This window comes from Hydrogenophaga sp. T66 (genome assembly GCF_057219855.1).
Genome location: NZ_JBXVVX010000002.1, coordinates 222,742 through 332,770 on the forward strand (window position 1 = coordinate 222,742; position 110,029 = coordinate 332,770).

A 110,029-nucleotide genomic window follows, 5' to 3' on the forward strand; every position below is an offset into this window, starting at 1 on the left:
AAAGCGCCTGGTGGCGAGCTCAGGCAGCCAGGCGTTCTTGTCCACGCCCAGGTGCTTTTCCATCAGCGACCGGCCGGCGGCGCTGTGGTTCACCGCATTGGCGACCTGCACCACCACCGGAATGCCGGCAAACATGCCGTGCTTGTCGGTGGAGGCCAGGAATTGCTCGGCCGCGCCGACCTCGCCTTTCTTGAACTTGATGGCCTTGGCCCGCAGCATGGTGTGCGGGAAGTCGAGGTTCCACTCGTGCGGCGGCGTGTACGGACACTTGGTCATGTAACACAGGTCGCACATGTAGCACTGGTCGACCACCTTCCAATAGTCCTTCTTGTCGACGCCATCGACCTCCATCGTCGAGCTCTCGTCGACGAGGTCGAACAAGGTCGGAAAAGATCCGCAGAGGCTCACGCAGCGGCGGCAGCCGTGGCAGATGTCGAAGATGCGCTCCAGCTCGACGTACAGCTTGCCCTCGTCCCAAAAGTCGGGGTTCTTCCAGTCGAGCGGGTGGCGGGTGGGCGCTTCCAGGTTGCCTTCGCGGGCCATAGCTTGTCTCCGTCTGTGCGGGTTTGTTCGTGAGGCGCGGTGATCGGGCGCGGCAGAACGGGCGCACCCGCTCTGCCGCGCGGCCCCTCTGGGGGCGAGGCTGGCGTCAGTCCACCAGCTCGTTCAGGGCCTTCTGGTAGCGGTTGGCGTGCGAGCGCTCGGCCTTGGCGAGGGTCTCAAACCAGTCGGCGATCTCGTCAAAGCCCTCTTCACGCGCGGTCTTGGCCATGCCCGGGTACATGTCGGTGTACTCGTGGGTTTCGCCGGCCACGGCCGATTCGAGGTTCTGGCGGGTGGAGCCGATGGGCAGGCCGGTGGCGGGATCGCCGGCGGCTTCCAGGAACTCCAGGTGACCGTGCGCGTGGCCGGTTTCGCCTTCGGCGGTGGAGCGGAACAGGGCCGCCACATCGTTCTGGCCTTCCACGTCGGCCTTGTTGGCGAAGTAGAGGTAACGGCGGTTGGCCTGCGATTCGCCGGCGAACGCTTCCTTCAGGCACTGCTCGGTCTTCGAGCCCTTGAGTTGCGGCATGGTCATCTCCTGTGTCGTGGGTTGAGGAATGCACGTCGCCCGGCCCCGGAAGCAGCGCAGCCGGCGCCTGGGACGCCAAAACATTACCGCGGCCTAGAGTCGCGCGTCTAATTGGCGAGCGCTATGCGAGGGATTGGCACCGCCTATGGGTCGGGAGTGCCAGATATCGGCGCCCCATAACCCGACCGGCCATCGAATTACGTTTGAGTGAATGCGTTTCGCTATGGTAAATTCATGCTCTTCTCAGGAGATCCGCATGACGCCCGCCGCCCACGCCACGCTGCCCCCGCCGGCCCCGGTGCAACAACTCCACCACTACGCCTACCGGGCGCGCGACGCCGAAGAAACGCGCCGCTTCTACGAAGACATCCTGGGCCTGCCGCTGTACCACATCATCCAGAGCGACTACGTGCCCAGCACCGGCGAATACTGCCCCTACACGCACTTCTTCTTCCGCCTGCAGGACGGCTCCTTCATCGCGTTCTTTGACCTCGGCGACGACGAGGCGGCCCTGCCCAGCCCGAACACGCCGAAATGGGTCAACCACATCAGCTTTCGGGTCAACACCGTCGCCGAACTGGAGAACACCAAGGCCCGCCTGGAAGCGCACGGCATCGAGGTGCTGGGTGTGACCGACCACCACATCTTCCAGAGCATCTATTTCTTCGATCCCAACGGCATCCGCCTGGAGTTGACCGCGCAGCTGGCCGATGAATTCCAGATGCTGGAGGAAAGCAAAACCGCCCACGCCCGCCTCGCCGAGTGGAACGCGCGCAAGGAGCAGTGGCGCCGGGAGCGGGCCGCCGGCCAGAGCGCGGCGCCGCTCAAGCCCCAGCAAAACGACCGCCCGGAAGTGGCCGCCCGCGCCGCGGCCGCGCGCTGAGCACAGAGGCCGCGATGAGCTACCGGGACACCGCCCACACCAACGGCTACGAATTCACGCAGGGCACGGGCTACGCGCTGCCGGAATACCCGTTTGTGGAGCCGCCCGAACTGCGCGACGGCCGACCCGCCCGCCACCCCATCGTGATCGTGGGGGCCGGCATCACCGGGCTCACCCTGGCCTGCTCGCTCGCGCGGCTGGGCGTGGCGGCGGTGCTGGTCGACGAGGACAACACCGTCGGCGTGAAAGGCGCGTCCTCGCGCGGGATCTGCTACACGCAGAAGTCGCTCGAAATCTTTGACCGCCTCGGCATTTACGAACGCATCGCGGCCAAGGGCATCCGCTGGAGCGTCGGGCGGACCTTCGCCGGCGAGGACGAGGTCTACCGCTTCGATCTGCGCGACCAGGGCGGCTTCGGCCTGTCGGCGCAGCCGCCCTTCATCAACATCCAGCAGTTCTACATCGAGGGCTTCCTCGTCGAGCGCATCCTGGAACTCGGCCATGTGGACATCCGCTGGAAGAACCGCCTGGTGGCCTTCGAACAGGACGATCGCGTGGCCACGCTGACGCTGGAGACGCCCGCGGGGCGGTACACGATCCAGGCCGACCACGTGATCGACGCCACCGGCTCCGCCAGCCCGCTGCGCAAGTGGCTGCAGGTGCCGTTCGACAGCAAGCGCGGTGATGACCGGTGGTGCATCGCGGATGTGCGCTTCGGCACGCGGCCGCCCCTGGAGCGCCACACCTGGATTGAGGCCCCGTTCAACGAAAACCGCGCGGTCTGGCAACACCTGATGGCCGACGACGTCTGGCGCATCGACTACCAGATGGCTCCCGACAGCGACCCGGCCTATGTGAGCCGGGAGGACGTGGTGCGCGAACGCCTGGAGCGCCAGTTTGGCCGCGGCGTGGAGGTGGACATCGTGTGGGTCGGGCCGTACGCCTACCGCAGCGAGTGCGTGCACGCCATGCGCCACCAGCGGGTCTTCTTCATGGGCGACTCCGCCAAGATCGTCAGTCCCTTCGGCGCGCGCGGCGGCAACACCGGCGTGGCCGATGCCGACAACCTGGCCTGGAAGCTCGCCGCGGTGTCGCGGGGCCATGCGGGGCCAGCGCTGCTGGAGAGCTACCACGACGAGCGTCTGGAGGCGGCGCGCGAAAACGTGCGCGTGACCAACCGCACCGCGCGCTTCCTGCGGCCCGCCGACGGCGTGGAACGCCGCTTCCGAGAGGCGGCGATCGCGCTGGCCAAGCGCCACCCGTTTGCCCGCCCCCTGATCAACACCGGACGCATGGCGGTGGCCAACCACTACCGGCACTCCCGCGTGTGCGGCGACAGCCCCGGGTCCGGGCAGTCCACGCAGAACGTGGCGCTGCGGTGGCTTGACGGCCGGGTGGGCCGGCTCAACGACCTGCTGGGCTGGGCCGGCACCGACCTGCTGTTGCTGGTCTTCGGCCCGCTCGCGACCGCTCCACGGCGGCGCGTGCGCGACCTCGCCGCCGCGGCCCCGCTGCGCGCAGTCCAGGTGCTGGACCGCCACAGCGCGCCCCAGGTCCTGGAAGCCGTGCGGGACCCGGCCGGCCACCTGCGCCAGACCACCGCCGCGCCGGCGGGAGGCTGGGCGCTGGTCCGGCCCGACGGCTACATCGCGGCCACCGGCCCCGCGGTGGACACCGACCTGGTGCGGTCGGTCGCGCGGGCCCTGGCCCTGGAGGAGCAAACCGCATGACCCCGTTCACCGACCAGCCCCGCTGGACCGACGCCGACGGCTTCTACGAAGCCTTGCTCGACGCCCACGCCGGCCTTGACCGCGAAGCCAGTGAAGCCCTGAATGCGCGACTGATCCTCGTGCTGGCCAACCAGATTGGCGACGCCGGGGTCTTGCGCGACTGTCTGCAGATCGCCCAGGAAGCCGGACCAGCCCCGGGCCGCTGAGCCCGCCGCGGCGGGTCGCCGCGTAAAATCGCGCTCCCTCCTGACACCCCACGACGGCATCCTGCGGGATGCCGTCGCCACGCTGGCGCCCCCATGTCCGACACGATGCAACAGCCCGGCCTCGCGGCCCTCGCCAAGTCCTTCGATCCCGCCCCCATCGAGGCGCACTGGGGCCCCGAGTGGGAACGCCGCGGCCTCGGTCGCGCGGGTTACCGCGGCACGGGCGAGGCCCGTGCGGGCGCGCCCGGCTTCGCCATCCAGCTGCCACCGCCCAACGTGACCGGCACGCTGCACATGGGCCATGCCTTCAACCAGACCATCATGGACAGCCTCACGCGCTACCACCGCATGCTGGGCGCGAACACCGTGTGGGTGCCGGGCACCGACCACGCCGGCATCGCCACGCAGATCGTGGTGGAGCGCCAGCTGCAGGAGCAAGGCATCAGCCGCCACGACCTTGGCCGCGAGGCGTTCACGCAGAAGGTCTGGGCCTGGAAGGAAAAGAGCGGCAACACCATCACCACGCAGATGCGCCGCATGGGCGACAGCGTGGACTGGGGCCGTGAGTACTTCACCATGGACGAGAAGCTCTCCGGCGTGGTGACCGAGACTTTCGTGCGCCTGTACGAACAAGGGCTGATCTACCGCGGCAAACGCCTGGTCAACTGGGACCCGGTGCTCAAGACCGCGGTCAGCGACCTGGAAGTGGAAAGCGAAGAGGAGGACGGCTTCCTCTGGCACATCCGCTACCCGCTGGCCGACGGCTCGGGTTCGGTGGTCGTGGCCACCACGCGGCCGGAAACCATGCTGGGCGACACCGCGGTGATGGTGCACCCCGAAGACGAACGCTACACCGCCATCGTCGGCAAGAAGGTGAAGCTGCCGCTGAGTGACCGCGAGATCCCGGTCATCGCCGACGATTACGTCGACCGCGCCTTCGGTACCGGGGTGGTGAAGGTGACCCCCGCGCACGACCACAACGACTACGCGGTGGGCCAGCGCCACGGCCTGCCCACGATCGGCGTGCTCGCGCTGGACGCGACCATCAACGAACACGCGCCGGCTCGGTACCAGGGTCTGGACCGCTTCGCCGCGCGCAAGGCGGTGGTCGCCGACCTTGACGCCCAAGGGCTGCTGGTCGAGACCAAGAAGCACAAGCTGATGGTGCCCCGCTGCGCCCGGACCGGCCAGGTGGTGGAGCCGATGCTCACCGACCAATGGTTCGTGGCCATGACCCAGGTCAGCGAGCAGGACCCCACCGGCAAGAGCATCGCGCAGAAGGCCATCGACGCGGTGCAGTCCGGCGAAGTCAGGTTTGTGCCGGAGAACTGGGTCAACACCTACAACCAGTGGATGAACAACATCCAGGACTGGTGCATCAGCCGTCAGCTCTGGTGGGGTCATCAGATCCCCGCCTGGTACGACGAGGACGGCCGCGTCTACGTCGCGCGCACCGAAGCCGACGCCCAGTTGCAGGCGCCGGGCAAAACGCTGACTCGCGACCCCGACGTGCTCGACACCTGGTACTCGTCAGCGCTGGTGCCCTTCAGCACGATGGGCTGGCCGGCGCAGGGCGCGGCGCCGACGGACGACTACAACCTCTACCTGCCCAGCACGGTGCTGGTCACGGGCTACGACATCATCTTCTTCTGGGTCGCCCGGATGATCATGATGACCACCCACTTCACCGGCCGCGTCCCGTTCCGCCACGTCTACATCCACGGCCTGGTCCGCGACGCGCAAGGCCGCAAGATGAGCAAGAGCGAAGGCAATGTGCTCGACCCGGTGGACCTGATCGACGGCATCGACCTGCCCGCGCTGCTGGACAAGCGCACCACCGGCCTGCGCAAGCCGGAGACCGCGCCGCGCGTGCGCAAGGACACCGAGAAGGAATTCCCGGACGGCATCCCGGCCTACGGCGCCGACGCCCTGCGCTTCACCTTTGCCGCGCTGGCCACGCTGGGCCGCAGCATCAATTTCGACAGCAAACGCTGCGAGGGCTACCGCAACTTCTGCAACAAGCTCTGGAACGCCACGCGCTTCGTGCTCATGAACTGCGAGGGCCACGACTGCGGCCTGAAGGAACACACCAAGGACGAGTGTGCGGTCGGACAACCCTTCCACGGGTATCTCAGCTTCAGCCAGGCCGACCGCTGGATCGCCTCGGCGCTGCAGCGTGTGGAAGCCGATGTCGCCAAAGGATTTACCGAGTACCGCCTCGACCACGTGGCCAATGCGATCTACGACTTCGTGTGGAACGAGTTCTGCGACTGGTATCTGGAGATCGCCAAGGTGCAGATCCAGACGGGTGATGCCGCGCAGCAACGCGCCACGCGCCGCACCCTGATCCGCACGCTGGAGACCGTGCTGCGGCTGGCCCATCCGGTGATTCCCTTCATCACCGAAGAGCTCTGGCAAAAGGTCGCCCCGGTGGCGGGCCGGGCCGGCCCGTCGGTCAGTGTGGCGGCTTACCCGGTGGCCCAGCCCGATCGCATCGACCCGGCGGCCGAGGCCCATGTGGCGCGGCTGAAGGCGCTGGTCGACGCCTGCCGCGGTCTGCGCGGCGAACTGGGCACGTCCCCGGCCACGCGGCTGCCGCTGTACGCGGTGGGCGATGCCGCGTTCATGCGCGCGGCCGCCCCGGTCCTGCAAGCCCTGGCCAAACTCAGCGAGGTCCGCGTGTTCGACGACGAAGCCAGCTGGGCCGCGGCGGCGCAGGCCGCACCGGTGGCGGTGGTGGGCGACGTCCGGCTCTGCCTGTTCGTGGAGATCGACGTGGCCGCCGAAAAAGCCCGTCTGACCAAGGAAGTGGCTCGCCTGCAGGGCGAGATCGCCAAGGCCCAGGGCAAGCTCGGCAACGAATCGTTCGTGGCGCGCGCCCCCGCAGCGGTGATTGAACAGGAGCGGGAGCGCCTCGCGGCGTTCAGCGCCACCCTGGACAAAGTGACGGCGCAACTCGCCCGGCTCGGCTGACCCGACCAAGCCGGTTCAGGCCGGCTCGGCGCGCGTTCAGCGGAAGGTCAAGGACGCATCGCCATTGCCCGCCAGGGGGATGGCGATGACGCGGGCCCCTGCACCGACTCGTCGAAGTCGAGCGAGTCCAGCAGCGACAGCTCACCCATGGCGCTGTCGCGCCGCGCGTCGTTGGGCGACAGGGTCTCGTGCATGCGGTGCACGATGTACCAGCTCGAGCGCAGCTTGGCCTCGCGCGTGTGGGCACCCAGGCGCGGCGTCAGGTGCAGGTTCGGAATGCCATGCAGGGGCGACCCCGGTGCAGCGAACTGCGCGTTCGCGCCGTCGAGCAAGCAGGCGTCGATGCGACCGTCGCACAGGGCCAGCGCCAGCGCCTCCGGGTCGAACAAGGCCCCACGGCTCACGCCCACCCACAGCTGACCCGGCTTGCAATGATTGAGCAGACGCTCGTTGATCCAGCCCTTGAAGCGCGAGGCGTAGACCATCTGCAGCGAGATCGCATCCGACTGCGCCAGCAGGTCCTGCGCCGACACGGGCTCCACGTCCAGCTTCTTCCACAAATCCGCGGCGTGGTGGACGGCCGGGTCGTAACCCAGCACGCGCACCCCCATCGCGCGCAACATGGGCGCCAGTGTGTGGGCCACCGGCGCCAGCCCCAGCAAGCCCACGGTGCTGCCGCCCAGCTCGCGTCCCATGCGCACCTGAGACAGGGTGCGCCCCAGCAGCGCGCTGACCATGCCGCGCCGGTACAGCATCAACAGGCCATAGAGCAGGTACTCCGCGTTGGCGCGCACCGTCGCACTGCGCGCCTGGAGGACCCGCACCTGACGGCGGGAACACGCTTCCAGGTCGGTGTTGTCGGTGGAGATCTGCAGGCGCGCCAGCACCTCGAGCTTCGGTGCGTGCTCCAGAAACTCCCGGGACACCACGACATGGGACGGCAGGAGCAGCCCGCGCACCGGGGCGATCGCCGCCTTCAGGGTCGGCAGATCGTCGGCCAGTTCCGGCTGGTAGACCACCTGGTAGCGCTCCTGCAGCCACGCCAGGGCTTCGGGCACAAGGGGGTCGACCAGCAGGATGTCCATCGGTCCGGCGGTCGAGGCGCGCATCAGGCGAGGTTCATCGGCGCTTGAGCACCGAAATGTGTTCGCCGTTGACCGTCTCCTGCAGCACCAGCACGTTGCCGGTCTGCTTGGCGAAGGCCTGGAAATCGCGCACGGAGCCCGCGTCGGTGGCCGTGACGCGCAGCGTCTGGCCGCTGAGCATCTCGGCCAGCGCCTTCTTCGCCTTGAGGATGGGCAGCGGACAGTTCAGGCCGCGGGCGTCCAGTTCTTTGTCGACGGTGATCATGGCTTTGCTACAAATGGTTGCAATATTCTACGCAGCCCCGGGACGCGGCTGATCTTCCCAGAACACGGGTTCGTGACCTTGGGCACGGAGCCACGAGGCCAGCGCCAGCCCGGTGCCTTGGCGCCAGCATTTCACCTGCGCCGGTTCGAAAAAACGGGCCTCCGCCAACTCGGGCGACAAGCGCACGTCGCCGGTGACCAGCGCGTGGTAGGTGATGATGACCTGATTCATGCGCTGGAAGTCGTGCACGCCGACCAGCGCCAGCGTGTGGGTGACCAAGCCGGTCTCCTCGGCGATTTCCCGACGAATGCCCTCCTCGGGCGTCTCGCCGGCTTCCATGAACCCGGTGATGAGGCCAAAAAACCGGCCCGGCCAGGCCGCGTTGCGCGCCAGCAGGATCTGGCCGTCGCGCTGCACGATGGCAGCCAGCACCGGCGTCGGATTGTTCCAGTGCGTATGTCCGCAGGCCGGACAGCGCAGACGGCGCACATCCCCACCGTCCTCGGTCTGCACGATCCACGCCAGCGGCGTGGCGCACTGGCTGCAGAAGCGGGGTTCGCTGACCACGGCGTCAGGCCGGGAACACGCCGGTGGACAAATAGCGGTCGCCCCGGTCACAGACGATGAACACGATCACCGCGTTCTCCACCTGCTGGGCGAGCTGCTGGGCCACCCAGCAAGCGCCGGCCGCCGAGATGCCCGCAAAGATGCCTTCTTCGCGGGCCAGGCGACGCGCCATCTCCTCGGCGGCGTCCTGCGTCACGTACACCAGTTCGTCGACCGCTTTGGGGTCATAAATGCGCGGCAGGTACTCCTGCGGCCACTTGCGGATGCCGGGAATCCGGGAGCCCTCGCTGGGCTGCGCGCCCACGATGCGGATGGCCGGGTTTTTTTCCTTCAGATAGCGGGACACCCCGGTGATGGTCCCGGTGGTGCCCATCGCACTGACAAAGTGCGTGACGCGTCCGGCGGTCTGCTCCCAGATTTCAGGGCCGGTCGTCTCGTAGTGCACGCGCGGGTTGTCCGCATTCGCGAACTGGTCCAACACCCGGCCCTTGCCCTCGGCCTGCATGCGCTCGGCGAGATCACGCGCCGATTCCATGCCGCCGCTCTTGGGCGTGAGGATGAGCTCGGCCCCGAAGGCCTTCATGGTCTGCGCGCGCTCGATCGACAGGTCCTCCGGCATGATGAGCACCATCCGATAGCCCTTGATCGCCGCGGCCATCGCCAGGGCGATGCCGGTGTTGCCGGATGTCGCTTCGATCAGGGTGTCGCCGGGCTTGATGTCGCCGCGCTCCTCGGCGCGCCGGATCATCGACACCGCAGGACGATCCTTGACCGACCCGGCCGGGTTGTTGCCTTCGAGCTTGCCCAGAATCACGTTGCCACGGGCGCGGTTTTCCGGCGCCCCAATGCGCTGCAGCGCCACCAACGGCGTGCGGCCGATGGCGTCTTCGATGGTGGGGTAGGTCATCCCATCACTGTGCCATAATTTCCTGTTAGCCCGTGCCGGGGTGGCGAAATCGGTAGACGCAGGGGATTCAAAATCCCCCGCCGCAAGGCGTGTCGGTTCGAGTCCGACCCTCGGCACCACGGGCCCCTTTCGCGAAACCGCCGATGGCGGTTTTTTTGTGGCCTTCCGCTGGACAGTCGGGGCCGTTTGTGTTCAAAGCGTTAACACAAATGCACTGTCACCATCGCGGCTGTGAAGACCATTGCCGATCGCCTGCGCTTTGCCAGAACGCACCGGGGCTGGACCCAGAGCCGCCTCGCGGCGGCCGCTGGCGTGAGCCAGGGCACGATCGGCAACATCGAATCCGGTGCGCGCCAGGCCAAGGGCAGCCTGCCTCAGATCGCCGAGGCGCTGGGACTCAACCACAAATGGCTCGCCCAAGGCAGCGGCAGCCCCTGGTCGGCCAACGAGCCGGTGGGTGCCCGGCCGGAAGACACCATCCTGATTGCGCTCGTCCAGTGGCGCGTGTCGCTAGGCTCGGCGCGGGTGCGTCTGGCCGCGGCGCAACCCAGCGGGGCGCCGGTGGCGCTCTCGCGGGCCTGGCTGGCCCGACAGGGCCATGACCCCGAAGACCTGTGCGCGGTGCGGATCGACAGCGACGATCTGGCGCCGCAGCTGCGCGCCTCGGACGTCGTGGTGGTGGACCGCGGACAACGACGCCCCAGGGACGGGGGCGTGTTCGCGGTGGCCGGGGAAGACGGCGTGCTGTGGCGGCGATTCCGGCAGCGCGACGGCGCCTGGTGGATGGAATATGCCTGCGCGACCGTGCCAGACCAGGGCGCGCGCCTCGTGGCCTGGGTACCCGAGCAACCGTTGCTCGGCCTCGTGATTCACCGACAAAGCGTGATCATCTGACCCGGTGAGCCACCCCACCGGGCAGGGTGTGCGCATCACGGGCGTGATACAAGTGGACCGGCCGCTGACGGCCTGTTTTTCGTCCACTGCACAAGCGCATGAAAGCCCAAGGGATTTTGTGGCTCGTGGCATCGCCACAGCCCAACGCCGACGCCACCGCCGCCGACTTCCGCCTCTGTCTGGTGGCCCGAGCGTCACGCGACCCAACTTCAGTCTGGTGGGTACTCGGCTGGGAGGGCGATGCTGCTAAGCGGTTCTGGACCACGCAAGCGCTAGCCTTGTCCGCCGGGCGGGCCATTCACGTCGAGCTCGCGGGGTTGGGCTGTGGGGAGCACGAAGGACGTCCCTGCCTGACAGCCACGATTGAACGCGCGCAACCGCTGCCGGCGGGCTGACGCACGCTCAACCGCGCAAGCCACTCGCCACGGTCGGGTGCTGCAAGCGCAGTCCGAGCTCTTGCTTGAGCCGTTCGTTGCGCAGTCGGCGCGACTCGCTCATGAAACTCAGCAGCATCAGCGGCAACCGCTCCACCGCGTCGGCGCGCGCCACCCGGGGCGGCCGCGGCAGGCCGTACAGGTCGGCCGCGAGGTCGTAGTAGTCCCCCATGCGAAGGTCGGAATCGTCCACCACGTTGATGTTGCGCTGGGGCCGGGCACGCCACAGCGAGCGCAGGCACGCGCGGGCGAGATCGTCGGCGTGGATGTGGTTGGTGAAGACATCGTCTTCGGGCCGCAGGACCGGCGTGCCCCGCAGCAGCCGCTCGCGCGGGGTGCCGCCGGGCCGGTCGGGCGCGTAGATGCCCGGAATGCGCAGGGCCGTGGTTCGCACGCCGGTGGCACGTCCGAGCCAGTGGACCGCGGCCTCGGCGTCCACACGGCGCCACGCGCGCGGCGTCTGCGGATTCGCGGGCGTGGTCTCTTCGGTCCAACGACCCTGGCGATCGCCGTAGACGCCGGTCGTGGAGCCGTACACCAGCGTCGTCGGCACAGAGCGCCGGGCGAGGGCCCGCACCAGAGCGCGCGTCCGCGGGTCAAGGCGCCAGTCGGCGAGTTCGGAGGAAGGCGGCGGCGCCAGGTGCAGCACGCGGGTGGCAACGCCAGCGAGGCGGCGCAGCGCGTCAGGCTCGTCGAGGTTGGCCACGAGCGGCCGCACGCCGGCCGAGCGCAAGGCAGACACGCGGTCTGGGCTGGACGTGGTGGCCAGGCGCTGCAAAGACGACGGCAGCAAACGCGCCACGCGCAAGCCGACATCACCGCAGCCGACGATGAGCACACGCTCGCGGCGAAAGCGGGCGGGCAGGGCTCCGTGCAGGCTCATGGGTGGCGGGGGTGTGGGGATTCAGGGGGTTTGCGACAATCCGGGCTTTGCCGGGTCGCGACCTGCGCCGGCCCGCCCTTCGCCCGAGACACCACGCAGTATGACATTCCAGATCACGGTCCAACCCAGCGGCCGAGCCTTCACCGCCCTGCCCGACGAATCCTTGCTGGCCGCCGGCATCCGCCAAGGCATCGGTCTGCCATACGGTTGCAAAGACGGGGCGTGCGGTTCGTGCAAGTGCAAGCTGCTGTCGGGGTCGGTGGTCCACGGTCCGCACCAGAGCAAGGCGCTCAGCGCGGACGAGGAAGCCGCGGGTTTCGTCCTGACCTGCTGCGGCGTGGCCCAGAGTGACGTGGTGCTGGAGTCGCGCCAGGTCACGGAGGTCGGAGCGTTCGCGATCAAGAAGATGCCGGTGCGTGTCAGCAGCCTGGAGCGGGCGTCGGCGGACGTCATGGTGATGAAGCTGCAACTCCCGGCCAGCGACACGTTTCAGTACCGTGCCGGTCAATACGTGGAGTTCATCCTGCGCGACGGCGACCGTCGCAGCTATTCGATGGCCAACGCGCCCCACACCCAGGCCGAGGCCCCGGGCCTGGAGCTTCACCTGCGCCACATGCCCGGCGGCAAGTTCACCGACCACGTGTTCGGTCCGATGAAGGAGAAGGAAATCCTGCGGATCGAAGGCCCGTTTGGCAGTTTCTTCCTGCGGGAGGAAAGCACCAAGCCGATGATCCTGTTGGCCTCGGGCACCGGCTTTGCGCCGATCAAGGCCATCATCGAGCACATGCGCTTCAAGCGGATCGACCGGCCGGCCACGCTCTACTGGGGCGGCCGGCGGCCGGGCGACCTGTATCAGCAAGCCTGGATCGAAGCGCAGCTGGCAGAGATGCCGAATCTGCGCTACGTGCCGGTGGTGTCGGACGCGCTGCCGGAGGATGGATGGACTGGCCGCACCGGGTTCGTGCACCGCGCCGTGCTGGCCGACCACCCCCATCTGGCAGGCTTCGAGGTGTATGCCTGCGGCGCCCCGATCGTCGTGGAGTCGGCGCGTCGGGACTATGTGGCCGCGGGCCTGCCGGAAGAGGCGTTTTTCGCCGATTCCTTCACCAGCGCGGCCGACAAGGCCACCGCCTGAGTCCTTCCTCAGCCTGACCGTCGGGGCACGGACTGACGGGCAGGTCGAGCGGGCGGGCGGCTCAGCCGGCGAGCAGCTTTTTCGCGTCGCTGGCCAGCGCCTGGGCGCCGGTGCCGTAGCGGTGGTACAGGCGGACGCGGCCCGTCGTGTCGAACACGTAGCTGCCCGCGGTGTGGTCCATCGTGTAGCTCGTGGGCGTCTTGCCGGGCACTTTCTTGTAGTAGATCTTGAAGTGCTTGGCCAGGTCGGGCAGCTCGCCCGGCGCCGCGTACAGCGCCAGGAAGCTGGGGTCGAAGCTGGCCATGTACTCCTTCATGATCGCCGGCGTGTCGCGCTCGGGGTCGATGCTGATGAACAGGCCTTGCAGCTTGTCGCCGTCGGGGCCCATCTGACGGCGGGCTTCGGCAATCTCCATCATGGTCGTCGGGCAGACGTCCGGGCATTGCGTGAATCCGAAGAACACGACCACCACCTTGCCCTTGAAGTCGGCGAGGGTGCGCCGCTGGCCGTTGTGGTCGGTGAGGGAGAAGCCGTTGGCGTAATCGGCGCCGGTGATGTCGATGCCGGCGAACGACGGCGCCTCTTTCGAACAGGCGGCGAGCAGGCCGGCGGCCAGCGCAGCGCCCAGCACGGTACGGCGGTTGGGGTGGTTCATGGCAGACGCCTCACAGGTAGTGATCGACCAGCAAGGCCGCGAACAGCAGCGACAGGTGGATCAGCGAAAAACGGAAGGTCTTGCGGGCCAGCGCATCGGAATAACGCCGCCACAGCGCAATGGCGTAGCCGCAGAAACCCAAGCCCAGCGCGAGCGCGCAGACCAGGTAGAACCAGCCGCTCATGCGCATGATGAAGGGCATCAGCGTGGCGGCCAGCAGCACGAAGGTGTACAGCACGATCTGCAGACGCGTGAACTCGGACCCGTGGGTCACAGGCAGCATCGGCAAGCCCGACTTGCGGTAATCCTCCACGCGGTAGAGCGCCAGCGCCCAGAAGTGCGGCGGCGTCCACAGGAAGATGATCAGAAACAGGATCAGGGCCTCGGGCGCGACCACCCCGGTCATGGCGGCCCAGCCCAGCACCGGCGGCATCGCGCCAGACGCGCCGCCGATGACGATGTTCTGGGGCGTGAGCGGCTTGAGGATGACGGTGTAGATCACCGCGTAGCCGACGAAGGTGGCAAAGGTGAGCCACATCGTCAGCGGGTTCACGGCCCAGTACAGCAGCGCCGAGCCGGCCCCGCACAGCACCGCCGAGAAGCTCAGCGTTTGCCAGTTGGTCAGTTCGCCCTTGGCGGTGGGACGCCAGGCGGTGCGCTTCATCTTGGCATCGATGTGCTGCTCGACGACGCAATTGAACGCGGCGGCCGCACCCGCCACCAGCCAGATGCCCAGGCACGCCAGGGCGGCGAGCTGCACCTGCGCCCAGCTCGGCACACCCGGCACCGCCAGCACCATCCCAATCAGCGCGCAGAAAACGATGAGCTGCACCACGCGCGGCTTGGTGAGGGCGTAGAACTGCCGCCAGGTGGACGGCAAAGTGGCGGCAACGGGGGGCGGAGAAGCGGCGGCGCTCATGGGGCGGTGCGGGACAGGTGAACGGGCAACGGCGCCGCGGCCGCGACGGCGCGGGTGCGGGCCAGCGCGCCGGTGAAGACGATCACCAGGGCGGCGGCGCCGCCGGTGTGGCTCACGGCAGCGAGCAGCGGCCAGTCGAGCACCACGTTGGTCAGGCCGGTGATGAACTGCCACGCGCACAGCAGCAACAGGCCCTGCGCCGTGCGGCGCAACCCGGGCACGCGCCACAGCCACCACGCGACCGCGATCAGCGCCGCGAACACCCCATAGGCGCTCAGCCGGTGCACGTAGTGGATGGCGGTGAGGGCCTGGAAGGTGATGGCGTCGCCCGCGCGGGTTTCGCCCAGTTCGCGCCAGATGGTGAAGCCTTCGCGGAAATTCATGGTGGGCCACCAACTGCCCTGGCAGGTGGGGAAGTCGCTGCAAGCCAGCACGGCGTAGTTGGTGCTCACCCAGCCGCCGAGGGCAATCTGCAGCCACACCAGGCCGAAGGCGGCGAGCAGCGCCGCGCGCAACCCGCGCGACACGACCACCGGCGCCTGCCCGGGCTCGGCCAGCGCGTACGCCACCGACTGCGCCCGCAGCAGCGCCAACAGGATCAGCCCCCCGAGCAGGTGCAGCGTCACGATGGCCGGGAACAGCTTCATGGTCACGGTGAGCGCGCCGAAAGCGCCCTGAATGCAGACCCACACCAGGGTGAATGCGGGCCAGACCCACGACACCGCGACCGTGCGCCGTTCAATCCAGCTCACCGCGGCGAGCACGATGATGAGCACGCCCACGCCGGTGGCGATGTAGCGGTGGATCATCTCGATCCACGCCTTGGAGAACGTGACCGGACCGGTGGGCATCGCCGCCTGCGCCTCGGCGATGTCGGTGTGGGCACCGATCGGGCTGGCGGCGCCATAGCAGCCCGGCCAGTCGGGACAGCCGAGGCCGGAGTCGGTGAGGCGGGTGAAGGCGCCAAACAGCACCAGGTCAAACGTGATGAACAACGTGACCAGCGTCAACACGCGCAGGCGCTGGGCCGGCGCCGCGTTGCGGTTGCGAAGCCACACCCAGGCCAGCGGGCCGAGCGCAATCACCACGCCCAGCAGCATCAGGCGGGCGATCGGGGCAAGGTCGTACAAGGGGGTCGGTTCCATGGCGGTCGCGGATTCGGTCGCGGCGTCGAGCGTGATTGTCAGGGCGCGGGACGGCCCGGCTGGTCCCAGAAGGAGGAGGCACGCAGCAGCCGGTCGAGGTCGCGCTTGGCGCGCTTGGGATCGATGTCGGCGGGGAAGCGCAGCATCCAGTTGCCCAGCGGATCAACAACGTACAGGTGGTCACTCAGGCGCTGGCCCGGGGCCGGCTGAAGCCAGGCGCCGAGGTCGGCTTCGCTCAGGTGCAGCACCGTCGCGGCCGCGGTGGCCTGCTGCAGGGCGGGTGTGAGCGTGGGGCTGCCGGTGCGCAGCCAGACCCAGTCAAGCCGGTCTTTCTCGCGCCCCAGCGTTTCGCGGAGCTGACGCTGCAAATAGAGATGGCGCTCGCAGGTCGCGTCGCAGGCACTGTCGCCCACGCTCACCAGCAGCCACTGGTCCTTGAGCGAGGTGAGCGGCACCGGCTGTCCGGCGCTGTTGACGCCGGTGACCGCCGGCAGCGGGCGCTGCGGCTGGATGAGCTCACCGTAGTTGCGCCGTCCTTCAGGCCGGATGACGTAGTAGGTGAAATACGACGCGATCACCGGCGAGGCGCACACCAGCAGCAGCGCAATCATCTTCCAGCGGCCGCGCCGCGTGGCCGCGGCCGCCTCGGCCTGCGCGCCGTCGGGCGTGGGCAGGCTGTGGACGGTGAGGGTCAGGGGTTCATCGGGCGTCGGGGCCATGGGCAGCGAGGCGCTTGCGGCGCGGTACAACAATCTGGAACCAGAGGGTGAGCAACGCGGTGAGCGTGCTCAGGGCAAACCACTGGAAGGCATAGCCATGGTGCTTGGCCACGTCGACCGCCGGCGCCGCCCAAGCGCGGGCGAGGCCTTCGTCGGACGGACCGGTCTGCTGCACCGACGCTTCCAGCAGGTTCAGGCCGGTCTCCACGCGAAACGCCGCGAGGTCGATATTTTGCCGGATGGGCCCTGGCACGGGCTCACCGAGCTGGTAAAGCTGCCCCGGCGGCGGGGCCAATCGCCCAAGCACCTCGACATCGCCGTCGGTCGTGGCCACGGCGGGCACACGGCTGCGGTCATTGAAGTCCCGCGGCACCCAGCCACGCTGCACCAGAACGACCCGGTCGCTGCCCGCCAGCCGCAGCGGCGTGACCAGGAAGAATCCGGGCCGTCCGGCCATTTGCCGGTTGTCGAGAAACACGCTGGCGCCCGATACCCAGCGTCCCTGCAGCCGCACGGGGCGCCAGTGGTGCTCCGCGAGGTCACGCGCGTCGCTCCGGGCCAGCGCGGCGGTATCCCAGGCGGGCAAAGCACCGCGCGCCTCGATGCGGGCGCCAAGATCGGTCTTTTGGCGGGCACGATCGAGTTGCCACAGCCCCAGCGAAGCCGTTCCCGCGACGGTGATGCCCGCGGCGATCCAGACGGCGACACGTCGCCAGCGACCGCGGGTGTTCGAGCGTTCAGCGACCATGGGCGAGTGCATCACAAGGTCGGGTCACCGGGCCGATAATCCGCGGCATGAAGTTCCTGGTTCTCGGCGCCTTTGTCGCCATCATCGGCAGTCTCGGGGCCGCGCTCGTCTTCATGATGCGCGGCGGCGGCACGAACGAGGACGGCACCCCGCGCCGCAACCCCATGGCCAAAGCGCTGGCGTTTCGCGTCGGGTTCTCGGTGCTGCTGTTCATCGTGGTGCTGCTGAGCTGGTGGATGGGCTGGATCCAGCCAACGGGTTTGCCGGTGCAACGTTGACGGATCGGCTTTGCCTGCACAAAAAAAGCGCCTGCCGGCGCTTTTTTTGTGGGTGACAGACCCGGAAGGTTCCGGGCCCGCGGGTCACAGCCAGTACACGAGGATGTACAGACCCAGCCACACCACGTCCACGAAGTGCCAATACCACGCCGCGCCCTCGAAGCCGAAATGGCGGTCCTTGGTGAAGTGGCCCTTTTGCAGGCGCAGGGTGATGAACAGCAGCATCAGCATGCCCACGAACACGTGGAAACCGTGGAAGCCGGTGAGCATGAAGAACGTCGACCCGAAGATGCCGGAGTTGAGCTTCAGGTTCAGTGCGGTGTAGGCGTAGTAGTACTCGTAGCCCTGCACGAAAAGGAACACCAGACCAAGCAGGACCGTCATCCACATGAAGGCGATGGTCTTGCCGCGGTTGCCGGCCTGCAGGGCGTGGTGCGCGATCGTCAGCGTGACGCCGGAGGTGAGCAGCAGTGCCGTGTTGATGGTGGGCAGCCAGAACGGACCCATCGTCTGGAACGGCTCGACGATGCCGGCCGGCGACGCGGTCGCACCGGCCTGGACGCTCGGCCACACCGCCTTGAAGTCGGGCCAGATCAGCGCGTTTTCGATGCCGCCCAAGGCCGGGACCGAGTGGGTGCGGGCCCACCACAGCGCGGTGAAGAAAGCGCCGAAGAACATCACCTCCGAGAAGATGAACCAGCTCATGCTCCAGCGGTAGGACAGATCAATCTTGCGTCCATACAGGCCGCTCTCGCTCTCGTGCACCGAGTCGCGGAACCACTGGTACAGCACGACCAGCCAGAAGGCCAGACCGAACGCCAGCGAGTAGGCGCCCCACTGCGCGCCATTGACCCATTGACCTGCGCCCAGAATCACGAAGAACAGGCCGATGGACGACATCACCGGGTGCCGCGAGGGCCCGGGGACGAAGTAATACGGCGTGCCGCCGTGGGTTGCTGCTGACATGCTCACTCCTCTGTGCTTTCGCAAAAAAATCGTTATCGGGGCGGGCCGACGGTCAGCCGACCACCCACTTGACCAGGACCATCAGACCGGCCACAAACAAAAAAGCCATCACCACCCCGGCCGCCATCAGATGCAGCGGGTTCAACCGCTGGATATCCCGCTGGTAATCGCTGCCGCGGCGCACACCGAGGAAACCCCACAGCACGGCCTTGACCGTTTCCAACGCTGTGGCCCGTTCCCGGCGTGGTGGCGTGACGGGGCTCACACAGCCCCCCCGACGGTGATCACCCGCGGTTCCGCCGAAGCCTGGGGCAGGCTGCTGGCGGGCGCCGGCGGCGTCTTGCCGCCGACCTCAAAGAAGGTGTAGGACAGCGTGATCGTGGTGACGTCTTTCGGCAGGCGCGGGTCGATCACAAACGCGACCGGCCACTCCTTCTTCTCACCCGGCTGGAGCGTGTACTGCGTGAAGCAGAAGCACTCCAGCTTGTTGAAATGGTTGGCAGACTGCTTGGGCGCGTAGCTTGGGATGGCTTGAGCGGCCATCGTGCGCGTCTGGACGTTCTGGAACTCGTACATGACCGTGGCGAGCTCGCCCGGGTGCACCGTCATCGAACGCACCGCCGGCTTGAACTGCCAGGGACCGCGGACGTTGGTGTCGAACTCCACGGTGATGGTGCGCGAGGTGTCGACCTGGGTGTTCGCAGGCAGACGGTTCTTCGTGCCCGGGACCTGGCGCTCCGACAAGGCCAGGATGTTGATGCCCGTGACCTCGCAGATCGCCCGGTAGATCGGCACCAGCGCATAGCCGAAGGCGAACATGCCCAGCGCGATCACGCCGAGCTTGCCCACCATCTTGAAGTTTTCGCGACGCAGTCCCACAACAACCTTTCCCGGGGTCAACCCCCGAACCACACCAGCTTGGCCACAAAACCGAAGAAGAAAGCACCCGCCACGCTGGCCAGAATCAAGGCCAGGCGAAGGTTGCCTTTCTTTTGTTCGGGGGTGGTCACGGTGGGTTCCCGGGATGTGCCGCGATGATCAGCCGACCACCTTGGTGGCGGTGGCGTCGAGCTTGGGCGGGTTCTCGAAGGTGTGGAACGGTGCCGGCGACGGCACTTCCCACTCCAGACCTTCCGCGCCTTCCCAGGGCTTCTGCACGGCCTTCTCGCCCTTGCCCATCATGGCGGGCAGCACCACGGCCACGAAGAAGTAGACCTGCGCAAAGCCGAAGGCAAACGCACCGACCGAGGCAATCATGTTGAAGTCGGCGAACTGCATCGGGTAGTCGGCGTAGCGGCGGGGCATGCCGGCCAGACCCAGGAAGTGCATCGGGAAGAAGGTGATGTTGAACGAGATCATCGACCACCAGAAGTGGATCTTGCCGCGGGTCTCGCTGTACATCACGCCGGTCCACTTGGGCAGCCAGTAGTAAATGCCCGAGAACATGGCGAACAGCGAGCCGGCCACCAGCACGTAGTGGAAATGGGCCACCACGTAATAGGTGTCCTGCATCTGGATATCGATCGGCGCGACCGACAGGATCAGGCCGGTGAAACCGCCCATCGTGAACACGAAGATGAAGCCCACAGCCCACATCATCGGGGTCTCGAAGGTCATGGAGCCTTTCCACATCGTGGCGATCCAGTTGAAGATCTTCACGCCCGTGGGCACGGCAATCAGCATGGTGCTGTACATGAAGAACAGCTGGCCGGTCACCGGCATGCCGGTGGTGAACATGTGGTGGGCCCACACGACAAAAGACAGGATGGCGATGGAGCCGGTGGCGTACACCATGGAGGCGTAGCCAAACAGCTTCTTCCGCGAGAACGCGGGCACGACCTGGCTCACGATGCCGAAGGCCGGCAGGATCATGATGTAGACCTCGGGGTGACCGAAGAACCAGAAGATGTGCTGGTACATCACCGGGTCACCGCCGCCGGCCGGGTTGAAGAAGCTGGTGCCGAAATGGCGGTCGGTCAGCGTCATGGTGATCGCGCCAGCCAGCACGGGCATCACGGCGATCAGCAGGTAGGCGGTGATCAGCCAGGTCCAGCAGAACATCGGCATCTTCATCAGCGTCATGCCGGGGGCGCGCATGTTGAGGATGGTCACGATGATGTTGATCGAACCCATGATGGACGAGGCGCCCATGATGTGCATCGCGAAGATCGCGGCGTCCATCGAGGGACCCATCTGCAGGGTCAGCGGCGCGTACAGCGTCCAGCCGGCAGCGGGTGCGCCACCGGGCATGAAGAACGAACCCACGAGGATCAGCGACGCGGGAATCATCAGCCAGAAGCTGAAGTTGTTCATCCGCGCGAAGGCCATGTCGGAGGCGCCGATCTGCAGCGGGATCATCCAGTTCGCGAAGCCCACGAAGGCCGGCATGATCGCGCCGAACACCATGATCAGGCCGTGCATCGTGGTCAGCTGGTTGAACAGCTGCGGATTCACCACCTGCAGGCCGGGCTGGAAGAGCTCGGCGCGGATGCCGAGCGCCAGCACGCCGCCCACCATCAGCATGGCGAACGAGAACAGCAGGTACAGGGTACCGATGTCTTTGTGGTTGGTGGCGAACACCCAGCGGCGCCAGCCCGTGGGGGCATGGTGGTCGTGGTCGTGGCCGTGTGCGTCGTGATGGTCAAGAACTGCACTCATGGGGATTTCCTCGGGTCTCGATCGTTACTCGGTGGCCGGATCACTTCCGGGCGGCCAGCACTTCGGCGGGCTGGATCAGGCGCTCGGTCTTGTTGGACCAGCTGTTCTTCGTGTAGGTCATCACCGCGGCCAGCTCGGTGTCGGAGAGCTGCTTCCACGCCGGCATGGCCCCGTTGTTCTGGCCATTGAGCAGCACGTTGATCAGCTTGCCTTTGTCGGCGTCCAGAACCACGGCGGAGCCGTCCAGCGCCTTGATCGGGCCAGCGCCCTTGCCGGCGGCGCCGTGGCAGGCGAGGCAGTTGGCGGCGTACACAGACTCACCGCGCTTGACGAGGTCGGTCAGGGTCCAGACCTTGTTGGGGTCGTCGGCCTTGGCGGCCATGGCCTTTTTCTGGCCTTCCACCCAGGCGGTGTATTCCTCAGCGGTCACCACCTTGACGTGGATCGGCATGTAGGCGTGTTCCTTGCCGCACAGCTCGGCGCACTGGCCGTAGAAATCGCCGGTCTTTTCGGCGCGGAACCAGGTGTCGCGCACGAAACCGGGAATCGCATCCTGCTTGACGCCGAAGGCCGGCACCATCCAGGCGTGGATCACGTCGTTCGCGGTGGTGATGATGCGCACCTTCTTGCCGACCGGCACCACCATCGGGTTGTCCACCTTCAGCAGGTAGTCGTCGGTGGCTTCCGGCTTGCCGCTGCTGGACATGACGCGGTGGTTGTTGTCCAGGGTCGACAGGAAGTTGATGCCTTCGCCCTCGCCCTTGATGTATTCGTAGCCCCACTTCCACTGCATGCCGACGGCCTTGATGGTCAGGTCGGCGTTGGTGGTGTCTTTCTGGGCCACCAGCACCTTGGTCGCCGGCAGGGCCATGCCGATGACGATCAGCAGCGGGACGATGGTCCAGCCCAGCTCCACCCAGATCGGCTCGGGCAGTTCCTGCGACTTGTGGCCGACGGATTTGCGGTGCTTGAGGATGGAATAGAACATCACGCCGAACACGATCACGAAGATCACGGCGCAGATGCCCATCATGAACCAGTGCAGCCAGTGCTGTTCTTCGGCGATCTTGGTCACCGGCGGCGCGAAGTTGAGCTGGTTCACGGCGGGGCCGCCGGGCAGGTCGTTCACCTGCTGAGCGGCGGCCGACACCCACACGCCTGCGCCAAGGGCCATCAGGCTGGCTGCGTTGCGCAGCGCAGCCCAACGGCTTCGCAGGGAATGCACCGATTGTTTCGTCGTACTCACGTTTCGCGCCTCAAAAATAAGCACCGGTTGCCCGCTGCCAAAACAACAAACCATTCACAACCAACCTTCCGCCCACCCTCGCCGGCAGCCCGAGACCAACCGGCCTGCTCAAGCCCCGCTCAAGGCAAGGCGAATCTCCCGCGCCAGCGCGGGCCGCAGGTCCGGGCGCAGGTAACGCCCCACGCTCACGGACTGATTGCCGGACCGCAGCTCGATCAGCCGATCCCGGCCCTGCGGCGGTTGCACCCGCACCCACTCCCGAACAAACTCCCGCCGCGTCAGCCGACCGGCCGACTCGACTTCCACGATGAGCCGCCCGGCGTCCAGCCGGATGCGCTCCCCGTCGGTGGCCCGCCGGGCCCACAGCACCAGCGCCGTGGCGACCGCCAACAGCTCCAGCACCGCGAACGGCAGAACCAGCGTGGCGCCCATGCGCCAGAAGAAGGCTGCGACCCCCAGCGACACCACGCACAACGAGGCGTACAGCACCGCGACCTGGCGCGGGGTGATCGAACAATTGCGGCGCAAGGACCATTCGACGCCGTCTCCGGACCGGTACGCCCACCGCCACGCTTCGCTCGACTGATTCACACCCACCACCGGAGACGGGCCGGTGATCGCGTGTGACACGCACGCGCGATCGCTGGCGCCCTGCAGGGAAAATGCCCTCGGATTTTTCGAACGGGGGCGATTGTAGCGGCGCGCCACCCCCCATCCCCTGACAAAGCGTCCCGCCCGAGTCGGACAATTGGTCTTGACGCCCGCGGGCGTCAACGTCGTGTGCCACGCAGCATCGCGCGCATGTCGTCCAGTCCCACCCGGGACGACGTGGCCACCGGCACCCGCGGCTGGGGCTTGAAGGCGTGGCCGTAGACGATTTCCATGGTCAGGGTGAGGCGGCCATCGGGCTGCCGCGGCAAGCCGGATTCCAGCGCCTGCACCAGCCGGGCACGCCACGCCCGCCCGCGCGTGGCGGTGGCCCGAGCGCTCGCCAGGTTGCGCCCGAGGCCGCGCAACTCATCCAGCAGCGCATCGCCGCTGCTGTAGGTCAGCACCAGCCGCTCCATGTCCATGACGGGTTCGGCGAACCCGGCATGCACCAGCATGTCGCCCCAATCGTGCATGTCGGTGAACGCGTGCGCGGGCGCGGGCCAGCCCAGCCGGCCATACACGGCGCGAAGCTCCTGCAGGGAGTCCGGGCCGTGGCAAGAAAACATCAAAAAGCCGCCCACGTCGATCGCGCTGTGCCATTGGCGGATCAGCGCAGCGGGTCGGGGCACGGCGTGCAACAGCATATTCGCCCAGACCATGCCCACGCCCTGCCCGGGCTGCCACACCGGCGGGACCACCGGGGCGCGGCGGCGCAACGGGTTCCAGGTCGCCGGCGGCGCCTCGGCGGTGGCCCTTTGGGCGTCCTGCGGCCGCTCGCTGGCGACCCAGCACGGCGCCGCCGGCAGACGCTCGCGCAGCCGGCGGTGGGTTTGCACCCCGCCGTGCACCGGCTCCCAGTGCAGCCAACTCCGCGGCGGCTCGCGAAACCACTGCAACCGATCGGCCATGCGAGCGCCCACTTCCTCGTGGAGCCACGGGCTGACTGGCACAGAGCGGCGTATCCAGCGGGCGCTGGCGACCGGATCGAGACCGGGCACGGGCGTTTCTTCGGCGGCGGTGACGGTCATGGGCGACGATAGGGGGCGGGTCGAGCGAGGGGGGTTGGGGCCGGGGCGCGTCAGTATATTGAGCCGATGCATCCCGCCCGCCTTCGCCCTGCCCTGACGCCCTGGCTGCGCGGGCTGGTGGCGTGGCCGAGCGTGTGCGCGGTGTGCGGCGGGTGGCCGCGGGCGCCCGTTTGTCCGGCCTGCGTGGCCCGCTTCGCCGCCCCGCGGGCGCGCTGCGACACGTGCGCGCGCCCGGTGCCGGCGGAGGTGGTCCGCTGCGGCGCGTGCCTGCACGAGCCCGGTCCGCTGGACGCGTGCGTGGCGGCGGTGGACTACGCGTTTCCCTGGGACCGGCTGATCGCGCGTTTCAAGTTCCGCGGGGAGCCGGGCTGGGCCGATCCGCTGGTCCTGCGCCTGCTTGAGGCGCCCGGCGCGGCTGCCCTGATCGCGCAGGCCGACGTGATCGCACCGATCCCGATGCTTCCCGCCCGGCTGGCCGAGCGCGGTCACCACCCGGCGTGGGAACTGGCGCGCCGGCTGGCCGCTGACCGCCCGCGCGGGACCGCGCAGCCCGAGGCCCTGGTCCGCCTGCGCGACACGCCGGCGCAGCACCGGCTTGACGCGGGTGCCCGCCGGCTCAACCTGCGCGGCGCCTTCGCGCCCCACCCGGCCGTGGCGCCCCACCTGGTCGGGCGCCGGGTGCTGCTGGTGGACGATGTGTTCACCACCGGCGCCACACTCCACACCGCGGCGGCGGCACTGCGACAGGCCGGCTGCGCCGCGGTGACGGCGCTGGTCCTCGCGCGCACGCCGACACCGGCCTAGGGCCGAGCGCGCCACACGGCGCCGGGGCTAAGATCGCCGCCCCATGTTCCACGTCGTGCTCGTCCACCCGGAAATCCCGCCGAACACCGGCAACGTCATCCGCCTGTGCGCCAACACCGGCTGCGTGCTGCACCTGGTGGAGCCGCTGGGCTTTTCGATGGACGACAAGCAGTTGCGCCGCGCGGGGCTGGACTATCACGAGTTCGCGAGCGTGCGCCGGCACGCCGACTGGGAAGCGTTTCTGGCGAGCGAGCAACCGTCGCCGGAGCGGCTGTTCGCCTTCACGACCCACGGCAGCCACAGCGCCTTCGCCCAGACCTTCCAGCCCGGCGACTGGCTGGTGTTCGGCAGCGAAACGGCCGGTCTGCCGGTCGAGCTGCGCGAGCGTTTCCCGCCAGCCCAGCGCCTGCGCCTGCCCATGCGGGCGGGGCAGCGCAGCCTCAACCTGTCGAACGCGGTGGCGGTGAGCGTGTTCGAGGCGTGGCGGCAAAACCACTTCGAATCCGCCCCGGGCGTGACGCACATCACACCGCCGGCCGTCTGACCCCCTCTCCCGGCGGCGGCCGACGCTCCCATAATCGGCCGACACCGACCCGACCGGCCGCCAGCCGGCACCCGACGCCCATGGAGTTTCTTCGCCGCCTGCTGAAACCCTGGCTGAAGCCCAGCCGGGGTCCCGTGCGCGCCGCGCGCCTGAAAGACCTCGCCGCGATGCGGGCGCCGCTGCTGCGATGCATCGAGGACTGCTCCGGCCAGCGCGCCAGCCGCCTGCGGCAGCAGATCGAGGGAGCGGGCAGCGTCCAGGAGCTGTGGCTGCTGCGCCTCGATGCCTTCCAGCTCATCGCCCAGCGCCACAACCAGCGCGTGGCGGCTGAACGCATTGACAGCCTGTTGCGCGTGTTCGACGGCTGGGTGGACCCGCGTCAGCTCTCGCGGATCGGCTGATCCCCTTCTGGGCACTCAGGGGTAGCGACGCACCAGCGATTCGGCCACGCACACCGGCTTGTCGCTGCCTTCGCGCTCCACCGCCACGCTCCAGGTCATCTGCAGGCCGTCACCCGCGATCGGCTCGGCCGACAGCAGCGTCATGCGGGCCCGCAGGCGACTGCCCACCGGCACCGGGGCGGTGAACCGCACCCGGTTGAGGCCGTAGTTCACCCCCATGGAGGAGCCGCGCACGTCGAAAGCCGATTCGAAGAAGCGCGGCAGCAGCGACAGCGTGAGAAAGCCGTGCGCGATCGGCGCACCGAACGGCCCCGCCCGCGCCCGGTCGGGGTCGACATGGATCCACTGGTGATCGCCGGTGGCGTCGGCAAATTGATTGACCTGCGCCTGGGTGATCGTCACCCAGTCGCTGACGGCGACTTCCTGGCCGACGCAGGCGGCCAGCTCGGCCAGCGTGTCGAAGATCTTCATGCCGGCCACTGTAGGGCGGCGGCGAAAGGCCCCGTGTCGGGGCGGTGACAGGAGCGGGCCCGAGGCGGGCGGCGCCGCTCAGGCGTCGAGCCAGCGGCAGATGGGCGCCCACTGCTCCAGGTCACGCGCCACCCGGCCAGGCGCCACGTCGAACAGCGTGAGCCCGCGGGCGGCCAGGTGGATGTAGTTCTGGGTGTCACGCAAGTAAGCCAGCACCGGCAGCCCCAGCGTGGCCACGAACTCGGCCAGCTTGTCGGCAGCGATGGTGCGTGGATCAACCCGCATGCCGACCAGCCCGACGTCGAGCTTGCCGGCGTGACGCGACTCGGCGAGTTCGTCGAGAAAGGCGCGGGTGGCGTAGATGTCGAAGATGCTGGGCTGCAGGGGCACCAGCACCTTGTCGGCGACCTTCAGCGCGTCCTTGAAGCGCCAGCCGTGCAGGCCGGCCGGCGTGTCGAGCACGACGTGGGTGGTGTCTTTGGGCGGCCGGGCGATGAGGTCGTGGGAGACGTCCCACGAGCGGATCGGACGCGCCTCGGGCGGCCGCAGGCGAAGCCACAGGGCCGAGGACTGCTGGCGGTCGATGTCGCCGAGCATGACGGCGTGGCCCTGGCGGGCGAAATAGCCGGCGACGTTGGTCGACAGCGTGGACTTGCCCACGCCACCCTTGGGATTGGCCACCACCACGATCGGCATGCGGAACTCCTGGCTGAGTGCCTGTGTGCAGGCGGCCGCGCGGCCGCGGGAGGGTTGGGCGTCTATGGTAGCGCCGCGCGGGCGTCCCACAGCAGCTTCAGGCCGGTGAGCAGCATGCCGGCGTAGATGAAGCGGTAGAACAGCACCGGGTCGATGCGGTGGGCGATGCGCACGCCGATCCACACACCCACCGGGGCCAGCGGGAGCAACAGCAATGAGGTGCCGAGGTTGCGCGCGTCCAGCAGGCCCAGCCAGCCGTACGGCACCCACTTCGCCAGGTTGATGAAGAAGAAAAAGAAGGCCAGCGTGCCGGTGAAGCGCACCGGCGAGAGCTTCAGCGGGATGACGTAGGCGTTGATCGGCGGGCCGCCCGCGTGGGCGATGAAGCTGGTGAATCCCGACGTGGTGCTCAACAGGGCGCCCACCCAGCGCGGCGGGGGCGGACTGTCGGCCCGCGGCGGAAAGGCCAGGCGCTGGGCAAGAAACAGCAGCGTGAACGCCCCCACGATGCCCGCCACCAGGCGCGGGTCGAGCCATTTGAACAGCAGGGTGCCCACCACGATGCCCAGCAGGCCCCAGGGCAGCAGAAACCACAACAGCGCGCGGTCCACGTCTTTGCGGAAAGCCGCCATGCCCAGCAGGTCCATCACCAGCAGCACCGGCATCAGGATCGCGGCGGCTTGGGGCACGGTCACGGCCAGCGCCATCAGCGGCACCGCCAGCGAGCCGAAGCCGGCGCCGAATCCGCTTTTGCTGATGCCCAGCAGCAGCACGGCCGGGACGGCCACCGCGTAAAAGAACGGATCGGTGATGAAGGTCAGGGGCGGCACGTCGTGTGGCCGCACAATCGGCCCATGCAAAACGCACCATTGTGGGGGGAAACGCTGCGCTTGCTGGTGGAACTGTCGGCCACCGCCGCGTTTGCGCTGTCCGGCATCCTGGCTGGGGCCCGGCAACGGCTCGACGCGGTGGGTGTCTGCGTGGTGGGCTTCCTCGCCGCGTTCGGCGGCGGCACGCTGCGCGACCTGCTGCTCGATGTGCGGCCCTTCTTCTGGGTCGCACACGTTGACCTGCTGTGGGGCGTGCTGGTGCTGGCGGTGGCCGCGATGCTGTTTCTGCGCAGCCGGCATTTCGCGCTGACCGAGCGGGCCATCCAGTGGCCGGACGCGCTCGGCCTGGGCCTGTTCACAGCCAGCGGCGTGCACCAGGCGCTGGTGCTGGAGCTGCCGGCGCTGGTGGCGGTGATCATGGGGCTGATCACCGGCGTGGCCGGCGGCGTGCTGCGCGACGTGGTGTGCAACCAGATTCCGGCCGCCTTCAGCGACCACCGCCCCTACACCGTCTGCGCCTTTGCGGGCGGGTGGCTGTACGTGGGCCTGTGGCACGCGGGGGCCCCCGGCTGGGTGGCGCTGGGGCTGTGCGTGCTGGTCACCGCGGGCCTGCGCGGGCTGGCCCTCTGGCGCAACTGGCAATTGCCCGCCTGGCGGGTCTGAAGCCCCGCCAGCGCGACAATCGGGGCATGTTCACCCCCTCGCCCGAAGACGTGCGCCGCTTTTTCTGCGGCGTGCTGGCCAAGCAGCGCACCGGCCAGCCCATGGAAGCCATCGAAACCCTGGCCGGGCAGTGGATCGCCGAGCACCCCGAATACCACGCCGAGCTGTCGGACGTGGACGCGGCGGTGGCGGCCATTGGCCGCCCGGACGATCCGGGCCGAGAGAATCCCTTCCTGCACCTGTCGATGCACCTGTCCATCAGCGAGCAGTGCAGCATCGACCAGCCGGCGGGCATCCGGCAGGCGGTGGAGTTGCTCGCGGCGCGGCGCGACGACCTGCACGCCGCCCACCACGAGGTCATGGAGTGTCTCGGCCGCATGCTCTGGGAGAGCCAGCGGGCCGGCCGTCCACCGGATGGCCAGGCCTACATCGACGCCGTGCGCCGCCGCGCGACCGGCTGAGACGCCGACCACCCAGACCCCAAGAAAAAAGCCGCTCGGTGAGCGGCTTTTTGCAGGGAGAACCCCTTTTTATTTGAAGCGCGGCTGCGGCTTGACGCTCAGTTCGCCCTGCACCGACGCGAGGTACTTGGCGATTTCGCGCATTTCAGCGGGCGAATACTGCTTGGCGATGCCGGCCATGATGCCGTTGGAGCGGCCGATCACCGGGTTGCCTTCAACGGTGTAGGACTTCAGGGCCACGAAGAGGTAATCGGCGTGCTGGCCGCCCAGCTTGGGGTAGCTCGGGTCGATCGGCTTGCTGAAGTTGGCGCCGTGACAGGAAATGCAGGCGCCCTTTTCGATCAGCGCGGCCACCTTGGCCGACGCCGGCTTCGGCGTCTCGGGCGCGGGGGTGCCGGTGTGGGAGGCGTAATACGCGGCCAGATCGGCCATGTCCTGCTCGGTCAGGGAGCCGGCGATGCCGCGCATGGACGGGTGCTTGCGCTCGCCCTTCTGATACGCCTTGAGCGCGTTGACGATGTACGGACCGGTCTGGCCCGAGATCATCGGCACCTTGTGGATCTCGGGGAAGCTGTTCTGGTAGCCGGGGATGCCGTGGCAACCCACGCACATTTCCGCTTTTTTGGCGCCAGCGGCGACATCACCGGTCACGCCCTGGGCCAGCGCCGACGCGGCGGCCACGGAAAGCGTCGCTGCGGCGACAAGGGAGCGGGCGATCGTGGTCAACGGGTGATTCATTTTGCTAGCACAATGAAATGGTCGGCTGGAAAAACAGCCGCGGATTATAGGGGGGCCGCCTGGGCGGTCTCCTGACGCCAACCTCCACGCCGGGTCATCCATGAAATTCCAAGGTTCCGAGAACTACGTCGCCACCCAGGACCTGATGCTCGCGGTCAACGCCGCCATCACGCTCAAGCGCCCGCTGCTGGTCAAGGGCGAGCCCGGCACCGGGAAAACCATGCTGGCCGAAGAGGTGGCCCAGGCGCTGGGCATGCCGCTGCTGCAGTGGCACATCAAGAGCACCACCAAGGCGCAGCAGGGTCTGTATGAATACGACGCGGTCAGCCGGCTGCGCGACAGCCAGCTCAACACCACCGACAGCGCCGAGCGCGTGAAGGACATCCGCAACTACATCGTGCAGGGTGTGCTGTGGCAGGCTTTCACGGCCGAGCAGCCGGTGGCGCTGCTGATCGACGAAATCGACAAAGCCGACATCGAGTTCCCCAACGACTTGCTGCGCGAGCTCGACCGCATGGAGTTCTACTGCTACGAGACGCGCGAGCTGATCAAGGCCAAGCACCGTCCGCTGGTGTTCATCACCTCCAACAACGAAAAGGAGCTGCCCGACGCCTTCCTGCGCCGCTGCTTCTTCCACTACATCAAGTTCCCCGACGCCGAGACGATGCAAAAGATCGTCGACGTGCACTTCCCGACGCTGAAGAAAGACCTGCTGAAGGTCGCGATGAAGACCTTCTACGACGTGCGCAACCTGCCGGGTCTGAAAAAGAAGCCGAGCACGTCCGAGCTGCTGGACTGGCTCAAGCTGCTGATGGCCGAGGACATTCCGCTCGAAGCGCTGCAAAGTGCGGACGACAAGGTGTCGATCCCGCCGCTGGTGGGCGCGCTGCTGAAAAACGAGCAGGACACCACCCTGTTCGAGAAGCTGGTCTTCATGAACCAGAGAAATCGTTGACCGCCACGCCGTGCCGTCCGGCGGGCCGCCACGCGGCCTTGGGGCGGCCCGACACCGTCTTCCGTTGGAACCTCCGCCATGAGTGAAACACAGCGACTGTTGAAGGAAGGCCTGTCCGACGCGGTGGGCTTCGTCGGCGGCGCGCTGGCGGGCTTCTGGCTGGCGCGCTGGCTGGGTTTTGACCTGTTCGCCGAAGGCTACGGCACCGGCAGCATCGGGGCGATCATCGCCGTGGGGCTGGGGGGTGGCGCCGGGCTGCAGGCCGCGCGCGCCTGGCGCCGCGCGAGCGCCCGCAAGGAGTGAGCATGGCGTTTGTGGAACCCGTGGTGATGAAGGATCGGGGTATCCGTCTGGAGCCGCTGGAACTGGCGCACGAGGATGGCCTGCGGGCGGCCGCCGCCGACGGCCAGTTGTGGACGTTGCGGGTCACGTCGGTGCCTGAGCCGGATCAGACGCGCGCCTACATCGAGACCGCGCTGACCATGCGCGCCGAGGGCCACCGATTCGCGTTCGCCGTCATCGACGAGGCCAGCGGCACCGTGCTCGGCAGCACCAGCTTTCACGACATCCTGCCGGCGGTCAAGCGGGTGGAGATCGGCTACACCTGGTACTCGCAGCGGGTGCAGCGCACGCACGTGAACGCGACCTGCAAGCTGCTGATGATGAGCCACGCCTTCGACACGCTGGGCTGCCACGTGGTGGGCTGGCGCACCGACAACTTCAACTTCGCCTCGCAGGCTGCGATCGAACGCCTGGGCGCCCGGCGGGATGGCGTGATCCGGGGTAATGCGCTGCGGCGCGACGGCACCATCCGCGACACGGTGATGTACAGCATGCGCGCGGGCGAGTGGCCCGAGGCGCGCGCCCAACTGCTGTACCGGCTCAGCCGGTACGGTTGAACCCGACGGAGGCTTCGCCATGCTGATCGATTTCTTCTACACCCTGCGCGCGGCCAAGCTGCCGGTGTCGGTGAAGGAATACCTCACGCTGCTGCAGGCGTTGGAGGCCGATGTGGTGGGGCCGACCAACCCCGATGCCTGCAGCATGGACGACTTCTATTTCCTGGCGCGCACCGCGCTGGTGAAGGACGAGAAGCACTTCGACAAGTTCGACCGCGCCTTCGCCGCCTACTTCAAGGGCGTGGAGCTGATCGCGGATTTCACCAAGCCGATCCCGGCCGACTGGCTGCGCCAGGAGATGGAGCGCATCCTGTCGGAAGAGCAGAAGGCCAACGCGCCCAAGCTCGATTGGGACGAGCTGATGGAGACGCTGAAGAAGCGGCTGGAAGAGCAGAAGGAGCGCCACGAAGGCGGCAGCAAGTGGATCGGCACGGGTGGCACGTCCCCCTTCGGCCACGGCGGCCAGAACCCGCAGGGCGTGCGGATTGGCGGCAAGGGCGGCGGCAAGAGCGCGGTCAAGGTGTGGGAGCAGCGCGCCTACCGCGACTACGACGACACCCAGGAGCTCGGCACCCGCAACATCAAGGTCGCGCTGCGGCGGCTGCGCAAGTTCGCGCGCGAGGGCAACGACCTCGAACTCGACCTGCCCGACACCATCCGCAGCACCGCCGCCAACGCCGGCTGGCTCGACATCAAGATGATCCCCGAGCGGCACAACCACGTGAAGGTGCTGCTGCTGATGGACGTGGGCGGCACCATGGACGAACACATCCAGCGGGTCGAGGAGCTGTTTTCCGCCGTCAAGGGCGAGTTCAAGCACCTGGAGTTCTATTACTTCCACAACTGCGTCTACGACTTCATGTGGAAGAACAACCGGCGCCGCTACGCCGAGAAGTTCCCGACCTGGGACATCATTCGCAAGTACAACAAGGACTACAAGCTGATCTTCGTGGGCGACGCCACCATGAGCCCCTACGAAATCCTCCAGCCCGGCGGCAGCGTGGAATACAACAACGAGGAGGCCGGCGCCGAGTGGCTGCAGCGCCTCACCCACGCGTTCCCGAAGTTCGCGTGGATCAACCCGGAACCGCAGGGCGTCTGGCAGTATCGACAGAGCATCAGCATCATCCAGCAGCTCATGGGCCAGCGCATGTACCCGCTGACGCTCAAGGGCCTGGAAGACGCGATGCGGATGCTGTCGAAATGACGCGGGCATGACCCTGTTTGCTGCGGCCCGTCGGGCCGCTGGGCCCTGGGCCCTGTGGATCGGATGCGTGGGACTGGCGGGCGGCGGGCTCGCCAGCGGCGCTGCGCGCGCGCAAGACGGGGCGGCGCCCCCCACCGCCCGCGCAACGGCCGAACGACCCCGTGCGCCGCGCCCCCCGGCTGCGCCGCGCTTTGAGTTCGACTGGACCGCGCCCGATGAGCTGCTCCCGTTTCTGCAGCGCCACATTGAGCTGGAACGCTACCGGCGCCTGCGCAGCCTGGACGCGGGCGAGCTCAACCGCCTGATCGCCCAGGCGCCGGCCAACCTGCGCGAGCTGTTGGCCACGCAGGGCCACTTTTCGCCCCAGGTGTCGGTCGGCCTGCGCCCGGCGGCCACCGCCCCCTCGCCCGAGGCTGCGGACGACGACACCGACCCCGCCGACCCGGCCGGGAACGCCACCGCCCTGCCCTCGCTCGGCACGGTGGTGGTGGCGGTGACACCCGGACCGGCGGCCACGGTGCGGCGCGTGACCGTGTCGTGGCGCGGCCCGGTGGCGACCGACGACGGGGCGGCCGCGCAGCGCGAAGCCATCGCGCGCGAGGCCGCGGCCCTGGAGGGCGGGCGCTTCACCCAGGCGGCGTGGGATGGCACGAAAGGCGCCGCGGTGCGCGCGCTGGCGGCGCAGCGCTTCCCGGCGGCGCGCCTGTCCAACAGCCTGGCCGATGTGGACGCCACCGCCGCCGCGGTGGACCTCTACCTGGAGCTCGACAGCGGCGAGGCCGCCCGGTTCGGACCGGTCGTCGTGCAGGGCGCGGAGCGCTACGACGCGGCCACGGTGCAGCGCCTGGTGGCGCTGGCCGGCGTGACCCCCGGGGCGGACTACGACCTGGCCCGCCTGCAGCAGGCGCAGCAGCGCATCAGCGAAACCGGACAGTACGACAGCGCCTTTGTCTACGTCGACGCGGCCGGCGCCGATGGGCAGCTGCCGGTGGTGGTGCAGCTGCGGGAGAGTCGGCGGCAAAAGCTGGTGCTGGGCATCGGCGGGAGCACCGACAACGGCGCGCGCCTGTCGCTCGAACACACCCACAACCGCCTGCCCGGGATCGGCTGGCGCGCGCAGAGCGCGCTGCGGCTGGAGCGGCTGGACCGGCTGGCGCGCACCGCCTGGAGCGCGCCGGTGGACGATGACGGCTGGCGCTGGATCACCGAGGGCCAGCTGGCCCGCCAGCTCACCGACAACACCACCACCGACAGCCAGCGCCTGCGCGCCGGCCGCGCGCAGGATGGCGAAGCCTACGACCGCAGCGTGTACCTGCAGTTCGACCGGGCGCGGGTGACCAACCCGGTGCTCGGGCGCGACGAGACCGAGGCCGCGCTGACGGCCAACATGGCCTGGACGCGGCGGCGCTTCGACGACCCGATCACGCCGCGGCGCGGCCACGGCCTGTCGGTCGAGGCCGGGCTGGGCACCACGCTGGGCAGCGAGCGCCAGCCGTTCGCCCGCGCCCAGGCGCGCTGGCTCGGGCTGTGGCCGCTGGACCGCGAGGCCAGCGCCTGGCCGCGCTGGGGCCGGCTCGCGCTGCGGCTGGAGGGCGGCGCCGTGGCCGCGCGCGACGGCGTGCGCCTGCCGGAGACCCAGCTCTTTCTCACCGGCGGGGACAACACGGTGCGCGGCTATGGCCTGCGCGAGATCGGGGTGCCGCAGGCGGATGGCTCGGTCGCGGCCGGACGCACGAAGGCGGTGATCAGCCTCGAGTGGCAACGCCCGGTCGGTGGGGAGGGCGGCAGCGGCGGCAACAGCGGCAGCGGCGGCCCGGGCCGCAGCGCCACACCGTGGGAACACGTGGTGTTCATCGACGGTGGCGCGGTGGCCGACCGCGCCCGCGACCTGCGGCCGCGCTGGGGCGTGGGCACGGGTGTGCGATACAACAGCCCGGTCGGTCCGCTGCAGGCCGACCTCGCCTACGGCCTGGAGACGCGAAAGTGGCGGCTGCACCTGAGCGTCGGGTTTGTGTTCTGAGGCCTGCACCATGAGCCCGCCCGACGCGCCCGCACCACCCCAGCCACCCCGCCCGCCGGCGTGGCCGCGCGCGCGCAGCGGGCTGGCCGCGCTCGCCGCGGGCGGCGCCCTCACCCTGGCCGCCGCGCTCGGCGGCGCGTGGTGGTGGGCGGGCAGCGAGGGCTCGCTGGCACAAACGATGCGCTGGGCCGAGCGCGCGCTGGCCGACCGGCCGGCGCTCGGCGCCTTGGCGGTCCACGGGGCGCGCGGCAGCCTGCGCCACGGCGGCACGATCGAGCGCCTGGACTGGTCGCGCGACGGCCTGGGCGTGCACGCCGAGGGGGTGAAGCTCACGCTGACCGGCCGCTTCTGGCGCCGCCTGCTCAGCGGGCGCGGCGTGTTTGTGCAGGCCCTGCACGCCGACCGGCTGCGCATCGACGACCGCCGTTCCCCCGACCCCGCCTCCGCCGCGCCCCCCACCGACCTGGGCCTGCCGGTGGCGGTGCGCCTGGGCTGGTCGGTGGACACGCTGGTGTGGGGCGCGGCCGACGCCGGCCCGCTGGCGCGCGGCCTGCGCGGGCGCTACAGCCACGGTGCTTCGCCGGAAGCCACCGCGCTGGGCGTGCGCGAGGCCCACCTGCTCACGCTGGAGCAGATCGACATCGCCGGTGGCCGCTACCAGGCCACGCTGGCGCTCGGCGCCGCCGGCCACCTGCCGCTGCGGCTGGACATCACCGGGCGGGTGGACGACGCGCCCGTGCCCGGCGGCGCGGCCGTGTCGCTGCAGGCCGAGGCCCAGGTGGCCGGCGCGCTCGGCGGCGCCGACGCCAGCCTGCAGGCCCGCGCCCGCCTCCAGCCCGACACCGCCGCCGGTGCGACCCCCACGCTGGCCGCCACCGCCACGCTGCGGCCCTGGGCCGCGCAGCCGCTGACCGAGGCCGACCTGCGACTGCATCAGCTCGACGTCGGCCGGCTGTGGCCACAGGCCCCCACCACCGCGCTCAGCGGCACCGCCCGCGCCCAGCCCGCCGCCGGCGGCGGCTGGACCGCCGCCCTCGACCTGAGCAACGCCCTGCCCGGCCCGGCCGACCGCCAGCGGCTGCCGCTGGCCAGCCTGCGGGTGCGCTTGCATCACGATCCCGATGGACGCTGGCGGGCCGACGAGCTGGTCAGCGCGGTGGGCGGCGGCGAGGTGCGCGGCGAGGGCCATTGGCAGCCGGCCGCCTCGCCGCGCGGCACCGGCGCGCTCGACCTGCGGCTGCGCGGCGTGAACCCGGCGCTGCTGTGGAGCCGACTCGCGCCGGCCGCGCTCGACGGGGCGGTCACGGCCGACGCCGGCGAGGCGCTGCGCCTCAGCGCCGACCTCGCCCCGGCCAGCCGCCAGCCCCGCGCCAGCGCCGCCGACGCACTGCGTCTGCGCGAAGGGCGCCTGCGCGGGCGCTGGTTGCCGGCGTCGGCCGACTGGCGGGCCGGCACGCTGGAGATCGACACCTTGCGCCTGCGCGCGCTCGACGGTGAACTCACCGCGCAAGGCCGCTGGACGCGCGGCACCCCCGCCGCCCGCGGCACGCTGCAGCTCGCGCTGCCCGGGCTGAACGCCGAGGCGCGCGGCGCGATCGCCGCCCGCGAAGGCGGCGGCACCCTGCGGCTGGCGCTGGACGACGCGCGCCGGGCGCTCGCCTGGGCGCACAGCCTGCGCGCCGCGCCGTGGATCGGCCCCGCGCTGGCGCAAGCCTGGCCCGCCCTGGCCAGCGCCCAGGCCAGCGGCCGCGCCACCGCCAGCCTGCGCTGGGACGGCGGCCTCGGCGGCTTCGGCCTGCCCGGCGGCGCCCCGGCCGCGCCGCCCACGCTCGACCTCGACCTGCAGGCGCGCGACCTGAACGTCAGCGTCACCGCCGCCGGCGACGGCCAGCCGCCGTGGCGCGGGGACCGGCTGGAGGCGCGGCTGCGCGGCCGCGCCGACGAACTCGCGCTGCGCCTCACCGCCGGGGCCGGCCACGGCGCCTGGAGCGGCACCGTCGACACCGCCGGCCAGCTGCGCCTGCGCCCGGTCGGCCGACCCGGATGGCCCGACGGACAGCTCCACCTCGACCGCCTCGGCGCCACCCTGCGCGACGCCCGCCGCGCCAGCGCCCCGGTGGTGTGGTCCCTCGACAGCCTGAGCGCCCCCACGCTGTCCTGGAGCGGACTCGACAGCCGCCCCCGGTGGGACGCGGGCAGTGCCCGCTGGACGCTCGCCCCGCGGGTGGAGCGCGCCGCGCGCGCGGCGGGCGCCGGTGGCGCGGCCGGCGCGGTGACCCTGGGCTGGAGTCGCCTGCGCTGGGAGGCCGGCGCCCTCACCACCGACGGCACGCTCGACGACCTGCCGCTGGCCTGGGTGGACGCCCTCGCGGCCGACCCCGACATCGGCGCCGATGCCCCGGGGCCGCTGGCGCGCGCCGGCGTCGGCGGCGACCTGCGGCTGGGCGGTGCGTGGTCGGTCGAACTGCCGGCCGAGGCGGACCGCCCGCCGCGCGTCAGCGCCTCGCTGGAGCGACGCGCCGGCGACCTCGCGCTGCAGGTGTTCGCCGGGGCCGACGGCAGCGTGGACGACAGCCGCGTGCTGGCCGGGCTGCGCGAAGCGCGCCTGCGCGTGGCCACCGACGGGCGTGCGCTGCGGGCGCAACTGCGCTGGGACAGCGAGCGGGCGGGCGAAGCCAGCGCCGATCTCGAGACCGCCCTCGCCCCACCCGACGGCACCCACCCCGCCTGGCACTGGCCCGCGCAGGCGCCGCTGCGCGGCAGCCTGACCGCGCGGCTGCCGCAGGTGGGCGTGTGGTCGGCGCTGGCGCCGCCGGGCTGGCGCGTGCGCGGCACGGTGGCGCTGCAGGCGCGGGTGGACGGCCAGCGCGATGCGCCGCGCTGGAGCGGTCAGCTGCAGGGCGACGACATGGCCGTGCGCTCGGCGGTCGATGGCGTGGCCTTCATCAACGGCCAGCTGCGCGCCACGCTCGACGGCGACCGCCTGAGCATCGACCGCCTCGCCCTCGAAGGCCGCGGCGGCGCCGCCCGCGGCGGCACCCTGGTCGCCAGCGGCAGCGCGCGCTGGCGCACGACCGACACCGACGGCCCGCGCCGCCTGCAGCCCCTGATCGAGCTGCAGGCCACGGCCACCCGGCTGCGCGCCTCGGTCCGCCCCGACCGGCGCCTCACCGCGTCGGGCACGGTGCAGGCCCGGCTCGACGGCCCTCGCCTCACCCTGCGCGGCGGCCTGCGCGCCGACGAGGCGCTGATCCTGCTGCCCGACGAACTCGCGCCCACGCTGGGCAGCGACGTGGTCGTGCGCGGCACCACACGCCCCCCCGAACCCGACGGCCTGCGCGTGGTGCCCGACGTGCAGCTTGACCTTGACCTGGGCCCGCGTTTCGAGATGCGTGGCCAGGGCATCGACACCCGGCTCGAGGGCCAACTCAGCGTGCGCAGCACCGCCGCGCTGCCCACGCCGCGCCTGCTCGGCGAGGTGCGCACCGCCGCCGGCAGCTACCGCGCCTACGGCCAGCGCCTGAGCATCGAGACCGGCGTGCTGCGCTTCACCGGCCCGCCCGACAACCCCACGCTGGACATCACCGCCGTGCGACCCAACAGCGCCCAGCGCGTGGGCGTGCAGATCGGCGGCACCGCGCAGGCCCCGCGCGTGCGCCTGTTCAGCGAGCCCGAGCTGCCCGACAGCGAAAAGCTCGCCTGGCTGGTGCTCGGGCGCCCGGCCAGCGGCGCCGGCGCCGAAGCCGCCGTGCTTCAACAAGCCGCGCTGGCGCTCATCGCCGGCCGCGGCGGCGACCCGGCCGGCGGCCTCGCAGGCGCCTTCGGGCTCGACAGCATCGGCGTGAGCACCGGCACACCCAACGCCGACGGCACCCCCGGCGCCGGCGCGCTCACGCTGGGCAAGCGCCTCACCAACGATCTCTACCTCAGCTACGAGCGCAGCCTCGCCGGCGCCCTCGGCACCGTCGCCGTCTTCTACGACCTCTCCCGCCGCGTCACCCTGCGCGCCAGCGCCGGCGCCGAAAACGCGGTCGACCTGATCTTCACGCTGCAGTACGACTGAGGTCCGCAGCCGACCCGCGCGCCCCACCCCGGCCGATACAATCCGCCGCCGCGCCGCCATAGTTCAATGGATAGAACGAGCGCCTCCTAAGCGCTAGATACAGGTTCGATTCCTGTTGGTGGTGCCAGGCCGTTCAAGGCCGGGCGGCGGCGCCGGCCGCCTGGCGCGCCGCGGCGTTGCGGCGGATCGCGCCGCTGATGCGGCCCAGGCCCAGGCCGATCATGACGAAGCCCACCAGGATGACCACGCGGTGGGTCAGCTCGTTGACCTCCACCGGCAGATGAAAGTGCTGGTCAAGCACGGTTTCGGTGAGGTGGGCCAGACCCAGGATCAACGCCCCGGCCGACACGCGGCGCATGGCGCCACCCAGAGGCCCGCTCAGCCGGGCGGCGACGGCGTTCCACGCCAGCCAGAAGCCGATGGCGACCAGCACCAGGTCAAGCAGGAAATTCATGAGATCAATGGGGTCTTGCAGCATGGATGCCTCCGTGAAGAAACGGTGGATGACGGCATCTCCCTGCGTCGCCCCGGACGGTCGCGAGGCGGTCTGTGCACCGCAGCCGGGCGGTGGGGCCGTCCATGCTCCGGCGAACCTGCCCGGCAGGCCCATACGGCCAAGGCAGTAGTCCGGCTGGGCGGGCCTCGGCGTCAGCGCGCGCGCAGCGTGCGGCTGAGCAGGATCACCGGGACCAGCCCCACCAGCACCAGCGCCAGCGCGGGCAGCGCGGCTTCACCCAGGCGCTCGTCGCGGGCGAGCTGGTAGGTGACGACGGCGAGGGTGTCGCTGTTGAAGGGCCGCAGCACCAGCGTGGCGGGCAGCTCCTTCATGACGTCCACGAACACCAGCAGCAGCGCGGCCAGCGTGGCGCGGCGCAGCAAGGGCGCGTGCACGCGCCGGGCCAGGCCCAGGCCGGTGATGCCCAGCATGCGGGCGGAGTCGTCCAGCGTGGGGGGCACGCGGGCGTAGCCGCTTTGCACCGACTGCAGCGCCACCGCCGTGAAGCGGACCAGGTAGGCCCAGACGATGCCCAGCGCGGTGGCCGTGATCCAGTAGCTGGCGGTGGAATCGGGCCGCGCCGCCTGCCACCAGCCCACCGGCAGCAGCAGGCCCACCACGACCACCGCGCCGGGCACGGCGTAGCCCAGGCTGGCGAGCTGGACGCTGCCGCGCGTGAGCGGGCCGGGGCGCACGCGCAGCGCAAACGCCAGCGCCAGCGCCAGGCCGGTGGCCAGCAGGGCCGACACGCCGGCCAGCACCACGCTGTGCCGCGCCCATTGCACAAAAGAGCACCACGGCAGCTCGCCCCAGCCGCCGATGAGCGGACGCAGCATGAACAGCACCGGCAACACAAAACCGGCCAGCACCGGCAGCGCGCACAGCGCGACGGCCAGGGCCGCCCGGCCGCCGCGCAGGCGCACCGGCTGGGCCTCGGCGCTGCCGGCCCGCTGGCCGCGCAGCGCGGCAAAGCGCATGCGCCGCTGGGCGCGCTGCTCCAGCCAGAGCAGCAGCGCCACGGTGGCCAGCAGCAGGGTGGCGAGCTGCGCGGCGGCCACGCGGTTGTCCATCGCCAGCCAGGCCTTGTAGATGCCGGCGGTGAAGGTCTGGATGCCGAAATAGCTGGCCACGCCGAAATCGGCCAGCGTTTCCATCAGCGCCAGCGCCACGCCGGCGGCCACGGCCGGGCGGGCCAGCGGCAGGGCCACCTCGCGGATGCGGCGCGACAGCGGCGCGCCCAGCAGCCGCGCGGCTTCCATGAGCTGCGCCGCGCGTTCGGCCAGCGCGGTGCGCGCCAGCAAATACACATAGGGATAGAGGGTGAAGGTGAACACCCACACAGCCCCGGGCGTGCTGCGCACCTCGGGCAACAGCCGGCCCTGCAGCCCGAAGGTCTCGCGCAACCCCACCTGCAGCGGCCCGCTGAACTGCAGGAAATCGGTGTAGGCGTAGGCCACCACGTACGCCGGCATGGCCAGCGGCAGGAGCAGCGCCCACTCGAAGGTGCGGCGGCCGGGGAAGTCGAACAGCGTGACGGCGCAGGCGCTGAGCATGCCCACCAGCGCCACGCCCACCGCCACGCTCAGGCACAGCACGAGCGAGGTCGCCACATAGTCCGGCAACACGGTCTGCGCCATCTGCGCCAGCACGTCGCGGGCCGCGGCGTCGAACGAGAACCACGACGCCCCCAGCGCCAGCACCGGCAGGACCAGCAAGGCAACGATCAGGGCGAGGACGGCCAGGGGCAGCCAGCGGAGCATGGGAATCCGGGGACGGGTATCGGTCGGCGATCGCGGGGGGATCGGGCGTTGAACGGAGTGGGCCGGGGCCGCCGGCGGCAGCTTGACCGGCGCGAAGACCCGCGGCCATGACCCAGATCAACACAAATGAGAATTGTAGTTATCTACAATCGAATCCATGTTCTTAGAGGTCTCCCAGCTTCAGGTCCGCTACGCCGGCGCCGCCAGCGCGGCGGTGGACGGCGTGAGCCTGGGCCTGCGGGCGGGGGAGATCGGTGTGCTGATCGGGCCGTCCGGCTGCGGCAAGACCACGCTGCTGCGCGCGGTGGCCGGGCTGGAACGCGCCAGCGGCGGGCGCATCGCGCTCGGCGGCGAGACGGTGAGCGAGGCGGGCCGCCATGTGCCGGCCGAGCAGCGGCGCATCGGCATGGTGTTTCAGGACTACGCGCTGTTTCCGCACCTCGACGTGGCGCGCAACGTGGCCTTCGGCATCGACCGCCTGCCCCGCCGCGAGCGCGAGGCGCGGGTGCAGGAGGTGCTGCGGCTGGTGGGGCTGGACGGGCTGCACGCCCGCTACCCCCACGAGCTCTCCGGCGGCCAGCAGCAGCGCGTCGCGCTGGCGCGGGCGCTGGCGCCCAACCCGCGGCTGCTGTTGCTCGACGAGCCGTTCTCCAACCTCGACGTGGACCTGCGCGAGCGCCTGGCGCACGAGGTGCGCGGCATCCTCAAGGCGGCCAACGCCACCGCGCTGTTCGTCACCCACGACCAGCTCGAAGCCTTTGCCATCGGCGACCGCATCGGCGTGATGCACGACGGCCACCTGCACCAGTGGGACGACGCCTACGCGCTCTACCACCGGCCGGCCACCCGCTTCGTGGCCGAGTTCATCGGCCACGGCGTGTTCGCGCCGGCGCAGATCCTGCAACACGGGCGCGAGGTGTCGGTGCAGACGCCGCTGGGCCCACTGCAGGACGTGGAGGAATGCCCGTTGCCCACCGCCTACGAAGACGGGCTGTGCGACGTGCTGCTGCGGGCCGACGACATCGTGCACGACGACGACGCGCCGGTGAAGGCGCAGATCCTGCGCAAGGCGTTTCGCGGCTCGGAGTTTCTGTACACGCTGCGGCTGGGCAGCGGTGAAACGCTGATGACCCATGTGCCCTCGCACCACGACCACGCCGTGGGCGAGTGGATCGGCATCCGCGCCCAGGTGGACCACGTGGTCACCTTCCAGCGCGGCGGCGGCGCTTCCAGCCCGCCGGCACCCGGCGTGCACCGCGGCGCGCCGGCGGCGGGCTGAGCGCCCGCGCGCCCGACCCGCCTCCCGCCCCAACAGCTCAGTGCTTGTGGCCGCTGTGGCCGCCATGGCTGCCGTGGCTGCCATGGTCGTGGGCCCCCGCCGCTGCTGCAGCGGCGCGGGCCGTGGCCTTGACCTCCAGCGTCTGGCGCTGGCCGTCGGCGCCTTCGAGCGTGAGCGTCAGCGGCACCACATCGCCCGCCTTCACCGGCGCCTTCAGGTCCATCAGCATCACGTGGTAGCCGCCCGGCTTGAGCGCCACCGTCTGGCCGGCCGGCAAGGCGAGCGCGGGCACGGCGCGCATGCGCATCACGTCGCGGTCCATCGCCATTTCGTGGATCTCGGTCACGCCGGCCACCGGCGAGGACGCCGCCACCACCTTCAGCGGCACCTGGGCCGTCAGCTGCATGAAGGCACCGGTGGCCTTCTGCTGCGCCACGGTGGGCCGCACCCACGCGTCGCTCACCGCCACCGGCGCGGCCGCCTGGGCCCACACCGTCGCGGCCACACCCCACGCGGCCAGGCCGCCCCACAGCGTCTTCGATCGAAACATCATCATCAACTCCTTGGCGCCGGCGCCTCGAACGGCCGGCGCATCGCCTGCAATGGAAAAAAAGAAACGGCAACACCCACCCACGGCGGGCGGCGTCATGGGTATCGGATGGGGCGATTGGCCCCGATCAGACGGGCGGGGCGCGCACCGGCGGCGTGGCACGGTCGTCGCCCCCGGTGACCGCCAGGGTCTGCCGGGAGGGTGCCCACGGGGGGTTGTCGGGCAACGCCGCGGCGGTCAGACCGGCCGGGGGCGCCGCGGCGCCGCCGACCGCGCAAACCGGACACAGGCCGACATGCTTCACCGCCGGCGCGGCGCTGTCCGGATTCGCCTCGCCGTCCAACGTCACCCAGACCAGGCCCGCGGCGCTGCACACCAGCGCCCGGTCCGCGCCCGGCACGGCGAGCGCCGCCAGCGGATGGAGCAGTCCCAGGCACCACGCCAGCAGCACGGCGGCGGCCGTGCGGCGGCGGTGGTGACGCAGGCGGGAAAACATGCGGGCAGTGTACCCGTGGGGGTGTGGGCGGCGGGCGCGTACGGCAAGGCGCGGTCGTCTCAGCGACGGTCGGCCGGGACGGGTCGGCCTACCATGCCGGCTTCCCAACTGCCTTCGCGCCAGGAGACCCCATGATCACCCTCTGCGGATTCGCTGCCAGCAACTACTACAACAAAGTCAAGCTCGCCCTGCTGGAAAAGGGCGTCGCGTTCGAGGAAGAGCTCGCCTGGGTGGGCGAGACCGACCCGGCCGCCAGCCCGCTGGGCAAAGTGCCCTACCTCAAGACGCCCGCCGGCCCGCTGTCGGAATCCACCGTCATCCTTGAATACATCGAAGACGCCTTCCCCCAGGTGCCGCTGCTGCCCGCCGACGCCTTCGAGCGCGCCAAGGTGCGTGAGCTCACCCGTTACCTCGAACTGCACCTCGAACTCGTGGCGCGCAACCTGTATCCCGAGGCCTTTTTCGGCGGCAAGGTGAGCGACGCGGCCAAGGAGAAAACCGGCCAGCAGCTGGAAAAGAACATCGCCGCGTTCGCCAAGCTGGCGCGGTTCTCGCCCTTCATTGCGGGTGAACAGTTCACGCTGGCCGACTGCGCCGCGGCGGTGCATTTGCCGCTGGTCGGTCTGGCCACCAAGGTGATCTACGGTCGCGACTACCTGGCCGAGCTGCCGGTGCGCGACTACCTCAAGCGCCTGAACGAGCGCGCGTCGGTGGTGAAGGTCAACGCGGACCGCAAGACCAACACCGAACTCATGATGAGCCGCAGCAAGCGCTGAGGCCCGCGCCCGCCCGTGCGGCGGGCTCAGCCGAGGTCCAGCAGGCGCTGCACCTCGGCGCGCATGCCCTGCGCCCAGGTGCGGCGGTCGCGACCCAGGCAGTCTTCGGCCACGCCGAAGCGCACCACCGCGCACACGCCGTCGGCCCGCAGCGTGGCCCAGATGGACGCCAGCAGGGTGGTGTCGCCCACGAACACCGGCGCCGGATGCGGCGCGCCGGTCTCGGCGTGGACGAAGCGCAGCGCCACCGGCATCACCGGTGCTTCGGCCGAGATCGCGGCCTGGAACAGGTTGGCGTGAAAGGTCAGCAGCTCGCTGCCGTCGCCGGTGGTGCCTTCCGGGAACACGGAAATCACATCGCCCGCGCGGAGGCGTTCGGCCACACGGTGCACCACGCGCATCGCATCGCGCCGGCTTTCCCGCTCGATGTACAGCGTGCCCGCGCCGGTGATCAGCAAACCCAGCACGGGCCAGCGCTGGACGTCGGCCTTGGAAACAAACCGGCTGGGCCGCGCTGCGTTCATCACCAGGATGTCGAGCCAGCTGAGGTGGTTGGCCACCTGCAGCAGCGGCCCACGCTCGGGCACCTCGCCCTGCACCCGCAGCGCCACGCCCATGATGGCGAGCATGCGAGCCGACCAGCGCTGCACCTCGACGGCACAGGCGTCGGCGTCCAGCCGGTGAAAGCGCGTGCGGATGGTCCACAGGCCCGCCAGCACGTGTGCCGCGGCCTGCAGCAACCTCACCAGCGCGCGCAGCGACTTCACGCGGCGTCGGCCTGGAACGCGACCTGACCGGCCACCAGCGTGGCGCGCACCGCGCCGGGCAGCTCGTGGCCTTCGAACGGCGTGTGCTTGCCCTGGCTGCGCAGGCGCGCGGGGTTCACCGCGACATCGCGCGCCGGATCGAACACCACCAGATCGGCCATCCCGCCCACACTGAGCTGGCCGACGCTGGCCTGGAGCGTGCCCAGGCTGGCGCCCAGCACGCGCTGCGGCCCGCTGGTCAGCACCGCCAGCGCCTGCATCAGGCCCAGGCCTTCCTGCTGCGCCCAGCGGCAGGCCAGGCCCAGCAGCAGCTCGACCGCGGTCGCCCCCGGCTCGGCCTCGGCAAATGGCAGCGTCTTGGCATCGGCGTCGACCGGGTGGTGGTCGGAGACGAGCGCGTCGATCGTGCCGTCGGCCAGCGCGGCTCGCAGCGCGTCGCGGTCGCGCTGCTGGCGCAGCGGCGGCTGCAGGCGGTAGCGGCTGTCGTAGTAACCGATGTCGATGTCGGTGAGGTGCAGGTTGTGCACGCTGACGTCGCAAGTCACCGGCAGGCCCTCGGCCTTGGCCGCGCGCACCAGCGCCACGCCGGCCGCACTGCTCACACGGCACAGGTGCACGCGAAGCCCCGGCGCCTTGATGCCGCGCATCAGCTCGAACAACGTGTGCAGCGCAATGCTCTCCGCCGCCGCCGGCACACCCGGCAGGCCGAGGCGCGTGGCCAGCGGACCGCTGGCGGCCACGCCCTTGCCCAGCCACGCGTCCTGCGGCCGCAGCCAGACGGTGAAGCCAAACGTCGCCGCGTACTGCAGCGCACGCTGCAGCACCTGCGTGTTGACGATGGGCACCTCGGCCTGGCCGAAGCCCACGCAACCCGATTCGGTGAGTTCGGCCATCTCGGTCAGCACCTCGCCCTTGAGGCCGCGGGTGAGGGCACCGAGCGGAAACACCCGCGAACGGTGCAGCTTCTCGGCCCGGAACTTCAGCATGTCCACCAGACCCGGCTCGTCGAGCACAGGCTCGGTGTCGGGCGGGCAGACCAGCGAGGTCACCCCGCCCGCCACGGCCGCGGCGGTTTCGCTCTCCAGCATGCCGGCGTGCTCCTGCCCGGGCTCGCGCAGACGCACCGCGAGATCCACCAGGCCCGGCGCGACCACGCAACCGGTCGCATCGACGGTGCGCGCGGGGTGAAAGTCAGACGCCACCGTGCCGATGGCGATGATGCGGCCCGCCGCGATGGCCACGTCGGCCATCTCGTCGCGGCCACTGGCGGGGTCAATCACACGGCCGTTGCGAATCAGTATTTTCATGCTTCATTCCCGGCAACGATGCTCATCACGGCCATGCGCACCGCGATGCCGAAGGTGACCTGCGGCAGGATCACGCTCTGCGGTCCGTCCACCACGGCCGAATCGATCTCCACACCGCGGTTGATCGGGCCCGGGTGCATCACGATCGCGTCGGGCTTGGCCCACCGCAGCCGCTCCGGCGTGAGACCAAAGCTCTTGAAATACTCCTGGCTGGACGGCAGCAGCGCGCCGCTCATGCGCTCGTTCTGCAGGCGCAGCGCGATCACCACGTCGCAGTCCCGGATGCCTTCTTCGAGCGTGTGGCACACGCGCACGCCCATGTGCGACAGGTCACTGGGCACCAGCGTGCGCGGACCCACGACGCGCACGTCGGGGCAGCCCAGCGTGGTGAGCGCGTGAATGTCGGAGCGCGCGACGCGCGAGTGCAGCACGTCGCCCACGATGGCCACCGACAGGCGCGTGAAGTCGTGCTTGTAGTGGCGGATGGTGAACATGTCGAGCAGGCCCTGCGTGGGGTGCGCGTGGCGCCCGTCGCCAGCGTTGACCACGTGCACGTGCGGGGCGACGTGCTGCGCGATCAGGTAGGGCGCGCCCGACTCGCTGTGGCGCACGACGAAGATGTCGGCCGCCATCGCGCTGAGGTTGGCGATGGTGTCGAGCAGCGACTCGCCCTTGGCGGTGGAGCTGCGCGCGATGTCCAGGTTGATGACGTCGGCGCTCAAGCGCGTGGCCGCGATCTCGAAGGTGGTGCGGGTGCGGGTGCTGTTCTCGAAGAACAGGTTGAACACGCTCTTGCCGCGCAGCAGCGGCACCTTTTTCACCTCGCGGTTGCTCACGCTGGTGAAGCTGGCCGCGGTGTCGAGGATGTGGGTGAGGATGTCGCGCGACAGCCCCTCGGTGGACAGCAGGTGGATCAGCTCGCCATTCTTGTTGAGCTGGGGATTGCGGCGCAGGCTCATGGTTGCAGGGACTCCAGCCGGAAGTGGAGGCGGCCGTCGTCGGCGCGCCGGAGTTCGAGCGAGTGGCCGCTGGGCACGCTCAGGCGGGCGGCACACAGCGTGGGCTCGATCGGCAGTTCGCGGCCGCCGCGGTCGGCCAGCACCGCCAGGCGCACGCTGGCCGGGCGCCCGTGGTCAAACAGCTCGTTGATCACCGCGCGCAGCGTGCGGCCGGTGTAGAGGACGTCGTCGACCAGCAGCACGTGGGCGCCGTTGACGTCGAAGCCGAGCTGGGTCTGGGCGCTGGCGGCCAGACCACGGCGGGCGAAGTCGTCGCGGTGCATGGACGACGACACCACGCCGGCCGCCCCCGGACGACCCAGGTCGCGCTGCAGACGCTCGGCGATCCAGGCGCCGCCCGAGGCAATGCCCACGAGCTGCACCGGCACGCCGGCACGGCCGATGTGGTCGGCGACCAGGTCGCGCAAGGCGCCATACAGCGCCTCGGCGTCGGGAAGGGAAGGGGTGCTCACGGCAGGCTCCGCAGAAATTGTTCAAGGATGAGGCAGGCCGCGGCCGCGTCGGCATCCGCCGCGCCCAGGCTGTGGGCCTCGGTGGTGGTGTAGCGCTCGTCGACCTCGTGGACCGGCAGCCCGGTGCGCCCACGCAGCTGGCGCGCAAAACGCAGGGCGTGGGCGGTCATCTCGTGCGGCGCGCCATCCGGGTGGCGCGGCACGCCCACCACCAGCGCGTCGGGTTGCCACTCGGCCAGCAGCCGCGTGATCGCGGCCCAGCGCGCGTCTCCCTCGGCGCGCAGCGTGGGCCGCGGCGTGGCGGTGCGGGTCAGGCGATTGCCGGTGGCCACGCCGGTGCGGCGCCGGCCCAGGTCGAAGGCCAGAAAGGTCTGGCCCGTCACGGGGTGGTCGATGACCCGTTCAGGCATGGCCGGCGTCCGGCGCAAGCATCCACGGCTGCAGGCCGAGCAGACCCATCGCAGCCTCGTAACGCTGCTCCACCGGCGTGTCGAAGATGACGGCGCGGTCAGCGGCCACGGTGAGCCACGCGTTCTCGGCGAGTTCGGATTCGAGCTGCCCCTTGGCCCACGAGGCGTAGCCCAGCGTGATGAACACCCGCCGCGGCCCGCCGCCCATGGCCATGGCTTCCAGCACATCGCGCGAGGTCGTCATCTCCAGGCCACCCGGGATCGTGAGCGTGGACGCGTACACCGACTCGACTTCGCCATCGCCCACGGCCTCACTGGACACCGCCTCGTGCAGCACAAAGCCGCGCTCGGTCTGCACCGGCCCGCCCTGAAACACCGGTGTGTCGACCAGATCGTCGCGCCCCAGGGTGAGATCCACTTTCTCGAACAGGCGGGGCACGCGGATGTCGCTGGGCTTGTTGATGACCAGCCCCAGCGCGCCGCGCTCGCTGTGTTCACACATGAAAACCACGCTGCGCCCAAAAAGCTCATCGCTCAGGCCGGGCATCGCAATCAGGAAATGATTGGTCAGGTTGATGGGGGCAGAATCGTCGGCCATCCGGGAATTTTAAGCCGCCCCTCCCTGGCGCCCGGGATACCCCAGTCCGCCCATGACCTCCTTCGACAGCGCCCTTGTCTGGTTCCGCCGCGACCTGCGCGCGCACGACCACGCCGCCCTGCACCACGCGCTGTCCAGCAGCCGGCGCGTGTGGTGCGTGTTCGTGTTCGACCGCGACATCCTCGACCCGCTGCCGCGGGCGGACCGCCGCGTCGAATTCATCCGCGAATCGCTCGTCGACCTCGACGCTCAGCTCCGCGCGCTGGCGGCACCCCACGGCCACGCCGCCGCCGGCCTGATCGTGCTCCACGACCGCGCGGCCCACGCGATCCCGGCGTTGGCGCAGCGGCTGGGGGTGCAAGCGGTGTTTGCCAACCACGATGACGAACCCGCCGCCCTCGCCCGCGACGCCCAGGTGCTCGGCGCACTGGCCCACGCGGGCATGGCCTGGCGCACGTTCAAGGATCACGTCATCTTCGAGCGGCGCGAGGTGCTCACCCAGGCAGGTCACGCGTTCGGCGTCTTTACCCCCTACAAAAACGCGTGGCTGCGCCGCCTCACCCCGGCCGACCTCGCCGAACACCCGATCGCACCGCACGCCGCCGCGCTCGCTGACCGCCCCGGCGACCTCAGACACCCGGTTCCCACGCTGGCCGACATCGGCTTTGCGCCCACCAACCTGTCGCAGCTGCCCATGCCCCCCGGCAGCGCGGGCGGCCAGCGGCTGCTGACTGACTTCACGGAGCGCATCGAGCGTTACCAGGAGGCGCGCGACTTTCCCGCCGTGAAAGGCCCGAGCTACCTGAGCGTGCACCTGCGTTTCGGCACCGTGTCGGTCCGTCAGCTCGCGCGGCTGGCCCATCCGATGCACCTGCAGGGCATCGCCGGCGCCAGCACCTGGCTGTCCGAACTCATCTGGCGCGACTTCTACCACCAGATCCTGGCGAACTTCCCGCACGTGGTCGAGCGCGCCTTCAAGCCGGAGTACGACACGATCCGTTTTGAGCAGGGAAAGCCCGCCGAGGCCTTGTACGCGGCGTGGTGCGAGGGCCGCACCGGCTACCCGCTGGTGGACGCCGCCATGCACCAGCTCAACCAGACCGGCTACATGCACAACCGCCTGCGCATGGTCACCGCCAGTTTTCTGGTCAAGGACCTGGGACTCCACTGGCGATGGGGCGAGCGCTACTTTGCCGAAAAGCTCATCGACTTCGACCTCGCCGCCAACAACGGCGGCTGGCAATGGGCCAGTTCGAGCGGTTGCGATGCGCAACCCTATTTCCGCATCTTCAACCCGGTCAGCCAGAGCGAAAAATTCGACCCGCAGGGCCGCTTCATCCGCCGCTACCTGCCCGCCCTCGCCAGCCTGCCCGACGCCGCGCTGCACGCCCCCTGGACCGCCCGCGCCCTGGAGTTGCAGGGCGCCGGTGTCGTGTTGGGCGACACCTATCCCCGACCGGTGGTCGACCACGCCGAGGCCCGCGAGCGAACACTCGCGCGCTATGCGGTGGTGAAAAAGCCGGCCTGAGTGTCGGCGGCGGCACACGCACGGGCCACACGACCGACACCAGAGAAAAGGCCCGCACGCGGCGGGCCTCGTCATCGGCGGCGCCGTCTGGGCCTCAGGTCGCAGCGGCCTCCGCCTTGGCGTAGCGCGACACCAGCGCCAGCAGATCGTCTTCCGAGTAGGGCTTGCCGAGGTAATGGTCCACGCCCAGTTCACGGGCGTGTTCGCGGTGCTTTTCGGCGATGCGCGAGGTGATCATGATCACCGGCAACCCGGCCAGCGCCGCATCGGCGCGGATGTTGCGCACCAGGTCGAAACCGTCCATGCGTGGCATTTCGATGTCGGACAACACCACCGCCGGGCGCTCCGACTGCAGCCGCTCCAACGCCTGCAGGCCGTCGGCCGCCAGCGCCACGCGGTAGCCTTCGCGCTGCAGCAGGCGTTGCGTGACGCGGCGCACCGTGATCGAGTCGTCCACCACCAGCACCAGCGGTACCGTCGTCGTCGCGGCCTCGACCGCCACATCGGGCACCGCGGTGTCGGTGGTCGCGGCGTGGGCCGCCACCCACTGCGGCACCTGGGCGCCGTACACCGCCGCCAGCGCCACCGGGTTGTAGATGAGCGCTACCGCGCCCGAGGCCAGCACGGACATACCCGCCAGACCGGGCAGGCGGGAGAGCTGGGCACCGAGGTTCTTCACCACCACTTCCTGGCTGCCCAGCACCTCGTCCACGTGCATGGCGACGCGCTGCGCCGCGCTTCGGAACACCACCACCGGCAGCGTGCGCGCCTGGGCTTCCAGGGACTTGGGCGAGTGCTGCAGCAACGCGCCCGACCAATAGAAGGGCACCTGCTCGCTGCCGTAGGTGAGCTGGCCGGTCGCATACGCCTGCTCCAGCTCGGCCACCGACACACGACGGACCAACTCCACGAGGTTCGAGGGCACGCCCAGCGTCAGATCGCCGGCCCGCACCATCACCACCTGGGTCACAGCGGTGGTCAGCGGCAGCACGAGCGTGAAGCTCGTCCCGCGGCCCGCCTCGGTGGCGGTGACGATGCGACCACCGAGCGCCAACACGTCGCTGCGCACCACGTCCATGCCGATGCCGCGGCCCGCGAGTTCCGACACCGCCTGCGCGGTGCTGATACCGGGTTCGAAGATCAACTGCGCGGCCTCGTCATCAGCCAGCTCCGCCCCGTACGGCACGATGCCGGCCAGCCGGCCTTTCTCGCGCAGCCGCGGGAGGTCCAGGCCAGCGCCGTCGTCGGAAAACACCACCGAGACGTCGTTGAGCTCCTGGGCCAGCCGGATTTCAATCTGTCCTTCGGCCGGTTTCCCTTTGGCCAACCGCACGTCCGGCGCCTCAATGCCATGGGCCACGTGGTTGCGCAGCAGGTGCTCGAACGCGGCGGTCATCCGGTCGAGCACGCCGCGGTCCATTTCGATCTGGCCGCCGGTGATGTCCAGGCGAACCTGCTTGCCCGTCTCCTTGGACGCCTGCCGCACCACGCGGTACAGGCGCTCGGAGATGCCTTCAAACTCCACCATCCGGGTGCGCAGCAGATCGCGCTGCAGTTCGCGGGTCTGCCGCGCCTGGGCAATGAGGTTGTCTTCGGTGGTCTCCACCGCGCGCTGCAGGTTGCGGTGCACGGTGGCCACGTCGTTGACCGACTCGGCCATCATGCGGGTGAGTTCCTGCACTCGCGTGAAGCGGTCGAACTCCAGGGGGTCGAACGACTGGTCGGCGTCGCGCGCCTGCGCCAGGCGGGACTGCATCTGGGTTTCGGCCTGCAGCTCGATGTCGCGCAGCTGGCCGCGCAGTCGATCCAGGTTGCCGGTGAGGTCCTTCAGCGAAGAGCGCAGGGCCACCAGTTCGGCCTCCATGCGGGAACGGGTGATCATCACCTCGCCGGTTTGGTTGACCAGCCGGTCAAGCAGTTCCGGCCGCACACGCACGGCCGCGCCAGCGCGCGCCGCCACCGGCACCACCGCGGTTGGCGCCAGAACCGTCGAGGCGGTCACGCCGCCGGTCTGCGCCGGTACCGCCGGGGATTCAGCCACCGGCGCAACGGGCGCCGACGCCGCGGGCGATTCGGGCAAGGCATGAACCAGATCCGCCACCTGATGATCGGCCCGGCGCAACACGTCGAAGCGCGTCTGGATGCCGTCCAGCGCCTGCACCAGCGGATCCAGATCAGCGCTGCTCAGGGCGTCGCCGGTCAGGCGCTCGGCACTGGTTTCCATCCGGTGCGCCATCTCGCCCAGCCGCAAGGCACCGGCCAGTCGGGCGCTGCCTTTGAGCGTGTGCAGGTTGCGCAGCACCTCCACACGGGCGCTGGCGTTGTCGGGCCGAGCCACCCACTGACGCAGCGCGCCGGCGAGCTTGGGCAACAGTTCCTGCGCCTCTTCTTCAAAGATCGGAAACAGATCGATGTCGATGCTGTCGACGGCATCGATGTCGTCGTCGATGTCCTGGACTTCGTGGGGCACGACCGGCGCGGTCGGCACGGCAAAACTCGGTTCCACCACCGGGGCCAGCGGCGCTGCGCCGGTGGGCGTGGCGGTCTGCGCCGCGGCAGCGGGGAACACCGGCGCCAGTTCGGCGCTGAGGTCAGCGATCAGCTCCCCCGCCGAAACGGTCAGCGGCCCATCGACAGCCGCTTCGGCAACAGGCTCATCGGCGGTCGGTTCGTCGGCGCTCGGCGATGCGGGGAGCGCATCCCCGGCGGACGAAGCCTCGGTCACCGACGGCGCCGCTGTCAGCACGTCATGAAGTGCCGCCAACAGGGTGGCATCGGGCTCCTTGAGGAAGCCGGCGGCGAACTGGTGCAACAGCCGACGCACGTCGTCGGATGCCTTGACAAACAAAGGGGCCGCCCCGGCGGGAGGAGCGATGCCATCGGCCTGGCGCAAGGCCACGGCACCGATCGCGTGTTCCAGCGCACGGGCGATCTGCGACAGGGCGTCGAAGCCGACCGTGGCCGAACTGCCGGCCAGCGAGTGCGCCCACGCTTCGCACGACGAGGGAATGGGTTCGTGCTGCTCGAGGCTCCATTCGACGAGCGCCGTGTTGAGACGGCGCGACCACTCGTCGGCCTCGTTCAAGTACACGTTGTAGAGCTTGAGCGGAATGTGAAGCGACCCAATGACGCGGGTCTGCTCGTCGACAGGCGTCTCAGCCGGGGCATCAACCCCCACATGAGCCCCCACATCAGCCGGCGCGTCACCCGACGCGGCATCCGGCGTTGGCACCGGCTCAGCGGCCAGTTCTGCCACCGGCGGTTCAACGGACGAATCACCGGGCGAGACCGTGGCCGGTGCCGCGGTGGACGCGGATGCGGGTGCGGGTGCGGGTGCATCGACCAAGGCTGCGGCCTCCGGCTCATCGCCGGGCTCGAGCACCGCCCACTCCAGCGCCTCGGCACCGATGAACTCGTCGTGAGCCACCGGGCGCGGCGCCTCGGTCGCTACGGCGTCCTGCCGGTCGGCGGCCGCCGGCACGTCGACATCGGAGGCGGCCATTTCCGCGGCGCCCTCGCTGCTGGGGACCAGAGCTTGGGCATCGATCACCTCGATGGCGCCGGCGTCCAGCGGCAGATCAAAGCCGAGATCGGGCAAGGCCTCCGCGGCTGCGTCCGGAGGCACCACCGAGGGCGCCGGGTCGGTGGCTTCAGCGACCTGGCCGATGGCCGCAAAGTCGATATCCGCCAGCATCGGCGCGGCGTCCATCGGCGGCATCGGTACCACGCGCTCGGCCGGCGGTGCGTTGTCGACCGGCACCTCAAGGCTGGCTTCCGCTCGCGGTGCGGGGTCAACGGAACCGCCGTCAGCGCCATCGGCCGGGAATCCCAAGGGCAGGAAGCGATCCTCGTCCTTCAGGGCCTGCGCGCTTGCACGGAACGGTTGGGCCGACCAGCCGTCGGCATCGTGGTCCGCGATGGCCTCCACCCAGGCGCCGAAGCGGATCAGCGCATCGCGCGCCAGGTCTTGCAACGCTGCCGACGCCGGCTTCTGCTCGGCCAGAACGGCATTGAGCAACTGCTCCATTTGCCAGGCCGCTTCTCCGAACTCGTTGAGGCCCACCATGCGGGAGCTGCCCTTGAGCGTGTGGAACGCCCGCCGCAGCGTGGTCAGGTGCTCCAGGCTGCCGGGCTCATCGGCCAGGGCCTGCACCGCAGCCGCCCCATTGGCCACGACTTCGCGCGCCTCTTCCAGGAAGATGTCCAGAAGATCATCGTCGGCGTCGTCCGACGCCGGGGCGGGGGCCGGCGCCGGTGGCGCTGGCGGCTGCGCCGCTTCCGCCACCTGCTCAGTCAGCCCCACCAGCGCTTGAGCGCCAGCCTGGGCGTCCTGGTTGATCACGGCCTGCGCCGCCTCCCGGGCAGCGCGCGCCACCGCAGGTTGCTCGGCGAGCGCCGCCTGCGAGGCCAGGGCATCCAGCTGATCCCCCAGGTCCGACAACTCCAGGCCGCCAAATACGCTGTCGACGATGCGCTCGACACCTTCGTGCAGCGCCTGCGCGTCTTGCGCGGCCGCGGTGCGCGCAGACTCCACCGGCGCGGTCCGGCCCATGACCGGCTTGAGCTCACCCTCTGCGTCGTCGAAGCGAAACAGCTTCTTGGCCAGCGCCGGCTGGTAATTGAGCATGTCCACGAGGAAGCTCAACGCGCTGAGGTTGTTGCCCAGGTTCTGGAACGTGCCGGCGCCTCGGGCTTGGGACTCATCGACTTCGGTGTCGAGGATCTGCTCAACCACGGTGCGCATGCGGGCGACGGTCTGGACCGCATGGTCAAGACCCAACACCGACAACACGCCACGCATCTGAGTGAGTTGGGCCACCGCCACATGCAAGCCCGATTTGTCGTCTGGGGTCCGGAAGAACTGGTCCAACGATTTCTCGATCTCGCCGAGAGACACCTTGAGCTCGCCGACCACGCTGCCCATGGTCTGCCGATCGCTGACGCGCCGGTACAGCTGCTCCATCCAAGGGTCCAGCGGCCGGGCCGGCTCGCCCGAGAGCACCCCCTGCAGACGCTGCGCCAGCGCCTGGGTGCGGTCGGTCAGCTCGGGCGACTGGGGGTCGAAATCCTCAAATACAGCCTCCAGATAGAGGGTGGTCGTGGCAACTTCCATCGCCAGTTCGGGCGACACACCGCCGGACTCGTTGACCGCGCGTTCTGCGGCGCGGACCAAGGTCGAGGCCAGGTGCTGGCTGGCGGGATGCAGCTTGAGGAGCGACTCACCGATCAGGCCAAACTGCTCTTGCACCTGGCGACCTCGGCTGCGGTCACCGCCGGAGAAGAGAGACCAGGCCTCCTTCGCCGCGTTGATGCGCTTGCGGGCCTGCACGAGCAAGGCCGGGTCATACTGACCGAGGGTGGCGCGGTGGTAGTCGACGCCCCGCTCCTGCGCAATGCCATACGCCTGCCGCACGAACACCAGCTGGGGCGTGCGGGCCGGGTCCTTCGGCTCAGCCTGAGCACAGAAGAACAGCATGTCGTGCAGCAGCGTCTCCGACACCTGTGGCTGCGGCTGGGACAGTGCGTTGAACTGCAACAGGACGCGGGAGGTCGCTCGCTTGGCGTACAAATCGGCGGGCACCAACTGGTGCCCGATGGCCTCGAAGTGGGCCGCAGCGACGCGCCAGAACGTGATGACGCGCGGATGCGACGCCCCGGCGGCCAAGCCGGTGCACAGACGGGCCAGTTGCTGGGCAGAAGCCAGACTCTGCGTCTTGACCACCAGCAGGATCAGCCGATCGAACATCGAGCGCAGTGCGGCGCTGGGCTGCAAAGGGTTGGCTCCCGAAGGCGCGGGCAGATCCACGCCGCGGGGATCGAGTGGCCACAGATCGGCCGGATGGACGCGCTCGGCACCCGCGATCTCTTGAACGTCGCGGTACTGAGGGAACAAGCCAACCGGGTGCACCGTCTTGCCGTTGAGCACCGCTTCAAGGAACTCGATCAGGGCGAAACTGGCCCGCTCCACCTTGGCGGCCGCTTCGTCGGTGCAGGTCAACGGTCGCTGGACAAAGCGCTGGACCGCCGCTTCCATGCCCCGCAACACCTGCGCCGGGGCAGCCAGGCCGACCACCTCCAGCGCGCCCACCGCCTGATGGATCTGCTGGCGCGCCATGCGCAAGGCCGAGGCATCCACCGCCTCGAGGTCGCTCTGGCGGGACTGCTCGTGCTCCCGCAAGAAGCGCCGGATGGCCTTGTTGGCCGAATCCAGCGACTTTCGCAGCTCCTCGAACACCCAGGCCAGCGGCCCTAGGTCATTGAGAACAGGGGCATGGGACGCCGGGTCGTGCGAATCGAGCATGGTGGGTCAGTGAGACGACGTTCAACCCGTGTGGGGTCAGGCAATCTTGAACCGGGACACCGATTGGCGCAGTTCCTCCGCCATGGCCGAGAGTTCGCGCACCTGCTGCGCGGTCGAGCGCGTGCCTTCCCCGGTCTGTTCCGTCACCGCAAAGATGTGCTGTATGTTGCCGGCCACCTCGTTGGCGGAGTCGGCTTCACGGGACGCTGCGACCGAGATCTGCTCAATCAGTTCAGCGAGACGGCGCGACACGCGGTCGATCTCGGACAGCGCGGTGCCGGCGTTGTCGGAGAGCTTGGCGCCCTCAACCACACCCTGCGTGGACCGCTCCATGGCAGCCACGGCGTCCTGGGTGTCGGTCTGAATCGCCTTCACCAGCGCCGCAATCTGGCGGGTGGCGTCGGCGGAGCGCTCGGCCAGCCGCTGCACTTCTTCCGCCACCACCGAGAAGCCCCGGCCCGCTTCACCGGCCGACGCGGCCTGGATGGCGGCGTTGAGGGCCAGCACGTTGGTCTGTTCCGTGATGTCCGAGATCAGTTCGGTGATCTCACCGATCTCCTGGGACGATTCACCCAGCCGCTTGATCCGCTTGGACGTTTCCTGAATCTGATCCCGGATCGAGTTCATGCCGCCGATGGCGTCTTGCACCGCCTTCAGGCCCGATTCCGCAGCCTGCAGCGAGACCCGCGCCACCTGAGCCGATTCCTGCGCCTGCCCGGACACCTGGTTGATTCGCTGCGCCATGTCCAGCACGGACTGGCCGGTTTCGCGAATCTCACGCAGCTGCTCGGTCGATGCCGCCAGCAGCTCGGTGGACGTGGCTTCCACCGACGAGGTGGTCTGGGCCACGCGGGTCGCCGTGGCCTGCACGTTACCCACCAGAGAACGCAGTTCTTCCACCGTGTAGTTCACCGAGTCGGCGATGGCGCCGGTGATGTCCTCCGTCACCGTGGCTTCCTGCGTCAGATCGCCTTCGGCCACCGTCTGCAGTTCGTTCATGAGCCGCAGAATGGCCGCCTGGTTGGCATCGTTGATGCGTTTGGCCTCCGCCTCCTGCGCCTCGGCGGCGAGCCGCTGGGCTTCCGCGACCAGCTGCCGCTGCCGGCTGTCCTGCAGCTGCACATAGGCGAGGCCGGCTGCACACAGCAGCGCGAACAGCGCAGCACCCAGGAGCGCGGCGAACTCGGTGCCGCCGAGGCCCGATCGGGTGGACAGGTCTTGTTGCAGCTTCTCGAGACCGATCCGCAGCGGCTCGGACTCGGCGATGATGCCCGATTGCGCTTCGCGGGCCGACACCAGGCCCTGCAGGTTGCCCAGAATCGCACCGGCTTCCTTGCGGGTCTCCTCGTACAACTTCAGCAGCGCCTCCAGCCGCTCACGGACCTGCGGATCGGTGGCGGCCCGCAGTCGCAGATCCTCATTGCCCTTCAGCAGGGCTTCGGCGATTTCCTTGAAGGTGTTCAAGTCCTTGCCCAGCAGGAACACGGCCTCAGGGCTCACGCCTTCGAGCGTCAGGAACTCGTTCGCGGACTTGCCGATGCGCTGGGTCAACATCACGAGCTGGCCTGCGGCCGAGATCTCGGTGGCGGGAGCGCCCTGTTGCAGCTTGAGCGATGAGATGGTTTCAGCAATCTCCAGCAGGTCGGACGACTGGCGGTTGATGGTGCGCAGCGCACTCCCCACCTGGGTCAGGATCGCCTGCTGCGCCATCACGGCGGTCGCGCTGGACTCGGCGGCGTCCACTTTCGGCAGCAGCGGATCGAGCAGGCCCGCGTAGTCCGCGCTCACTGGCTCGACGGACATGTCAGGGTTGCCCTGCTTGAGTGCGCGCACGCTGCGCGCCAGCACATCCGAGCTCTCGCGGACCTCGGGGAAGGCCGCCGGGTTGCCCACCAGGGCCTGCGACACCGATTTGGCGAGACGTTGCGACTGCATCAGCGCCTGACCCGACGCAGCCACCTGCTGACCAATCTTTTCGGTCTGGCTCAACACGAAGAAAGTGATCGCACCCAGCACCACCAGACCAAACGCCAGCAACACCGCGAGGGTTCGCTGGTGCTGTTCAGCAGGCCGTCGTCCCAACAGGGGGACGCTGATCAAGGCGCCCGAGCCGGGGTTGTCGAGATCGTCCCCCATCTCCAGGCCGGGTGCGATCGGCTGATCGCTGATGTCGGGCGCCAGCCGGGCCGCCGCCAGATCGGCCATGTCCTGGTCGCTGGCCAGGTTCAGATCGGGTTCGTCGCCACCCTTCTTGCGAAACAGACCCTGAAACCGGTCAAGCATTGCCATGAGAACACCTTCCAACAGAGATGACAAACACGCGGGCGGCGGGCGTCAGCCCGTCACGCCGCAATCGCCAGAAAAGCAGGTTCGCTGACCAGCCGTTGCAAATCGAGTTCGTGCCAGGGCTGGGCCTGCGCGTCCACCAGCACTCGCGTCACAGCGAGCGGGCTGTCGGGGCCGGGAGGGGCCTCTGCGCTAAAACCGCCCGGGCTTCTGAGGCCCAGGAGCCGGTCGACCCAGAGCACCGCGTTGACGCCCAGCGCAGCGTGCAAGCTGACCAGCCGGGCGTCAGACGTGACCCGGTCCGACGCCGCAGCGGCAACACCGGCGCCCATCAGACGGGCGAGGTCAATCACACCGAACAGGCCGCCGCGCAGGTTGGCCACGCCCACGTACCAATCTTTGGTGTACGGCACGCGCTGCACACTGGACCAGGGGAAAATTTCCCCCGACTGCACCAATGGCAGCAGGTACCGTTGGCCGCCTGCCTCCACGGCGAGCCAGGTGGCAGCCAGCGACTCGGTTCGCGCCGCGCTGAGGCGTTCGGCCAGTCGCTCCTGAAGCAGCTTCAGCGATTGTTTCTTGGCCATGCGCTCGCGGGTCGTCCGACCGTTCAGCCCTGCCCGCCGTCGCCCTTGGCGATGGCAGCGATCTTGGACAACAGCTCCTCGGCGTTCACCGGCTTGGTGACGTAGTCGCGGGCGCCTTGGCGCATGCCCCAGACGCGGTCGGTTTCCAAGTTTTTGCTGGTGCACATGATGATCGGGATGTGGGCGTAGCGCTCATCGCGCGTGATGGCGCGGGTGGCTTGGAAGCCATTCTGCTCGGGCATCACGACGTCCATCAGCACCAGGTCAGGCTTTTGCGATTCCAGCTGACTGAAGGCCTCAGCCGCACTACCGGCGGTCACCACCGTGTAGCCATTTTTTATCAGCATGTCCGACAGCGAGAGCCGCTCGGTCTGCGAGTCATCGACGACGAGGATCTTTTTGATGGTGGTGGGGGCGTGAGGCATCAAACAACTCCGGATGTTTGGGCACCAAACTGCGCCACGGCCTGGAGCAGCTGGTCCTTGGTGAACGGTTTGGTGAGGTAATCCTGGGAGCCGACCATGCGCCCGCGCGCTTTGTCAAACACCCCGTCTTTAGAAGATAGCATTACAACGGGGATGTTGGCAAAGGTCGGATTGCGCTTGATGATGGCGCAGGTCTGGTACCCGTCGAGCCGCGGCATCAGGATGTCGCAGAAGATCAAGTCGGGCGGGTTGTCGTTGATCTTGGCCAGGGCATCAAAACCGTCTTCCGCCAGCAGGACCTCATACCCTCCCTGCTTGAGAAAGATTTCCGCGCTGCGCCGGATGGTGTTGCTGTCGTCAACGACCATGACCTTGATGGGTGAGGTATTGCTCACGGTGATTCGCTCCCGGTGTAGGGTCGTGGGGTCATGGGCGTATGGGACGAGGCGGTGAGGAAGCCGGGCCGCCGCTCGAAGGCGGCCAGGACCTCAGATCTGGACCATTTCGAAGTCTTCCTTGCGCGCACCGCATTCAGGGCAGGTCCAGTTCATCGGCACATCGGCCCAGCGCGTGCCCGGGGCAATCCCGTGGTCCGGCGCGCCTGCCGATTCGTCGTAGATCCAGCCGCAAATGAGGCACATCCAAGTCTTGCTGTCGTTCATAAAAGTGAGCCCTATCGTAGAATCGATTCATTGTATCGACGGGTCTTCAGGCGCCCTCCGGCCTGATTTCGCCGATGCACGGGCGTCAACCGCGGGCGTGCGCCGTGGCGCCAGGAGCCACGCGGCGCGCCCCACCCGCCACACGCCCGCATGCCTGATACCCCTCCCACCTCCCCTGCACACGACACCGACGCCGGCACCGAGCGCGCCTCATTGCCCTGCGTGATGGTGTTCAACGCCAACGACCCCAGCGGGGCCGGCGGTCTCAGCGCCGACCTGACCGCCATGTCCAGTGCCTCGGCCCACGTGCTGGCCGTGGTCACGGGCGCCTACGTGCGCGACACCAGCGAGGTACACGACCACATCGCCTTCGACGAAGAAGCCGTGACCGACCAGGCGCGCTGTGCGCTGGAGGACATCACCGTCCAGGCCTTCAAGGTCGGTTTTGTGGGCACGCCCGAAAACCTCAGCGCCATTGCCGAAATCACCAGCGACTACGCCGAGGCACCGGTGATTGCGTACATGCCCGATCTGTCCTGGTGGGACGAGCTGGCGATCGAAACCTATCTGGACGCCTGCGCGGAGTTGCTGCTGCCACAGACCACGGTGCTGGTGGGCAACCACAGCACGCTGGCGCGCTGGCTTCTGCCGGAATGGGAAGGCGACCGTCCGCCCGGCCCGCGCGATGTGGCGCGGGCCGCGGCCGTGCACGGCGTACCCTATGTGCTGGTCACCGGCATCAACGCCGCCGACCAGCACCTGGAGAGCCACCTCGCCTCGCCCGACACGGTGCTGGCCACCGCGCGGTACGAGCGTTTCGAAGCCACCTTCAGCGGCGCGGGCGACACCTTGTCGGCCGCGCTGTGCGCCCTCCTGGCCGGCGGCAGCGATCTGCAGACGGCCTGTGCCGAGGCATTGACCTACCTCGACCAGTGTCTGGACGCCGGCTTCCAGCCGGGCATGGGCCACGCCCTGCCCGACCGCCTGTTCTGGGCCCACGACGACGCACCCGCTGACGACGAAAGCGCCGGCGACAGCCCCGACAGTGCGCTCGACGCCGGCGACTTCCCCCTCGACACCACCCGCCACTGACCTGCCAAGCCATCGCCCATGACTGACCTGAACCAGACCCTGTTCGACCGCGCCAAGTCCGTGATTCCCGGCGGCGTCAATTCGCCGGTGCGCGCCTTCCGTGCCGTGGGCGGCACGCCGCGCTTCGTGCAGCGCGCGCAAGGCGCCTACTTCTGGGACGCCAATGGTCAGCGCTACATCGATTACATCGGCTCCTGGGGCCCCATGATCCTGGGGCACGGTCACCCCGCGGTGCTGGAGGCGGTGCAGAAGGCGGCGCTGGACGGCTTTTCCTTTGGCGCGCCGACCGAGCGCGAGATCCAGCTCGCCGAGGCGATCGTCGAGCTGGTGCCCAGCCTGGAAATGGTGCGGCTGGTGAGCTCCGGCACGGAAGCCGGCATGAGCGCGATCCGGCTGGCCCGCGGCGCCACCGGCCGCCGAAAGATCATCAAGTTCAATGGCTGCTACCACGGCCACGCCGACGCGCTGCTGGTCAAGGCCGGCTCGGGCCTGGCCACCTTCGGCCACCCCACCAGCGCGGGCGTGCCCGCCGAGGTGGTGCAGCACACCCTCGTGCTGGAATACAACGACATCGCCCAGCTCGAGGCCGCTTTCGCCGAGCACGGCAACGACATCGCCTGCCTGATGATCGAGCCCATCGCCGGCAACATGAACTTCGTGCGCGCCAGCGTGCCCTTCGTCAAGCGCTGCCGCGAGTTGTGCACCCAGCACGGCGCCCTGCTGGCGTTCGACGAAGTCATGACCGGGTTCCGGGTCGCCCTCGGGGGCGCGCAGAGCGTCTACGCCCGGCTGATCCCCGGATTCGAGCCCGACATGACCGTCATGGGCAAGGTGATCGGCGGGGGCATGCCGCTCGCGGCTTTCGGCGGCAAACGCGCGGTCATGGAACAGCTCGCGCCGCTGGGCGCGGTGTATCAGGCCGGCACCTTGTCCGGCAACCCGGTGGCCACCGCTTGCGGCCTGGCCACGCTGGCCGAGATTCGCCGGCCTGGCTTCTACGAGGCCCTGGGCGCCCGCACGCAGGCGCTGGTGCGGGGCCTGCAGGCTGCGGCCGACGCCGAAGGCGTGCCTTTCTGCGGCGACAGCGAAGGGGGCATGTTCGGCTTTTTCCTGCTGCCCGGGCTGCCGCAGAACTACCCGACGGTGATGACCACCGACGGCGCGCGCTTCAACACCCTCTTCCACGGCCTGCTCGACCGCGGCGTGTACATCGCCCCCGCGCTCTACGAGGCCGGCTTCGTGAGCGCGGCCCACACCGAACAGGACATTGCCGACACCGTGGCGGCCGCGCGCGACGTCTTCAAGGTGCTGGCGCGGCGCGCGTGACCCATCGAGGCCACCACGGGGCCGGCTCCGCCGGGCCGCCGGTGGCGCTCCCTGAAGGGGGTGACGGCGCGCAGCGCCGGCGCGGGGGTGGCGCGTTCAGTGCCGGAAATGGCGCACGCCGCTGAAGACCATCACCACGCCGCGCTCGTTGGCGGCGTCAATGACTTCCTGATCGCGCATCGAGCCGCCCGGCTGGATCACGCAGGTCGCGCCCGCGTCGACCACCACATCCAGACCGTCGCGGAACGGGAAGAAGGCGTCGCTGGCCACCGCGGTGCCCTGCAGCGAGAGCTTCGCGTGCCCGGCCTTGATGCTCGCGATGCGCGCCGAGTCGAGGCGGCTCATCTGCCCCGCGCCCACGCCCATGGTCATGCCGTCCTTGCAGAAGACGATGGCGTTGGACTTGACGAACTTCGCCACCTTCCAGGCGAACATGAGGTCGTCGAGCTGCTGTGGCGTGGGCTGCCGGGTCGTGACGACCTTCAGGTCGCTGCGCTGCAGCACGTGGTTGTCGGCCGACTGGATGAGCAAACCCGAGCCCACGCGCTTGACATCAGACAGGTTCAGCCCGCGGTCCCAGGCGGTGGGGCCGCCGGGCGGCAGGTCGATCTGCAGGACGCGCACATTGGCCTTGGCCTTGAACACGGCCAGCGCTTCGGGTGAGTAGCCCGGGGCCATCAGGACTTCGACGAACTGCTTGCTGATGGCCTCGGCCGCGGCGCCGTCAAGCGGCCGGTTGAGCGCAATGATGCCGCCGAAGGCGCTGGTGGGGTCGGTCTGAAACGCCTTCTGGTAGGCCTGCAGCGGGCCATCGCCCACGGCCACGCCGCACGGGTTGGCGTGCTTCACGATCACGCAGGCCGGCTGGTCGAAACTCTTGACGCACTCCCACGCGGCGTCGGCGTCGGCGATGTTGTTGTACGAGAGCTCCTTGCCCTGCAGCTGGGTGGCGGTGACAAGCGAGCCCGGCGCGGGGTAGAGATCGCGGTAGAAAGCAGCGGTCTGGTGCGGGTTCTCGCCGTAACGCAGGTCTTGGAGCTTCACGAAGCGGCCGTTGGACTGGGCGGGGTACTCGCTGCGTTTGGGCACCGCGGCGGTGTCGTCGAATTCGATCGCCGAGAGGTAATCGCTGATCGCCGCGTCGTAGTTGCTGATGCGGTTGAACGCCGCCACCGACAGCGCGAAACGGGTCTTGAGCGACAGGCCGCCCGCCTTGAGTTCCTCCACCACGCCGGCGTACTGCGACGCGTCGGTCAACACGGCCACATCGCGCCAGTTCTTGGCGGCGCTGCGCACCATGGCCGGGCCGCCGATGTCGATGTTCTCGATGGCGTCGGCCAGCGTGCAGCCGGGCTTGGCCACGGTGGCCTCGAAGGGATACAGATTGACGACGAGGATGTCGATGGTGTCGATCCCGTGGGCCTGCAGCGCGGCCATGTGCTCGGGCAAGTCACGGCGCGCCAGCAGACCGCCGTGGACCTTGGGGTGCAGCGTCTTGACGCGGCCATCGAGCATCTCGGGGAATCCGGTGACCTCGGCCACCTCGGTCACGGGCAGGCCCTGCTCGGCCAGCAGCTTGGCGGTGCCGCCGGTGGAGATGAGGCCCACGCCCAGCGCGTGCAGCGAGCGGGCGAGGTCGACGATGCCGGTTTTGTCGGAGACGGAAATGAGGGCGCGCATGGGGTGGTTGGGGATGGTGTGAAGGGGGTCAGTCGATGAGGCCGTGGTCGATCAGCTTTTTGCGCAGCGTGTTGCGGTTCAGGCCCAGCCATTGCGCGGCGCGCGACTGGTTGTGCTGCGCCTGCTCCATGACCACCTCCAGCAGCGGGCGCTCGACCGCCCGGACCAGCATGTCGTGCAGGTTGGCCGGCTCGGTGCCGTTGAGATCGCGGAAATAGGCGTCCAGGCTGGTGCGCACGCAGTCGTGCAGGTCGTTCTTCTTCATGCGGCCAGTTTCCAGGGCAGTTCGGCGTCGACGTCGGGGTCGCCAGCGATCCACGCGTCGAGGCTGTGGGCGACCACGCCGAGCTGTTCGTCGATGGTGGTGGTGGCGTTGATGCGGGTGCGAAAGGCCTCGGCGGCGGCCGGGGCGATGGGCAGGGACCGGGCGTACCAGGCCAGGTGCTTGCGGGCGCTGCGCACGCCGGTGTACTCGCCGTACAGGTCGTAGTGGTCGTGCAGGTGGTCCAGCAGCCACACGCGCACGTCCGCCAGATCGGGCGGCGGCAGGTGTTCGCCCGTGGCCAGGAAATGGGCGATCTCGCGAAAGATCCAAGGCCGCCCCTGCGCGGCGCGGCCGACCATGATCGCGTCGGCGCCGGTGTGACGCAGCACGTCGCGGGCGCGCTCGGGGGAATCGATGTCGCCATTGGCCACCACCGGAATCCGCACCGCGGCCTTGATGGCGGCGACGGTGTCGTGCTCGGCCTCGCCCTTGTAGCCCTGCTCGCGGGTGCGGCCGTGGACGGTGAGCATCTGCACGCCAGCGGATTCGGCCGCGCGCGCGATGACCGGCGCGTTGCGCACCGCAGCGCACCAGCCGGTGCGCATCTTCAGCGTGACCGGCACGCCGTGCGGCGCGCAGGCCGCCACCACCGCCTCGACGATGGCGATGGCCAGCGGCTCGTCCTGCATCAACGCGCTGCCGGCCCACTTGTGACAGACCTTCTTGGCGGGGCAGCCCATGTTGATGTCGATGATCTGGGCCCCGCGGTCGATGTTGTAGCGCGCGGCGTCGGCCATCATGGCCGCGTCGGTGCCGGCGATCTGGACCGCGATCGGCGCGGCTTCCCCGTCGTGGTTGGCGCGGCGGGACGTCTTGAGGCTGTCCTGCAGGTCGGGGCGGCTGGTGACCATTTCGCTGACCGCATAGCCCGCGCCCAGCCGCTTGCACAGCTTGCGAAACGGCCGGTCGGTCACGCCCGCCATGGGCGCGACGAACAGGGCATTGGGCAGGACGTGGCGCCCGATCTGCATGGCGGTGGGAGAATGGCTGTTGTTGTGGGCATCACCGCCGCGGCCGCCCGGCCAGGCGCGAAGGATGCGCATTGTATCTGCCGCTTTTTTCAGCAGACGGGAAACCGACGGACGCCACCGGCCCCGGCCTTGCGGCCCCGCTGTTCCGACCCGCTGGCCCGCGCCGCTGTCCCGCCCTGCCATCCCGCCCCCATCCGCCATGCCGCCCTGGTTCGCCGACTTGATGCACTGGCTTGCGCTGCCCGAGGTGGGTCTGAGCACGGTGTTTGTGGTGGCCTTCGTGTCGGCCACGCTGCTGCCCATGGGATCGGAGCCGGCGGTGTTCGGGCTGGTGAAACTCAACCCGGAGCTTTTCTGGCCCGCGGTGCTGGTGGCCACCGTCGGCAACACGCTGGGCGGCGCCGTGAGCTGGGCCATGGGCGCCGGCACACACCGCCTGGTCGATCGCGCGCGCGGCACGCCCACCGAGCTGCGTGCGCTGCGCTGGCTCGACCGATTCGGGCCCAAGGCCTGCCTCTTGAGCTGGCTGCCGGGCGTGGGCGACCCGCTGTGCGCCGTGGCCGGGTGGCTGCGCCATCCGTTCTGGCCCTGCGTGGTCTACATGGCCATCGGCAAGTTCGCCCGCTATGTCACCATGACGGCAGGCCTGTTGTGGGTATTTCCCGGACACTGGGGCGCATGAGCACCACCGACACCCACGCCCGCCGCCTGCCGCCCGCTTTGTGGGCGCTGATGGTGGGCAACTTCGTCATCGGGACGGGCGTGATGGTGGTGCCGGGCACGCTGACCGACATCAGCCGGTCGCTGGGCGTGTCCATTCCACAGGCCGGCCAGCTCATCACCGCGGCGGCCATCCTCATGGGCGTGGGCGCACCGCTGTTCGCCAGCCTGGTGGCCGGCTGGGACCGCCGGCGGCTGCTCGCGCTCTCGCTGGTGTGGTACGGGCTGCTGACCGGCGTGTGCGCGCTGGCGCCCAACTACGCCAGCCTGCTGCCGCTGCGGGTGCTGGCGGTGGTGGCGCCGGCGATCTTCACGCCGCAGGCGGCGGCCAGCGTGGGCCTGCTGGTGGGGCCGGAGCAGCGCGGGCGGGCCATCACTTTCGTGTTTCTGGGCTGGTCGGTGGCGTCGGTGCTGGGCATGCCGCTGTCGGCCTGGATCGGCGGCGCCCTGGGCTGGCGCTGGGCGTTCGGGCTGGTGGCGGTGATGGCGCTGGCCAGCGCCGCCTGGGTGTGGCGCGCGCTGCCCGACGGCATCCGCCCGGCCGCGCTGTCGCGCCAGGCCTGGGTGCAGACACTGGGGTCGCCGGCGCTGATGATGGCGGTGGCGGTCACGCTCCTGTCGGCGTTCGGCCAGTTCACGCTGTTCTCCTATTTCGCGCCCTACCTGCTGCAAACGCTCGGGCTGGCCGGCGCCAGCCTGTCGCTCATGTTCCTGTGGTTCGGGGCGTTCGGTCTGCTGGGCAACGTGCTGGTGTCGCGCCACATCGACCGGCTGGGCGCGCCGCGCGCGGTGCTGCTCACGCTCGGCGCGATGGCGCTTTGTCTGCTGGTGTGGCCGCTGGGACGGCTGGGCGTGTGGCAGCAGGCGCTGGTGATGGTGCCGTGGGCGCTGGGCTGCTTCGCGGCCAACTCGGCCCAGCAGGCGCGGCTGGTGCAGCTCTCGCCGACGCTGGCGCCGGCCACGGTGGCCCTGAACACCTCGGCCATGTACGGCGGGCAGGCGCTGGGGGCGGCGCTGGGTGGCGTGATGATCGCGCAGGGCCAGATGCTGTCGCTGCACCAGGTGGGCCTCGGCGTGCTGTTGGTGGCGATGGCGCTGAGCGCCTTCGCCGGCGCGCGTCAGAAGCGTTCGCTGGCCGCCACGTAGCGCCACTGGCCCGGCGCCAGCGACGCCAGGCCGATGCGGCCCAGGCGGTGTCGATGCAGCGCCGCCACCGCGAGGCCGGCGCGCGCCGCGAGGTGGCTGACCTGCCCCGGCACCGCGCCACGCACCACCACCCGCAGCCGCCGGTCGCTCGCCCAGCTCGCCCGCGCGGGCAGCAACGGCCGGCCGTCGAACGCCAGCGGGGCGTTGAACGAGGCCAGCACCGCCGCGCGGTCCGACGGCGCGGTCGCGACATCAATAAACCACTCCGCCTCCAGCGGCACGCGCGCGTCGGTCAGTCGCCGCGCCACGGCTGGCACCTGCGTGAAAACCATCAGCCCACTCTCGGCCGCCGCCAGCCGCACGGGCATCTGCTGCCGGTGGCGGTGGGCGCGCACCGGGGTCGGCCCGAAGCCCGCCGCGCCCGGGCCGGCGCTGGCGCAGGCCGCCGGCGCGAGCCACACGTCGGCCAGTGCATCGGGCAGGAAGGGCGCCTCCGGCAGCCGTGTGCCGGCCGGCTGGTGCCACAACAGCGTCACCGGGCCGACGGCCTGGGCCCGCGCGCCCTCGTCCACCGTGACCACCTGCGCCTCGGTGACCCGCGTGGGCGGCTGGTCCTGCACCGCGCCGTCCACCCGCACCCACCCCCCGAGGATGAGCCGCTCGGCCTCGGCGCGGGAACAACCGCGCAGGGCGGCCACGCGGCGGGCCAGGCGTTCGGCGCCGTCCATGGCGGGCGCGTCAGCTGCTGAAGAGGAAGTTCATCACGTCGCCATCGCGCACGACGTAGTCCTTGCCCTCGGCGCGCATCTTGCCGGCCTCTTTCGCGCCCTGCTCGCCGCCGTGGGCGATGTAGTCGTCAAACCCGATCGTCTGGGCGCGGATGTAGCCCTTCTCGAAATCGGTGTGGATCACGCCGGCGGCCTGCGGGCCCGTGTCGCCTTTGCGGATCGTCCAGGCGCGCACCTCTTTTTCACCCGCGGTGAAGTAGGTCTGCAGACCCAGCAGGTCGTAGGCCGCGCGGATCAGGCGGTTCAGGCCCGGCTCCTGCAGACCCAGTTCCTCCAGGAACATCTGCCGGTCCTCGTCGCTCATCTCGGCCATTTCCGCCTCGAGCTTCGCGCAGATGGCCACCACCGGCGCGTGCTGCGCCTCGGCGTAGGCCTTCAGGCGGTCCAGCAGCGGGTTGTTCTCGAAGCCATCTTCGGCGACGTTGGCCACGAACATGGCCGGCTTGGCAGTGATCAGAAACAGCGGCTTGAGCAGCGCGCGCTCCTCCTTGCCAAGGTCGATGGTGCGCACCGGCTTGCCTTCGTTCAGCGCGGCCTGGCATTTCTCCAGCAGCACCAGCAGCTTCTGGGCTTCCTTGTCGCCAGCGCGGGCGGTCTTCTGCGCCCGCTGGATGCTCTTTTCCACCGTGGACAGGTCGGCCAGGCACAGCTCGGTCTGGATGACCTCGATGTCGGCAATCGGGTCCACGCGGCCCGCCACGTGGATCACATTGGGGTCTTCGAAGCAGCGCACCACGTTGACGGTGGCGTCGGTTTCGCGGATGTGGGCCAGGAACTGGTTGCCCAGGCCCTCGCCCTGGCTCGCGCCCGCCACCAGCCCGGCGATGTCCACGAATTCGACGATCGCGGGCACCACGCGCTCGGGCTTGACGATGGCCGCGAGCTGCTGCAGCCGCGGGTCCGGCACCTCGACCACCCCGGTGTTGGGCTCGATCGTGCAGAAGGGGTAGTTCTCGGCCGCGATGCCGGCCTTGGTGAGGGCGTTGAAAAGCGTGGACTTGCCCACGTTGGGCAGGCCCACGATGCCGCATTGGAGGCTCATGGGGGGCTTTCGGGTCGGTCGGGGAAACCCGCGATTTTACGGGGCGCCCCGCCGGCGCCGGGCCGTCAATCCCCGAAGCGCCAGTCGCCGCTCACCGCCTGCCCGACGCGCAGGATGTGGCCGTCGCCGGCCGTGACGATCGCGTTCATCCCGAAGGTGAGCGCGCCGCCCACGCGGGGATCGGCCCGGTAGGCCCGCAGCGTGTCGCCCACGCGCTGCCCGGGCTCGGCGGTGTCGGGGTCGATGTCGGGAATGGGGCAACGCGCGCAGGGCTTGACCGGCTCGATCACGGCCTCACCCTCGGCGGTGGCGATGCGCAGCGGGCCGCAGCGGTCTTCGTCGTGGGCCTCCACGCCGCCGAGCACGATGTTCGGTCGGAAGCGCCGCATGTCCACCGCCGGGCGCCCACCGGCCTGCAGCCGCTGGTTCAGGCCATCGAGCGAAGCCTCGCTCGTCACCAACAGGCCAAAGCCGTCGGCGAACTGCGTGTGGGCCTCGCGCCCGCCCGTCCAGGCGGGGTCGCAGACGCGGCGCACCTCGGGGTCAAACCGCACCAGCCGCAGGCGCTTGAGCGACGCCGGGGCCTGCGGGCCGAGGAAATCGCTGAACCACTGCGCCGCGATGTCGCCCATGTCGTAGGCCTCCACCTCGTCGTCCCACACGCGCACCCGCATCGGCGATTCGGCCGCATCCAGCGCCAGATGCAGCGCCAGCATGCCCGGCGCGCGCAGCACGAGCTGCCCCATGCGGAAACTGGGCTGGATCAGGGCCATGCGCGGCAGCTCGCGCTGGCTCACGAACTCGCCCTGCGCATCCACCACCATCCACGCGCGGTCGTAGGCCAGGCCGGTGTCGGTGAGCTCGACCTCCGGCAGCGACACGCCGGCGCAGGACTTGATGGGGTAGACCCACAGGGCAGCGATGGTGGCTTGGAGGTCGGCGGTGGTCATGGCGCGGCGGGCAAGAAGGTCGAGAAAAAGAAGGGGCAGCCAGGGGCAGGCAGGGCCCGGAATTGTGCCCTGCTCCTAGAATCCGAGGCATGGATGTCCCCGCCCCCACCTCCCCGGCGCCGCGCCGCTACGACGTGGCCGTGCGCGGCACGGGCATCGTGGGCCTGACGCTGGCCCTGCTGCTCGCCCGCGAGCGGCTGCGGGTGGCCCTGGTCGGCGCGTCCGTTCCCGTGGCTGACGCCCCCGACGTGCGCGCCTACGCCCTGAACCGCGCGGCCCGCGACACGCTGGCGGCGGTGCGCGGCTGGCCCGAAGACGGCGGCGCGGTCACGCCGGTGAGCGCCATGCGTGTCTGGGGAGACGATGGGGGCGCGCTGGGCTTTGACGCTGCCGACGGCGGCGCGGACGCGCTGGCATGGATCGTGGATGTGCCCGCGCTCGAGCGCCGGCTGCGCGACGCGGTGGGCTTCGCCGCCGGCATTGACCGGGTGGAGACCGCCCCGGCGGCGGCGCTGACCGTGGTGTGCGAAGGCCGTCGCAGCGCCACGCGGGCCGCTCTCGGCATCGAGTTCGACGTGCGTCCCTACCCGCACAAGGCCCTGGCCGCCCGCTTGCGCGCCGACATGCCCCACGGCGGCGTGGCGCGTCAGTGGTTTTCGCAGGGCGAGGTGGTGGCGCTGCTGCCGCTGGGCGGGGCCGATGGCCACGACCTCGCGCTGGTCTGGTCGCTGCCGGCCGCGCAGGCGGACCACTGGCTGGCCCAGGACGAGTCCGCGCTCGCCGACGCCATCACCACCCGCAGCGCCCGCGCCCTCGGCGCCCTCCGGCCGCTGGTGCCGGCGCAGGCCTGGCCGCTGGAGCGATCCACCGCACAGCGATGGATCGCCCGTGGTCCCCACGGGGCCGTGGCGCTGGCCGGCGACGCGGCTCACGCCGTGCACCCGCTGGCCGGCCAGGGGCTGAACCTGGGCCTGGCCGACGCCGCCGCGCTGGCCCGCGTGCTGCGCGAGCGCGAGTACTGGCGCGACCCGGGCGACGAAAAACTGCTGCGCCGCTACGAGCGTGCCCGCGCCGCCGACACGCAGGCCATGGGCCTGCTCACCGACGGCCTGTTCGGTCTGTTCGACCACACCGACGCCCGCATCCAGGGCCTGCGCAACTGGGGCCTCAACGCGGTGGACCGCGCCGGCCCGCTCAAGCGCTGGTTTGCCCGTCAGGCCATGGGCGCCGCCTGATGTTTCCCTTCACCCAGGACCCCGCCGTGAAACGTTTTCTCTGCACCGCGCTGATGGCGCTGAGCCTGCTGGGCGTGGCCCACGCCCAGGAAGCCACCATCCGCAAGAACCTGACCGAACGCCTGCCCAACCTGCCGCGCATCGACGACATCAGCAAGGCGCCGATGCCCGGGCTGTGGGAGGTGCGCATCAACGGCACCGAAATCTTCTACACCGATGGGGAGGGCAACTTCATCCTGCAGGGCTCGCTGATCGACACCCGCACGCGCACCGACCTGACCGAGCAGCGCATCAACCAGCTCAGCGCCGTCGCCTTCAAGGACCTGCCGCTGAAAGACGCCTTTGTGATCACCAAAGGCAAAGGCACCCGGCAGCTCGCGGTGTTCGAGGACCCCAACTGCGGCTTCTGCAAGCGCTTGCACCGCGAGTTCGCCAAGCTCGACAACGTGAGCATCCACATCTTCCTGCTGCCGGTGCTGGGGCCCGATTCGCTGGAGAAGTCGCGCAACGCCTGGTGCGCCAAGGACCGCACCCGCGTCTACCTCGACTGGATGCTCAACAACGCGCCCATCCCCAAGGCCAACTGCGACACCGCGGCGATCGACCGCAACATCGCCCTGGGCCGGCAACTGGCCATCCGCGGCACCCCGGCGCTGGTCTTCGCCAATGGCCAGCGCGTGCCGGGTTACATCCCGGCCGAGCGCATCGAGGCCCTGCTCGCCGAAACCAAAACACCATGAACGCCAGCGCCAGCCTGCCCGGAAACGCCCCGAACACCGTCGCCCCCGACGAACACCCCTGGATCCGTGCGCTTGGGTACGGCGGGCTGATCCCTTTCGTGGGGCTGGCCGCGCTGCTCTGGCTGGTGGAGCCGGGCCTGCAGGCCTTTGTGGCGATCGGGCTGACCGCCTACGCCGCGCTGATCGCGTCGTTCCTGGGCGGCATCCACTGGGGCCATGCCTGGGCACAGGCCAGCCTGGGCCGTGAGCTGCCTCGCGTGCACCTGGGATGGGGCGTGACGCCCAGCCTGCTGGCCTGGCCCGGGCTGCTGATGCCGGCCTACGCCGGGCTGGTGTGGCTGGGCGCGCTGCTGGTGGCCTGCTACGCGGTGGATCGCAAGCTCTATCCGGCGGCCGGGCTGAAGCCGTGGCTACGGCTGCGGTTCCGGCTCACCGCGGTCGCGGCGCTGAGCTGCTTCGTTGGCGCGGGGGCCGTGTGACCCGGCGCCGGGTGTCCCTCGGCGGGACGGTGGAGCCCGCGGTGCGGGTGAGCGTGGCGGTGCAGGACGCGCGGTCGCATCTGTTTGGCGTGACCGTTCAGGTCGAGCGGCCCGCGCGGCGCCAGCGCGTGGCGCTGCCGGTATGGATTCCGGGCAGCTACCTGGTGCGTGAGTTCTCGCAGCACCTGCAGGGCCTGCGGGCGTGGCAGGCGGGTCAGCCGGTGGGCGTGACCCAGCTGGACAAACACCGCTGGACCATCGACTGCACCGCGGGCGAACCGCTGGAGCTGCAGTACAGCGTCTATGCCTTTGACGCGTCCGTGCGCACCGCGTTTCTCGATGGCACCCGCGGCTTTTTCAACGGCACCAGCACCTGCCTGCGCGTGCTCGGGCAAGAACACCTGCCCCACGCGCTGGTGATCGACGAGACCGGCATGCCGGCCGGCTGGGAGGCCGCCACCGCACTGCGACCACACCGTGTGGACGCGCGGGGTCTGGGTGAATACCGCGCGGCCGACTACGACGAGCTGGTCGACGCGCCGGTGGAGTTGGGCCGCTTCTGGAGCGGCGAGTTCGAGGCCCACGGCGTGCCACACCGCTTCGTGGTGAGCGGCGCGGGCCACTGGCTCGACGGCGAGCGGCTGCTCGAGGACACACGCCGCATCTGCGAGGCGCAGATCGCTTTCTGGCACGGCGACGGACCGGCGCCCTTCGACCGGTACGTGTTCATGCTGCACGCCAGCGGCGATGGCTACGGCGGCCTCGAACACCGCCACAGCACCGCGCTGATCTGCCAGCGCAGCGACCTGCCCCGGCGCCGCGCGCGCGGCGACAAACCGGCCGCGCTGAAGGCGACCGACGGCTACACCACGCTGCTTGGCCTGATCAGCCACGAGTACTTCCACACCTGGAACGTCAAGCGCCTGCGGCCGGCGGCCTTTGCCCAGCTCGACTACGACCGCGAAAACTACACCGACCAGCTGTGGTTCTTCGAGGGCTTCACGAGCTATTACGACGACCTGTTCCTGCGACGCGCCGGCCTGATCGACGACGCCACCTACCTGCAGCTCGTCGCCAAGAACCTCAACCAGGTGCAGCAGACGCCCGGCCGCCACCTGCAGACCGTGGCGCAGGCCAGCTTTGATGCCTGGGTGAAGTACTACCGCGTGGGTGAAAACACGCCCAACGCGACGGTGAGCTACTACACCAAGGGCGCGCTGGTGGCGCTGTGCCTGGACCTCGCGCTGCGGGCCGGTGGCCGCGGCACGCTGGACGACGTGATGCGCGGCCTGTGGCAGCGCTGCGCCGGCGGCCCGATGCACGAACGCGATCTGCGCGAGGTGCTGCGGCGCGTGGGCGGGCGGCGCTTTGACGGCGAGCTCGACGCCTGGGTCCACAGCACGGCCGACCTGCCGGCCGAGACGCTGCTGGCCGGCGCGGGCGTGAAGGTGCAACACGACCCGGCGCCGCTGGCGCAGCGGCTGGGGCTGCGCGTGAGCGAAGGCGCCGGCGGCATCGCCATCAAGACCGTGATGCGCGGCGGCGCGGCCGAGCGGGCCGGCCTGGCCGCCGGCGACGAATGGCTGGGCATCGAACTGCCGCCGGCGCGCCGCGGCGCCGTGTCCGAGGCCTGGCGCGTGACGCGGCTCGACGAGGTGGAGTGGCTGCTCGGCGGACGCCCCCGCCTCATGGCGCTGGTGTCGCGCGACCGCCGACTGCTGCGCGCGCCGCTGGACTGGCCCGAGCCGGTTCAGGCGGTGCGCCTGAGCGTGGGCGATGCGGCCCGCACCACGCCCTGGCTGGCGGGTCACTGAGGCGCGCGCGGCCCCCGCGGGGTCCGGTCGATGCCGTCAGGCGGTCGGCAGGCGCGACGCGACCTCGGCGTCGAACTGCTGCACGCAGGCGTTGTTCTTGAAATTGCGCAAGCCGTCGCGGATGCGCGGCAGCGCGGCCTGCAGCTCGGCGGGCGATTTGCAGGCCTCGATCTTCATCGCGATCGTCTCGCCCATGGGGCCCAGCTGGTCGTTGACGAAACGCACCGCCAGCCGCCGGGCATCGGCAAACGGCAGGACCGCGGCCGCCGCCGGCGCGCCGGCGGCTGCGGCAGCGGCGGGGACGGGGCCCGCCGCGGGCGCCACCGGAGCGGGCGCCGGCGCCGGTCCCTCGGCGGCAATCCAGCCATGCGACTGCAACTGCGCCAGCAGGGGCTCGGCCGAGCCCCTGCCGCCGAGCAGCTTGTCGAACTCCGCGACGTCGCGCTTGCCGTCGATCATGATCAGCAACGAGCGCAGGCGCGGCCCGAGCTCCGGCGGACGGCTGGTCAGCGCGTCGCGGCCGGCGGCGGTCTTGGTGAAAACCAGGTGGGGCGTCATGCGGTGCGGGGTCTCCCTTGGGGCCTCGACTGTAGGCACTCCCCCCGGTATCCGCCAAGGGGGTTAGTCCCAAAGCACTCGCCGCCCGGCGGCTCAGCGGGGTCGCTTGTCGACCACCCGCTTGGCCTTGCCCTGGCTGCGCTCGACGCCACCCTCCGCACGCAGCTCGATCTGCACGCTGCTGCCCACAAACACCTTGATGTCGTGCTGCAGCCCGGCCGCCGCCGCGCGGGCGGCTTCGGCGTCGGGCGCCACGCCCGGCGCCGTTTCCACCACCACGGTCAGGTTGTCCAGCGGACCCTCGCGCGTCAGCACGCATTGGTAATGCGCCGAGAGCGCGGGCTGCTTGAGGATCAGCTCTTCGATCTGGGTCGGAAACACGTTGACGCCGCGCACGATCATCATGTCGTCGCTGCGGCCGGTGATCTTCTCCATGCGGCGCATCGTGCGCGCCGTGCCGGGCAGCAGGCGAGTGAGGTCGCGCGTGCGGTAGCGGATGATGGGCAAGGCTTCCTTGGTCAGGCTGGTGAACACCAGCTCACCCATCTCACCGTCCGGCACCGGTTCGCCGGTCTCGGGATCAACGATCTCGGGGTAAAAGTGGTCCTCCCAGATCGTCGGGCCGTCCTTGGTCTCCACGCACTCGTTGGCCACGCCCGGACCCATCACTTCGGACAGGCCGTAGATGTCCACCGCGTCGATGCCCATGCGCTGCTCGATCGCCAGCCGCATGTCGTTGGTCCACGGCTCGGCGCCGAAGATGCCAATGCGCAGGCTGCTTTGCCGCGGGTCGATGCCCTGTCGCTCGAACTCGTCGGCGATGGCCAGCATGTAGCTGGGCGTGACCATGATGATGTCGGGCCGGAAGTCCTGGATCAGCTGCACCTGGCGCTCGGTCTGACCGCCCCCAAACGGCACCACGGTCAGCCCGAGTTTTTCCGCGCCGTAGTGCGCGCCCAGGCCGCCGGTGAACAGGCCATAGCCGTAGCTCACGTGAACCAGGTCGCCCGGGCGGGCACCGCTGGCGCGGATGCTGCGCGCCACCACGGTGGCCCAGGTGTCGATGTCCTTGAGCGTGTAGCCCACCACCGTGGGCTTGCCGGTGGTGCCGCTGCTGGCGTGGATGCGCGCGCAGCGTTCGCGCGGCACCGCGAACATGCCGAAGGGGTAGTTGTCGCGCAGGTCGGCCTTGGTGGTGAAGGGAAACTTCGCCAGGTCGGCCAGGCTGCGGCAGTCGTCGGGGTGGACGCCGGCGGCGTCGAACTTGGCCCGGTAGACCGGCGAGTTGCGGTAGGCGTGATCCAGGGTGGCGCGCAGGCGCTTGAGCTGCAGCGCGCGCAGCTCGTCGACGCTGGCGGTCTCGATGGGTTCGAGGGCGAAGGCGGGTCGGGCGGTCATGGGGTGGTCTCGTCGGGAAACACGGTGCCAGGAATCTGGGCGCTTTTGCCGCGGAACAGCGCGACCGCTTCGCCGCGCTGGTTGGTCACGCTCATGTCGTAGATGCCGTGGCGGCCGCTGAGCACGCGCTCGACGCCCTCGCACGTGAGCACGTCGCCTTCGTGCGCGGGCCGCAGGAACTCGATGCTGCAGCCCGCCGCGACCGCGTTGCGGTTGTGGCTGTTGCAGGCGAAGGCGAAGGTGGAGTCGGCCAGCGTGAAGATGAAGCCGCCGTGGCAGATGCGGTGGCCGTTGAGGTGGCGCGGCGTGACCGTCATGCGCATGAGCGCACGCCCGGGTTCGCAGACCAGCAGTTCCATGCCCATGGTGTCGCGGCTGGCCACGTCGTTGGCGAACATGGTTTCGCCCACACGGCGGGCGCGTTCATGGGCCCCCACGCTCCCCGCTGCGCGTGGTTCGCTGCCCCCCGAGGGGGCTGATCCGCCTGGGGACGGCCCGGCGGCGGATCCAGACGCCCCCACGCTCCCCGCGGCGGATCGGCTGCGTTCTTCGGCCGTCATCGTCATTCGCCCTTGAAGCGCGCGGGGCGCTTTTCGCGAAACGCCATCACGCCTTCGATGTAGTCGTGCGTGCGGCCCAGCGCAGACTGCGTGTCGCGCTCGACGTCGAGCTGCGCGCTGAAGCTGCGCGTGGCGGCGTCGCGCAGCAGGTGCCGCGTGGCCACCAGCGCCTGGGTGGGCATGGCGGCCAGCTTGTCGGCCATCGCCAGGGCCGCTGCCACGCTGTCGTCGGCCACGTCCCACACCATTCCCCACTCTTTGGCCTGCGCGGCCGGCAGCTTGTCGCCCGTCATGGCCAGCGCCATGGCGCGCGCCAGGCCCAGGCGCTCCACCAGCAGCCAGCTGCCCCCGGCGTCTGGGATGAGACCGATCTTGCTGAAGGCCTGGATGAAGCTCGCGTTCGACGCTGCGATGGCGATGTCGCAGCACATCACCAGCGAGGCGCCTGCGCCCGCGGCCACGCCGTTGACGGCGGCGATGGTGGGCATGCGCAGGCCCATGAGACGCCGGGCAGTGGGGTTGAATGCCTGCTCGATCACCGGTCCGGGGTCGGCGCGTTGCACCAGGTCCGGCCCGGGCTCGAAATCGAACTCGGCCAGATCGGCGCCGGCGCAGAAGCCGCGACCGGCGCCGGTGATCACGAGCGCCCGGATCGCCGGGTTGGCCTCGGCCCGGTCGAGCGCCGCCCACAGGTCGCCGTGCATGGCTCGCGTGAAGCTGTTCAGGGCATCGGGCCGGTTGAGCGTCAGCAAGGCCACGGCCCCTCTGTCCTCATACAGCACGGTGGTGTCGGGCATCGTGTCTCCTCGGTGGGTGTTCTTGCTCGCAATTTACCATTAACCAACCAGTCGGTCGGTTAATGAATACCCGCGGGCGGCGCCGCTATAGTGCCCGGCTGGCACCCAACACCCCTGAGGAGATTCCATGACCGCCACCCCCGAACTGATCACCGTGCGCACCGAAGGCCGCGTGGGCGTGATCACGCTCAACCGCCCCAAACAGCTCAACGCGCTGAACGACCAGCTCATGAACGAGCTCGGCGCTGCGCTGCAGGCCTTTGACGCCGACGATGGCATCGGCTGCATGGTCATCACCGGCAGCGAGAAAGCCTTCGCCGCGGGGGCCGACATTGGCGCCATGGCGAAATACAGCTTCGCGGACGTCTACAAAGGCGACTACATCACCCGCAACTGGGAAACCATCCGCGGCATCCGCAAGCCGGTGATCGCGGCCGTGGCCGGTTTCGCGCTGGGCGGCGGCTGCGAGCTGGCGATGATGTGCGACTTCATCATCGCCGCCGACAACGCCAAGTTCGGCCAGCCCGAGATCAAGCTGGGGGTGATCCCTGGCGCCGGGGGCACGCAGCGCCTGCCGCGCGCGGTGGGCAAGTCCAAGACCATGGACCTGGTGCTCACCGGCCGCATGATGGATGCCGCCGAGGCCGAGCGCGCCGGGCTGGTCAGCCGCGTGGTGCCGCTGGACAAGCTGATGGACGAGGCGCTGGGCGCCGCGCTGGTGATCAGCGGCTACTCGCTGCCGAGCGTGATGGCGGCCAAGGAGGCGGTGAACCGCTCGTTTGAAGGCACGCTGGCCGACGGCGTGATGTTTGAGCGCCGGCTGTTCCACAGCCTGTTCGCCACCGACGATCAGAAAGAAGGCATGGACGCCTTCGTGAACAAGCGCCCGCCGAGCTGGGCCCACCGCTGACACGGCCCGCGGGCTGACAACGCCCGCGATCTCACGCTATAATGCGCGTCTTTCGGCGATATAGCTCAGTCGGTTAGAGCGCAGCATTCATAATGCTGATGTCGGTGGTTCGAGCCCACCTATCGCCACCAGATGCCGAAGGCGGGTTCCCACACGGGACCCGCCTTTTTTTCGGCCGTCGCGGCCGGTTTTCCCCTCGCCCGCCGCCATGGCCCTGAAATCCACCGTCTTCAAGGCGCACCTGCAGATCGCCGACATCGACCACGGCTACTACGCCGACCACGCGATGACCCTGGCGCGCCACCCCAGCGAGACCGACGAGCGCATGATGGTGCGGCTGGTGGCGCTGGCGCTGCAGGCCCATGAGCTGCAGGACACCTGCGGCGGCGACGGCACCCTGGCCTTCGGCGCCGGCCTGTCCGACCCGGACGACCCCGACCTGCACCTGACCGATTTCACCGGCCGCAAGCGACTGTGGGTGGAGGTCGGCCAGCCCGACGACAAGCCGCTGTCCAAAGCCTGCAGCCAGGCCGACGTGGTGGTCGTCTATGCCTACGGCAGCGCGGCCGAGGTGTGGTGGCGCGGCATCGCCGGCAAGCTCGCCCGGCTGGAGCGCCTGCGGGTGTGGCGCCTGCCGGCTCCCGCGGCGGCGGCGCTGGCGGCGCTGGCCGAGCGCAGCATGCAACTGCACGCCACGGTGCAAGACGGCGCGCTCACCCTGGGCAGCGAGCGCGGCAGCGTCACGATCGAGCCCGAACGCTGGCAGTGACGGGGCCGACGGCGTGGGCTAGCCGAGCCAGAGGCGCTGGAAGGCGCCGTCCGGGTCGTGCTCGCGCGCCTGTTTCTCCGGGTTGAAGCGGCGACCGCCGCGCGGGTCGGTGCCGCGGCCGGCGATGTAGAGCCAGTTGCCGTGGTTGCTGTGCACGTCGTAATCGACCAGCTGGTGCTCGAACCAGGCGGCGCCGGCGCGCCAGTCGCCCGGCGCGTCGTGGATCAGCGCGCTGGCCACGACCTGGCGCAGGCGGTTGCTCAGGTAGCCGGTGGCGGCCAGTTCCCGCAGGCCGGCGTCCACCAGCGGCTCGCCGGTGCGGCCGGCGCACCAGCGGGCGAAGGCGGCGGCATCGTGGGCGGGCGGGCCGGCCTGCGGCGACAGTCCCCGCGCGTGGTACAGCCGGCGGCCGAAGCGGGCGTGGAGCCAGCGGAAATGCTCGCGCCAGAGCAGCTCAAACACGATCCAGCGGCTGCCGTCGCTGGCGCCGCGGCGGCGCTCGTGGGCGAGCAGCGCGGCGTGGATCTGCCGGGCGGAGACCGAGCCGTTGGCCAGCCAGGGCGAGAACTTGGTGGAGTAGCCCGTGCCGCTCAGGCCGTTGCGGGTGGCTTTGTACTGCCGCGGCGCGTCGCTCTCGAAATACCGCCGCACGTGGGCCAGCGCCGCGGTTTCGCCGCCGCGCCAGGCCGGCTGGCCGTACGGGAACGACGAGCGCGGGTCGATGCCGCCGGGACTGTCGGCCAGCGGCGGGCGCTGCGGCGCCGGGCGATCGGGCGCGGGCGGCAGTCGTCCGGGCACCGGCCGCGGCGGGCGCACGGGCGTGGCGGCCGACTCGACGGCGCGGCGGAAATCGGTGAACACCGTCGGCACCCGCGCCGGCTCGAACGGCAGGTCGGTGGGCTCGAACAGGCCGGACTGCCACACCGTGTGCACGCGCAGGCCCGCCGCGCGCAGTGCCGCGACCGCCGCCTGCTCCTCCGGGGCCAGGATGTCCTCGGTGACCACCGCGTCGGCCCCCCAGGCGCGGGCGAGGGCTGGCAGCACGACCGCCGGATCGCCGTCGGCTTCGGTGAGGCCACTGCCGCGCGCGGCCAGCCCGGCGGCGAGGTCGTTCAGCGTGTCGGCGAGGAAGCGGGCACGGTGGGGGCCGAGGGGGGCCACGCCCCAGGGGCCGGGCGCGCGCTGCGCCGGGTCGTGGACATACACCGGCCACAACACCTCGGCCTGCGCGGCCGCGGCGGCCAGCGCGGGCTGGTCGCCCAGGCGCAGGTCCTGCCGGAACCAGTAAATCAGGCGCCGGCCCCAGGGCCCGGCGGTGGCGCGCGCACCGCTCACCGCGGCGCCTGCCCGTGGGCGACCCAGATCAGGCCGTCGGTCTGCACGCCCAGCGCCCGCGCCTGCGCGACCAGCCGATCCCGCACCGCCGGCTCCAGCCGCGGTTCTCGCGCCAGGATCCACAGGTAGCCGGTGTCGGGGCCGATCACCATCGACCAGCGGTATTCGGGATCGAGCGCGATCACGTGGTACGCGCCGTAAAACGGCCCGAAGAACGACACCTTCAGCGAGCCGGTGTGGGACGCGCCGATGAAGCGGGCCACCCCTTCGGCCTCCTTCCAGCGGCCGCCGGCGGCGTCGAACCCGCGGTTGAGCACGCCCACGCTGCCGTCCGGCCGCAGGGTGTAGGTGGCGCTCACGTCCACCAGCCCACGCTCGAAACGGTGGTCCAGCCGCGCCACCTCGTACCAGGTGCCGGCGTAGCGCTGCACATCAAAAGGCGACACCGGTGTGGCGCCGGGCGGGATGCCGGTGAAGCAGCCGGCCAGCGGCAGCGCCGACAAGGCAAGCAGGCCGAGGGCGACGCGGCGGCGGGCAGGGGATGCAGGCGGGTGTTTCATGCGTCGGATTGTGGGCGCCGGCCGCCACCCGAGCGGGGCGCGGGGACAAGCGTGCGTGAGACAATCCAGCGCCCTTCAGCCTCTGGATCTACACCATGACCCGCTGTGCCCTCTCACCCCTGTACGCCTCCCCCCTGTGCGCCACCCGCCGCGCGCTCCTGGCCCTCGCCGCGCTGGTGCTGGCCGCGCCGGTGCTGGCGCAATCCGCTTCTCGCCCGTTCCCCCCCGAAGCCTGGCGCGGTCAACTCCAGATCGCTCAGCCGCCGCTGGTCTCCATGGACGACCGGCCGGTGATGCTCTCGCCCGGCGCCCGCATCCTCGACACGAGCAACCGCGTCGTGCTGTCGGCCAGCCTGGTGGGCCGCACGCACACGGTGAATTACCTGCTCAACCCGCAGGGCCAGATCACGCAGGTCTGGCTGCTGACCGAGGCCGAGGCGCGCGAGAAGCGCCGCACGATGGGCGTGGAGCGCAACTACCGCTTCGCGTCCCAGGAAGAGGCCGCCGCGCCCGGCGCGGCGCCGGCCGGCCCGGTGCGCTGAACGCGCGCCCTTCGTCTTTCCCGCGATGTCTGCCCGCCGCGCGCGGGCCCCTGCGCCTGTGGCGCGCCCGGAGTTCCCATGACCAAGAAAGTCTTCATCAAAACCTTTGGCTGCCAGATGAACGAGTACGACTCGGACAAGATGGCCGACGTGCTGGGCGCGGCCGAGGGCTACCAGCCGACCGACGACCCGGAGCAGGCCGACCTGATCCTCTTCAACACCTGCTCCGTGCGCGAGAAGGCGCAGGAAAAGGTGTTCTCCGACCTGGGGCGGGTGAAACACCTGAAGAAGAAGGGCGTGCTGATCGGGGTGGGCGGTTGCGTGGCCAGCCAGGAGGGCGAAGCCATCATCCAGCGCGCGCCGTTCGTGGATGTGGTGTTCGGCCCGCAGACGCTGCACCGCCTGCCCGAGCTGCTGGCGCAGCGCGCGAAGCAGGCCCGCCCGCAGGTGGACATCAGCTTTCCGGAGATCGAAAAGTTCGACCACCTGCCGCCGGCCAAGGTGGAGGGCGCCTCGGCCTTTGTGTCCATCATGGAGGGCTGCTCGAAGTACTGCAGCTACTGCGTGGTGCCCTACACGCGCGGCGAAGAGGTGAGCCGGCCGTTTGACGACGTGCTGGTGGAGGTGGCCGGTCTGGCCGACCAGGGCGTGAAGGAAGTGACGCTGCTGGGCCAGAACGTGAACGCCTACCGCGGCGCGATGGGCGATACCAGCGAGATCGCCGACTTCGCCCTCCTGCTGGAATACGTGGCCGACATCCCCGGCATCGAGCGCATCCGCTACACCACCAGCCACCCCAACGAATTCACGCCGCGCCTGATCGAGGCCTACGCCCGGCTGCCCAAACTGGTGAACCACCTGCACCTGCCGGTGCAGCACGGCAGCGACCGCATCCTGATGGCCATGAAGCGCGGCTACACCGCCATGGAATACAAGAGCACGATCCGCAAGCTGCGCGCCATCCGGCCGGATATCTCCATGAGCAGCGACTTCATCGTCGGCTTCCCCGGCGAGACGGACGAGGACTTCCAGAAGATGATGAAGCTGATCGAGGACGTGGGCTTCGACAGCAGCTTCTCCTTCATCTTCAGCCCGCGGCCCGGCACGCCCGCGGCCAACCTGCCCGATGACACGCCCCACGACGTCAAGCTGCAGCGGCTGCAGCACCTGCAGGCCACCATCGAGGCCAACGTGCGGCGCATCAGCGCCAGCCGCGAGGGCACGGTGCAGCGCATCCTGGTCGAAGGCCCGTCGCGCCGGCCCGGCCCCGGCGGCGCCGCCGAACTGATGGGGCGCACCGAGTGCAACCGCATCGTCAACTTCGACGGCGGCCCGAACGGCGCGCGCCTGGTCGGCCAGATGATCGACGTGCGCATCACCCAGGCGTTGCCGCACTCGCTGCGCGGCCAGGTCGAAACCACCCCCGCGGCGCTTCGCGCCACCCCCTCCAGGGGGCAACACCAGCGGCCTGGCGAAGCCAGTTCCGCGGTGTTTCTGGACTGAAGCAGGCGCCGCGTGCGGCCAACGTCCCTGTCCTTCCGGCAGTTGCTGGTGGTGGCCTTCGTGGTCATCGGCGCGCTGCTGGGCGCGGCGGCGCTGCGGGCCCTCTTTTCGCTGGAGTCGCTGCTGGCCCAAAGCCGCGACGCGGCCGCGCAGGCGATCGCCCTGTCGACCGCGGCGCAGTCGCTGTCCGAGCGCAGCCTGGCCATGGAGCGGGCGGCGCGGCAGTCGCTGGTGCTGGGCGACCGGCCGCTGCGCCAGCGCTTCAACGAGGCGGCGGCCCAGGCGGGCGACACGCTGCGCCGCCTGACCGACAACGACCTGCCGCCCGGTCTGGCGGCGCGCTGGCGCGATGAGCTCGAAAGCATCCAGGCCCTGCTCGACGGTCCGCCCGACACCGCGCTGGACCGCGAGCGCGAGGTGGCGCGGGGCTTCCGGGAACTCGACGCGCTCAACGCCGACATCGCCCAGGCGGTGCAGGCGCTGATCCGGGGCCGCAACGACGCCCTGCAGGCCGGGTTCGAGCGCAGCCGCCAGCAGCTCACCCAGCAGGTGCTGGGTTCGATCGGCGTGGCGGCGGTGCTGGCGCTGGCCTTTGGCGTGTGGCTGTCGCGGCCGTTCGTGCGGCTGGAGAGCGCCATCGTCGGGCTGGGCGAGAACCGGCTCGACCAGCCGATCGACATTCCGGGCCCCAAGGACGTGCGGCGGCTGAGCCAGCAGCTCGAATGGCTGCGCCTGCGCCTGACCGAACTCGACGCCGACAAGGCCCGCTTCCTGCGCCACATCTCCCACGAATTGAAGACGCCGCTGGCCTCGCTGCACGAGGGCGTGGCGGTGCTGGGCGACGGCGTGGCCGGGCCGATGAACCCCGACCAGACCGAGGTGGTGCGCATCCTGCAGCACAACACGCAGCAGCTGCAGCAGCAGATCGAGGCCCTGCTGCGCTTCAACGCCGCCGCCTTCGAGGCCCGCCAACTGCGCCGCGAGCGCACCGACCTGCGCGCCCTCATCGAGGATCAGGTGGAATCGCAGCGCCTGCACTGGCAGGCGCGGCAGTTGCAGGTGCGGGTCGAGGGCGAGCCGGTCGTGCTGCCGGTGGACCGCGCGAAGATGGCCTCGGCCCTGGGCAACCTGCTGCTCAACGCGATCCGCTTTTCGCCGCCCGGCGGGCAGATCCGCTTCACGCTGCTCGCGCTGCCGGGCCGCGTGGCGATCGACATCGTGGATCAGGGCCCCGGCGTGGCCGAGGCCGACCGCGAGCGCGTGTTTGAACCCTTCTACCGCGGTCAGCACCAACCCGCCGACGCGCCGCGCGGCAGCGGCATTGGTCTGTCCATCGTGCACGAATACCTCACGGCCCACGGCGGCCGCATCGACCTGCTGCCCCCGCGCGGGGGCAGCGGCGCCCACTTTCGCCTGGAACTTCCCCATGCTGCCTGAGCTGCTTCCCCCGCGGCGGTCCGCCGCGCTCGTCCTGGGACTCGCCGCGGTGCTCGCCGGCTGCCAGACGCCGGCCACCGTGCGCCACGGCTCGCCCGCGGCGATGCCACCGCCCGTGGCCTCGTCCAGCGCCCCGGCGCCGACCGCCAAACCCTCGCCCGCCGCCCCGCTCGCGAGCACGCCGGCCCCGGTGGCGGGTGCGACCCCGGCGGTGGCGGCCGTGGTGCCGCTGCCACCACTGGCCCCGCCGGCGGCCGACGACCGCGACGGCCTGCGCCCCCTGTTGGCCTACGCCGACCGCGTGCGCGCGCTCACCCCGGCCGAACTCGCCACCGAAATCGCCGCGCTGGGCGATCCGGGCGCGTCGGCGCCGCGGCAGATGCAGCTCGCCATCGCCTTGTCGCAAACACACGCCGCGGTCGACACCGCGCGTGCGGTGGGGCTGCTGCAGCGCGTGGCGGCCAGCCCGGCGCCCGACGCGGCGCCCCTGCAACCGCTGGCGCGGCTGCTGGCGCACCGCCTGGCCGAACAGCGCCGGCTGGAAGACACCGCCGAGCGCCAGGCGCAGCAACTGCGCGACAGCCAGCGCCGCATCGAGCAGCTGACCGAGCGGCTCGACGCGGTGCGCGCCATCGAGCGCAGCCTGAACAACCGCAGCGCGCCCCGCGCCACCACGCCATGACCGCCGCCACCCCGACCGCCGGCCGCGCCCGCCTCCTTGTCGTCGACGACGACGCCGACATGCTGCGGCTGCTGTCGATGCGGCTGGGCGCCGCCGGCTACGCGGTCACCGCCGTCGGCTCGGCCGAAGCGGCGCTGGCCCAGCTCGACATCGAGCGTCCCCAGCTGGTGATTTCGGACGTGCGCCTGCCCGGCCGCGACGGCCTGGCCCTGTTCGACGAGGTGCGCCAGCGCCACCCCTCGCTGCCCGTGATCCTGCTCACCGCGCACGGCACCATCCCCGACGCGGTGGAGGCCACCCGACGCGGCGTGTTCACCTACCTGACCAAGCCCTACGACGCGCGCGAACTGCTCGAACGCGTGACCCAGGCCCTGGCGCTGGCCGCGCCCGATGCGCCCGCCGCGCCGGCCGACGAAGCCTGGCGACGCGACATCGTCAGCCGCTCCAGCCGCATGGCCGACCTGCTGGCCGAGGCCCGGCTGGTGGCGCGCAGCGACGCCAGCGTGCTGCTGCGCGGGGACTCCGGCACCGGCAAGGAGGTGCTGGCGCAGGCCATCCACCGCGCCAGCGCCCGCGCCGACAAGCCCTTCGTCGCGGTCAACTGCGGCGCCATCCCCGAGGCGTTGCTGGAGTCGGAACTGTTCGGCCACGTCAAGGGCGCCTTCACCGACGCGGTGGCCAACCACAAGGGCCTGTTCCAGGCGGCCCACGGCGGCACCCTGCTCCTCGACGAAATCGGCGACATGCCGCCGGCGCTGCAGGTCAAGCTGCTGCGCGTGCTGCAGGAGCGCGCCGTGCGCCCGCTGGGCTCCAGCCAGTCGATCCCGGTGGACGTGCGCATCATCTCGGCCACGCACCGCGACCTGGAAGCCGCAATGGCCGCCGGCCAGTTCCGCGAAGACCTCTACTACCGCCTCAACGTCGTCACGCTCACCCTGCCCACGCTGGCCGAGCGCCGCGAAGACATCCCGCTGCTGGCCAACCATTTCCTCGCCCGGCTGTCGGCCAAGTACGGCCGGCGCAGCGCCGGCTTCGCGCCCGAGGCCCTGAAGGCGCTCACGATGGCCGCGTGGCCCGGCAACGTGCGCCAGCTGGTCAACGTGGTGGAGCAGGTGTGTGCCCTGTCGACCACGCCGCTGGTGCCGCTGGCGCTGGTGCAGCGCGCCCTGCGCACGCCCTCGGTGGAGGTACTGAGCTTCGCCGACGCCAAGCAGCGCTTCGAGCGCGCCTACCTGGTCGATCTGCTGAAGATGACCGACGGGAACGTGGCCGACGCGGCGCGGCTGGCCCAGCGCAACCGCACCGAGTTCTACCGGCTGCTGCAAAAACACGACCTCACCCCCGGCCTCTTCAAGGCCGACGGCGCGGACCCTGTCGCCGAATCGTGACAGCTCCAAGTGCTTGATTTATCAAGGTTTTTATCCAGGCGACGGGATGCCTGTCGCCGATCGGCGACAAAAATGCCGGGTTAACCCTCGGTTCGTGAGGTGTCGGCGGCAAACAACTTGAAACAGATGGCTTAAACCACTGATTTCATTGATCTTTTTTGGGCTGGCACAGGGTTTGCACTAAGCGGGCATGACCCGCCCGTTTTCGGCCCTCGCGCTGACCCGATCCCTGCGCCACGCGCTGGTGGCGGTTGCCTGCGGCCTCGGTCTGGCCGGCGGCGCGGCGGCGCAAGGGCTGGACTGGGACAACGTCTCCCGCCTGGCCCAGACCCGCGCCGCCACGCCCTGGCAGCCCGCAACCACGCCGCTGCCGCCCGCGCTGGCCGACATCACCTACGACCAGCTGCGCGACATCCGCTTCCGCCCGGCGCGCGCCACCTGGCGCGACCGCCAGCTGCCCTTCGAAGCGCAGTTCTTCCACCTCGGTCTGTACCACACCGAGCCGGTGCGCATCCACGAAGTCGCCCCCGACGGCCAGGTCCACCACCTGGCCTACCGGCCGGACGACTTCGACTGGGGCGCCAACCGCTTCGACACCACCGGCTGGGGCGACCTCGGCCACGCCGGCTTTCGCCTGCACTACCCGCTCAACAGCCTGGCCTACAAGGACGAGCTCGTCGTGTTCCTCGGCGCGAGCTACTTCCGCGCGCTGGGCGCCCAGCAACAGTACGGCCTGTCGGCCCGGGGGCTGGCGATCGACACGGTGGGCGGTGCGGGCGAAGAATTCCCCCGCTTCACCGAGTTCTGGATCCGCCGGCCTGCGCCCGACGCCCGCGAGATCACCGTGCTGGCGCTGCTGGAGTCGCCGCGCGCCACCGGCGCTTACCGCTTCGTCATCCGCCCGGGCTTCTCCACCGTCATGTCCGTGAGCGCGCGCGTCTACCTGCGCGAGGGCGCCGGTCCGGTGGCCACGCTCGGCCTGGCGCCGCTGACCAGCATGTTCCTCAGCGGCGAAAACCAGCCCCTGCCCGGCGACTTCCGGCCCGAGGTGCACGACTCCGACGGTCTGATGATCGCCACCGGCGAAGGCGAGTGGTTGTGGCGGCCCCTGCAGCGTCCGCGCGCCATCGAAGTCAATTCGTTCGCCACCACCAACCCGCGCGGCTTCGGCCTGATGCAACGCGACCGGCGCTTCGCCAGCTACGAAGACCCGGAGGCCCGCTACGAGCGGCGCCCCAGCGCGTGGGTTCGCCCGCTGGGCGACTGGGGCCCGGGGCGCGTGGAACTGGTCCAGCTGCCCACGCCGGACGAAACCCACGACAACATCGTCGCTTACTGGGTGCCGGCGCGGCTGCCCGAGCCGGGCCAGCCGCTCGAATTCCACTACGAGCTGTCGTGGCAGGGCGACGAGGCGCAGCGCCCGCCGTCGAGCTGGGTCACGCAGACCCGGCGCGGCTACGGCTACACGCGCCTGAGTCCGGCCGAGCAGGCGGCCACACCGCAGTTCACCCTCGACTTCGCCGGGCCCGCGCTCGACGCCTTGCCCGCGGGCGCGCCGGTGCGGGCGGTCGTGAGCGCCGACGCCAACGGCCGCGTGGTCGAAACCCTTGCCTACCCCAACCCGGCCACGCGCACCTGGCGCGTGACCCTGCGCGTGGCGCGCGTCGATCCCACCCGCCCGGTGGAGCTGCGCGCCTTTCTTCAACACCAGAACGACACCGTGAGCGAAACATGGACGCACCTGCTGCTGCCCGAATGAGCGCGACCGCCACCCCCGGCCCGCGCAGCGCGCTGCGCGCGCACCGCCACCCCAACGCGGTGACGGCCCCGCCCATCCACCGCGGCTCGATGACGCCGCGGCCCTGGCGCGGCTTCTGGAACAGCGTGGGCACCGCCGCGCTGGGCCTGCTGGCGCGGGCGCTGCCGCCGCGCGAACCGCGGCCCGCCGCCGCGCCGGCCACGCCCGCCGACCGCGCCGCCGCGCGCCGTCGCGCCGCCTTTGTGGCGCTCACGCTCGGCAGCACCGGGCTGGCCGCCTGGCTCTACGCCGACGCCCAACCCGACGCCATCGGCGGCCCGCTGGCCACCGCGCAGCTGGTGCTGTTCAGCGTGCTGTCGGCCTGGGTCGTCACCGGTTTTGTCACCGCGCTCATGGGCTTCTGGGTGATGCTGCGCGGCGACCGCCACACCCTGCGCGCGGCCAGCGTGCGGCACCACGCGATGAACCCCGACGCCCGCACCGCGGTGATCATGCCGATCTGCCACGAGGACGTGTCCACCGTGTTCGCCGGCCTGCGCGCCACGGCCGAGTCGCTGGCAGCCACCGGCGAGGCGCGGCATTTCGACCTGTTCGTGCTCTCCGACAGCGCCGACCCGGCGACCGTGCGCGCCGAACGCGCCGCCTGGGAAGAGCTGCGCGCCGCGCTCAACGGCGCCGACGGCCGGCCGCTGGTGGAGGTGTACTACCGCCGCCGCACGCGCCGCACCCACCGCAAGGCCGGCAACGTGGCCGACTTCTGCCGCCGCTGGGGCCGCGACTACCGCTACATGGTCGTGCTCGACGCCGACAGCGTGATGAGCGGGCGCTGCCTGGTGGACATGGTCAAGCTGATGGAAGCCCATCCGGACGCCGGCATCATCCAGACCGCCACCCAGGCCGTGGGCCACGACACGCTGCACGCCCGCGCGCAGCAGTTCGCCTCGCGCGTCACGGGTCGCCTCTTCACGCTGGGCATGCAGTACTGGCAACTCGGCGAGTCGCACTACTGGGGCCACAACGCGATCCTGCGCGTCGAGCCCTTCATGAAGCACTGCGCGCTGGCGCCGATCGCCGGTCGCGGCGGGCTCAGCGGCAGCATCCTGTCGCACGACTTCGTGGAGGCCGCGCTGATGCGCCGCGCCGGCTATCGCGTGTGGCTGGTGGCCGACCTGCAGGGCAGCTACGAGCAGCAGCCGCCGGACCTGATCAGCGAACTGCAGCGCGACCGCCGCTGGTGCCAGGGCAACTTGCAAAACGCGCGCCTGATGGCCGAGCCCGGCATCCACCGGGTGCACCGCGGCATGTTCGCCATCGGCGCCATGTCCTACCTCTCGGCGCCGCTGTGGCTGGCTTTCCTGGCCTGCGGCGTGGCGCTGTGGCTCACCGACACCGGCAGCGCGCCGGCGTGGCAGGCCGTGCCGGCCGAGCTGCGCAGCCTGTGGGCGTTCACGCTGTGCCTGCTGTTCCTGCCGCGGGTGCTGGGCGTGGTGGGCGTGTTCCTGCGCGGCGAGGTGCGCAACTTCGGCGGCGCGCCCACGCTCCTGGCCAGCGCGGCGCTGGAGACGGTGCAGGCCATGTTGCTGGCGCCGGTGCGCATGCTGGCGCATTCGCTGTTCGTGGTGGTGGCGCTCACCGGCTGGAAGCTGGAGTGGAAATCGCCGCCGCGGGAAGCGGCCGGCGTGGCCTGGCGCGACGCCGCCGCGCAGCTCGGGCCGATGAGCCTGGGCATGGCCGCCGTCGTCAGCGCCCTGGCACTGGTCAACCCGGCCGCGCTCTGGTGGATCGCGCCGGTGGCGGTGCCGGTGTTGCTGGCCGTGCCGATGGCCGTGGCCACCAGCCACGTCGATCTCGGCGGCTGGATGCGGGGGCGCGGTTTCCTGCTGATTCCGGAGGAGTCGTGGTCGCCGGCGGTGTTGCGCCGCGCCTGGCGCCACGCCAGCCGCCTGGCGCTGCGCGCCGCCTGAGCCGTCCACCCGTCACGGGCGCGGCGGCGGACGCAGGTAGCGCGCGTCCGACCACGTGGCGAGCCACTGCGGCGCAAAGGCGACGAACGTGGCGCACAGCAGGCCGGTGAGAAAGGCGTCGCCCCAGGCCAACAGCCACATCGCCACCACCGCCTGATCGGCCTGCAGCGGGTGGGCCGCCAGCAGGCCGGCCCCGCTCACAAACACCACCGCCGCGGTCCCGAGAAAGCCGCGGCCCAGCGTGTAGACAAACGGGTTGGGCGGCAGCCAGCGCCGCAGCGCGGCGCCCAGGGCCACGGCCAGCGTGGCCGGCAGGACGCCCAGCCACCACAGCTGGGCGGCCAGCGCACCGACCTGCGCATCGCCCACCAGCCAGGTCACCAGCGCCGCCAGCCACAGCACCGGCACCGCGAGCGGCCAGCCCAGCATCAGCACCACCGCCGAGGCCCCCGACACGCGCAGCGGCAACCCGGCCGGCAGCGCCGCCGGCAGGCTCCAGAGCAGGGGCAGCAGCACCACCACGGCCAGCGCTGGCGACAGCAGCGCACCGCCGAGCATGCGCCACGGCCTCAGCCACAAGGCCAGGGCCAGCGCGGCCGCGCTCAGCCCGAGTTCGATCCAGAGAATCCAGCCGTCCGCCATCGCGCCCTCCTCGCCGCCGCAGTATCGGGGCGCGGGCCCGCAGCGGGCTTGACCGGCGTCAACCCATGCCGGGCAGCTTGGGCATGCCTTTCATGCCGCCCATGCGCTTCATCATCTTCATGAGGCCGCCGCCCTTCATCTTCTTCATCATGTCCTGCATCTGCTCAAACTCCTTGAGCAGGCGGTTCACATCCTGCACCGCCACACCCGCGCCGGCGGCGATGCGGCGCTTGCGGGTGGCCTTGATCAGCTCAGGCTTGCGGCGCTCCTGCGGCGTCATGCTACAGATGATGCCCTCCTTGCGCCGGATGTCGCGCTCGGCCCGGTTCAGGTCGGCCTCGCTCGCCTTGGCCGCCAGGTTGCCGGGCAGCTTGTCCATCAGGCTGGACAGGCCGCCCATCTGCTTCATCTGGCGGATCTGGTCGAGAAAATCGTTGAGGTCGAACTCGCCGCCGCCCTTGACCTTGGCCGCGAGCTTTTGCGCCTGCGCCATGTCGACGCCGGCGGTCACCTGCTCGACCAGCGCAACGATGTCGCCCATGCCCAGCACGCGCTGCGCGTGACGCTCGGCGTCAAACACCTCCAGGCCGTCGATCTTTTCGCTCACACCGGCGAACTTGATCGGCACACCGGTCACCGACCGCACCGACAGCGCCGCGCCACCGCGCGAGTCGCCGTCGAGCTTGGTCAGCACGATGCCGGTCAGGGGCAAGGCCTCCTTGAAGGCGCGCGCGGTGTTGATCGCGTCCTGACCCTGCATGGCATCCACGACGAACAGCGTCTCCACCGGGTTGAGCGCGGCGTGCAGGCCCTGGATCTCGCGCATCAGCGCCTCGTCGATCGCCAGCCGGCCGGCGGTGTCGACCAGGAGCACGTCGAAATAGTGACGGCGCGCATGGTCGAGCGCGGCGCGGGCGATGTCCAGCGGCTGCTGGTCGGGCGTGCTGGGGAACCACTCGGCCCCGGCCTGCGCGGTGACAGTCTTGAGCTGCTCGATGGCGGCGGGGCGGTACACGTCGCCAGAAACGGTGAGCACCTTCTTCTTGCGCTTCTGGATCAGGTGGCGCGCGAGCTTGGCGGTGGTGGTGGTCTTGCCGGCGCCCTGCAAACCGGCCATGAGAATGACCGCCGGCGGCTGGGCCGCGAGGTTGAGTTCGGCCACCGGCCGCGGGCCGGCCGCATCGTCCGCCCCCATGGTCGCCGCCAGCTCGCGGTTGACGATGCCCACCAGCGCCTGCCCGGGCGTGAGCGACCCCACCACCTCGGCGCCCAGCGCTTTTTCTTTGACCCGCGCGATGAAATCCCGCACCACCGGCAGCGCCACGTCAGCCTCCAGCAGGGCCATGCGCACCTCGCGCAGCATGTCGGTGACGTTGCTCTCGGTGATGCGCGCCTGACCGCGCATTTCCTTGACGATGCGGGAGAGGCGTTCGGACAGGGCTGAGGCCATGGGTGGGCTCGCGGTGAGGGGGAAAGAGGCGCCCGCGGGAGGGCGCGGGGCGGGCCGCGGTGCCGGGGCCCGGCGGGCGCGGCGCAGCCGTATAAACTGTGCCGACGATTTTAGCCCCGCCCCCGCCCGGACGGCGGTGCCCACACCCGCATGAACCAGTTGCCCCTGTTCGCCATCGGCTGGCCGGCCGCCGTCTTCTCCGGCGCCTCGGCCCTGGCGTATGCGCTGCTCGCGTGGGCGCATCCGCGACTCAGCGCCGCCCAGGCGCGCAACCTCCTGGCTGCGGCGTGGTTCCTGCACCTGCTGGTGTTGCTCGCCGGCCTGCTGGAGCAGCCGGCGCGCTTCGGCTTCGCGCCGGCGCTGTCGGTCACGGCCTGGCTGGTGTTGACCGTCTACCTGATCGAGAGTCGCCTGTACCCGCAGTTGCGCGCGCGCTGGACGCTGGCCGTCGTGGGCGCGGCGGCGGTGTTGCTGGCGGTGGCCTTCCCGGGCGCGCAGTACCCGCACGTGCATTCGGGCTGGATGCCGCTGCACTGGGCGCTCGGCATCGCCTCATACGGCTTGATCGCGGCCGCCGTGGGCCACGCGTGGCTGATGCAGCGGGCCGAGGCGGCCATGCGGCGCGGCACCACGTCCGAGGCCGCGATGCCCCTGCTCACGCTGGAACGCCTGACCTTCCGCTTCGTCGGCGCGGGTTTCGTGCTGCTGAGCGCCACGCTGCTGGCCGGCTGGTGGTTCACGAGTTCCCTGAACCACCGCTGGGTCTGGGACCACAAGACGGTGTTTTCGGTGCTGGCCTGGGCCACGATGGGGGTGCTGCTGTGGGGCCGCTGGCGGCTCGGCTGGCGCGGCCGCACCGCGGTGCGCACGCTGTATCTCGGCGCCAGTTTTTTGCTGCTGGGCTATGTCGGCTCGCGCTTCGTGCTCGAAGTGTTGCTGCAGCGGCCGGGTGCCTGAGGAGCCGCGGTGAAGTACCTGCTGGTCCTCGTGGTGGTGCTTGTGGCGGTGTACGTCTGGAAGCAGTCGCGCCGCCGCGACGATGCCCCTGCCCCGCCGCCCCGCCCCCGCGCGGACGCCACGCCGGCCCTGATGGTGGCCTGCCGCCACTGCGGCACCCACCTGCCGCAGGCCGATGCGTTGCCTGGCCAGAGCGGCGCCCACTACTGCAGCGCCGAACACCGGCGCGCCCAGCACGACGACGGGCGCTGACGCCATGGCGCGAGAGGGACGTTCCTCGTTCCAGCCGTCGTGGCACTCGGTGATGGAGCCCGCCGGTCCGCCCAGCGCGGGGGTGTCCCGCGCACCGGCGACCGCGCGCCTGTGGGTCGCCTTCATGCGGGCTCGGCTGGCGGTGGCCGTGGTGCTGCTGTCGCTGCAAGCCTTCGTGGTCTTCACCGGCACCGGCGGTCCGCCCTGGCTGCTCGGTGTGGGCGGCCTGCACGTGGCGGCCTGCCTGGTGATGCTGTGGGTGCCGCCGGGCGGCAGTTCGCGCGGGCGCCAGTGGCGCTGGCTGCTGACCATCGGCGTCGATCTCGCCGTCTTCGCGGTGCTGCAGGGCTGGCAGACCAGCTCCATCAATTTCACCCCGCTGTTCGCCCTGCCCGTGCTGCTGGGGGCGATTCTGGGCCCCCTGATCCTCGGGCTGGCGGCGGCCGCGGCGGCCACGCTGACGATGCTCGCGGACGCCTGGTGGAGCGCGCCGCTGTTCAGCGAAATCAGCACCACGCGCTTCCTGCAGGCCGGTCTGGCCGGCATGGGATTCTTCCTGGTGGCGGTGCTGGCGCACCAGCTGGCCTTGCGGCTCGCGCGCGAGGAGGCGGTGGCCGCCAAAAGCCAGGCCGCCGCCCGCGCGCAGACGCAGGTCAACGAACTGATCATCGACAGCCTGGACATCGGCGTGCTGGTCGTCGATCCGCACGGCGTGGTGCGCAACGCCAATCCCGCGGCCCGGCGCATGCTCATGGGGGAACGTTACCCCGAGGGGGCGCGGCTGCTGCTCTCCGGTCAGGCCGCGTGGGCCCACCTGTCGCTGCTGGTGACCGAGACCTTCGTCAGTGGCCAGCCGCTGACCGGCGAGGCCACGATCGCCCACGAAGACCGGGCGAGCCAGCGCGTGCAGGTGCGAACCCACCTGACACCCACCGAACACCAGCGCGCCGGTCTGTGCGTGTTGTTCCTGGAAGACCAGCGCGAGGTCGAGGCGCGGGTGCGCACCGAGAAACTCGCGGCCATGGGCCGCATGTCCGCCGCCGTGGCCCACGAAATCCGCAATCCCCTGTCCGCCATCACGCAGGCCAACGCCCTGCTGGATGAAGAGGTGCGCGAGCCGGCCCAGAAGCGGCTGACCCAGATGATCGGGCAAAACGCGCAGCGCCTGGCCCGGATCGTCGACGACATCCTCAACGTGGCACGGGCGCAGCCCACCCCCATCGACAGCCGCGTGCCCCCTCTGCCGCTGGACGCGGCCGTGCGGCGTGTGGTCAACGAATGGTCGCGGCAACACCCGCTGGGCAAAGGACTGGCCCTGCACACCCACGCCGCCGATGCCGGCATTGGCTTCGATCCCGACCACCTGCGCCGCCTGCTGGTCAACCTGCTCGACAACGCGGTGCGCTTCGCCAGCGGCGAGGCCGGATCGATCCGCGTCATCACCCAGACCGTCGGCACCGACGAAATCCGCCTGTCGGTGTGGAGCGACGGCGCGCCGCTGGAACCCACCGTGCAGCGGCACCTGTTTGAGCCCTTCTTTTCGTCGGAAAGCCGCTCCAGCGGCCTCGGTCTGTACCTGTGCCGCGAGTTGTGCGAGCGCTATGGCGCGCAGATCGCGTACCGGCGCACGCGGCTCGATCAGCGCGAGGGCAATGAGTTCTACATCACCGCGCCGCTGATGCGTGCCGGCGACGGCCCGCGCAGCGGCCGCGGTGCGCTGGCCACGCAGCACAGCCTGCCGTACGACCAGAGCGACATCCACGCCACGCCCGGCACCATCTTCGACCCCGATCCCAGCCAGCCTGGCACGGCCCCCCGCTGAATCCATGACCTCCGACGCCAGCCCCCGATTGCTCGTCGTCGACGACGAGCCCGACCTGCGCACCTTGTATGAGCTGACCCTGCTGCGCGAAGGCCACGCGGTGCAGAGCGCCGGCGACCTCGGCGAAGCCCGTCGCCTGCTGGCCGCGCAGCGCTTCGACGTGGTCATCACCGACATGCGCCTGCCCGACGGGCTGGGCCTGTCGCTCGTGCGGGAACTGGCCGACCCCACCCGCGGCGAACGCTGCATCGTGATCACCGCCTATGGCTCGGCCGAGAACGCGGTGGAGGCGCTGAAGGCCGGCGCTTTCGACTACCTCACCAAGCCGGTGGACCTCAAGCAGTTGCGCGCCGCCGTGCGCGCCGCGCTGAGCCACCGCCCCACGCCGACGGGCCCCGCCGCGCGGGTCACCCCCGGCTCCGCGCGCGAGGCCTCGTCGGCCCAACCCGCGCCCGGCGGCGACGCCGCGCTGGCCCGCCTGGCCGGCATCTCGCCCGCCATGGAGCAGGTGCGCGGCCGGATCGCCAAGGTCGCCACCAGCATGGCGCCCGTGTTGATCCTGGGCGAGTCCGGCACCGGCAAGGAACTGGTGGCCCGTGCGGTGCACGCCTGCAGCCACCGGCGCGACGGCCCCTTCGTGGCGGTCAATTGCGGTGCCATCCCCGAGCACCTGATCGAAGCCGAGTTCTTCGGCGCGCGCAAGGGCGCCTACACCGGCGCCAGCGCCGACCGCGACGGCTATTTCCAGGCCGCGCGCGGCGGCACGCTGTTCCTCGACGAGATTGGCGACTTGCCACTGGCCATGCAGGCCAAGCTGCTGCGCGCGATCCAGGAGCGACAGGTGCGTGCGCTCGGCGGCGTGCAGGAAGAGTCGGTGGACGTGCGCCTGGTCAGCGCCACCCACCGCGACCTGGCGGCCCTCGTGCAGGCCGGCCAGTTCCGGCAAGACCTGTTCTACCGCCTCAACGTGATTGCGTTGCGCACGCCGCCGCTGCGCGAGCGCCGCGAGGACCTGCCTTTCCTGATCGACGCGCTGTTGCGTCGGCTGTGCGACGACAGTGGCCAGCCGATGCCCACGCTGGGCGCCGATGTGCTGCGCTGGCTGCAGGCGCACCCGCTGCCGGGCAACGTGCGCGAGCTCGAGAACCTGCTGCAGCGCGCGCTCGCGCTGGGCAACGGCGACCGCCTCACCCTGGCGGATTTTGAGGACGCCGGCAGCCCCGGCATCGCCCCGGCCAGCGAGGCCGACGACCCCGACACCGAACCCGTCGGTCTCGACGACCTCGCCCCCGCGCTGCCGTCCGACCTGCAACGCTTTCTGGACGAACAGGAACGCCAGGTGCTGCTGCAGGCGCTGCGCGAGTGTGGCTACAACCGCACCGCCGCCGCCACCCGGCTGGGCCTGAACCTGCGCCAGATGCGCTACCGCATCCAGCGCCTGGGCATCACCATGCCGGGCGAGGGTGACGACGATGAGCGTTGACCCGAGCCCACCGCCGTCGGCCTGGGTGGACGGCTGGCTGCAACGCGCCCGGCGCTGCCCCTCCCCGAACCACGGCCCCCGCCCCGCCGACGCCCGCATCGACCTGATCGTGGTGCACTCGATCAGCCTGCCGCCCGGCGAATACGGCGGCGACGCGATCGAACGCCTCTTCACCAACACGCTCGACTGGGACGCGCACCCCTACCTCAAGACCATCCGCGGCCTGCAGGTGTCGGCGCATTTCCTGATCCGCCGCGACGGTACGCTGATCCAGTTTGTCGACACCGATGCGCGGGCCTGGCACGCCGGCCGTTCCCACTGGGACGGGCGCGACAACCGCAACGACGATTCCATCGGCGTGGAACTGGAAGGTCTGGAGGGCGACCGCTTCGAGCTGGCGCAATACCGCGCCCTGGCCGCCCTGTGCCGCGACCTCGCCCGGCGCCACCCGATCGAGCGCATCGCCGGCCACGAACACATCGCCCCGGGCCGGAAAAACGACCCCGGTCCCGGTTTCGAGTGGGTGCAACTGCAACATGACCTGGGCTGGCCAGCCGGGTGTTTTCCCGAAGTGGTGGCCTCCACCGCGGGTGAACCGCCGCAGCCGGCCTGACACCCCGCCTCGCGACGCGCCAGACACCGTGCGGCCTGCGCGCCCAAATCGGCCCGAAGGCCCCGCCGTTGCTGCGTTTCGGGCCCCGCATCACGCGCCGGCAAGCCCGCCCACGGCGTCGCGCCTGCGGCCCTCACCCGGGGCTTTTTGCCCTGCGAAATGCGCCCGATCGTGGTGCAGCGCAACGACCCCGAAACACTACCGCTAGTGCCTTGTTCCCCCCTGGCACACCAGATATAGTGTGCGCCTGAGATTGCACGCGACCGGTTGGCCCGGGCCCCATGCCCAGCCCGCAGCCCGACCGTCGCCCCTCCAGGCCACAACAAACAACACACAGAGGAACCATGCTGACCGCGTCCATCACCCCTTCGCCTTCCCACGCCGCCGCGATGCCCTCGCCCAGCCTCGGAGGCGCCAGCGCGCCCGCCGTGAGCGCCAGCGCGCTGGCGCACTACCAGATCATCCGCCGCAACGGCGCCGTGGTGCCGTTCGAGCCCAGCAAGATCGCCGTGGCTCTGATGAAGGCCTTCCTGGCGGTGCATGGCACGCAGGGCGCGGCCTCCGCCAGCGTGCGCGAGACCGTGGAGGAACTCACCCAGGCCGTGGTCCGCGCGCTCATGCGCTCGCGCCCGGGCGGTGGCACCTTCCACATCGAAGACGTGCAGGACCAGGTCGAACTCGGCCTGATGCGCGGCAGCCACCACGAAGTCGCCCGCGCCTACGTGCTGTACCGCGAGCGTCGCGCCGCCGAACGCGCCGCGCAGGCCGCCACCACCGCCCAGCCGGCCGAGCCGGTGCTGCACGTGATGGACGGCGGCCAGCGCGTGGCGCTGGACGTGTCGGCCCTCACCCGACTGATCACCGAGGCCTGCGCCGGCCTGGGTGCCGACGTCAAGCCCGAGCCGATCGTGGCCGAGACCAAGCGCAACCTGTACGACGGCGTGCCGATCGACGAGGTGTACAAGGCCGCCATCCTGGCCGCGCGCACGCTGATCGAGAAGGACCCGGACTACACATACGCCACCGCCCGCCTGCTGCTGCACACGATCGTCAAGGAGATCCTGGGCGACGAGGTCCCGCAAGCCGAGATGGGCCAGCGCTACGCCGACTACTTCCCCGGCTTCATCAAGAAGGGCGTGGAAGCCGAGCTGCTGAACCCGGACCTGCTGCAATTCGACCTGGCCCGCCTGGGCGCCGCCCTCAAGCCGGAGCGCGACCTGCAGTTCGACTACCTCGGCCTGCAGACCCTGTACGACCGCTATTTCCTGCACGTGCGCAAGACCCGCATCGAGCTGCCGCAGGCCTTCTTCATGCGTGTGGCCATGGGCCTGGCGCTGGGTGAAATCGACCGCGAAGCGCGCGCGATCGAGTTCTACGAGGTGCTCTCCTCGTTCGACTTCATGTCGTCCACGCCCACGCTGTTCAACAGCGGCACGTTGCGCTCGCAACTCTCCAGCTGCTACCTGACCACGGTGCCGGACGACCTGGACGGGATCTACGAATCCATCAAGGAAAACGCGCTGCTGTCGAAGTTCGCCGGCGGTCTGGGCAACGACTGGACGCGCGTGCGCGCCCTGGGCTCGCACATCAAGGGCACCAACGGCGAGTCGCAGGGCGTGGTTCCGTTCCTGAAGGTGGTCAACGACACCGCGGTGGCCGTCAACCAGGGCGGCAAACGCAAAGGCGCGGTCTGCACCTACCTGGAAACCTGGCACCTGGACATCGAGGAATTCCTCGAACTGCGCAAGAACACGGGCGATGACCGCCGCCGCACCCACGACATGAACACGGCGAACTGGATTCCCGACCTGTTCATGCGCCGCGTGCTGGAAAAAGGCGAGTGGAGCCTGTTCTCCCCGTCCAACGTGCCCGACCTGCACGACAAGTTCGGCGCCGACTTCGAGCGCGCGTACGTGGCCTACGAAGAAAAGGCCGCGCGCGGCGAGATCAAGCCCTACCGCAAGGTGCCGGCCACCGACCTGTGGCGCAAGATGCTGTCGATGCTGTTCGAGACCGGCCATCCCTGGATCACCTTCAAGGATGCCTGCAACGTGCGCTCGCCCCAGCAGCACGCCGGCGTGGTGCACTCGTCCAACCTCTGCACCGAGATCACCCTCAACACCAGCGACGCCGAAACCGCGGTCTGCAACCTCGGCTCGGTCAACTTGCACCGCCACCTCAAGGACGGCGCCAACGGCAAAGAACTCGACCACGCCAAGCTGCAGAAGACGATCACCACCGCGATGCGCATGCTCGACAACGTGATCGACATCAACTACTACGCGGTGAAGAAGGCGCGCGACTCGAACCTGCGCCACCGTCCGGTCGGGCTGGGCATCATGGGCTTCCAGGACGCACTGTACGAACTGCGCGTGCCCTACGCGTCGGAATCCGCCGTCGACTTTGCCGACCGCTCCATGGAAGCCGTCTGCTACTACGCCTACTGGGCGTCCACCGAACTCGCCAAGGAACGCGGCCGCTACAGCAGCTTCAAGGGCTCGCTGTGGGACAAGGGCATCCTGCCGCCCGACACGCTCGACCTGCTGGCGCAGGAACGCGGCGGCTATGTGGACGTGGACCGCTCGCGCAGCCTCGACTGGGACGCGCTGCGTGCCAAGATCGCCCGCGACGGCATGCGCAACTCCAACTGCGTCGCCATCGCGCCGACCGCCACCATCTCCAACATCATCGGCGTGGACGCCTCCATCGAGCCCTGCTTCGGCAACCTCTCGGTGAAGTCCAACCTCTCCGGCGAGTTCACCGTCATCAACAGCTACCTGGTGAAGGACCTCAAGCGCCTGGGTCTGTGGGACGACGTGATGGTCATGGACCTCAAGCACTTCGATGGTTCGCTGCGTCCGATCGACCGCGTGCCCCAGGACATCAAGGCCCTGTACGCCACGGCCTTTGAGGTCGAGCCGGTGTGGCTGGTCGAGGCGGCGGCGCGTCGCCAGAAGTGGATCGATCAGGCGCAGAGCCTGAACATCTACATGGCCGGCGCTTCCGGCAAAAAGCTCGACGAGACCTACAAGCTCGCCTGGCTGCGCGGTCTGAAGACGACCTACTACCTCCGCACCACCTCGGCCACACAGGTCGAAAAGTCGACCGGCCGCACCGGCCAGCTCAACGCCGTGGCCGTGGCGCCTAGTGCGCCCGCCGCATCCGCAGCGGCCGAACCCGCCACCGATGTGAAGTTCTGCGCCATCGACGATCCGGGGTGCGAAGCCTGCCAGTGAACGCGCGCTGAGGTCCGGGGCGATGCGACACCGCAACACAACGCCCCGCCCCGCGCGCGCGCGGCTTTGCATTTCATGCCGACACTTTGATAATCCACCGAATTGGACAAGCCACCATGCTGACCTGGGAAGACAACGTCACACCCGTCTCGAAGCCCTCGCTGAGCCCCCGGCCGACGCCGACCCCGGGCCTGCAGACCTCACCGGTTGGTGAGCGCGCCCCCGTCACCCCGACGATTCCCCAACCCGCGGCCTCCGTGGCGCCGACGCCGGCAGCCGCGGACGAGCACCGCCGCATCAACGTCGCGGACAAACGCATCATCAACGGCCAGACCGACGTCAACCAGCTGGTGCCGTTCAAGTACAAGTGGGCGTGGGAGAAGTACCTCGCCACCTGCGCCAACCACTGGATGCCGCAGGAAGTGAACATGAGCCGCGACATCGCGCTCTGGAAAGACCCGAACGGCCTGACCGAAGACGAGCGCCGCATCGTCAAGCGCAACCTCGGCTTCTTCGTCACCGCCGACTCGCTGGCAGCCAACAACATCACGCTGGGTACCTACCGTCACATCACTGCCCCCGAATGCCGCCAGTTCCTGCTGCGCCAGGCCTTCGAGGAAGCGATCCACACGCACGCCTACCAGTACATCGTGGAGTCGCTGGGCCTCGATGAAGGCGAGATCTTCAACGCCTACAACGAAGTCCAGTCCATCCGCGACAAGGACGAGTTCCTGATCCCGTTCATCGACGCGATCATGGACCCGAACTTCCACACCGGCACGCCCGAGAACGACCAGAAGCTGCTCAAGAGCCTGATCGTTTTTGCGTGCCTGATGGAAGGCCTGTTCTTCTACGTCGGCTTCACGCAGATCCTGGCGCTGGGCCGGCAGAACAAGATGACGGGCGCCGCCGAGCAGTACCAGTACATCCTGCGCGACGAATCGATGCACTGCAATTTCGGCATCGACCTGATCAACGCGATCAAGCTGGAGAACCCGCTGCTGTGGACGCCGCAATTCAAGGCCGAGATCAAGGAGCTGTTCCTCAAGGCCGTTGAGCTCGAGTACCGCTACGCCGAAGACACGATGCCGCGCGGCGTGCTGGGCCTCAACGCCTCGATGTTCAAGGGTTACCTGCGCTACATCGCCAACCGCCGCGCCACGCAGATCGGCCTGGAGCCGCTCTTCCCCAACGAAGAGAACCCCTTCCCCTGGATGAGCGAGATGATCGATCTCAAGAAGGAGCGCAACTTCTTTGAGACGCGGGTCATCGAGTACCAGACCGGCGGCGCACTGTCCTGGGACTGACCGGCCCGGGCCCGCATTGCCTTCACCGACATGACGATCGACACACCAGCAACCCGCAACCGGCGCGATGGCGCGGCTGATGGGCGGCTGTCACCGGATTCAACCCCGTGGGGTCCTTTGTGGATGCATCCGCACGACCCCAGGCGGTTGAATCACTTCGCCGGACGCGATACCCCGGCTGAAGTGCTTCTTGCAACTTGATCAAGGAGAAAACAATGGCAACTGCGAAGAAAGCCCCGGCCAAGAAGGCCGCGCCGGCGAAGAAAGCCGCGCCGGCGAAGAAGGCCGCTCCGGCGAAGAAAGCCGCTCCGGCGAAGAAAGCCGCCCCGGCGAAGAAAGCCGCTCCGGCGAAGAAAGCCGCTCCGGCGAAGAAAGCCGCTCCGGCGAAGAAAGCCGCTCCGGCGAAGAAAGCCGCTCCGGCGAAGAAAGCCGCTCCGGCGAAGAAAGCCGCTCCGGCGAAGAAAGCCGCTCCGGCGAAGAAAGCCGCTCCGGCGAAGAAAGCCGCTCCGGCGAAGAAAGCCGCTCCGGCGAAGAAAGCCGCTCCGGCGAAGAAAGCCGCTCCGGCGAAGAAAGCCGCTCCGGCGAAGAAAGCCGCTCCGGCGAAGAAAGCCGCTCCGGCGAAGAAAGCCGCTCCGGCGAAGAAAGCCGCTCCGGCGAAGAAAGCCGCTCCGGCGAAGAAAGCCGCTCCGGCGAAGAAAGCCGCTCCGGCGAAGAAAGCCGCTCCGGCGAAGAAAGCCGCTCCGGCGAAGAAAGCCGCTCCGGCGAAGAAAGCCGCTCCGGCGAAGAAAGCCGCTCCGGCGAAGAAAGCCGCTCCGGCGAAGAAAGCCGCTCCGGCGAAGAAAGCCGCTCCGGCGAAGAAAGCCGCTCCGGCGAAGAAAGCCGCTCCGGCGAAGAAAGCCGCTCCGGCGAAGAAAGCCGCTCCGGCGAAGAAAGCCGCTCCGGCGAAGAAAGCCGCTCCGGCGAAGAAAGCCGCTCCGGCGAAGAAAGCCGCTCCGGCGAAGAAAGCCGCTCCGGCGAAGAAAGCCGCTCCGGCGAAGAAAGCCGCTCCGGCGAAGAAAGCCGCTCCGGCGAAGAAAGCCGCTCCGGCGAAGAAAGCCGCTCCGGCGAAGAAAGCCGCTCCGGCGAAGAAAGCCGCCCCGGCGAAGAAAGCCGCTCCGGCGAAGAAAGCCGCCCCGGCGAAGAAAGCTGCCCCGGCCAAGAAAGCCGCCCCCGCGAAGAAGGCAGCCCCCGCAAAAAAAGCTGAGCCGGCCAAGAAGCCGGCTGCCCCTGCTCCCGCGGCTGCTCCCGCCGCCCAGACCAAGCTGAACCCGCAGGCCGCCTGGCCGTTCCCGACGTCCAGCAAGCCCTGATCCTGTCGGATCACCGGTCTGATGAAAACCCGGCGCGAAAGCGTCGGGTTTTTTTATGGACGCGTGGGCAAGGGGCCGGTGTCAGCTGAGGGTCGGTGCGGTGTAGTTCTGCGGACCGCTGACCGCAATCTTGGCGGCGCCCAGGCGGTTGCCCGCTTGCGCGCAACGCACCAGGTCCCACCCGCGGGACAGCCCGTGCAGCAGTGCAGCGCGAAAAGCGTCGCCGCAGCCCGTGGGATCCACCACCGCGGCCGCGCGCTCGCCGGCCACCGGCGTGCGCTGACCAGACGCATACACGTCAGCGCCGTGCTCGCCCAGCGTGACGACGAGGCCTCCGGCGACACGCGCGGCGATCTCCTCCAGCGTCCAGCCCGTGCGGTCGCTGAGCATGCGGGCTTCGTAGTCGTTGACCGCCACCCAGCGGGCCAGACCGATGAAGTGGCGCAGTTCCTCGCCGTTGAACATGGGCAGCCCCTGCCCCGGATCAAACACGAAGGGGACGCCGGCCTCGTGCAACTGGCGGGCATGGGTGAGCATGGCGTCGCGGCCGTCGGGAGCGATGATGGCCAGCGTGAGGTCGTCACGGGCCGGCACCGGATTCTCGTGGGCCAGCGACATGGCGCCCGGATGGAAGGCGGTGATCTGGTTGTTGTCGCGGTCGGTCATGATCATCGCCTGCGCGGTGTACAGGCTCGGTGCAGAGGCGATGTGGGCGGTGTCGACACCCAGACCACGCAGGCGCTCCAGATACTCCGCGCCGTCGCTGCCCAGCGTGGCCAGCGGCACCACCTCGCTGCCGAGCTGCCGCAGCCCGTAGGCAATGTTGCCGGCACAGCCGCCCCACTCGCGACGCAACCCCGGCACGAGGAAGGACACGTTGAGGATGTGCAGCTGGTCCGGCAGGATCTGGTCCGCGAAACGGCCCTCGAAAGTCATGATGGTGTCGAAGGCGAGCGAGCCGCAGACGAGGATGGCCATGGTGATGTGCGATCGGTTGGGGGTCAGGGATAGAACACGAGCGCGCGGTAACCCGCGGTCGCGGTGGAGGCGTTGTCGCCGAGGTTGATCGCCAGTCGCAGGCTCACCGACACGCTGCCTCCGGCGGGCAACTCGGTGGGGGCGTCGGGCCAGTCCTGCGGCAGGAACACGCGACGGGCGACGACCTGGTCGCGTGCGTCGGTGAGCGTGAGTTCCAGCGCCGGGGCGGCCAGCGGGAGGGCGGCGGTGTTCTTGAGCACGAAATCGAATGAATGGAACTGCCCGAGTCGCTGCACGAGCGACGCGCTGTCGATGACGACCGCGTCGATCCGCCGCAGCGGCTCGATGCGACACCCCAGGGGCTCGCAGGCCCGCTCCAGCCACGGCTTGAGGTCCGGCCGCGCGGCGGCCAACCAATCCCGCTCGTGATGAATCCATTGCGCCGCCAGCGACGCCGCGGCGAGCAGCGCCACCCCGGACAAGGCCACCCGGGCGGGCACCGAACGCCAGCGGGCTTGCCGCCGGGCTTGGCGCATGAAGGCCGGCTCCGGCAGATCGGCCGCGGGATCGGCCGCCGCATCCCGCACAGCGTCGGTCGCGGGTTGTCCCTCAGCAGCATCGCCAGACGGGTCCGGCGCGGGCCGGACACGCTCGACGGCCTCAAGGCCATCGCCGGCATCGAGCGCAGGCCGGCCGGGCAGCGGCATCAGGTCGCTGCCGCGCTCGGCGGCGAATCGCTGCAGCTCGGCGGTGAAGTCGGGCTCGGGCGGCGGCGCCGACGCCGACCCGCGGCCGCGCGGTGGCGTGGGCTCGATGCCAAACGCGGCTTCCAGTTCGGCGTCGGTGACCGGTGGCACGAGGGTCGGTATCTCGTCGTCCGCGTCGGACGGGACGTCGGTCGCAGTCGGCGCTTCGCGGCGGGGCATCGGGCGCTCGGCCCGTGGCTCGCTCGCCGCCGAGTGAGCCGGCGGCGGCGCCTCTGGCGGAGCGCCCGGTACCGCTGCAGCGGCCGCCGCTGTCGAGCCCTCGGCACCGGCGGGCGGTGTGGCGGGCGGTGCGGCGGTCGGAACGTGTCCGGCGGGCCCGGTCGACGCGGCAGGCGGGAGCGGTGCAGGGGCCGGGTCGGTGGCCTCGCTGAGGTCCAGCGTGGCGTCGAACACCGCGCTGCAGTGGCCGCAACGGACCCAGCCGTCGGAGATCTTGAGCAGGTCCGCCACCACGCGGAAGCGGGTTCCGCACGCGGGGCAGCGGGTGGTGAGACTCATGCGCCGATTATTGCAGCGCGCCGCGGATCGGCCACGCAACAGCCCCGACCCGCAGGCCGCTCACGCCCGCTGGCCAGTCATGAGGATCCAGCCGTCTTCTTCGTCGCTCACGCGCAGCGCGATGTGCGGTGCGTAGGCCTCGGTGAGCTCTTCGGCCTGCCGCGCGAGGATGCCCGCCAGCACGAGCGAACCGCCCGGGCGCACGCGCGCGCACAAGAGGGGCGCCAGCACCTTCAGCGGGGTGGCCAGGATGTTGGCCAGCACCACATCGTGCTCGCCGCTGGCCGCGTCCGGCAGGCCCGCACGCAGGGCCACGTGGTTGGCCTCGGCATTGAGCCGGGTCGCCTCCACGGCCGCCGGGTCGATGTCCACCGCCACCAGATCGGCGGCGCCAAACTTGCCGGCGCCGATGGCGAGGATGCCCGAGCCGCAGCCGTAGTCGAGCACGCGCGGCCCCACCGGCGCGTGGCGCGCGATCCAGCGCAGACACATGCGCGTGGTCGGGTGGGTGCCGGTGCCAAACGCCAGGCCGGGGTCGAGCCGGATGATGGTCTGCGCCGACGCCGGCGGCTCGTGCCAGGTGGGCACGATCCAGAAGCTCGGCGTGATCTCGACCGGGTCGAACTGCGACTGCGTGAGCCGCACCCAATCTTGCTCGGCCACGGGGCGCACGCCCTGGACCGCGCAACCGCCGGTGAAAAAGTCCTGTGCCTGCAGCAGCCGGGCCGCTTCCCGGGCGGCTGCCTCATCGGGGAAGAGCGCCACCACGCGCGAGCGCTGCCAGCCCTCTTTCGGAGCGGGCATGCCGGGCTCGCCAAACAGGGCCTGCTCGGCCTCGGTCATGGCGTCGGCGTCTTCGACCGAGGTGCTGAGGGCGTCGAGCGCGTCGAGCGCATCGCTCACCGGCTCGATGGCCGCCTCCGGCACCACGAGCACCAGTTCAAACAGGGCGTCGCTCATCGCGGGCACCCGGTCAGCGCGAGCGCTGCGACAACCACTCTTCGAGGTAGTGGATGTTGGTGCCACCGGCCACGAAGCTGGCATCCACCATCAGCTCGCGGTGCAGCGGGATGTTGGTGTGGATGCCTTCGACCACGGTTTCGGCCAGCGCGGTGCGCATGCGGGCGAGCGCCTGCTCGCGGGTGTCGCCGTGCACGATGATCTTGCCGATCATGGAGTCGTAGTTCGGCGGCACGTAGTAGTTCGTGTAGGCGTGGGAATCCACGCGCACACCCGGGCCGCCGGGCGGATGCCACATGGTGATGCGGCCCGGCGACGGGGTGAACTTGTACGGGTCCTCGGCGTTCACGCGGCACTCGATGGCGTGACCCTTGAACTGGATCTGGCGCTGGGTGAAGGGCAGCTTCTCGCCGGCCGCCACCGCGATCTGCGTGCGCACGATGTCGATGCCGGTGATGAGCTCGGTCACCGGGTGCTCCACCTGCACGCGGGTGTTCATCTCGATGAAATAGAACTCGCCGTTCTCGAACAGGAACTCGAAGGTGCCCGCGCCGCGGTAGCCGATCTTCTTGCAGGCGGCGGCGCAGCGCTCGCCGATCTTTTCGATCAGCCGGCGCGGAATGCCCGGCGCCGGCGCTTCCTCGATGACCTTCTGGTGGCGGCGCTGCATGGAGCAGTCGCGTTCGCCCAGGTAGACGGCATTGCGGTGCTGGTCGGCCAGGACCTGGATTTCCACGTGCCGGGGGTTCTGCAGGAATTTCTCCATGTAGACCTCCGGGTTCCCGAAGGCGGCGCCCGCCTCGGCCTTGGTGGTCTGCACCGCGTGCAGCAGCGCGGCCTCGGTGTGCACCACGCGCATGCCGCGCCCGCCACCACCGCCGGCGGCCTTGATGATCACGGGATAGCCGACGGCCTTGGCGATGCGCTTGATCGCCACGGGGTCGTCGGGGAGGGCGCCGTCGGAGCCCGGCACGCACGGCACGCCGGCGCGGATCATCGCCTGCTTGGCCGATACCTTGTCGCCCATGAGGCGGATGGCATCGGGGGTGGGGCCGATGAAGGTGAAGCCGCTCTTCTCCACCCGCTCGGCGAAGTCGGCGTTTTCCGACAGGAATCCATAGCCCGGGTGGATCGCCTCGGCGTCGGTCACTTCGGCCGCGGAAATGATGGCCGGCATGCTCAGGTAGCTCTGGCCGGACGGCGCCGGCCCGATGCACACAGCCTCATCGGCCAGCTTCACGTACTTGGCGTCGCGGTCGGCCTCGGAATAGACGACCACCGCCTTGATGCCCAACTCGCGGCAGGCCCGCTGCACGCGCAGGGCGATCTCGCCGCGGTTAGCGATCAGGATCTTCTTGAACATGGGCGGTCGCGCCTCACTCGATGACAAACAGCGGCTGGCCGTACTCGACCGCCTGACCGTTCTGGACGAGGATCTGGGTCACGGTGCCCGATTTGTCGGCTTCGATCTCGTTGAGGATCTTCATGGCCTCGACGATGCAGATCGTCTCGCCTTCCTTGATCACGCTGCCCACCTCGACGAACGGCTTGGCGCCCGGGCTCGAAGCGCGGTAGAACGTGCCCACCATCGGCGACTTGACGGTGTGGCCGGCCGGCACGGCCGGTGCAGCGACCGGCGCGGCGGGTGCCGCCGCCTCGACGGCCGGCGCCGCGGGCGCGGCCACCACGCCCGCCGGCACCACCGGCGCCACCACCGCGGCCGCGGTCACCGGCGCGCTCTTGACGATGCGCACCTTGCCTTCGGCTTCGGTGATCTCGAGTTCCGACACGTTCGACTCCGACACCAGATCGATCAGTGTCTTGAGTTTGCGCAGATCCATGTGTTCTCCAACGAATTTCTGTCATCTGCGGCCAAATGTTTCCAATTGCTCGCAAATGCACTCGAGCCAGCACCTGAGCCGGCGAAAGGGTGTCGAAGTGTACACGAAGGACCCGGCGCCACCAGCACCCCCGGTCGGCCCGGAACGTCGGAGCACGTTCCCGGGCAGATCGATGCAGATGCGTGAATTTGCAGCCTGCTGTGCCGCAGGGGCCGCGGTCAGGCCAGGGCGGCCCAGGCGCTCAGGTCGTCGGCGCTCACCTTGCCGATTTTGCGCTGCAGCACGGCTCCGTCGCGGCCGAACACCACGGTGAAGGGCAGACCGCCGTTGGCGTTGCCCAGGCTGCGGCTGAGCTCGGTGCCTGCCAGCCCCGCCATGCCGACCGGGAACTCGATCGGCAGCTTGCGCATGAACTGCCGCACGGCGCTGGGCTGGTCCACCGCCAGACCGATCAGGCGCCAGCCCCGGGCCGCCTGATCGCGCTGGAAGGCGTTGAGCATGGGCAGTTCTTCCACGCAGGGTGGACACCAGGTCGCCCAAAAATTGACGAGCACCGGCTGGCCGCGGAAATCGGCGACGCGCACGACCTCACCGTGGGGTCCGTCGTACACCCCTTCCCAGAAGGCCGCCTCGGCGCCCGACAGCACCGGCGCCGGCGTGTGGCGCCACACGCCCAGCCCGATACCGGCGCCGGCGGCCACCGTGGCCACGCCAGCCCCCACCCAGAAACGGCGCGAGCGGCTCACGACGCCACCTCCGCCAGCCGGGCGCGCAAGGCGGCGGCGTCGCCCCGCGGTGACCGGCCCTGGGCATCGGGCCTGAGCGCGCCGCGCAGGTCGTCGGCGTCCTGGATCAGCAGGTGGATCAGGACCCACTGCCCCAGCGCCTCGCAGCGCGCGCGCACGG

At 70.0% G+C, this 110,029-nt stretch carries 107 protein-coding genes and 3 tRNA genes (2 of these 110 running past the window's edge); 49 read left to right on the forward strand and 61 right to left on the reverse strand.

The genetic code is table 11. The annotated features are described in order from the left end of the window. Together AC2D80_RS10020 and AC2D80_RS10025 are read right to left on the reverse strand one after the other, a co-directional pair. A protein-coding gene (locus tag AC2D80_RS10020) for a (Fe-S)-binding protein (protein ID WP_484632874.1) crosses the window boundary here: on the reverse strand, positions 1-543 show its start. 807 nt of this gene lie to the left of the window's left edge; 543 of the gene's 1,350 nt are visible here — the first part of the coding sequence; the start codon lies at positions 541-543; its stop codon lies off the left edge, out of view. Between the two features lie 106 nt (positions 544-649). Further along, positions 650-1,072: a rubrerythrin family protein gene (locus AC2D80_RS10025; protein ID WP_484632875.1), complete on the reverse strand. Its 423-nt coding sequence runs from the start codon at positions 1,070-1,072 to the stop codon at positions 650-652. A gap of 256 nt (positions 1,073-1,328) precedes the next feature. Here AC2D80_RS10025 and AC2D80_RS10030 point away from each other — a divergent pair, with 256 nt between their 5' ends. The 4 genes from AC2D80_RS10030 to AC2D80_RS10045 all read left to right on the forward strand — a co-directional run bounded on the left by AC2D80_RS10030 (position 1,329) and on the right by AC2D80_RS10045 (position 6,864). Then, on the forward strand, positions 1,329-1,955 hold the full coding sequence (locus AC2D80_RS10030; RefSeq protein WP_484632876.1) for a VOC family protein: 627 nt from the start codon (positions 1,329-1,331) through the stop codon (positions 1,953-1,955). A 14-nt stretch (positions 1,956-1,969) separates the two neighbouring features. Further along, positions 1,970-3,685, forward strand: coding sequence for an FAD-dependent monooxygenase (locus tag AC2D80_RS10035; RefSeq protein ID WP_484632877.1), 1,716 nt, complete (start codon positions 1,970-1,972; stop codon positions 3,683-3,685). After that, positions 3,682-3,891: a DUF2783 domain-containing protein gene (locus tag AC2D80_RS10040; protein WP_484632878.1), complete on the forward strand. Its 210-nt coding sequence runs from the start codon at positions 3,682-3,684 to the stop codon at positions 3,889-3,891. The genes AC2D80_RS10035 and AC2D80_RS10040 overlap by 4 nt, the downstream gene beginning before the upstream one ends. Positions 3,892-3,984: 93 nt before the next feature. Further along, complete coding sequence (locus tag AC2D80_RS10045) at positions 3,985-6,864, forward strand: valine--tRNA ligase (RefSeq protein WP_484632879.1); 2,880 nt, start codon at positions 3,985-3,987, stop codon at positions 6,862-6,864. 47 nt (positions 6,865-6,911) lie between these two features. Here AC2D80_RS10045 and AC2D80_RS10050 read toward each other — a convergent pair whose 3' ends face one another. Genes AC2D80_RS10050 through cysM form a run of 4 tightly spaced genes read right to left on the reverse strand, consistent with a single transcriptional unit; the run spans position 6,912 to position 9,688 of the window. Beyond that, entirely contained in the window at positions 6,912-7,973 is a 1,062-nt protein-coding gene (locus tag AC2D80_RS10050; protein WP_484632880.1) for an NAD(P)-dependent oxidoreductase, read from the reverse strand. Positions 7,974-7,983: 10 nt separating this feature from the next. After that, a complete protein-coding gene (locus AC2D80_RS10055) occupies positions 7,984-8,214 on the reverse strand; it encodes a sulfurtransferase TusA family protein (protein ID WP_484632881.1) in 231 nt (76 codons plus the stop codon). A 27-nt stretch (positions 8,215-8,241) separates the two neighbouring features. Continuing rightward, complete coding sequence (locus tag AC2D80_RS10060; protein ID WP_484632882.1) at positions 8,242-8,781, reverse strand: NUDIX domain-containing protein; 540 nt, start codon at positions 8,779-8,781, stop codon at positions 8,242-8,244. A 4-nt stretch (positions 8,782-8,785) separates the two neighbouring features. Continuing rightward, positions 8,786-9,688, reverse strand: coding sequence for a cysteine synthase CysM (cysM, locus tag AC2D80_RS10065; protein ID WP_484632883.1), 903 nt, complete (start codon positions 9,686-9,688; stop codon positions 8,786-8,788). A gap of 34 nt (positions 9,689-9,722) precedes the next feature. Between cysM and AC2D80_RS10070 the strand changes: the two genes are divergently transcribed. Next, positions 9,723-9,807 (forward strand) — tRNA-Leu (locus AC2D80_RS10070). Positions 9,808-9,919: 112 nt separating this feature from the next. Next, the gene (locus AC2D80_RS10075) at positions 9,920-10,582 is read left to right on the forward strand and encodes an XRE family transcriptional regulator (RefSeq protein WP_484632884.1); all 663 of its coding nucleotides are present in this window, start codon (positions 9,920-9,922) and stop codon (positions 10,580-10,582) included. Between the two features lie 402 nt (positions 10,583-10,984). Here the strand turns inward: AC2D80_RS10075 and AC2D80_RS10080 are convergent, their stop codons facing one another. Then, positions 10,985-11,899, reverse strand: coding sequence for an SDR family oxidoreductase (locus tag AC2D80_RS10080; RefSeq protein WP_484632885.1), 915 nt, complete (start codon positions 11,897-11,899; stop codon positions 10,985-10,987). 100 nt (positions 11,900-11,999) lie between these two features. Here AC2D80_RS10080 and AC2D80_RS10085 point away from each other — a divergent pair, with 100 nt between their 5' ends. Beyond that, positions 12,000-13,034 carry a CDP-6-deoxy-delta-3,4-glucoseen reductase gene (locus tag AC2D80_RS10085; RefSeq protein WP_484632886.1) on the forward strand — a complete coding sequence of 345 codons (1,035 nt, stop codon included), beginning with the start codon at positions 12,000-12,002 and terminating at the stop codon, positions 13,032-13,034. 61 nt (positions 13,035-13,095) lie between these two features. Here AC2D80_RS10085 and AC2D80_RS10090 read toward each other — a convergent pair whose 3' ends face one another. Genes AC2D80_RS10090 through AC2D80_RS10110 form a run of 5 tightly spaced genes read right to left on the reverse strand, consistent with a single transcriptional unit; the run spans position 13,096 to position 17,220 of the window. Beyond that, a complete protein-coding gene (locus AC2D80_RS10090; protein WP_484632887.1) occupies positions 13,096-13,689 on the reverse strand; it encodes an SCO family protein in 594 nt (197 codons plus the stop codon). A 10-nt stretch (positions 13,690-13,699) separates the two neighbouring features. Continuing rightward, complete coding sequence (cyoE, locus tag AC2D80_RS10095) at positions 13,700-14,608, reverse strand: heme o synthase (protein WP_484632888.1); 909 nt, start codon at positions 14,606-14,608, stop codon at positions 13,700-13,702. Then, positions 14,605-15,753 (reverse strand): COX15/CtaA family protein, encoded by a 1,149-nt coding sequence (locus AC2D80_RS10100; RefSeq protein ID WP_484632889.1) that lies wholly within the window; start codon positions 15,751-15,753, stop codon positions 14,605-14,607. Before AC2D80_RS10100 ends, cyoE begins: the two co-directional genes overlap by 4 nt. Before the next feature lie 38 nt (positions 15,754-15,791). Then, positions 15,792-16,472, reverse strand: coding sequence for an SCO family protein (locus AC2D80_RS10105; RefSeq protein WP_484632890.1), 681 nt, complete (start codon positions 16,470-16,472; stop codon positions 15,792-15,794). After that, a complete protein-coding gene (locus tag AC2D80_RS10110; protein ID WP_484632891.1) occupies positions 16,453-17,220 on the reverse strand; it encodes an SURF1 family protein in 768 nt (255 codons plus the stop codon). Before AC2D80_RS10110 ends, AC2D80_RS10105 begins: the two co-directional genes overlap by 20 nt. 47 nt (positions 17,221-17,267) lie before the next feature. On the opposite strand from AC2D80_RS10110, the gene AC2D80_RS10115 reads away from it, so the two are divergent. Continuing rightward, a complete protein-coding gene (locus tag AC2D80_RS10115) occupies positions 17,268-17,498 on the forward strand; it encodes a twin transmembrane helix small protein (RefSeq protein ID WP_484632892.1) in 231 nt (76 codons plus the stop codon). Positions 17,499-17,582: 84 nt separating this feature from the next. Here the strand turns inward: AC2D80_RS10115 and AC2D80_RS10120 are convergent, their stop codons facing one another. From AC2D80_RS10120 to AC2D80_RS10155, 8 genes are all read right to left on the reverse strand, one after another. After that, positions 17,583-18,464 (reverse strand): cytochrome c oxidase subunit 3, encoded by an 882-nt coding sequence (locus tag AC2D80_RS10120; RefSeq protein ID WP_484632893.1) that lies wholly within the window; start codon positions 18,462-18,464, stop codon positions 17,583-17,585. A gap of 52 nt (positions 18,465-18,516) precedes the next feature. Next, positions 18,517-18,729: a DUF2970 domain-containing protein gene (locus AC2D80_RS10125; protein ID WP_484632894.1), complete on the reverse strand. Its 213-nt coding sequence runs from the start codon at positions 18,727-18,729 to the stop codon at positions 18,517-18,519. Then, positions 18,726-19,343: a cytochrome c oxidase assembly protein gene (locus tag AC2D80_RS10130; protein WP_484632895.1), complete on the reverse strand. Its 618-nt coding sequence runs from the start codon at positions 19,341-19,343 to the stop codon at positions 18,726-18,728. The genes AC2D80_RS10125 and AC2D80_RS10130 overlap by 4 nt, the downstream gene beginning before the upstream one ends. A 17-nt stretch (positions 19,344-19,360) precedes the next feature. Then, entirely contained in the window at positions 19,361-19,474 is a 114-nt protein-coding gene (locus AC2D80_RS10135) for a cytochrome oxidase small assembly protein (protein ID WP_484632896.1), read from the reverse strand. A 28-nt stretch (positions 19,475-19,502) separates the two neighbouring features. After that, positions 19,503-21,122: a cytochrome c oxidase subunit I gene (gene ctaD, locus AC2D80_RS10140; RefSeq protein WP_484632897.1), complete on the reverse strand. Its 1,620-nt coding sequence runs from the start codon at positions 21,120-21,122 to the stop codon at positions 19,503-19,505. A 40-nt stretch (positions 21,123-21,162) separates the two neighbouring features. Next, positions 21,163-22,296: a cytochrome c oxidase subunit II gene (gene coxB, locus AC2D80_RS10145; protein WP_484633319.1), complete on the reverse strand. Its 1,134-nt coding sequence runs from the start codon at positions 22,294-22,296 to the stop codon at positions 21,163-21,165. A 180-nt stretch (positions 22,297-22,476) separates the two neighbouring features. Then, the gene (locus AC2D80_RS10150; RefSeq protein WP_484632898.1) at positions 22,477-22,896 is read right to left on the reverse strand and encodes a DUF2244 domain-containing protein; all 420 of its coding nucleotides are present in this window, start codon (positions 22,894-22,896) and stop codon (positions 22,477-22,479) included. 242 nt (positions 22,897-23,138) lie between these two features. Continuing rightward, the gene (locus AC2D80_RS10155; protein WP_484632899.1) at positions 23,139-24,047 is read right to left on the reverse strand and encodes a biotin synthase; all 909 of its coding nucleotides are present in this window, start codon (positions 24,045-24,047) and stop codon (positions 23,139-23,141) included. Positions 24,048-24,113: 66 nt separating this feature from the next. On the opposite strand from AC2D80_RS10155, the gene AC2D80_RS10160 reads away from it, so the two are divergent. The 3 genes from AC2D80_RS10160 to AC2D80_RS10170 all read left to right on the forward strand — a co-directional run bounded on the left by AC2D80_RS10160 (position 24,114) and on the right by AC2D80_RS10170 (position 25,796). Then, a complete protein-coding gene (locus AC2D80_RS10160) occupies positions 24,114-24,851 on the forward strand; it encodes a phosphoribosyltransferase family protein (RefSeq protein ID WP_484632900.1) in 738 nt (245 codons plus the stop codon). A 43-nt stretch (positions 24,852-24,894) separates the two neighbouring features. Beyond that, a complete protein-coding gene (trmL, locus tag AC2D80_RS10165) occupies positions 24,895-25,395 on the forward strand; it encodes a tRNA (uridine(34)/cytosine(34)/5-carboxymethylaminomethyluridine(34)-2'-O)-methyltransferase TrmL (RefSeq protein WP_484632901.1) in 501 nt (166 codons plus the stop codon). Between the two features lie 80 nt (positions 25,396-25,475). Then, a complete protein-coding gene (locus AC2D80_RS10170) occupies positions 25,476-25,796 on the forward strand; it encodes a hypothetical protein (protein ID WP_484632902.1) in 321 nt (106 codons plus the stop codon). 15 nt (positions 25,797-25,811) lie between these two features. Here AC2D80_RS10170 and AC2D80_RS10175 read toward each other — a convergent pair whose 3' ends face one another. The 3 genes from AC2D80_RS10175 to AC2D80_RS10185 form a co-directional block, all read right to left on the reverse strand. Continuing rightward, a complete protein-coding gene (locus tag AC2D80_RS10175; RefSeq protein ID WP_484632903.1) occupies positions 25,812-26,267 on the reverse strand; it encodes a MaoC family dehydratase in 456 nt (151 codons plus the stop codon). A 78-nt stretch (positions 26,268-26,345) separates the two neighbouring features. Then, positions 26,346-26,963 carry a nucleotide-binding protein gene (locus AC2D80_RS10180; RefSeq protein WP_484632904.1) on the reverse strand — a complete coding sequence of 206 codons (618 nt, stop codon included), beginning with the start codon at positions 26,961-26,963 and terminating at the stop codon, positions 26,346-26,348. Between the two features lie 62 nt (positions 26,964-27,025). Beyond that, positions 27,026-27,793 (reverse strand): sulfite exporter TauE/SafE family protein, encoded by a 768-nt coding sequence (locus AC2D80_RS10185; RefSeq protein WP_484632905.1) that lies wholly within the window; start codon positions 27,791-27,793, stop codon positions 27,026-27,028. Positions 27,794-27,817: 24 nt separating this feature from the next. On the opposite strand from AC2D80_RS10185, the gene AC2D80_RS10190 reads away from it, so the two are divergent. Together AC2D80_RS10190 and AC2D80_RS10195 are read left to right on the forward strand one after the other, a co-directional pair. Next, on the forward strand, positions 27,818-28,456 hold the full coding sequence (locus AC2D80_RS10190) for a trimeric intracellular cation channel family protein (RefSeq protein WP_484632906.1): 639 nt from the start codon (positions 27,818-27,820) through the stop codon (positions 28,454-28,456). 26 nt (positions 28,457-28,482) lie between these two features. Continuing rightward, positions 28,483-28,917 (forward strand): DUF1841 family protein, encoded by a 435-nt coding sequence (locus AC2D80_RS10195; protein ID WP_484632907.1) that lies wholly within the window; start codon positions 28,483-28,485, stop codon positions 28,915-28,917. Positions 28,918-28,986: 69 nt separating this feature from the next. On the opposite strand, the gene AC2D80_RS10200 is transcribed toward AC2D80_RS10195, so the two are convergent. Next, complete coding sequence (locus AC2D80_RS10200) at positions 28,987-29,655, reverse strand: c-type cytochrome (RefSeq protein ID WP_484632908.1); 669 nt, start codon at positions 29,653-29,655, stop codon at positions 28,987-28,989. Between the two features lie 100 nt (positions 29,656-29,755). Here AC2D80_RS10200 and AC2D80_RS10205 point away from each other — a divergent pair, with 100 nt between their 5' ends. From AC2D80_RS10205 to AC2D80_RS10235, 7 genes are all read left to right on the forward strand, one after another. Further along, a complete protein-coding gene (locus tag AC2D80_RS10205) occupies positions 29,756-30,610 on the forward strand; it encodes an AAA family ATPase (protein ID WP_484632909.1) in 855 nt (284 codons plus the stop codon). Positions 30,611-30,688: 78 nt separating this feature from the next. Next, on the forward strand, positions 30,689-30,913 hold the full coding sequence (locus tag AC2D80_RS10210) for a hypothetical protein (RefSeq protein WP_484632910.1): 225 nt from the start codon (positions 30,689-30,691) through the stop codon (positions 30,911-30,913). 2 nt (positions 30,914-30,915) lie between these two features. Beyond that, positions 30,916-31,509, forward strand: coding sequence for a GNAT family N-acetyltransferase (locus AC2D80_RS10215; protein WP_484632911.1), 594 nt, complete (start codon positions 30,916-30,918; stop codon positions 31,507-31,509). Between the two features lie 19 nt (positions 31,510-31,528). After that, the gene (locus AC2D80_RS10220) at positions 31,529-32,716 is read left to right on the forward strand and encodes a vWA domain-containing protein (RefSeq protein WP_484632912.1); all 1,188 of its coding nucleotides are present in this window, start codon (positions 31,529-31,531) and stop codon (positions 32,714-32,716) included. A 7-nt stretch (positions 32,717-32,723) separates the two neighbouring features. After that, positions 32,724-34,736, forward strand: a complete 2,013-nt coding sequence (locus tag AC2D80_RS10225; protein WP_484632913.1) for an autotransporter assembly complex protein TamA — start codon at positions 32,724-32,726, stop codon at positions 34,734-34,736. Positions 34,737-34,746: 10 nt separating this feature from the next. After that, positions 34,747-38,799, forward strand: coding sequence for a translocation/assembly module TamB domain-containing protein (locus AC2D80_RS10230; RefSeq protein WP_484632914.1), 4,053 nt, complete (start codon positions 34,747-34,749; stop codon positions 38,797-38,799). A 52-nt stretch (positions 38,800-38,851) separates the two neighbouring features. Further along, positions 38,852-38,926: transfer RNA gene (locus AC2D80_RS10235), tRNA-Arg, on the forward strand. Between the two features lie 6 nt (positions 38,927-38,932). Here the strand turns inward: AC2D80_RS10235 and AC2D80_RS10240 are convergent. Next, positions 38,933-39,277 (reverse strand): hypothetical protein, encoded by a 345-nt coding sequence (locus tag AC2D80_RS10240; protein ID WP_484632915.1) that lies wholly within the window; start codon positions 39,275-39,277, stop codon positions 38,933-38,935. A 170-nt stretch (positions 39,278-39,447) separates the two neighbouring features. Next, entirely contained in the window at positions 39,448-41,055 is a 1,608-nt protein-coding gene (locus tag AC2D80_RS10245) for an ABC transporter permease (protein ID WP_484632916.1), read from the reverse strand. A 157-nt stretch (positions 41,056-41,212) separates the two neighbouring features. Here AC2D80_RS10245 and AC2D80_RS10250 point away from each other — a divergent pair, with 157 nt between their 5' ends. Continuing rightward, a complete protein-coding gene (locus AC2D80_RS10250; protein WP_484632917.1) occupies positions 41,213-42,334 on the forward strand; it encodes an ABC transporter ATP-binding protein in 1,122 nt (373 codons plus the stop codon). A gap of 37 nt (positions 42,335-42,371) precedes the next feature. Here the strand turns inward: AC2D80_RS10250 and AC2D80_RS10255 are convergent, their stop codons facing one another. Both AC2D80_RS10255 and AC2D80_RS10260 read right to left on the reverse strand, forming a co-directional pair. Continuing rightward, the gene (locus AC2D80_RS10255) at positions 42,372-42,887 is read right to left on the reverse strand and encodes a copper chaperone PCu(A)C (protein ID WP_484632918.1); all 516 of its coding nucleotides are present in this window, start codon (positions 42,885-42,887) and stop codon (positions 42,372-42,374) included. 124 nt (positions 42,888-43,011) lie between these two features. Further along, complete coding sequence (locus tag AC2D80_RS10260) at positions 43,012-43,380, reverse strand: hypothetical protein (protein WP_484632919.1); 369 nt, start codon at positions 43,378-43,380, stop codon at positions 43,012-43,014. Positions 43,381-43,511: 131 nt separating this feature from the next. On the opposite strand from AC2D80_RS10260, the gene AC2D80_RS10265 reads away from it, so the two are divergent. Further along, positions 43,512-44,156, forward strand: coding sequence for a glutathione S-transferase (locus AC2D80_RS10265; protein WP_484632920.1), 645 nt, complete (start codon positions 43,512-43,514; stop codon positions 44,154-44,156). 26 nt (positions 44,157-44,182) lie between these two features. Here the strand turns inward: AC2D80_RS10265 and AC2D80_RS10270 are convergent, their stop codons facing one another. Genes AC2D80_RS10270 through AC2D80_RS10295 form a run of 6 tightly spaced genes read right to left on the reverse strand, consistent with a single transcriptional unit; the run spans position 44,183 to position 48,709 of the window. Further along, positions 44,183-44,923, reverse strand: coding sequence for a lysophospholipid acyltransferase family protein (locus AC2D80_RS10270; protein WP_484632921.1), 741 nt, complete (start codon positions 44,921-44,923; stop codon positions 44,183-44,185). Next, positions 44,920-46,230 (reverse strand): dihydroorotase, encoded by a 1,311-nt coding sequence (locus AC2D80_RS10275; protein ID WP_484632922.1) that lies wholly within the window; start codon positions 46,228-46,230, stop codon positions 44,920-44,922. The genes AC2D80_RS10270 and AC2D80_RS10275 overlap by 4 nt, the downstream gene beginning before the upstream one ends. Next, on the reverse strand, positions 46,227-47,189 hold the full coding sequence (locus AC2D80_RS10280; protein ID WP_484632923.1) for an aspartate carbamoyltransferase catalytic subunit: 963 nt from the start codon (positions 47,187-47,189) through the stop codon (positions 46,227-46,229). The genes AC2D80_RS10275 and AC2D80_RS10280 overlap by 4 nt, the downstream gene beginning before the upstream one ends. Next, positions 47,186-47,701: a bifunctional pyr operon transcriptional regulator/uracil phosphoribosyltransferase PyrR gene (gene pyrR, locus AC2D80_RS10285; protein WP_484632924.1), complete on the reverse strand. Its 516-nt coding sequence runs from the start codon at positions 47,699-47,701 to the stop codon at positions 47,186-47,188. The genes AC2D80_RS10280 and pyrR overlap by 4 nt, the downstream gene beginning before the upstream one ends. Further along, positions 47,698-48,111, reverse strand: coding sequence for a Holliday junction resolvase RuvX (gene ruvX, locus AC2D80_RS10290; RefSeq protein WP_484632925.1), 414 nt, complete (start codon positions 48,109-48,111; stop codon positions 47,698-47,700). The genes pyrR and ruvX overlap by 4 nt, the downstream gene beginning before the upstream one ends. Continuing rightward, positions 48,104-48,709: a YqgE/AlgH family protein gene (locus AC2D80_RS10295; protein ID WP_484632926.1), complete on the reverse strand. Its 606-nt coding sequence runs from the start codon at positions 48,707-48,709 to the stop codon at positions 48,104-48,106. The genes ruvX and AC2D80_RS10295 overlap by 8 nt, the downstream gene beginning before the upstream one ends. Positions 48,710-48,761: 52 nt before the next feature. Between AC2D80_RS10295 and AC2D80_RS10300 the strand changes: the two genes are divergently transcribed. After that, positions 48,762-50,237, forward strand: coding sequence for a cryptochrome/photolyase family protein (locus tag AC2D80_RS10300; RefSeq protein WP_484632927.1), 1,476 nt, complete (start codon positions 48,762-48,764; stop codon positions 50,235-50,237). Positions 50,238-50,331: 94 nt separating this feature from the next. Here the strand turns inward: AC2D80_RS10300 and AC2D80_RS10305 are convergent, their stop codons facing one another. The 6 genes from AC2D80_RS10305 to AC2D80_RS10330 form a co-directional block, all read right to left on the reverse strand. Next, positions 50,332-56,538: a hybrid sensor histidine kinase/response regulator gene (locus AC2D80_RS10305; RefSeq protein ID WP_484632928.1), complete on the reverse strand. Its 6,207-nt coding sequence runs from the start codon at positions 56,536-56,538 to the stop codon at positions 50,332-50,334. Between the two features lie 36 nt (positions 56,539-56,574). Next, the gene (locus AC2D80_RS10310; RefSeq protein WP_484632929.1) at positions 56,575-58,827 is read right to left on the reverse strand and encodes a methyl-accepting chemotaxis protein; all 2,253 of its coding nucleotides are present in this window, start codon (positions 58,825-58,827) and stop codon (positions 56,575-56,577) included. Between the two features lie 53 nt (positions 58,828-58,880). Beyond that, positions 58,881-59,411: a chemotaxis protein CheW gene (locus tag AC2D80_RS10315; protein ID WP_484632930.1), complete on the reverse strand. Its 531-nt coding sequence runs from the start codon at positions 59,409-59,411 to the stop codon at positions 58,881-58,883. Positions 59,412-59,434: 23 nt separating this feature from the next. After that, positions 59,435-59,836, reverse strand: a complete 402-nt coding sequence (locus tag AC2D80_RS10320) for a response regulator (protein ID WP_484632931.1) — start codon at positions 59,834-59,836, stop codon at positions 59,435-59,437. Continuing rightward, complete coding sequence (locus AC2D80_RS10325) at positions 59,836-60,204, reverse strand: response regulator (protein ID WP_484633320.1); 369 nt, start codon at positions 60,202-60,204, stop codon at positions 59,836-59,838. The genes AC2D80_RS10320 and AC2D80_RS10325 overlap by 1 nt, the downstream gene beginning before the upstream one ends. Before the next feature lie 120 nt (positions 60,205-60,324). Further along, positions 60,325-60,498, reverse strand: coding sequence for a rubredoxin (locus tag AC2D80_RS10330; RefSeq protein ID WP_484632932.1), 174 nt, complete (start codon positions 60,496-60,498; stop codon positions 60,325-60,327). Positions 60,499-60,648: 150 nt separating this feature from the next. Between AC2D80_RS10330 and thiD the strand changes: the two genes are divergently transcribed. Together thiD and hemL are read left to right on the forward strand one after the other, a co-directional pair. Then, positions 60,649-61,590 (forward strand): bifunctional hydroxymethylpyrimidine kinase/phosphomethylpyrimidine kinase, encoded by a 942-nt coding sequence (gene thiD / locus AC2D80_RS10335; protein WP_484632933.1) that lies wholly within the window; start codon positions 60,649-60,651, stop codon positions 61,588-61,590. An 18-nt stretch (positions 61,591-61,608) separates the two neighbouring features. Beyond that, positions 61,609-62,916 (forward strand): glutamate-1-semialdehyde 2,1-aminomutase, encoded by a 1,308-nt coding sequence (hemL, locus tag AC2D80_RS10340; RefSeq protein WP_484632934.1) that lies wholly within the window; start codon positions 61,609-61,611, stop codon positions 62,914-62,916. Between the two features lie 96 nt (positions 62,917-63,012). On the opposite strand, the gene purH is transcribed toward hemL, so the two are convergent. From purH to dusB, 3 genes are read right to left on the reverse strand one after another with little or no spacing between them, the layout of a single operon-like run. Beyond that, complete coding sequence (gene purH / locus AC2D80_RS10345) at positions 63,013-64,596, reverse strand: bifunctional phosphoribosylaminoimidazolecarboxamide formyltransferase/IMP cyclohydrolase (protein ID WP_484632935.1); 1,584 nt, start codon at positions 64,594-64,596, stop codon at positions 63,013-63,015. A gap of 28 nt (positions 64,597-64,624) precedes the next feature. Then, positions 64,625-64,861, reverse strand: a complete 237-nt coding sequence (locus AC2D80_RS10350) for a Fis family transcriptional regulator (RefSeq protein WP_484632936.1) — start codon at positions 64,859-64,861, stop codon at positions 64,625-64,627. Continuing rightward, entirely contained in the window at positions 64,858-65,892 is a 1,035-nt protein-coding gene (gene dusB, locus AC2D80_RS10355) for a tRNA dihydrouridine synthase DusB (protein ID WP_484632937.1), read from the reverse strand. The genes AC2D80_RS10350 and dusB overlap by 4 nt, the downstream gene beginning before the upstream one ends. A 199-nt stretch (positions 65,893-66,091) precedes the next feature. Between dusB and AC2D80_RS10360 the strand changes: the two genes are divergently transcribed. Both AC2D80_RS10360 and AC2D80_RS10365 read left to right on the forward strand, forming a co-directional pair. Continuing rightward, complete coding sequence (locus AC2D80_RS10360) at positions 66,092-66,574, forward strand: YqaA family protein (RefSeq protein ID WP_484632938.1); 483 nt, start codon at positions 66,092-66,094, stop codon at positions 66,572-66,574. Continuing rightward, the gene (locus AC2D80_RS10365) at positions 66,571-67,758 is read left to right on the forward strand and encodes an MFS transporter (RefSeq protein ID WP_484632939.1); all 1,188 of its coding nucleotides are present in this window, start codon (positions 66,571-66,573) and stop codon (positions 67,756-67,758) included. Before AC2D80_RS10360 ends, AC2D80_RS10365 begins: the two co-directional genes overlap by 4 nt. Here AC2D80_RS10365 and AC2D80_RS10370 read toward each other — a convergent pair. The 3 genes from AC2D80_RS10370 to AC2D80_RS10380 all read right to left on the reverse strand — a co-directional run bounded on the left by AC2D80_RS10370 (position 67,731) and on the right by AC2D80_RS10380 (position 70,538). Beyond that, the gene (locus AC2D80_RS10370; RefSeq protein WP_484632940.1) at positions 67,731-68,486 is read right to left on the reverse strand and encodes an RNA pseudouridine synthase; all 756 of its coding nucleotides are present in this window, start codon (positions 68,484-68,486) and stop codon (positions 67,731-67,733) included. The two genes, AC2D80_RS10365 and AC2D80_RS10370, sit on opposite strands and share 28 nt — an antisense overlap. Positions 68,487-68,496: 10 nt before the next feature. Then, on the reverse strand, positions 68,497-69,588 hold the full coding sequence (gene ychF, locus AC2D80_RS10375; RefSeq protein WP_484632941.1) for a redox-regulated ATPase YchF: 1,092 nt from the start codon (positions 69,586-69,588) through the stop codon (positions 68,497-68,499). 65 nt (positions 69,589-69,653) lie between these two features. Beyond that, positions 69,654-70,538 (reverse strand): MOSC domain-containing protein, encoded by an 885-nt coding sequence (locus AC2D80_RS10380; protein ID WP_484632942.1) that lies wholly within the window; start codon positions 70,536-70,538, stop codon positions 69,654-69,656. A gap of 89 nt (positions 70,539-70,627) precedes the next feature. Here AC2D80_RS10380 and AC2D80_RS10385 point away from each other — a divergent pair, with 89 nt between their 5' ends. From AC2D80_RS10385 to AC2D80_RS10400, 4 genes are read left to right on the forward strand one after another with little or no spacing between them, the layout of a single operon-like run. Then, on the forward strand, positions 70,628-71,773 hold the full coding sequence (locus tag AC2D80_RS10385) for an FAD-dependent monooxygenase (RefSeq protein WP_484632943.1): 1,146 nt from the start codon (positions 70,628-70,630) through the stop codon (positions 71,771-71,773). A gap of 26 nt (positions 71,774-71,799) precedes the next feature. After that, a complete protein-coding gene (locus tag AC2D80_RS10390) occupies positions 71,800-72,513 on the forward strand; it encodes a DsbC family protein (protein WP_484632944.1) in 714 nt (237 codons plus the stop codon). Then, positions 72,510-72,992 carry a DUF3429 domain-containing protein gene (locus AC2D80_RS10395; protein WP_484632945.1) on the forward strand — a complete coding sequence of 161 codons (483 nt, stop codon included), beginning with the start codon at positions 72,510-72,512 and terminating at the stop codon, positions 72,990-72,992. The genes AC2D80_RS10390 and AC2D80_RS10395 overlap by 4 nt, the downstream gene beginning before the upstream one ends. Positions 72,993-73,003: 11 nt before the next feature. Next, positions 73,004-74,806 carry a M61 family metallopeptidase gene (locus AC2D80_RS10400; protein WP_484632946.1) on the forward strand — a complete coding sequence of 601 codons (1,803 nt, stop codon included), beginning with the start codon at positions 73,004-73,006 and terminating at the stop codon, positions 74,804-74,806. A gap of 36 nt (positions 74,807-74,842) precedes the next feature. Here AC2D80_RS10400 and AC2D80_RS10405 read toward each other — a convergent pair whose 3' ends face one another. The 4 genes from AC2D80_RS10405 to AC2D80_RS10420 form a co-directional block, all read right to left on the reverse strand. Then, entirely contained in the window at positions 74,843-75,364 is a 522-nt protein-coding gene (locus AC2D80_RS10405) for a hypothetical protein (RefSeq protein WP_484632947.1), read from the reverse strand. A 93-nt stretch (positions 75,365-75,457) separates the two neighbouring features. Then, positions 75,458-76,762, reverse strand: a complete 1,305-nt coding sequence (gene paaK, locus AC2D80_RS10410) for a phenylacetate--CoA ligase PaaK (RefSeq protein ID WP_484632948.1) — start codon at positions 76,760-76,762, stop codon at positions 75,458-75,460. Further along, on the reverse strand, positions 76,759-77,160 hold the full coding sequence (gene paaI, locus AC2D80_RS10415; protein WP_484632949.1) for a hydroxyphenylacetyl-CoA thioesterase PaaI: 402 nt from the start codon (positions 77,158-77,160) through the stop codon (positions 76,759-76,761). The genes paaK and paaI overlap by 4 nt, the downstream gene beginning before the upstream one ends. A gap of 164 nt (positions 77,161-77,324) precedes the next feature. Beyond that, positions 77,325-78,119, reverse strand: a complete 795-nt coding sequence (locus AC2D80_RS10420) for an enoyl-CoA hydratase-related protein (protein WP_484632950.1) — start codon at positions 78,117-78,119, stop codon at positions 77,325-77,327. Positions 78,120-78,246: 127 nt separating this feature from the next. Between AC2D80_RS10420 and AC2D80_RS10425 the strand changes: the two genes are divergently transcribed. The 3 genes from AC2D80_RS10425 (at position 78,247) to AC2D80_RS10435 (ending at position 79,798) form a co-directional block, all read left to right on the forward strand. After that, positions 78,247-79,029, forward strand: a complete 783-nt coding sequence (locus AC2D80_RS10425; protein WP_484632951.1) for an enoyl-CoA hydratase — start codon at positions 78,247-78,249, stop codon at positions 79,027-79,029. 54 nt (positions 79,030-79,083) lie between these two features. Then, positions 79,084-79,160 (forward strand) — tRNA-Met (locus tag AC2D80_RS10430). A gap of 77 nt (positions 79,161-79,237) precedes the next feature. After that, positions 79,238-79,798, forward strand: a complete 561-nt coding sequence (locus AC2D80_RS10435) for a YaeQ family protein (RefSeq protein WP_484632952.1) — start codon at positions 79,238-79,240, stop codon at positions 79,796-79,798. An 18-nt stretch (positions 79,799-79,816) separates the two neighbouring features. Here AC2D80_RS10435 and AC2D80_RS10440 read toward each other — a convergent pair whose 3' ends face one another. Together AC2D80_RS10440 and AC2D80_RS10445 are read right to left on the reverse strand one after the other, a co-directional pair. Continuing rightward, entirely contained in the window at positions 79,817-81,133 is a 1,317-nt protein-coding gene (locus AC2D80_RS10440; RefSeq protein ID WP_484632953.1) for a DASH family cryptochrome, read from the reverse strand. Continuing rightward, complete coding sequence (locus AC2D80_RS10445; RefSeq protein WP_484632954.1) at positions 81,130-81,693, reverse strand: lipocalin family protein; 564 nt, start codon at positions 81,691-81,693, stop codon at positions 81,130-81,132. Before AC2D80_RS10445 ends, AC2D80_RS10440 begins: the two co-directional genes overlap by 4 nt. Before the next feature lie 95 nt (positions 81,694-81,788). Between AC2D80_RS10445 and AC2D80_RS10450 the strand changes: the two genes are divergently transcribed. The 7 genes from AC2D80_RS10450 to mdoH all read left to right on the forward strand — a co-directional run bounded on the left by AC2D80_RS10450 (position 81,789) and on the right by mdoH (position 90,968). Then, positions 81,789-82,235 (forward strand): hypothetical protein, encoded by a 447-nt coding sequence (locus tag AC2D80_RS10450; protein WP_484632955.1) that lies wholly within the window; start codon positions 81,789-81,791, stop codon positions 82,233-82,235. Positions 82,236-82,313: 78 nt separating this feature from the next. After that, on the forward strand, positions 82,314-83,738 hold the full coding sequence (miaB, locus tag AC2D80_RS10455) for a tRNA (N6-isopentenyl adenosine(37)-C2)-methylthiotransferase MiaB (RefSeq protein WP_484632956.1): 1,425 nt from the start codon (positions 82,314-82,316) through the stop codon (positions 83,736-83,738). 12 nt (positions 83,739-83,750) lie between these two features. Next, complete coding sequence (locus tag AC2D80_RS10460) at positions 83,751-85,175, forward strand: sensor histidine kinase (RefSeq protein ID WP_484632957.1); 1,425 nt, start codon at positions 83,751-83,753, stop codon at positions 85,173-85,175. Next, a complete protein-coding gene (locus tag AC2D80_RS10465; RefSeq protein WP_484632958.1) occupies positions 85,165-85,857 on the forward strand; it encodes a hypothetical protein in 693 nt (230 codons plus the stop codon). The genes AC2D80_RS10460 and AC2D80_RS10465 overlap by 11 nt, the downstream gene beginning before the upstream one ends. Next, positions 85,854-87,245, forward strand: a complete 1,392-nt coding sequence (locus AC2D80_RS10470; protein ID WP_484632959.1) for a sigma 54-interacting transcriptional regulator — start codon at positions 85,854-85,856, stop codon at positions 87,243-87,245. The genes AC2D80_RS10465 and AC2D80_RS10470 overlap by 4 nt, the downstream gene beginning before the upstream one ends. Before the next feature lie 190 nt (positions 87,246-87,435). After that, entirely contained in the window at positions 87,436-89,004 is a 1,569-nt protein-coding gene (locus AC2D80_RS10475; RefSeq protein WP_484632960.1) for a glucan biosynthesis protein G, read from the forward strand. Beyond that, entirely contained in the window at positions 89,001-90,968 is a 1,968-nt protein-coding gene (gene mdoH / locus AC2D80_RS10480) for a glucans biosynthesis glucosyltransferase MdoH (protein WP_484632961.1), read from the forward strand. Before AC2D80_RS10475 ends, mdoH begins: the two co-directional genes overlap by 4 nt. A 12-nt stretch (positions 90,969-90,980) precedes the next feature. On the opposite strand, the gene AC2D80_RS10485 is transcribed toward mdoH, so the two are convergent. After that, complete coding sequence (locus AC2D80_RS10485; protein WP_484632962.1) at positions 90,981-91,610, reverse strand: hypothetical protein; 630 nt, start codon at positions 91,608-91,610, stop codon at positions 90,981-90,983. A 58-nt stretch (positions 91,611-91,668) separates the two neighbouring features. Further along, positions 91,669-93,060 (reverse strand): signal recognition particle protein, encoded by a 1,392-nt coding sequence (gene ffh, locus AC2D80_RS10490; protein ID WP_484632963.1) that lies wholly within the window; start codon positions 93,058-93,060, stop codon positions 91,669-91,671. A gap of 150 nt (positions 93,061-93,210) precedes the next feature. On the opposite strand from ffh, the gene AC2D80_RS10495 reads away from it, so the two are divergent. The 8 genes from AC2D80_RS10495 (at position 93,211) to AC2D80_RS10530 (ending at position 103,973) form a co-directional block, all read left to right on the forward strand. Beyond that, entirely contained in the window at positions 93,211-94,017 is an 807-nt protein-coding gene (locus tag AC2D80_RS10495; protein WP_484632964.1) for a cytochrome C assembly family protein, read from the forward strand. A 9-nt stretch (positions 94,018-94,026) separates the two neighbouring features. Next, a complete protein-coding gene (locus tag AC2D80_RS10500) occupies positions 94,027-94,269 on the forward strand; it encodes a PP0621 family protein (RefSeq protein WP_484632965.1) in 243 nt (80 codons plus the stop codon). Positions 94,270-94,273: 4 nt separating this feature from the next. Next, complete coding sequence (locus AC2D80_RS10505; RefSeq protein ID WP_484632966.1) at positions 94,274-96,091, forward strand: sensor histidine kinase; 1,818 nt, start codon at positions 94,274-94,276, stop codon at positions 96,089-96,091. A gap of 4 nt (positions 96,092-96,095) precedes the next feature. Continuing rightward, positions 96,096-97,574: a sigma-54-dependent transcriptional regulator gene (locus AC2D80_RS10510; RefSeq protein WP_484632967.1), complete on the forward strand. Its 1,479-nt coding sequence runs from the start codon at positions 96,096-96,098 to the stop codon at positions 97,572-97,574. Next, the gene (gene ampD / locus AC2D80_RS10515) at positions 97,564-98,187 is read left to right on the forward strand and encodes a 1,6-anhydro-N-acetylmuramyl-L-alanine amidase AmpD (protein WP_484632968.1); all 624 of its coding nucleotides are present in this window, start codon (positions 97,564-97,566) and stop codon (positions 98,185-98,187) included. Before AC2D80_RS10510 ends, ampD begins: the two co-directional genes overlap by 11 nt. A gap of 389 nt (positions 98,188-98,576) precedes the next feature. Beyond that, positions 98,577-101,423, forward strand: coding sequence for a ribonucleoside-diphosphate reductase subunit alpha (locus AC2D80_RS10520; RefSeq protein ID WP_484633321.1), 2,847 nt, complete (start codon positions 98,577-98,579; stop codon positions 101,421-101,423). 116 nt (positions 101,424-101,539) lie between these two features. Next, positions 101,540-102,730 carry a ribonucleotide-diphosphate reductase subunit beta gene (locus AC2D80_RS10525; RefSeq protein WP_484632969.1) on the forward strand — a complete coding sequence of 397 codons (1,191 nt, stop codon included), beginning with the start codon at positions 101,540-101,542 and terminating at the stop codon, positions 102,728-102,730. A 190-nt stretch (positions 102,731-102,920) separates the two neighbouring features. Beyond that, positions 102,921-103,973 carry a hypothetical protein gene (locus AC2D80_RS10530; RefSeq protein WP_484632970.1) on the forward strand — a complete coding sequence of 351 codons (1,053 nt, stop codon included), beginning with the start codon at positions 102,921-102,923 and terminating at the stop codon, positions 103,971-103,973. Between the two features lie 187 nt (positions 103,974-104,160). On the opposite strand, the gene AC2D80_RS10535 is transcribed toward AC2D80_RS10530, so the two are convergent. The 7 genes from AC2D80_RS10535 to AC2D80_RS10565 all read right to left on the reverse strand — a co-directional run. After that, on the reverse strand, positions 104,161-105,057 hold the full coding sequence (locus AC2D80_RS10535; RefSeq protein WP_484632971.1) for a carbohydrate kinase family protein: 897 nt from the start codon (positions 105,055-105,057) through the stop codon (positions 104,161-104,163). A 23-nt stretch (positions 105,058-105,080) separates the two neighbouring features. Further along, positions 105,081-106,322, reverse strand: a complete 1,242-nt coding sequence (locus AC2D80_RS10540) for a zinc-ribbon and DUF3426 domain-containing protein (protein WP_484632972.1) — start codon at positions 106,320-106,322, stop codon at positions 105,081-105,083. Between the two features lie 60 nt (positions 106,323-106,382). Then, positions 106,383-107,270: a 50S ribosomal protein L11 methyltransferase gene (prmA, locus tag AC2D80_RS10545; protein WP_484633322.1), complete on the reverse strand. Its 888-nt coding sequence runs from the start codon at positions 107,268-107,270 to the stop codon at positions 106,383-106,385. 25 nt (positions 107,271-107,295) lie between these two features. Further along, positions 107,296-108,645, reverse strand: a complete 1,350-nt coding sequence (gene accC, locus AC2D80_RS10550) for an acetyl-CoA carboxylase biotin carboxylase subunit (RefSeq protein ID WP_484632973.1) — start codon at positions 108,643-108,645, stop codon at positions 107,296-107,298. 13 nt (positions 108,646-108,658) lie between these two features. Beyond that, the gene (gene accB, locus AC2D80_RS10555) at positions 108,659-109,123 is read right to left on the reverse strand and encodes an acetyl-CoA carboxylase biotin carboxyl carrier protein (protein WP_484632974.1); all 465 of its coding nucleotides are present in this window, start codon (positions 109,121-109,123) and stop codon (positions 108,659-108,661) included. A 218-nt stretch (positions 109,124-109,341) separates the two neighbouring features. Beyond that, on the reverse strand, positions 109,342-109,869 hold the full coding sequence (locus tag AC2D80_RS10560; RefSeq protein ID WP_484632975.1) for a TlpA disulfide reductase family protein: 528 nt from the start codon (positions 109,867-109,869) through the stop codon (positions 109,342-109,344). Then, positions 109,866-110,029 carry the end of a hypothetical protein gene (locus AC2D80_RS10565; RefSeq protein ID WP_484632976.1) on the reverse strand. It continues 436 nt past the right edge of the window, so the window shows 164 of its 600 coding nt (coding positions 437-600); its start codon lies beyond the right edge, outside the window — the gene reads right to left on this strand; the stop codon is at positions 109,866-109,868. Before AC2D80_RS10565 ends, AC2D80_RS10560 begins: the two co-directional genes overlap by 4 nt.

Excerpts from the sequence above, each read along its gene's own strand:
- AC2D80_RS10025 (WP_484632875.1), bottom strand. The coding sequence starts at position 1,072 with ATGCCGCAACTCAAGGGCTCGAAGACCGAGCAGTGCCTGAAGGAAGCG.
- AC2D80_RS10030 (WP_484632876.1), top strand. The coding sequence starts at position 1,329 with ATGACGCCCGCCGCCCACGCCACGCTGCCCCCGCCGGCCCCGGTGCAA.
- AC2D80_RS10035 (WP_484632877.1), top strand. The coding sequence starts at position 1,970 with ATGAGCTACCGGGACACCGCCCACACCAACGGCTACGAATTCACGCAG.
- AC2D80_RS10040 (WP_484632878.1), top strand. The coding sequence starts at position 3,682 with ATGACCCCGTTCACCGACCAGCCCCGCTGGACCGACGCCGACGGCTTC.
- AC2D80_RS10045 (WP_484632879.1), top strand. The coding sequence starts at position 3,985 with ATGTCCGACACGATGCAACAGCCCGGCCTCGCGGCCCTCGCCAAGTCC.
- AC2D80_RS10050 (WP_484632880.1), bottom strand. The coding sequence starts at position 7,973 with ATGCGCGCCTCGACCGCCGGACCGATGGACATCCTGCTGGTCGACCCC.
- AC2D80_RS10055 (WP_484632881.1), bottom strand. The coding sequence starts at position 8,214 with ATGATCACCGTCGACAAAGAACTGGACGCCCGCGGCCTGAACTGTCCG.
- cysM (WP_484632883.1), bottom strand. The coding sequence starts at position 9,688 with ATGACCTACCCCACCATCGAAGACGCCATCGGCCGCACGCCGTTGGTG.
- AC2D80_RS10080 (WP_484632885.1), bottom strand. The coding sequence starts at position 11,899 with ATGAGCCTGCACGGAGCCCTGCCCGCCCGCTTTCGCCGCGAGCGTGTG.
- AC2D80_RS10085 (WP_484632886.1), top strand. The coding sequence starts at position 12,000 with ATGACATTCCAGATCACGGTCCAACCCAGCGGCCGAGCCTTCACCGCC.
- AC2D80_RS10090 (WP_484632887.1), bottom strand. The coding sequence starts at position 13,689 with ATGAACCACCCCAACCGCCGTACCGTGCTGGGCGCTGCGCTGGCCGCC.
- cyoE (WP_484632888.1), bottom strand. The coding sequence starts at position 14,608 with ATGAGCGCCGCCGCTTCTCCGCCCCCCGTTGCCGCCACTTTGCCGTCC.
- AC2D80_RS10100 (WP_484632889.1), bottom strand. The coding sequence starts at position 15,753 with ATGGAACCGACCCCCTTGTACGACCTTGCCCCGATCGCCCGCCTGATG.
- AC2D80_RS10105 (WP_484632890.1), bottom strand. The coding sequence starts at position 16,472 with ATGGCCCCGACGCCCGATGAACCCCTGACCCTCACCGTCCACAGCCTG.
- AC2D80_RS10110 (WP_484632891.1), bottom strand. The coding sequence starts at position 17,220 with ATGGTCGCTGAACGCTCGAACACCCGCGGTCGCTGGCGACGTGTCGCC.
- AC2D80_RS10115 (WP_484632892.1), top strand. The coding sequence starts at position 17,268 with ATGAAGTTCCTGGTTCTCGGCGCCTTTGTCGCCATCATCGGCAGTCTC.
- AC2D80_RS10120 (WP_484632893.1), bottom strand. The coding sequence starts at position 18,464 with ATGTCAGCAGCAACCCACGGCGGCACGCCGTATTACTTCGTCCCCGGG.
- ctaD (WP_484632897.1), bottom strand. The coding sequence starts at position 21,122 with ATGAGTGCAGTTCTTGACCATCACGACGCACACGGCCACGACCACGAC.
- coxB (WP_484633319.1), bottom strand. The coding sequence starts at position 22,296 with ATGGCCCTTGGCGCAGGCGTGTGGGTGTCGGCCGCCGCTCAGCAGGTG.
- AC2D80_RS10155 (WP_484632899.1), bottom strand. The coding sequence starts at position 24,047 with ATGACCGTCACCGCCGCCGAAGAAACGCCCGTGCCCGGTCTCGATCCG.
- AC2D80_RS10160 (WP_484632900.1), top strand. The coding sequence starts at position 24,114 with ATGCATCCCGCCCGCCTTCGCCCTGCCCTGACGCCCTGGCTGCGCGGG.
- trmL (WP_484632901.1), top strand. The coding sequence starts at position 24,895 with ATGTTCCACGTCGTGCTCGTCCACCCGGAAATCCCGCCGAACACCGGC.
- AC2D80_RS10170 (WP_484632902.1), top strand. The coding sequence starts at position 25,476 with ATGGAGTTTCTTCGCCGCCTGCTGAAACCCTGGCTGAAGCCCAGCCGG.
- AC2D80_RS10175 (WP_484632903.1), bottom strand. The coding sequence starts at position 26,267 with ATGAAGATCTTCGACACGCTGGCCGAGCTGGCCGCCTGCGTCGGCCAG.
- AC2D80_RS10180 (WP_484632904.1), bottom strand. The coding sequence starts at position 26,963 with ATGCCGATCGTGGTGGTGGCCAATCCCAAGGGTGGCGTGGGCAAGTCC.
- AC2D80_RS10190 (WP_484632906.1), top strand. The coding sequence starts at position 27,818 with ATGCAAAACGCACCATTGTGGGGGGAAACGCTGCGCTTGCTGGTGGAA.
- AC2D80_RS10195 (WP_484632907.1), top strand. The coding sequence starts at position 28,483 with ATGTTCACCCCCTCGCCCGAAGACGTGCGCCGCTTTTTCTGCGGCGTG.
- AC2D80_RS10200 (WP_484632908.1), bottom strand. The coding sequence starts at position 29,655 with ATGAATCACCCGTTGACCACGATCGCCCGCTCCCTTGTCGCCGCAGCG.
- AC2D80_RS10205 (WP_484632909.1), top strand. The coding sequence starts at position 29,756 with ATGAAATTCCAAGGTTCCGAGAACTACGTCGCCACCCAGGACCTGATG.
- AC2D80_RS10210 (WP_484632910.1), top strand. The coding sequence starts at position 30,689 with ATGAGTGAAACACAGCGACTGTTGAAGGAAGGCCTGTCCGACGCGGTG.
- AC2D80_RS10215 (WP_484632911.1), top strand. The coding sequence starts at position 30,916 with ATGGCGTTTGTGGAACCCGTGGTGATGAAGGATCGGGGTATCCGTCTG.
- AC2D80_RS10220 (WP_484632912.1), top strand. The coding sequence starts at position 31,529 with ATGCTGATCGATTTCTTCTACACCCTGCGCGCGGCCAAGCTGCCGGTG.
- AC2D80_RS10225 (WP_484632913.1), top strand. The coding sequence starts at position 32,724 with ATGACCCTGTTTGCTGCGGCCCGTCGGGCCGCTGGGCCCTGGGCCCTG.
- AC2D80_RS10230 (WP_484632914.1), top strand. The coding sequence starts at position 34,747 with ATGAGCCCGCCCGACGCGCCCGCACCACCCCAGCCACCCCGCCCGCCG.
- AC2D80_RS10240 (WP_484632915.1), bottom strand. The coding sequence starts at position 39,277 with ATGCTGCAAGACCCCATTGATCTCATGAATTTCCTGCTTGACCTGGTG.
- AC2D80_RS10245 (WP_484632916.1), bottom strand. The coding sequence starts at position 41,055 with ATGCTCCGCTGGCTGCCCCTGGCCGTCCTCGCCCTGATCGTTGCCTTG.
- AC2D80_RS10250 (WP_484632917.1), top strand. The coding sequence starts at position 41,213 with ATGTTCTTAGAGGTCTCCCAGCTTCAGGTCCGCTACGCCGGCGCCGCC.
- AC2D80_RS10255 (WP_484632918.1), bottom strand. The coding sequence starts at position 42,887 with ATGATGTTTCGATCGAAGACGCTGTGGGGCGGCCTGGCCGCGTGGGGT.
- AC2D80_RS10260 (WP_484632919.1), bottom strand. The coding sequence starts at position 43,380 with ATGTTTTCCCGCCTGCGTCACCACCGCCGCCGCACGGCCGCCGCCGTG.
- AC2D80_RS10265 (WP_484632920.1), top strand. The coding sequence starts at position 43,512 with ATGATCACCCTCTGCGGATTCGCTGCCAGCAACTACTACAACAAAGTC.
- AC2D80_RS10275 (WP_484632922.1), bottom strand. The coding sequence starts at position 46,230 with ATGAAAATACTGATTCGCAACGGCCGTGTGATTGACCCCGCCAGTGGC.
- AC2D80_RS10280 (WP_484632923.1), bottom strand. The coding sequence starts at position 47,189 with ATGAGCCTGCGCCGCAATCCCCAGCTCAACAAGAATGGCGAGCTGATC.
- ruvX (WP_484632925.1), bottom strand. The coding sequence starts at position 48,111 with ATGCCTGAACGGGTCATCGACCACCCCGTGACGGGCCAGACCTTTCTG.
- AC2D80_RS10295 (WP_484632926.1), bottom strand. The coding sequence starts at position 48,709 with ATGGCCGACGATTCTGCCCCCATCAACCTGACCAATCATTTCCTGATT.
- AC2D80_RS10300 (WP_484632927.1), top strand. The coding sequence starts at position 48,762 with ATGACCTCCTTCGACAGCGCCCTTGTCTGGTTCCGCCGCGACCTGCGC.
- AC2D80_RS10305 (WP_484632928.1), bottom strand. The coding sequence starts at position 56,538 with ATGCTCGATTCGCACGACCCGGCGTCCCATGCCCCTGTTCTCAATGAC.
- AC2D80_RS10310 (WP_484632929.1), bottom strand. The coding sequence starts at position 58,827 with ATGGCAATGCTTGACCGGTTTCAGGGTCTGTTTCGCAAGAAGGGTGGC.
- AC2D80_RS10315 (WP_484632930.1), bottom strand. The coding sequence starts at position 59,411 with ATGGCCAAGAAACAATCGCTGAAGCTGCTTCAGGAGCGACTGGCCGAA.
- AC2D80_RS10320 (WP_484632931.1), bottom strand. The coding sequence starts at position 59,836 with ATGCCTCACGCCCCCACCACCATCAAAAAGATCCTCGTCGTCGATGAC.
- AC2D80_RS10325 (WP_484633320.1), bottom strand. The coding sequence starts at position 60,204 with ATGGTCGTTGACGACAGCAACACCATCCGGCGCAGCGCGGAAATCTTT.
- AC2D80_RS10330 (WP_484632932.1), bottom strand. The coding sequence starts at position 60,498 with ATGAACGACAGCAAGACTTGGATGTGCCTCATTTGCGGCTGGATCTAC.
- thiD (WP_484632933.1), top strand. The coding sequence starts at position 60,649 with ATGCCTGATACCCCTCCCACCTCCCCTGCACACGACACCGACGCCGGC.
- hemL (WP_484632934.1), top strand. The coding sequence starts at position 61,609 with ATGACTGACCTGAACCAGACCCTGTTCGACCGCGCCAAGTCCGTGATT.
- purH (WP_484632935.1), bottom strand. The coding sequence starts at position 64,596 with ATGCGCGCCCTCATTTCCGTCTCCGACAAAACCGGCATCGTCGACCTC.
- AC2D80_RS10350 (WP_484632936.1), bottom strand. The coding sequence starts at position 64,861 with ATGAAGAAGAACGACCTGCACGACTGCGTGCGCACCAGCCTGGACGCC.
- dusB (WP_484632937.1), bottom strand. The coding sequence starts at position 65,892 with ATGCAGATCGGGCGCCACGTCCTGCCCAATGCCCTGTTCGTCGCGCCC.
- AC2D80_RS10360 (WP_484632938.1), top strand. The coding sequence starts at position 66,092 with ATGCCGCCCTGGTTCGCCGACTTGATGCACTGGCTTGCGCTGCCCGAG.
- AC2D80_RS10365 (WP_484632939.1), top strand. The coding sequence starts at position 66,571 with ATGAGCACCACCGACACCCACGCCCGCCGCCTGCCGCCCGCTTTGTGG.
- AC2D80_RS10370 (WP_484632940.1), bottom strand. The coding sequence starts at position 68,486 with ATGGACGGCGCCGAACGCCTGGCCCGCCGCGTGGCCGCCCTGCGCGGT.
- ychF (WP_484632941.1), bottom strand. The coding sequence starts at position 69,588 with ATGAGCCTCCAATGCGGCATCGTGGGCCTGCCCAACGTGGGCAAGTCC.
- AC2D80_RS10380 (WP_484632942.1), bottom strand. The coding sequence starts at position 70,538 with ATGACCACCGCCGACCTCCAAGCCACCATCGCTGCCCTGTGGGTCTAC.
- AC2D80_RS10385 (WP_484632943.1), top strand. The coding sequence starts at position 70,628 with ATGGATGTCCCCGCCCCCACCTCCCCGGCGCCGCGCCGCTACGACGTG.
- AC2D80_RS10395 (WP_484632945.1), top strand. The coding sequence starts at position 72,510 with ATGAACGCCAGCGCCAGCCTGCCCGGAAACGCCCCGAACACCGTCGCC.
- AC2D80_RS10405 (WP_484632947.1), bottom strand. The coding sequence starts at position 75,364 with ATGACGCCCCACCTGGTTTTCACCAAGACCGCCGCCGGCCGCGACGCG.
- paaK (WP_484632948.1), bottom strand. The coding sequence starts at position 76,762 with ATGACCGCCCGACCCGCCTTCGCCCTCGAACCCATCGAGACCGCCAGC.
- paaI (WP_484632949.1), bottom strand. The coding sequence starts at position 77,160 with ATGTTCGCCAACGACGTGGCCAGCCGCGACACCATGGGCATGGAACTG.
- AC2D80_RS10420 (WP_484632950.1), bottom strand. The coding sequence starts at position 78,119 with ATGCCCGACACCACCGTGCTGTATGAGGACAGAGGGGCCGTGGCCTTG.
- AC2D80_RS10425 (WP_484632951.1), top strand. The coding sequence starts at position 78,247 with ATGACCGCCACCCCCGAACTGATCACCGTGCGCACCGAAGGCCGCGTG.
- AC2D80_RS10435 (WP_484632952.1), top strand. The coding sequence starts at position 79,238 with ATGGCCCTGAAATCCACCGTCTTCAAGGCGCACCTGCAGATCGCCGAC.
- AC2D80_RS10445 (WP_484632954.1), bottom strand. The coding sequence starts at position 81,693 with ATGAAACACCCGCCTGCATCCCCTGCCCGCCGCCGCGTCGCCCTCGGC.
- AC2D80_RS10450 (WP_484632955.1), top strand. The coding sequence starts at position 81,789 with ATGACCCGCTGTGCCCTCTCACCCCTGTACGCCTCCCCCCTGTGCGCC.
- miaB (WP_484632956.1), top strand. The coding sequence starts at position 82,314 with ATGACCAAGAAAGTCTTCATCAAAACCTTTGGCTGCCAGATGAACGAG.
- AC2D80_RS10465 (WP_484632958.1), top strand. The coding sequence starts at position 85,165 with ATGCTGCCTGAGCTGCTTCCCCCGCGGCGGTCCGCCGCGCTCGTCCTG.
- AC2D80_RS10470 (WP_484632959.1), top strand. The coding sequence starts at position 85,854 with ATGACCGCCGCCACCCCGACCGCCGGCCGCGCCCGCCTCCTTGTCGTC.
- AC2D80_RS10475 (WP_484632960.1), top strand. The coding sequence starts at position 87,436 with ATGACCCGCCCGTTTTCGGCCCTCGCGCTGACCCGATCCCTGCGCCAC.
- mdoH (WP_484632961.1), top strand. The coding sequence starts at position 89,001 with ATGAGCGCGACCGCCACCCCCGGCCCGCGCAGCGCGCTGCGCGCGCAC.
- AC2D80_RS10485 (WP_484632962.1), bottom strand. The coding sequence starts at position 91,610 with ATGGCGGACGGCTGGATTCTCTGGATCGAACTCGGGCTGAGCGCGGCC.
- ffh (WP_484632963.1), bottom strand. The coding sequence starts at position 93,060 with ATGGCCTCAGCCCTGTCCGAACGCCTCTCCCGCATCGTCAAGGAAATG.
- AC2D80_RS10495 (WP_484632964.1), top strand. The coding sequence starts at position 93,211 with ATGAACCAGTTGCCCCTGTTCGCCATCGGCTGGCCGGCCGCCGTCTTC.
- AC2D80_RS10505 (WP_484632966.1), top strand. The coding sequence starts at position 94,274 with ATGGCGCGAGAGGGACGTTCCTCGTTCCAGCCGTCGTGGCACTCGGTG.
- AC2D80_RS10510 (WP_484632967.1), top strand. The coding sequence starts at position 96,096 with ATGACCTCCGACGCCAGCCCCCGATTGCTCGTCGTCGACGACGAGCCC.
- ampD (WP_484632968.1), top strand. The coding sequence starts at position 97,564 with ATGAGCGTTGACCCGAGCCCACCGCCGTCGGCCTGGGTGGACGGCTGG.
- AC2D80_RS10520 (WP_484633321.1), top strand. The coding sequence starts at position 98,577 with ATGCCCTCGCCCAGCCTCGGAGGCGCCAGCGCGCCCGCCGTGAGCGCC.
- AC2D80_RS10525 (WP_484632969.1), top strand. The coding sequence starts at position 101,540 with ATGCTGACCTGGGAAGACAACGTCACACCCGTCTCGAAGCCCTCGCTG.
- AC2D80_RS10535 (WP_484632971.1), bottom strand. The coding sequence starts at position 105,057 with ATGGCCATCCTCGTCTGCGGCTCGCTCGCCTTCGACACCATCATGACT.
- AC2D80_RS10540 (WP_484632972.1), bottom strand. The coding sequence starts at position 106,322 with ATGAGTCTCACCACCCGCTGCCCCGCGTGCGGAACCCGCTTCCGCGTG.
- accC (WP_484632973.1), bottom strand. The coding sequence starts at position 108,645 with ATGTTCAAGAAGATCCTGATCGCTAACCGCGGCGAGATCGCCCTGCGC.
- accB (WP_484632974.1), bottom strand. The coding sequence starts at position 109,123 with ATGGATCTGCGCAAACTCAAGACACTGATCGATCTGGTGTCGGAGTCG.